The sequence below is a fragment of the Trichococcus sp. genome, assembly GCF_049684335.1.
Taxonomy (GTDB): Bacteria; Bacillota; Bacilli; order Lactobacillales; family Aerococcaceae; genus Trichococcus.
This window is the reverse complement of the sequence record NZ_JBAVFV010000012.1, coordinates 230,686-334,058: the sequence shown is the minus strand read 5'-3', so window position 1 is coordinate 334,058 and position 103,373 is coordinate 230,686. Positions and strand designations below refer to the sequence as shown.

Below are 103,373 nucleotides of genomic sequence, written 5' to 3'. Positions count from 1 at the left end.
CCAATGTCATTAACTTAAGCAACTTGACAACTATAAAAAAAGCGAGAATGCATTCAAATTATGCATCCTCGCTTTTTTTTATGATGAGATGATGATTTCCATTCCTCCTCTTTCTATTTCCCGTTATACTTAATGTAAAGAGGATGATTCATGTATCAAAAGGAGGGTTCAAAAATGACGGTCCAACTGACGGTATTTCAGGAATTTATTGAAGAAGCCCAAACTATTTATCTGGAAGATATCCGCGAAGGGAACCCACAAGCTTTTACCCGAAAAAGGAAAACGACCCCGCTCACTTTGATGCTTCAAATGTTTGCGCAAAAGGGGAACTCCCAATTTTGTGAACTCTTAAATTTCTACGATAATCGGAGGAAACCGCTCGACATTTCGACCGTCGCTTTTTATAAGGCCCGAATGAAATATAACCCCAAAGCTATCCGGTTGATGATGACTGACTACATGTCCATGATTTATGAAGAAAACGATGACCAATTGGTCAAGCTGAACGGCTACATTGTGACCGCGATAGACGGCTCTGACATCATCCTGCCCTCCACGGAGGAAAACGCCAAGAAATATGGTGTGGCTCCTAACCCCAAGGCATCTGCCAATCCGGTGATGGCCTCCGTCTCCCTGCTTTATGATTGTATCAACAAATTGGTGATTGACACGTTTGTCGGTCCGTACAAGAGCAGCGAGCGCGATTCGGCTTCGCAACATCTTCACGTATTGAAAGAAACGCTGCGGCAGCCGACCATTACCGTGTTTGATCGCGGCTATTTTTCGTTGCGTCTGGTCCATCAACTGATTCAGGACGGGCAGAAATTTGTGATGAGAATGGATCACCAGAAATTAAAACGCTATTCCAGTCAGCTGTCTGTCGGGCAAGATAAAACCTTTGAAGTCACCTTTGACAGATCCCAGACAGACGACTACCGGAATGACCGAATTTTCCGGGCGACCTTGATGAGCACGGTTTATCCCTTGCGGTTTATAAAAATTCCACTTCACAAGCAGGATAGCGAGAAGATAGAGGACGAAGTCCTTTTGACGAATCTAACACCCGCAGAATTTTCATCCGACGACTTGAATGAAGTGTACCGATTGAGATGGGGAATCGAAACTGCCTACAACGTACTGAAAAACCGGATGAAGTTAGAGGAGTTCAGTGGCATTCGGGAACGGCTGATTCTTCAGGACATTTATTGTAGTGTTTGGTTGTACAACCTGACAATGCTTCATTTAATCGAAGTGAGCGAAACAAGAACAATCCCCCAAGAGCGTTATAAATATGAAATGAAGCAAAATCTCAGCATCGCTATCGGAATCGTGAAAACCTATTTCATACGATCGTTCATGAGTGAAACACACGAACAACGGAGAGAAAGTTTTGAACAAATGAGTGCGCTGCTTACCAAGCACCTTGTCCCCGTCCGCCCACATAGGGCGGCCAGAAGGAAGACCCCGGTGAACAAATCCAGACGATCTTATCGTTACACATATTAACTTGGATTCCCTATAAAATTACAACGGGGATCATTTAAAGCTTGATAAATCAATGTTTTCCTGTTTAACCGCGTTATAATAATCCGGGAATGAAGTTATTAGGGCAACTTTCTTCATGGAGTTGCCTTGCTTCGTCGTGCTTTCGATTGTCAGAAAAGAAAGAGACAGTGGAAATGGGAGATAAATCCTCTCATTTCCACTGTCTCTTATTTGTCAATACCCTTAAGTTAATGACATTGCGAAAATGGGATGCTGCAGCAAATCAAGTCAGTTGGTTCAAGTAGTCATAACGTTCGAAGACGTCGGATTCGGTGATACCTACAAGCACGATGTCTTTATCCACAATATAATCGCCCGAGAAGGATACGTTCAGATGCTCTCCACGGTGTTGGCGAAGTCCGATGATATTGATATCGTATTTGTTGCGCAGATCCAAATCACCCAGTGTTCTGCCCACCCATTTTGCTGGAGGGTAGAATTCGATGATGGAGGTCTGTTCGTCCAAGTTCACCACGTCTTCAATGTTTGTGCGCAGGATATTTTTAGCGACGCGCATCCCGGTTTCCTTTTCAGGCAGGATGACCGTGTCGGCGCCGATCGCCTCCAAAACTTCACGATAATTTTTATTTTTGGCCTTTGCGATGATATGCTTGATGCCAAGCTTTTTGCAGTTCATGACGGCCAGCACACTTGCTTCCAATACTGTACCGGTAGCGATCACAACTACATCGCAGTCGGAGAGTCCGATCGATTCCAACAAGGCCAAATCCGTTACGTCTCCGATGATTCCTTTTGTGATGAATGGTTCCAAACGGTTTACGTTCTCAGGATCCTTATCGACGGCGATAACATCCGCATCGAATTCGCTCAGTGTTTTTGCGATTGTCGATCCGAAAATACCAAGACCCAAAATTCCAACCAATTTACTCATATTAATATACGCTCCTCTTTGCTATTATCCAATCAGGATATTTCCTTTAGAATATTCAACATCTTGAACCTTTTGCGTACGTTTTGCCAAACTGTCCAACAGCGTGATCGGGCCAATACGACCGGCGAACATCAAAAACATAAGGACCGCTTGACTCAGGCGACCTAATGTAGGCGTCAGGTTTGCGCTGACTCCAACTGTCGCAAGCGCTGAAATGGCTTCAAAAAGAATGTAAATGAAATCCACCTCAGGATTCAGGATACTCAACAGGCTAGTACCGAGAATCAATGTTCCCAAAAGTGCCAGAAAGATTGCGAAAGCCTGACGGACTTGTTGGCGACTGATCGTGTGGTTCGCGATATTCACATTGCTCTGCCCGCGCAACTCATTGTAGAGCGTAAGGAAGATGATTGCGAATGTCGTAGTTTTCAGACCGCCCGCGGTACCCCCTGGAGAACCACCTACAAACATAGTAATTACAAACCAGAAGAGTGTAAATGGATAAACGGTTGTGTAGTCGATAGTCGCGAATCCAGCAGTACGCATGGTGACGGTCTGGAAATAACCAGCCAAGAGTTTCTGAGGGAAAGTGAACGTCCCAATCGAGTTCGGGTTATTGTATTCAATAGCGACGAAAAATACGATCCCGACAAAAATGACGATCAGAGTGACACCAATGGCCAAGCGGCTGTGCAAGGACAGACCGCGGAAAAATACTTTCAGACTAGGTCTGCATTTTTTGCCCATGTAGCATTTCACGCTTTTTGATACATCGAACCAGACCGAGAAACCGATACCGCCCAAAATGATGAGCGAGGTGATGGCAAAATTCACCAGCGGATCATGGACGTAAGCAACCAGACTGACGTTTCCCAACGTATCGAATCCGGCATTACAGAATGCGGAAATTGTCAAGAACAGGGAAGTGAACAATCCGGATGGCCAGCCCAGTTCCGGCACAAAGCGGATAGAAAGCAGAAGGAAACCGGTCCCTTCGATGACGGCGGTATATTTCAGGATATCTGAAAGATATTCCCTGAATCCACGCGCATCGCCACGATTGATACCTTCTTGGACGGCCAAGCGGTTCCGCAGGCCCATCCTTCCTCTCAGACGCGTGATGACGGAAGCAATCAGGGTCATTAATCCCAAGCCTCCGATCTGCATCAGGACCATCCCAACAATCTGGCCGAAGATGGTATAGGAATCATGGACTGATTCGGTGAATAGCCCGGTCACGCATACCATAGAAACTGCCGTGAATAGGTTATCAAGATAAGTCGCATTTGATGTGGGTAATTGGCTGATAGGCAATGTCAATAACAGAGAGCCCGTAAAGATGACAAAGGCGAAGCTCGTTGCGATCTTTTGCGAAATAGACCAACCCGAAAATTTCTTTAACACAATGGTTCCAATTCTCCTCTCAAATAGCATGCGAATAGGATTTGTAACTTCATTATAATGCTACTGCATGATTAAGCAACTCAAAAGCATAAGAGTATCTTAAATCATTTACAGAAAAAAGCAACTGGTTTTCACGCCTTTTTCAGACGAAAATTGCACTTTCCTTCATATTATAATAAGACTGTACAACCATGTTGGTTAATAAAAAGACAAACGCAAAATCATAGACATGTTTTTATCAAAAAACTGTCAAAAAAAAGACGGTTGCGAAATCGCACTTGTTCCCATAGGATAGTAGATGAGAACAAAAAGGAGCGAAAAGCAATGAACATAAAAATCATCACGGTCGGAAAACTGAAGGAGAAGTATCTGAAGGAGGGCATCGCAGAATATACGAAGCGGCTGGGCAGCTATTGCAAGCTGCAGATCATAGAGGTCGGAGACGAAAAAGCGCCCGAAAACCTGAGCGATAAAGAGATGGAAATGATCAAGGATAAAGAGGGCGAAAAGATCCTCGCCAAAATCCCGGAACAGAGCTACGTTTTCGCGATGGCGATCCAAGGAAAACAATACGATTCGGTGGAATTCGCCAACGAAATCGACAAACTCGGCACCTCAGGCAAAAGCGACATCGTCTTCATCATCGGCGGCTCGCTCGGCCTCAGCCAAGCCGTCCTGTCCCGCGCCAACCAACACATCTCCTTCGGCAAACTGACCTACCCGCACCAACTCATGCGCCTCGTGCTTGTCGAACAGATCTACCGCGCTTTCCGGATTATCCATGGGCATGCGTACCATAAATGAGGTCATTTTTTTGAAGGAAATGGCGGTTTGACGGCATTCCTGAGTGAGCTACAGAAATGGCTAAAAAAAGAGAATAGAACCGAAAAAGCGGAAAGCCTATGACGACGGGCTTTCCGCTTAATTTTTGCTTTCCGGATCATCTAAGGCTGTAACACGTATGTAATGTTTGTAGAGGGGGATTTTTTTACACCATAAAATGCGCGCTGTATAATGAACGTGTGAAGCAGTGTTCGTTTCTATTATGAGTCAACTGGCATATAAGAACTGGATTAATGGCAGGTACTAAGCAAAGAGTTTCGGAAGAGGGGAGTAAAAATGAAAGCATTAAAGAATCTTGGAATTGATAAGCTTTTGGAAAATGCACTTAAGAAGAAAGATTTTGCTGAAGGTTTTACTATCGGTCGTGCTATTGGTTTGGTTCAAGGTGCAAATGCTCTTGCGGATAAAATATCTCCTATTGTAGCAAAATTACTCAGAAACGGATCTCCTGAAGGTGGACAACTTATGAATATAATTAAAGAAGTAAGAAAATTAGGAAAATAACTTTAATAACTTTCCAGTAAAAAATTTAGCGCTAAGTTATTAATAAACCGCTTTATAAATATATATTATATCCATGAACCATCAGACAATTAAGAAGGCCAAGATTCCCTATGCGGATCTTGGTCTTTTCTTTTTGTCTGAAATTAAAAGGGAAGAGGAATGAACTATGTTTGAATCAAAAAATAATCGCTACGTAACCAGAAGTGTGAATGATTCAGTACCAATAGAAATACAATTTTTTCTGTGATCCTTAATAGACGAGCAAGTACAGAAAGGAAATACATTGGACTATTTTCAAAAATTTGAGTTGAAGGCAATCGAAGCAGGTCAGGAGATACTGCATAGTCAAGAGGTTCCGCAGTGGAGTCAAATAACAATAATGGCGATTCCGAGTGAATGCTGCATCACTAAAACCATCTGGGTAATCGACAGCTATGATTACCAAACAATGCTCTTTCCAGAAGACTACTAATCAGAAAAGGGGAATTCAAAATGAAAAATGAATACACTAACCAAACGAAACCACACACGATTGAAGAACTAGCCCTTACAGCAGCCAAACGGGTGGATATCGTGAAAATCCAGATGGTGAAAGACAAATCCTTACTGTACAAGTACCGTGCCATCAGCTGCCCGAACGATGCCTACCAATTGATGCGCCAGTTTTTGGGGGATGTAGATCGTGAATACCTGATTGTGCTGTGTTTGAATACTAAAAACGAGCCTACAAACATAAATTGCTGTCATATCGGTAGTATCAACTCATCCATTGCGCATCCACGCGAAATATTTAAGACGGCTATACTCTCCAATTCAGCCCGCATCATGGTAGGTCACACGCATCCAAGCGGGAATCCGGAACCATCTGAAGCCGATCTTGTAATGACAGCAAGACTAACTGATGCAGGGGAGCTGTTGGGTATAGATGTGCTGGACCACATCATATTGGGCGATGATGATTTCGTATCGTTGAAAACTGGCGGGTACATGTAAATATGGTCGGTGATGAAAAATTCCGATAGAAACATTCTTATTTTTGCAAAGACATTGTGAGCCTTGCTTGAGGACTGCGTGTCTGACGGTAAGTGAAAGGGGAGATAAGTCATGGACAAACTACAGTATGTAATGGATCTGATGCACAGGGATTTTGGTTGTTCCACAAACAGCGTTGATTACGCTGCTGAGAGCGTTCTGCTGTTCAGCGATGAACTTGATACGAATCTTTTGCCGGATTTTTTCGATGAAATCAATACCGAAAAGGAAGTTCTTGTACATTACTACGCCGTCGACGAATATATTGTGTACATCATTACTGATGCAACTAACGGAGAATGGAAGCTGCTGGGTGTGCTCAAAGATAATAAGCTTACTTTTCATAAAGCGTTTGTTTAAAGGAGGAGAAGCAGCGTGGATAGCGATTTGCTGCTCGTAGTATTGGAAGGGTTAAAAGTCATCGCCAATCTACTCAAGGCTGATAGCGGAAAGGACTGAAAAGATGGGATTGCTTTTTAGAATTGTTGTTTCAGTTTCAATAATTGTCATAGAAGAAGTAATAAAAGGAAAGAAGGTGGTTTGATGGTTAAGCAGATTTCGGCTGCAATAAAAGTAGAGGTGACTGAATCAGATGATGCTAAACATCGCTATGTCCTTTACAAGGAATGGGACAAGGATAAACCAACGTGTACCATAATAACTCTATATCCCGGTTCAGCTGAACTTGTGATTACTGATACAACACAAATGTTAATCACGAATCATTTGTATAAAATGGGATACGGATCTTTTTACTCTGTCAACCTATTTTCGAAGGTGGGTATCTCAGCTAGAGGGATGAAAGCATTTGCGAATGCAACCAATAAAACGAACGATGACACTATTTTGGATTGTGTAGGGAAAAGCAAAACGGTAATCTTCGGATGGGGAAGCTTGCCGGATAAAAATAAGGTTGTGAAGCAACGTGTGGAGAGACTGATTTCTAAATTAGATCAGTCTCCCGCGATGTGCGTTTACATAGGGGATGAAGACGTTGGGAAAATGTGCCATCCGTTGTCTCCGAATGTCAGGAAATCGTGGAACATATTCCCAATAAATTAAGGATACCCAATACAAGTAAGTAAATCGAGTGTAAATCATTAATTAAGGAAGAATCGATGTACTAACTGCAAAATCCTTGTATAATAAGTTTATATTATTGTGCAAGGATGTGGGTTTAAAATGAAGATAATTGATTTGTATGATTTTTCACTGTATTTAAGACCTAAGAATGAACCTGGAGAAAATAAGCGAATGTTACGTTTGGGTTCTGAAATGAGAGAAAATAATGTAAAATATATGCACAGATTACTACTGGATGCTGTAACGCTCGTCTCTTGTACTCCTACAGGGAAAAGTATGATAGATGAGGAAGAAGATTATATATGGCGATCATTAGGACCGATATGGATTAGGCAGATGGAAGATGGAAATTCATACCGAAGTGCAGGTTTTGACGATAAGGTGTTTTCTGATTATCGGCATAGGGCAATTCATTCCAGACCACTAGCTATTGCTATACTGATTCTTATGTCATATCATCCGATGTATGCCTATCAAAAAAACAATGCTAATAAGGAGAAACTTACATATACAAGTTTGTTGAGCGATTTACTGAAAATACTTGGACGAGATAAGCAAGTTAATGTGGCAAATCATGATAAAGTAGCTGTCATCAACCAAACTCCACTGCAAGTATTATCAGACTTTCTATTTTTTTGTGTGTTACAAAACACTTTGAAGTGTTTAAGAGAAAGTGCTGGAAAAGAAAATTTCGGTGCATTAATCAATAATTTGGTGGGCAATATCAAAGTGTATCATTTAAATTTTGTGGGCCATTTTGAAATTGAAAGCTCTCTATTACTATCTAATTTTCTAGATGATATAGAGAGCCACAACTTCGAAGGGACAGATTGGAAGAAGACTAGGAAAAAAAGGTATGAAATGCTCAGCCAATTACTTAGAGATCTAACTTTAGAAGATCTTGAAAAAATAGAGGGTGTTTTCAATGAACTTTTTCGATTCAATGCAAGTCCGACATTGGAAATGGAACTGAAGAATGAAATGATTAATTTATCTAGTTTTATTCCAGATCTAGATAAAGATAGACTTGATAAGGAATTGAATCCTCTCAAGAATATTTCAAATTATATGCATATAGTAGCTGGAGGCAATAAAAGTGATAAAAGTTTAGCTGAATTCATTGCTGAGACTTTTTGGAGATAAAATATAATCACCTTTACGATCCTTACATAAAATGGTTGTATTCGTAAAAAAATAAAATTATTAAAAGAGCAAAAATAATTCAGTTCTTTTTCGTAATATTTATCGTTTGTAAAGTGAACGAATTCAATATGAAACCAAAACCGTTTGTCGATTTTTCTATATAATGAAGAAAAAAAAGAATTTTTATTTTTTTGTTTGTAACTATATTTAGTTCTTTTGTGGATATTACCTTCTACAGATCGCAAAGAAGCTTGCTACAGGTAGCACGCTTCTTTGCGCTTTTTTGTTTTGTCTATTTTTTCCTTATAACTTATAACATTTAAAGTTGTTACGGTGAATACTAAATCCTAGAAATCAAATATTATTAAGGCAAGCTAAACCGCTGGCCAGTGTGAGCTTAGTAGAAACCGTCACTTTAGGCACATAAGCAGGAGGAAAACAACTATGACAACAATTAATATTAAACAACTTACAGGCGGCAACGCTCGGATGCACGCTATCGCTAAAGTATTGGAAGTAAAAGAGTCGGACAACGCTAACCAAAATCTGATCATCACCTTCCAAATTGAAGAACGATTGTCATCATACGTGATTTCAGGTCTGGATTCACTATACCAAGCATACTTCCCTGGTATAACATCTGTAGCGAGAACGCCATACAACTATGATCGATTAATTGAATCGCTGGGTGATGGAATTCGCATTGCGAATGATGGCTCTATCGATCTCCGTCAAATAATCGGCAGAACGTTTATCATTACGATAGTGGAGCAAACATCTCCCAATGGTGATTACACATTCAAAAATTTGTGGAATCTAATTGAATATCCGGTGCAAGATGATCCATATTCTTGGCCATCTTCTGATGGTGGCGTTAATTTTGATGAGTCCTTATACCACTTAGAGCCACACACTGAACGCGAAGAATTTGAGCTGCCGGATATGGGGTATGGGGAATCTTTTAATGGATAGAGATGAGTTGACGCCTACACCTACGCATAATTCTTCAAGGCTGTTGTTCGGACGATTTTGCATCGACAGAGAAGAAGGAATCTTGGTTCGCGGTAAAGAAACCGATAAATACATGAAAATAGCCGATTTTGCACGGGTAAAAAGCATTCGGGTTGACCGAACTACTGGGGTTGAATCCCTCGAGCTGGAATACCGAAGAGTTAGTACGCAGAAAACTGAAACGCAGTGGATTTCTAGTGATCAGCTAACAAGCCAGAGAAGCGAACAACTTATACAGTATGGTCTCGATATAACAATGGCCAATAAGCGTCAAGTTACGGAAGCTCTGTTGGCAAGTAGAGCGCATGCTCAGGTGGAAAACGTTTTTAATCAGTTTGGGTGGGGGAGAACTGGCGACGAGCCGGTTTTCTTCCATGCCAAAGCAATCCCAGAAAGAGGATACGCTTTGTCAGAAAGTGCAAAGTTAAATGTATTTCCAAAAGGGTCTCTGAAAGCGTGGCTGAACATGTACCGCACACATATTCAAGGACACATTCCATTGGAATTGGCAGTTGTGCTTGGGTGTACAGCCCCCATTGTCGCATATCTCGAGTCGAAACATACTGACTTAAAGACCCTTTTCATTGCTTTAAACGGACAATCCTCAAGCGGAAAAACGACGGCGGCCATGTTGGCATTAAGTGTTGCGGGTGCACCGAGCTCCACGAATAAGGGGTTGCTCAAATCTTGGAATGCGACCATCAACTCCATGATGAGCGCTTTGGATGGCGTAAACGGCATCCCGATCTGCTTCGACGAGCTTTCTCAGTCGCGGACTGTTGACTTAACGGCGTTGTTGTATTCTTTAGCAGAAGGCAAGCAGAAGGATCGGTCCACAAAAGATGGTGGTTTACGCGAAAGTGCACATTGGTCAACGGTCATTCTATCAACAGGCGAGTTGTCGATCTTCAATAGGCTGGCAAATAACCTCGGACTCCGAGTAAGGATCTTAGAGTTCTCCCACGTTCAATGGACCAGAGATGCAGCACAATCGGAGAACATCAAAAGCGCTATTTCAAGCCATTACGGGAATCTACTGCCCCATTTTGTTACTCGCCTGTTCGAAGTAGGGCTTCATTCAATTGATGAAGAGTTTGAACGTCAACGGAAATTGTTGCTCGAACAAATGCCTGCTTCAGATACGACGCGTCGGGTTTCAATAAAACTTGCAGCTATAATGGCTACTGCAGCGTTGTTAGTAGCTCATACTGGAATTGAAATCAATGTCGATGCTCTCCGAGTGATGTTGCTTGATAACGACAAGGACAATTTCGATGATCGCGATCATGGTACAAAAGCTTTCGATGATGTGTTGCAATATTTGGTTGAGCATCAGGCGAAACTTGTCCGGGATAATCAGGGACGTATACCTTACGAAGTGATAGGGCTAATTTCGACGAAGCGATCAGCTAATTTTGAAACTGAAATCGTTGTTTCCATACTGAAATCACACTTCGAGCCCATGATGACAGAGCTTAAATACCAGGATGCTAAAGTAATTCTGAAAGATTGGGCAAAAAAGGGTCTGCTCGTTACCGAGTCAGGAAGGCAAACGGTGAGAAAAAATCTGGATGTTGAAGGGAACGGCAGGAAGAAAACCCCGCTGTACAGCATAGTCGTTCCTCGAGAGTACCATCATCTTTTCGTAGATACCCCATCTCTGATGCTTCCATCGACGGGAATATCTTACTCCTTTAGGCCAGATGATTTTTCCGAGGAAGAACACTGTGTAGGCAATCCCGCCGATGAGATCGAATAAATACGTAATGAAGGAGAAGAGGACAATGACTGAAGACGTGGATGTGTTTGTTGATGTCGTAGCGGAGCAATTACTTGCTCTTTGGCATCATTTGGACCATGTAGAAGAAATGAAGATGTAGCAGCTAATGGTTTGATTTCAATTGAAGGAGAGTGATGGATGCCCCGCTAGTAAGTAGCGAGGGCATCTTATACTATGAAAAGTAAAGCAATCGGATATGTAAGGCAATCAACCACGAAACAAGCTAGTCTTGCTTGGCAGGAAGACATCATCCGCAGTGAAGCCGACAAACGAAGCCACCGATTGGAACGCATTTTTTACGATAAGGCGAGCGGGGGGAATAGTGAGCGTATGGGCTTTTCTTTAATGAAAGAATGCATTGCAACCAAAGCGGTTGATTTTTTGTACGTGTGGCGTCTAGACCGAATCAGTCGAAACGTTTCTGATTTGCTGGACCTGTACGATTTCTGCATCCAGTACAATGTAACCATCATCAGCATTTCCGATCCGATCACTGCAACAGGTGATTCCATGGCCAGATTTCAGATTTCTGTGGTGGGCAGTGTCGCGCAACTCCAAAGGGAACTGATTTCGGAGAATCAGCGAATTGGGCTCCGAAAAAAACATGAAATGGGTTTCCATTTGTCAGCGCGTGTTCCTTTTGGCTACCGATACTATACGAAGGATAAGATAATGATCCTAGATGATGAAGCTGAAACGGTTAGAACGGTCTACGATCTGTACATAAATGGCAACGGCTATAAAAAAATTTGCTCCCGGCTCTCTTCAAAAGGAGTATTGTCTCGTGGTAACCCATTCAAGGTGCACAATGTAAGGAATATCCTCACGAATCCGTTCTACTCTGGTTACATCGAAAATGAATTTGGTCGAGTGCAGGGAAGCCATCCCCCGATTGTAACATCGGAGATGCAGGATGCTGTTCAACAAATTCAGAAATCTAGGCGTGTGGTGAAGAAAGATTTTCGGCGGAATCTGCTGCAAAAGAAAATTAAATGCCCCTATTGCGGTAACAACCTTTCCATCCACATCGTGAGCCCCAACCAAAAAAGTAGGAGATACAAAAAGTTGTACTACTACGGCTGCTCCTCAAATAGCTCAAACGGAAAAGTTGGCTGTGAGGGAATCCATCTGAGAGCTGAGAAGACAGAACTACAGGTAGTGACTGCAGTAGCGGCCTTTTTAAACGATAAAGAACGATTAGAGCGGATTCAAAGTAAGCTACAACAAAAATTCGCAGAAAAAAAAGAAAAACACGCCAAAAAATTAGGAAGTATCGAGAGCCGAAAACAGACAGCATTGGAGGCTTTTGAAAGAGGCACGTTTTCAGCTAAACAACTAGCGGATGAGTTGAAGCGGTTAAACCAGTACAAATCAGAGGATGAAGCTGTCCAGCCGAAAGATGAGGTTCCTGATACGGTCCACTTAAAAGAGTTGACCGAACGAATAGTGAACTTGGGAATTGTACAACAGATGCCGACTGTGCAACAATACCAGTTTTTTCAGGAAGTCATTGATCGGATTGAAATAGACAACCAAAAGAGAGTACTTGGCATTTACCTAAAAGGATGGAAGACAAACATTTTGTAAGAAAAAGGAGTGAGGGCATGGAACAACTACTGATGAACAGTACACCTTCGCAAACGTTCCGGAAGAAGCGCTGTGTAGGGTACGCGCGTGTTAGTACGCAGGAGCAAGCGGAAGAAGGCTACTCCATTGATGCACAAATCCAAACGATTCAAGAGTACTGCCAACGAGAGAACATGGAATGCGTTGGAGTGTATGTCGATCGAGGCAAGAGTGGGAAGAACATTAAAGGGCGTCCGGAGATGCAGCAACTTCTTCAAGATGCCGAGAATGGAGACTTCGAGGCCGTGGTCGTGTGGAAGATAAGCCGAGTTGCCCGAAACCTGATGAATCTGTTGGAAATCGTGAACGTCTTACAGAAACAAGACATTGCTTTTTACAGCATAAGCGAGAAGTTTCAGGTGGATACGACCACTGGACGCTTCATGTTGCAGATAATGGCATCCGTGAACGAATTGGAACGCAACCAGATTGCGGAGAACGTGAAGCTCGGCATGACCAAAAGGGCTTTCGATGGCGGTTGGAATGGTGGCCGAATCTTGGGGTACGATAACGTAGAAAACGAAAACGGCAAAAAAGTTCTTCAAGTTAACAAGGAAGAGGCTAACCTGATCCGCTTGATTTTTCAAGAGGCGGCTACTGGAAAGGGGTACCGGGCAATAGCAAACAGCTTCAATCGGTCAGGGTACAAGACCAAACAAGGGAACCCGTTTAGTACGATTGCGGTCAAAGACATTCTTTACAACCAGACCTACATAGGCAAAATCCAATACAATAAATACGAAAAGTGGGCGGACAAACGTAGGAAGGGGCTCAGTGAGAATGCTTTCGTTGTCGAGGGACAGCATGAAGCCATTGTGGATGAGGCGCTGTGGCAAAAGGTTCAGCTGAAGTTGAAGGCCAGCAGTAAGCATCCCTCTTGGAACAAAACTGGCACCAGTGTTCTGACAGGGCTGATTCGATGTCCTGAATGCGGCTCTTCGATGGTGATAAACAATGTCTACAACAAGTTGAAGGATGGAACAAAGAAAAAGATCCGATACTACAGCTGCAGCCAGTTCCGCAACAAAGGAGCCTCTGTGTGCCATGCTAATAGCATCCAAGCTGAGCTAGCCGAAAGAAAGGTCGCCGAAAAGCTAAAGGAAGTTGTGGCACAACCCGAAGTCTTGAAAAAAGTAGTGGAACGAATGAACCAACAGCTGAAGGATCGAGAAAAACCTGTAAAAACGGAATTGGACCGGATCAAGGTGGAAATCGCACAAAAAGGAAGTAGTACCGAGAAGCTTTTGGATTTGATGCTTGAAGCGCCTGAAATAGCGACGGATCTGAATAAGCGGATCAAACAACTGGAACAAGAGAAGCAGACACTTGTGCAAAAGGAACGGCAACTGCACAGGGAGCTAAGTAGGGATGCCCAAAGTGTCTCCTTGGAAGAAGCGAAAAGAACACTTGAGCACCTCGGTAGAAGCATTGACGGCAAACAAAACAAAGAACTGAAAGAAATCTACAAAGTGTTCATCGAAAAGATTACGTTCGATAAGAATAGTAAAGAAGTGACGCTCCATCTGGTGTTTAGCCAGGACTTCGTCAGAAAACTGAATCACGCCACTGAAAAAGAGTCATCGCCTTCCGAAGGTGATGGCTCTTTTGTTTTGGCTCAGGAGTTTTGTCTGATACTGTGAAGGCATGGAGAACCTACGACAATCGGGAGTTGCTGAATGTCCAGTCTTTCCGATCTGGCTGGCCGTAGGACTTTGCTTTCCCACTTGACTTAGTCGCAGGTGATACCCAGATGGTGGTGAGGAAACCCTAGCTCTTCAGCCTCTCCTGAATGAGGAAATCCCTTAGCTTCCCAGCCGCCCCCAAGCGTGCGGGAAGCAAACGGGGATGACAAGATTCAATAAAGATAAGTAACTAACACATATAAACTATAATAATCCCGTTTTCCCATAAAATTAATGTTAGTTTTACAAAAGAGCATACCGCCAAGGCAAATGAAAAGAGCAGCTCTAACCGCTAAAATTAACGGGAAAACGGGGAATTCGCTATAGATAAGGAAAGCGTGCGGGCTAGGAGACCGGGCACAGGGGACGGAAAAGGGCAGTTGATTTCGAAATACAAAGGAATCAAACCACCGGAAGGGTCCTATTTTTTTTTGTTCCAGTAGATTCGGCATCAGAACACGCCTTGGGGCAAGAATTACATTGAATAACTGACGGAATATTGAGATAATGAAAAAAAGACAATCAGGCGACATTGCGTACCGGAGGAGAAGGGATAGAATGGGCTATCAGAGTGAATCAGCATTAGAAAATAAACTAATCGAACAACTAGTCTCGAAGGGCTACCAATGGGTTCCGGAAGTGAAAAGCGAAGCAACGATGATTGCGAACTTCCGCACCATTCTAGAAACACGAAACAGCGCCAACATAGGGGATGAACCCCTGACTGATAAAGAATTCGACCGTCTAATGACACAAATCAACGGCAAAAGCATCTTCGACAGTGCCAAAATCCTGCGGGACAAAGTACTTCTCAAGCGCGACAACGGCAAGAACCTCTACCTGGAGCTCTTCAACACGAAGGAATGGTGCAAGAACACTTTCCAGATCACCAATCAAATCAGCATGGAGGGGAAATACGCCAACCGCTACGATGTGACTATCCTGATCAACGGTCTGCCGCTCGTGCAAGTAGAACTGAAACGAAGCGGCGTAGACATGACGGAAGCATTCAACCAAATCATGCGCTACCGGAAACATACTTACACCGGACTTTTCCGCTACATCCAAGTTTTCGTCATCAGCAACAGTCAGGAAACCCGCTACTTCTCCAACAGTGACGGGGAAATCCTGAAGAGTCAGATGTTCTACTGGTCCGATGTGGACAACAACCGGATCAATCTATTGAATGAATTTGCGGACAGTTTCATGGAGAAATGCCATTTGGCGAAGATGCTGGCCCGCTACATGGTACTGAACGAAACGGACAAAATCCTCATGGTGATGCGTCCCTATCAAGTCTATGCAGTGGAAGCATTGGTTCGGCAAGCATTGGAAACACGGAACAACGGCTACATCTGGCATACGACAGGTAGCGGAAAGACACTGACCTCATTCAAGGCCAGCCAGATCATCGCACAGGAGGAAGGCATCGAAAAAGTGTTCTTCCTAGTGGACAGAAGGGATTTAGATTCCCAAACGTTGGCGGAGTTCAACAAATTTGAAGCGGATTCGGTAGACATGACCGACAATACCTACACACTGTTGAAGCAGATGGGGGACAAGACTAAACCGTTGATTCTGACCACCATCCAAAAGATGGCTAATGCCATTAAATCTGGCCGCAAGGTAATCGATAGCTACAGGGAAGACCGTGTTGTCTTCATCATTGACGAATGCCACCGGACCCAATTTGGCGAGATGCACAAGCTGATTCATAAGCACTTCAAGAATGCCCAGTATTTCGGCTTCACGGGGACCCCTCGTTTTCCGGAGAACCCTAGTCAAGACGGCCGGGTGACTGCAGACATTTTCCAGAAACCTCTTCACAATTACCTCATCAAGGATGCCATCCGGGATGAAAACGTGTTGGGCTTCTCAGTGGAATACATCAGCACTTTCCGCGGCCAGTTCGATGAAGAGGATCAAGAACGTGTTGCGGGAATCAACAAAAATGAAGTATGGATGGCAGATAAACGGCTGGAGGACATCACCCAGCATATCCTGAAAAATCACCGCAAGAAGACCAAAGACCAACAATACACCGCCATCTTCACCGTCCAAAGCATCAAGATGGCGATCAAATACTATGACATGTTCAAGCAATATGCGGAAGGCATTACCGTGGCCAGCATCTTCACCTATGGCGCGAACGAGCCCGGCAATGAAGACATCACAACGGAGCACTCAAGGGACAGCCTGGAACGGATCATGAAAGACTACAATGAAACTTTCAACACAAATTTCGCTACGGATAATTTCAGCGGCTACTTTGCGGATGTGTCCAAACGCATCAAGAAAGGCGTTTCAGGCGAAAAACTGGACATCCTCATCGTGGTGGACATGTTCCTGACGGGCTTCGACAGTAAACCGCTCAACACCTTGTACGTGGACCGGAATCTGAAATACCACACCTTGTTGCAAGCTTACTCACGGACGAATCGGATCGAAAAGGAAACCAAACCCTACGGGAATATCGTGTGCTACCGCAACCTGAAGTACCAAACCGATGAATCCATCAAACTTTACTCACAGACGAATGACACCGATACCGTCCTGATGGCGAGCTATGGGGAATACTTAGCCGAATTCCGTACCGCGTTGGCGTCCTTACTGCAGCTTTCCCCAACACCCGAATCGGTCGATCAACTGGAATCCGAAGAGGATCAGTATCAATTTGTGGTACTCTTTAGGGAACTGTCAAAACTACTTTTGAAGATGCGGACGTTCGATGAATTTGAGTTTTCGGAAGACACCCTTGGGATAGTGGAACAGAACTACCAAGACTTCAAGAGCAAATATTTTGCCATCTACGAAAAGGTGAAAAAGAAAACAAAGGGGGAAGAAGTTTCTATCCTCGACAACATCGACTTTTCGATAGAAGTCATCCAAACAGACACCATCAATGTCAGCTATATCCTGAACCTCATCCGCAACATCAATTTGGAGGACGATGAAGAGCGTGACAAAAACGTGGCAACTATTCATCGTCTGTTGAACCAGGCAGACAATGAAGACCTGCGCCTGAAAGCGGATCTAATCCGCAAGTTCCTGGATACGGTGGTGCCAGCGCTTGAAAAGGACAGCAACGTTGATGAAGCTTACAACGCATTCGAAGAAGAGGAACGTGAAGGGGAAATCAATGATTTTGCCCAAGACGTGGAACTTCAACCCGCGGTCGTGAATGAATTTCTGGCGGAATACGAATACAGCGGCAGTTTGAACCGGGAACGGGTATCCAACCAAATCAGCGGAGGGCTCATCAAAAAGCGTAGGAAAATCGATCGTGTTTTTGATTTTGTCTTAGAAAACACACGTAAATTTATGTCAGTATAAGAGAGAAAAACGAAAAAGGGAGACTCACATGAGCATTACTGAAAAGCAAAAAGTACAACAAGCAGAACTACATAAGAAACTATGGTCCATCGCCAACGATCTACGTGGCACGATGGATGCCAGCGAATTCCGCAACTATATTCTAGGACTCATCTTCTACCGTTACCTGTCCGAGAAAACGGAGCAACGGGCAGCCAAACTGTTGGAAGAAGACAACCTTTCCTATCAAGAAGCATGGGCAAATACCGACTATCAAAAAGATCTAAAGGATGAATTGCTAGAACAAATCGGCTATGTCATCGAACCGCAAGACCTGTTCTCTGCCATGGTGGCACAGATCGAAAAAGGCGAACAAGGGAATTTTGACGTGGAAGTATTGGAGAAAGCCATCAGTAAAATCGAAGAATCCACTTTGGGCCATGACAGCCAAGAGGACTTCAATCACCTGTTTGACGACATGGATTTGTCCTCATCTAGACTGGGTAATTCGGTTAAAGCCCGTTCAGCACTCATCGCAAAGGTCATCATCAACCTGAATGGTATCGACTTTATGCATGAAGATGCGGAAATCGATGTACTGGGGGATGCCTATGAATACCTGATCGGACAGTTTGCGGCCAATGCAGGCAAAAAAGCGGGTGAATTCTATACGCCCCAACAAGTATCCAAAATTCTAGCAAAAATCGTAACACTCAATAAAACCGACTTGAAAAATGTTTTTGACCCAACGTGCGGCTCCGGTTCGTTGTTGCTTCGAATAGGGGATGAAGCAAAAGTTCGCCACTACTATGGACAAGAGTTAAACAGTACCACCTACAACTTAGCCCGCATGAACATGTTGCTGCATGAAGTATCCTTCCAAGATTTTAATATCGAATTAGGTGATACGTTGGAGCATCCTCATTTTGATGAGATGCGTTTTGAAGCCGTCGTTGCAAATCCACCTTACAGTGCGAACTGGAGTGCCGATGCGAAGTTTCTGGATGATGAGCGATTCAGCAGCTATGGTAGAATAGCTCCGAAATCGAAGGCGGATTTTGCCTTTGTACAACATATGATCTATCACTTGGATGACAATGGCACGATGGCGGTTGTCTTACCGCATGGAGTCCTATTCCGTGGAGCAGCAGAAGGAACCATCCGCCAGTACCTGATTGAAGAAAAGAACTTTCTGGATGCCGTCATCGGGTTACCGGCCAATGTTTTCTATGGAACCACTATTCCAACATGTATCTTGGTCTTCAAGAAATGTCGCCAAGACGACAACACAGTTCTCTTCATCGATGCTTCCAATGACTTCGAAAAGGCGAAAAACCAAAACAACCTGACCGACAAACACGTTAAGAAGATTGTTTCTGCCTACGAGAAGAGAGAAACTATCGACAAATACAGCTACGTAGCAACTTTAGATGAAATCAAGGAGAATGATTACAATCTGAACATCCCTCGTTACGTGGATACGTTTGAAGAAGAAGAACAAATTTCCCTAGAGGAAGTCGCAACCACAATTCAACAGACTCAAAAAGAAATCATGCAGGCAGAGAAAGAACTGTTTGCACTGTTTGGAGAATTGCATGGAACGAATGAAGAGATAGATCGAGAATTGCAGAATGCACTAGCGAAATTGATGAATGTTGGTGATGGGGATGAGTAGCAAAAAATACAAAACTCCTGCCATTCGCTTTAAAGGTTTTACTGACAATTGGGAACAGCGTAAGTTGAGAGATTTGGCTGAAAGTTTTAACTATGGACTAAATGCCAGTGCCATTGAATTTGATGGTGAGAATAAATATATTCGCATTACGGATATTGATGATAAAAGTCACAAATTCATACAAAGTGGTTTAACTACTCCGAATGCCGAGTTGTCGAATGCAGACGATTATTTACTTAAAGAAGGAGATATTTTATTTGCAAGAACGGGTGCAAGCGTTGGTAAAACATATCAGTATGAACGTTTAGATGGCAAAGTTTATTATGCTGGATTCCTAATAAGAGCAAGAATTAAATCAGAATTTGATACGAGTTTTATCTTTCAAAATACATTGACTGAAAGGTATAAAAACTTTATTAAAATAACATCGCAACGCTCTGGGCAGCCCGGGGTGAATGCTCAAGAGTATGCAAATTTCTCTATTCTGGTACCTACAAGAGAAGAGCAAGTTACTTTAGGGGATTTCTTCAAACAGCTGGACACTGCTATCGCTCTTCATCAGCGGCAACTGGATAACTACAAAGAATTAAAGAAAGCCATGCTGCAAAAAATCTTCAACCAAGAACTCCGTTTCAAAGATCAAGATGGTAATGATTATCCAGACTGGGATGAGAAAAAAATGGGGGAAATTGCAAAGATTAGAACAGGGTATACTCCTCCAAGAAAAGATAAAAATAACTTTGGTGGTGATATCATTTGGATTTCAGTTGCGGATATGAAAACTAAGTATATTTATGATACTAAAGAATATTTATCTGAAAAAGATGTACGAGAAGCGAAATGGATAGAGGCAGATACACTTATAATGAGTTTCAAATTAAGTGTAGGTGTATTGGCAATTACTAAAATAAAATGTATGTCCAATGAAGCAATTGCTAATTTTAAATGGAAAAATGATATTACGAATAATGAATATATGTATGCTTACTTATCTTCACAAGACATTAGTACATATGGTAATAATGCTTCTCAAGGTATTTCTCTCAATAATGAAAGCTTAAGAAAAATCAGAGTGCCAGTACCCTGTAAAGAAGAACAACAAAAAATTGCTGAATTTTTTACTTTATTAGACAAGAAAGTTGAAAGTGTAAAAAAGGGAGTAGAGTTGTTCAAAGAACAGAAAAAAGTTTTCATGCAACAGATGTTTCTATAGTTTTACTCGTGAGGAATAAAGGAGTAGTCGGTTTTTTTTAAGTTTTTTTAAATGGAGGATCAAAGATGGAAGAAATATTAGTTAATGAATCACTCGAAGAATTATTAAATAAGCAGAATTACTGTATTGTGTATGATACTAATATTTTTCTGAACTTTTATGAATATTCGCCAGAGGTTACGGATTTTTTTATAAAAATTACAGAGTCTGATATTAAGAATATAGTTATTACAAGTACAGTATATAGAGAGTTTCAAAGAAACCATATTACTTCTTTGAATAGACAAAGAAACAAGTTTAAAAATATGGCTCAAAGAATAAAGACTCCTTTAGATGTTCTTAAAAGTAAATTTGAAGTACAGTTTGGGATATTAGATGAGCTTAGAGTCACTGATATCCAGGAGCTGAGAACATCGATATTTTCTCATGTCGAGCAAATGGAGGTTGAAATAGAGGGCTATATTGAAAATCATGAAGGCTTAAATCAGTTGATTACGACTTACTTAGAGTCTGACTACATTTATAGTTTAATAAATGACATATGCAGGAAAGGAAATTTACTTGAAGACTTAAGCATAGATGAAATCTATGAATACTGTAAAGAAGGTGAAAAAAGGTATAAAAAACAAATTCCACCAGGGTATAAAGATGCTAAAGATAAAAATGGAGTTGAAGCCTATGGGGATTTGTTCATCTGGAAAGAAGCAATAGTATACTGCCTCGAAAATAAATTAGATTTAATTTTTGTTACAGATGATGTCAAAGAAGATTGGTACACGCAAGGGAATAGTTCGCCATTACAATTCAGATTGGAACTAGCTGAAGAATTCCATGAAATTACACAAAAAAATATGGTCGGGGTACCTCTACACGAGTTTGCTGTAGCCATATCAAAATTGAAAAATATTCAAGTTCCTGCATTAACGGAGTGGATTGCAGGAAATAATGTAGACCAATATATATCATCAATAGAAGAAGACGATTTAACAAGTCAAATTTTGGAGGAATTATTATATTCTGGTACTGATTTTGTTGAGGAGAGCACTTTATCTGGAGGATATGATGGTAGCTTCTTTGAATTCAATGAAAATAGCATTTCAGATTTTGAAATAGAAAAGCACTCGTTTGCTGGGATTTCAGATGGATTTGCAAAATATGATTTGATTTGTAGTTTCAGAATAGAGGCGATCAGTCAAACTTATTATGGAAAAGATGAAGACACAAATGAATCGCAATATGGAAACCCATTTTTTCATGAACTAAGTGGAGAAGTACACATAAAAATTAGTAGAGAAATTGATTCATTTTGGGAGGACGCCATAGATAGAAACAACTTTGATGAGTTAATTATCGTTGATGGTCAATTAAGTGAAGAGGATGGACATTCATTTGAATATTGTTCAGAATGTGAACGAAATGAAGCGGTCGGTTCTGATTGTTACGGTAATCCATTATGCGACCGTTGTTTGTCCAATAGTTCTGAAGGAGAAATTTGCCCAAGATGTGGGCGCAGGATTCCAATGCAGTATATGGCAGGAACAGGATTTTGCTTAAATTGTGAAAATGAAGATTGATACTCGCAAATTGAGTTCCTTTAAACGACTATGAGAATTAGTACTCAAAGTACATTAATAACCTTTTAATATGTTACGCACATGCATATCATAAATGAGAGAGTGTGATGATTCGCGTTTAGAAGGTGAGCACTAAGAGGACAATCACTAAACGGCCTATTCTTGGCCGTGTGGGATTGTCAGCTTAGGCGGAACATTCTGTGAATCAGAACACGTTTGAGAGGTTATTTTATTTAGGAGAATGTTGGTGTTTTCAGCGGTATTCCTGTAGTGTCTACCGAAATGACTAAAAAAAGAGAATAGAATCGTTTGAGCGGAAAGCCTATGATGACGGGCTTTCCGTTTTTTACCTTTCGGATCATTTAAGGCTGTAGTATAAAGCAAGACGAGAAAAAGAAATCTTAAATCAAGGCGGCTAGATAGCTATTAGACAACTGCTGAAGGAATTGTAAGGTTAAAGCTAAGTGATAAAGTGCCAACGAAATAGAGAAAAAGGAAAGCCTGTGGTGGACTTTCTTACATGTGTGGTTAAACCAAAGCACCTGCAAGTTCAATAAGGTCCCATTTCTACTTATTCCAGCTTTAATATAGTTGCATATGCACATAGTTTGTGATACTCTAATTAAGTACATGTATTTGCACATATTTTGTATGAAGAGAAGGGCAGGTGAATTATGAAGGGATATGATTACAATAAATCAATAGGGCTTAAAGTAGTAACACTTTCCCGATTGATTGGATTTGGTTTGAATAAAAGATTTAGAGAGCTTAATTGTCCACTTACATTCGAGCAGTGGAAAATTATGACTGCTCTTAATTACCAAGAAGGAATCTCACAAAATCAATTAGCTGAAATTGTAGAAAAAGATTACACGACAGTCTCCAAAATAGTTAACAATTTAATTAAGAAAAATATGCTTCGACGGACAACTGATGTGGATGACAAGAGAACCTACAATGTTTTCCTAACGAAAGAAGGCAAGGAGATTCTTGATAATCTTGCTACTGAGCAAGTACAAGCATTTTTTGATACTTTAGTTGAAGACATTTCTGAGCATGAGGTAGAAATATTTTCTTCTGTATTGGAACGTATAATAAAGAAAATCCAATGATTTTTTATTATACGTTCCAATATTTTTCCAGATATGTGCATATGCAACTAATTTTAAAATGGAGGAATAAAAAATGGAAGTATCACAAAAAATGAAAGAAAACGTAGGAATTATGGAAATCATAGAGCAAGCTGCAGAAGCATTAGGTGGAGTGGAACGAATTCGTAATCTGCGTACGCTTAAGCTTTATGGTTATGCCCAGTATGCATACATGTGGGGTGGTGGGAATATTACCGCATCCCCGGATGCGCCACAAAAATTGATTGCTGCAAACGATTTACAGCGGATTTGGGATTTTAATCATGATGGATTCCAGATGAAAGAACGCTGGAATATGCTGTTTCCATTTGCCGCTAAGTTTGGACATGCATTCTTCCCACGCAATCAGATTCTGGATGGTGCAATTGCTTATAACAACTTGCCAGATGGCAAAGCCATTCGTGTTGGTGAATTTAACCAGGATCCTATCACTGTCGATGGCAGACGCATTCGTAAGTTATGGTCACTGACGAACCCGGTATCCGTGCTTAACGCCATATTAAACAATAAAGCTCAAGTAAGTAATCTGCGGACAGAAAAAGAACTTGATCTTATTGACGTAACCGTTGATTCAAATGTAACTCTGGTTTTGGCTATCCACAAGGATTCTAAAGTTCCTCAATATGTTCAGTGGTACACAGCACAAACAAATCTGGGTGAAATAGCATTCACCACAACGTTTACGGGGTATATGCCTTTTGAGGGAATTCAGTTGCCTATGGGCTATAATACAAAAATGGATTTTAGAGAAACCGTATATCTGAAAATGTATGTTGACGGATATAAGATCGATGAGAAGGTTGAGGGTATAAAAGCGCCAATTGAAGTAGTAGAAGCTAAAGAACCACAAGTGGCAGAACCTTCCCTGGAACTTCAAGTGGTTGAAGAAGGTGTTTGGCATATAGCAGGTGTAGGGGGGACAACGGTTATTGAATTTGAAGATCATCTTGCTGTTTTTGAACTCTACTGGAGTCAAGCTGAAGCAGTGGCCATCATAGAGATGGCGAATAAACTGGTGCCTAACAAAAAGGTGACGAAACTGATTATTTCACATTATCACTTTGATCACACAGGCGGATTCCGTGCTGCAGTTGCTGCCGGACTTACGGTGTACAGTAACAGAGCAAATGAAGCTGTACTGCGTGAGATGGCCGAGCGTCCAACACCACACTTTGAAGATGTGATTGGACCTGAGACCAACAGAAACTTTGAATTTGTTCCTGTGGATGAACATCTCAGACTCAGTGATAGTAAAGCTACAGTAGATCTTTATCGAGTAGTATCCAATAACCATATGGCAGATGCTCTGTTTGCGCATATGCCTGAACAGAAAATTTTTATGGACAGTGACGTTGCGACAGCAGCATACGATTGGCAACTATGGCCAGGTAGCTATATGGATAACATTTCTCATTATGGAATTGAAGTAGAGAAGGTTACCACGGTACATGAAAGAGTGAAGACGCATCAAGAAATATTGGAATATATCGAAGGCGGTCTTCAACGCGTACTGCAACGTGAAAGTGAGCATAAGTCCAAGAATGATTACCATCCTGGATATCCTATTTTCCAAACTCGTATTTCTGATAAGTAATAAGATATATAAATTCATAGAACCTACAATTATATACATACACAACAAATTTGGAATAGAGGAATAAATAATGGAAGTATCATCACAAGTATCTCAAAGCCGACGCGGCAAGCTTATGACTGTTTTAACATTTGTGTTAGTCATTTCAGCAATGAACACAACTATGTTTAATGTTGCATTACCGACGATTGGCGAACAATTTTCTTTAGCACCCTCACAAACAGGATGGATTGTAACCAGTTATTTAATTATTTATGCAGTTGGGGCTGTTATTTATGGGAAATTAGCAGATCAGTATAAACTAAAAAATCTGATAACTATAGGGATTATTTTAATGGCTTTAGGCTCTCTCATAGGTTTTTTTGCATTAAACTATCCTTCGTTAGTTATCGCAAGGGTAATTCAAGCAGCGGGTGCATCGGTGTTACCTGCATCAGCAATGATCATTCCAACACGTCATTTTACTCCTGAAACACGTGGTCGTGCAATTGGAATGACATCAGCTGGTTTAACGTTCGGAATTGCAATAGGTCCTATTATCGCCGGACTAATTTTAATATCATTTAACTGGGAATATTTATTTATAATTCCACTTTTAATGTTTATATGTATACCGGCATTTCGAAAATACCTTGGTGATGAAACAGGAATACAGAGTAAAATTGACTTTATCGGTGCATTTTTACTTATTGCAACAATAGTATCGTTTATGTTGGCTGTTTCACAATCAAGTTTATTACTCTTTATAGCCTTTATTATTTTTCTGATTATGTTTATTTGGAGAATTAAGACGGCAACAAATCCGTTTATACATCTCGCTCTATTTAACAATAAAGCTTACACGTTAACACTTTTAACGTCAGCTTTAGGAACAGGGGTAGCGTTCTCTATGCCGTACCTCACCCCACTTATGTTTGTTAATGTTAACCATCTTTCACCATTTTCAAGTGGTCTCTTTATGTTTCCTGGGGCATTTATTGCTGTATTGCTTGCCAAAACAGGTGGTAAAATTGCAGATACCAAAGGGAATTCAACTCTTGCCTATATTACAATTGTGTTATTTTTTATCTGTTTTGCATCACTTTCGTTCGTTGCAGGCACTTCTGCATATCTTGTAATGTTCATATTAATTTTAGGATACGTTGCCCAAAGCCAATGGCAAATTGCTATGGCAAATACCTTGTCTAATACCTTATCGAAAGAACAGATTGGTATTGGAATGGGATTGTTCATGTTAGTCAATTTCGTTGCAAGCTCAATTTCTGGTACGTTTATAGGAAAAGCACTTAGCAGCAGTTCAAGTGTAAGCCTAAATCCTTTACATATTTCAGCAGATGGAACTAAATATAGTAATATATACGTAGTATTATCTGCAATTGTGGCTGTTATTGCTATTTTATATACGGTAATACTAAAATATATTGATAATAAAAAATCTCTTTAAACCTGTATTCCCGGAAAGTTATAATGAGATGAGAATCCAATGCCATCAAGCATTACAACCATTCTTGTTACAGTAATTCGGGAAGACGGATATAAGGAGGTGGATAGCATCGCCCAGCAGTCCGCCATGAGGAACCTTAGCGATGCCTATGACCGATTCTTCAAGAGCAAATGAAACCCGATCCAATCTCCTATACGACGCGACAGACCAAAGGTAACAACGCCATAGTGGGAAACAAGCTGCAGGTATCTAAGTTGGGACTGATCAAGTTAGCCAAGTCCAAAGAAGTGGACGGCATTCCTACGCCTGCTGCAGAAATGACTAAAAAAAGAGAATAGAATCGAAAAAAGCGGGAAGCCTATTGTTTTTACGGGCTTTCCGTTTTGTTTTTGGCTTCCGGATCATCAATGGTGTAACACCTATGTAATGAGAAATGCTATTTATTTTTGTCAAAATTTAAAGGGATAATAATAAAAGTAACAATAATTTGATTAGTAACGATATTAATTTATCGTTTTACAATAAATTTTGTGATATGATCATTTTATCTAAATTAGTGAGGTGCTTTAGAATGAAGGTTAAACAAGGGTCAACCACTTTTTTAAAGGTAATTATTTTTCTGCTTGAAATTGCAATGCTTGCATTGTGTTTCTTTTGGTTACCTGTGATAGCCATTAGAGAACCAAAAGCACATCCAGGGGTCTTCTCACTTTATCCCCTATTGGTATATGCGTATGGATGCTGTATTGCATTTTCTGTTGCATTGTATCAAGCTTTCAAACTACTAACCTATATTGAAACGAACAATGCTTTCACCGAGTTCTCATTTAAATCTTTGAAGGTCATAAAGAAATGTGGTTTTACAACCATCTTCTTCATTGTATTAGGGATAGTAACCTTAAGGATAATTGCTAAAGTCTCAGGAGATGATCCGGCAGGTCCTATATCATTAAGTTTAATGGGTATTTTAGCAACAAGTATCATAACTGCTATTGTGGACGTGCTTCAAAAATTATTAAAAAACATTCTAGATACAAAGCCGAAATGATTAACGTTTTGATAAAATTCAATTAGTGATGCGATTGGCACTACATCCCCAACCTCTGAACGGCTGACCTATCCACATAAACTGATGCGCCTCGCGCTAGCCGAACAAATCCACCACCTATTCATATTTAGTTTAATTCTACTTGATATAATTTATCATCATCGGAAGATCAATCACCTCTACCATCAAGGTTATTTGTTATAAAAAATAGGTCATCGCCAACAATTAAAACGTCCCTTATTCTTCCATAGTCTTCAATAAAGGAATGAACAGTTTGATTTAGAAAATCAAACTCAAGAATAGCAATCCCTCTCAATGCAGATACGTATAAGTGATTGTTCCACTCATCCATGCCAGAAGGAGCCCAAGTCTTATCAGAACCAGAGGTAAATAACGGACCTTCCATGCCCTCCTGTTCTTCTGTACCTTCAATCAGTGGCCAGCCATAATTTTTTCCTGCTTCGATTATATTAATTTCATCGTTGGCACTATTTCCATGTTCACTTGCGTACATTGTCCCATCAGGAGTCCAAACAAGCCCTTGTGGATTTCGGTGTCCATAGCTAAAAATATAGCTATTTTCAAACGGATTGTCTTCAGGTATTGTCCCATCGAGATTTAATCTCAAAATTTTCCCATTCAATGAATCTAATTCTTGAACTTCATTGAGGTTATAGGCATCTCCTACGGTTACATACAATTTATTATCTGGTCCGATGGCTAATCGACCACCGTCATGATAGTTACCTCCTGGAAGTTGATTGAGTACTATCTAAACTTCTACCCATTCATTATTTTCCAAACGCAATTTGACGATTTTATTAAATGTTCCTTTTGCGTTTATATAAGTATAATAGGCAAAAGCTTCATTATTTTCTTCAAAATTTGGGTCTAAGATAAAACCAAGTAATCCCGCCTCTGATCCACCAGATAAGTTTTCACTTAAATGAACTGTTTGCCGTTCTAACTCATTTCCTTTAATTCTTACAATATTTCCCGGTCTTTCACTAATATAAAAAACATCTTTATGCTTCTGAATTGACCAAGGCACTTTTAAATTTCCAGCTAACTCCACAGGTCCCTTACTATGCTGATTGCTTACTTCAGAGTTATTCGATGATGGCGATTGTTTTAGCGATGAGCAACCCGCTAATAGAAGTACAGCAGATAACCCCAGAAAAAAGATTTTCTTCATTTTATTTCCTCCTCTGATTTTTATTATCTATTCAGGGTATTAATCAGAATCCAAAAATTAGAGTATGTCTTTTCTTAATGTATCAGGATAATCTTGCAAGTAAAGATACACAGCTTGATAGCGTTGGTACATAAATTTGTCGTGTGTATTCTTCATCAACGTAAACAAAGTAGGAACATCATATTGGTGTATAGCCTTCATTTTTCTCCGCGCCTTCGCGAATCGGCCTCTTTAAGGTCATTTACTGCGAGGGTAGGATGAGATGAAATAATTCGGTGCAACTTATATAGATATGGATGTATCACACAAGAAGAGTATGATAAAAAAGAAGCAATAAAAGATATCCTTCTAAAATAATCCGCACATGCATGTCATAAATAATTGAGTTTTTTATTTATTATTCGGTTCTTTGACAGGGTACTTTTACAACAAAGGATGATCACAACAAGTTGATTAAATTCACCGGTGTTGAGATAATGAAGCGAAATGAACTTACTTTAACGTACCGAGAAATAAGAATGGGTAAAAGTTTGAGAGGGTGGTGGGCTATGTCTAACATAATCGAACAGGTAAGGCAGGAACTAATCAATAATTCAGACGAAACGACAAAGGAAAGCGGCAAAAGATTTTTTAAAGAAGAAGTAAGGTTCTATGGCGTAAAAACGATGACAGTCTCGAAAATTTCCAAAGAGGCATTTAAAAGCGTCAAGAAGCTTTCCAAAAAAGAAATATTTGATTTATGCGAACAGCTGTGGGTTTCCGGAATGATGGAGGAATCTTTCATTGCCTGCAATTGGGCATATGCGATCAATAAACAGTACACTGAAGATGATTTTCCTCTGTTTGAAAAATGGGTAAATGAATACGTGACCAACTGGGCAGCTTGTGATACTTTATGTAACCACACTGTTGGAACATTCTTGGAAATGTATCCGTTGCATATAGAAAAATTAAAAGATTGGACGAAATCCCAAAATAGATGGGTTAGGCGGGCATCAGCTGTATCGCTTATCATACCAGCCAAAAAAGGTCTATTTAAAGACGATATTTTTGAAATTGCCGACAGTTTATTATTGGATACTGATGATTTGGTGCAAAAAGGGTATGGCTGGATGCTGAAGTCCTTATGCACCAAGTATGAAGATGAGGTATACCAGTATGTGTTAAGCAAGCGGGACACAATGCCAAGAACTGCATTAAGGTATGCTATTGAAAAAATGCCAAAGCCAATGAAGCAGGAGGCAATGAAAAGAGAGAAGAAAAAGTGAGTAAGAGTCAGCATTCTCACTTTCGTAGCTTTTGTAATCTATATTTATACGCTGCAAAAAGAAGTGATTTTTTTGAGGAGCAGGGCATCAGTATAGTTCAGTTTGCGGTTCAATAATTAAGAGGTGAAATCAGATGGATAATCAATTTAATCCGAACAACAAGATCATTCAACTACTTCTTCGGGGTATGGGCATGGAAGACAGCGGCAAACCTGAAGCGGCAAACTTACTATTTCTTAAAGCCTGGAGTGAAGCGACAGACGATTTCGAAAAATTCATTGCAGCTTATTATGTGGCCCGAGATCAAAAAAATAGTTCAGACAAATTGAAATGGTTCGAAACATCTTTGCAGTTTGCGTTAAAACTGAATGATGAGGCGGTTGAGAGCGCTTTTACATCGTTATATTTGAACATCGCGAAATGCTATAAGGCGTTATCCGATTCTGAAAAGGCGAAAGAGAATTACGATCTATCAAATTCGTATAGGGGAACGCCTTCTGACCCAGGCCCCTTTTTTCATGGGACAAAAGCAGATTTGCAGGTTGGTGATCTGCTGACAGCAATGGAGGAATCGAATTATAGACCCGAACTCAAAATGAACCACATTTATTTCACAGCCTTGGTTAGTGGTGCGGGACTTGCAGCCGGATTAGCAAAAGGAGATGGAAGTGAACGCGTTTATATCGTAGAACCGACAGGGGAATTTGAAAATGACCCAAATGTTACTGACAAGAAATTTCCAGGGAACCTGACGCGTTCTTATCGTTCACAAGCACCTTTAAAAATTGTTGGCGAAGCAACAGATTGGTTGCGACAGACGCCTGAGGAACTTCGGGTATGGCGTGAAAAGTTGGCCAATAATAAAGGCGAAATTATTAATTGAGGAAGCAACTTTCGCCTCGGAAATTTAGATCATTATCCGACAGGTCCTAAATTACGGAGAGACCCCGATAGTCTTTTATGTACAAAAATGTTAAAATTCGATTAATAGTAAGTGTTTGTGCATTAAAATACGGGAGGGCTTTGGAAATGGATAACGAAAAAAATAAAAAAGATTTACGCATCAACAGCTTCGTTTACGATGGGGTTGTGAAGTCGCCGAATCGTGCGATGCTACGCGCGACAGGCATGCATGACGAAGACTTTAAAAAGCCTATGGTAGGAGTGATCAGCACGTGGGCTGAGAACACACCTTGCAATATACACTTGAACGACTTGGCTGCAATCGCAAAAGACGGCATTAAAAAGCAGCGCGGTTGGCCAATCCAGTTTACGACAGTGACCGTTTCGGACGGCATCGCCATGGGCACGCCGGGAATGAGCTATTCGTTGCCTTCGCGCGATCTGATTGCGGACTCGATCGAAATTGCTGTTGGTGGCCAAAATTTGGACGCATTCATCAGCATCGGCGGCTGTGACAAAAACATGCCGGGCTCTGTCATTGCGATGGCAAATGCGAACATTCCCTCCATTTTTGTTTATGGGGGTACGATTGCGCCGGGGCAAGATGAGGATGGCAACGACATCGATCTCGTATCCGTTTTTGAAGCCATCGGAAAGTGGAACAACGGCGAAATGACGGAAGAAGAAGTACGGGCGATCGAGTGCAACGCCTGTCCTGGACCAGGGGCTTGCGGCGGAATGTACACGGCCAACACAATGGCATCGGCAATCGAAACGATGGGGCTGAGTTTGCCGGGCTCATCGTCAAACCCTGCGGCAACGGGTGATAAATTGAAGGATGTCTTCGAGGCAGGTGAAGCAATCATCGGTTTGATCGAAAAAAATATCCGTCCGCGCGACATCATCACGCGCAAATCTTTGGAAAATGCCGTGGTGATCACGATGGCATTGGGCGGATCGACTAATGCGATCTTGCATATATTGGCGATTGCCCATGCCGCTGAGGTGGAGTTTGCGATTGAGGACTTCAATGATATCCAAAAACGGGTACCGCATTTGGCAAATCTGAAACCTTCAGGAAAATATGTCTTCCAAGATCTATACAATGTCGGAGGGGTGCCCGCCGTTCAGAAATACTTGTTTGATAACGGCTTGTTGCACGGAGACTGTTTGACCGTAACCGGAAAGACGTTGGCGGAAAACTTGGAAAACGTTGCACCTTTAGCAGAAGGCCAGGACGTGGTTATGACGCTTGAGAATCCGAAACGCAAAGATGGCCCGTTGATTGTCTTGAAAGGCAATCTTGCTCCTGATGGCGCCGTCGTAAAAGTTTCCGGGCTGAAGGAACGACGCCATGAAGGGCCGGCGAAGGTTTTCGACACCGAAGAAGCGGCGATCGAAGCGACGCTGAACGGAGAGATTATTGAAGGTGATGTGGTGGTTGTCCGCTTTGTCGGTCCTAAAGGTGGGCCGGGTATGCCAGAAATGTTGTCCTTATCAAGCATCATTTCCGGCAAGGGCATCAAAGTGTGTCTGATCACAGATGGCCGTTTTTCAGGCGGTTCACACGGATTCGTGGTTGGGCATGTCGCACCGGAAGCACAAGACGGCGGCCCGATTGCCTTGCTGGAAACGAATGATACGATCATCATTGACCAGGATACGCGTGAGTTGACGATGCAAGTATCTGATGAAGCGTTGGCCAAACGACGCGAAAAACTGGTGTTGCCGCCTTTGCATACACGGGGTGTCCTGGGAAAATATGCACATATCGTTTCATCCGCATCGAAAGGCGCCGTTACCGACTTTTTCAACCGCAATCCATTTAAGGAAAAATAAAGGAGGGTGCCGCATAGTGGAAAAGGGCATCACGTACACTGGTCTGGCTGACCAGCATAAGGAAGAACTGGAAGAAAAACTGATGAACGTCATGGATACGGAAATCGGCCTCGATATCGTCAATCTCGGATTGATTTATGGCATCAACCTGGATGCTGCCGGGGTTTGTACTGTCCGATTAACGTTTACGGGCGCCGGCTGTTCTTGTTCAGAGCATATTTTAAAGGGAGTCCATGAACAGCTTGAACCGCTGGCATTCATCAATGAAGTCGAAATTACAATCGTGTGGAGTCCGGCCTGGGTGTTGGATCGCATCACCCGCTACGGCCGCATTTCTCTTGGAATCAATCCAGGCAGATAAGAAAAAGGATCGGAACAAAGTGTATCAAAAACACTTCGTTCCGATCCTTTTTTTGTATGAACTCAAGTAATGCTGGATTCGTAAGCGACTTTCTTTTATCGAAGAACGGGCGCCATCAAAACTTTGCCTGTTCCGCGATAAACGTTAACCAAACCTTCGCCGGATGCGGCTGAACCCATAAGTGTCTTGCCAGATCGTTCCACTGTAAATTCCAGGCTGCCGGACCAAGCAATCGCCATGTTTCCATCAATCTTTAGTTCATCATTTTCCAACTCTATTTCTATCAGTTCTTCTCTGGGTACATACGATTCAAGCGCGACAATTCCCCCACCAGAAAGACCCAGGTTGAAAAGACCTTCTCCGCCCATTGCAATAGAAGAAAGGTTGGACTTCATAACGGCTTTATGGTTCAATTCTGAATCACAAGCTAAAAACAACCCATCTTCGATCACGATTGAGCCATTCCAGTCATCGACATCAATAAGCAAAATATGTTTATAGGTTGGTTCTAGTACCAGTTTGCCGGTTCCGGTGTACTCAGGTTTAATTGCGGATTCATTAGTGACCTTTCCTCGAAGAGCTTTTCCAAAAAAATCGCCCACGCCTTTAATTCCTGTTGTAGCACTGACATCACCCACCATCCACTGCATAGCTCCTGACTGAACGGTAATGTCGGAACGACTGACATCGCACACCAGCTGTCTTCTTCTGACGTTCATTTCAGAAGCGTAGTAGGCAGCTTGAGCTGTTAAATGATCGACACTCAAATCTTTTAAATATTCCACTACTTTAAAAGCTCCCAGCTCTTCAACAATCTTCACATCATTGTTATCTTCAAAATTTCTTACTTTAAACATATTCGTTTTCCTTCTTTCTTTTACAGAATCAATAGTTGTTTCTGATCAATAAAGGCTTATTCAATTTCGCTGTATCATTGTCTATTATTATAGCACTATTTTGATTTGCTCCCAATATCTAGACGGGTACTGATAAAGCAATTGAAGAGGAACGCTTATGTTGCTATCCGTAGAAGCAGAAAAGTCTTGACTCTCAGAGCCAAGACTTTTCATTCATTGTTGCGGATAAAGGTTGGTTGGTGTCACCGAAATGATTTAATATTCCAATGCCTTCAAATCTTCAATCGTAACTTCTTGCTCAACATAGCCATCAACCATGAACCCACTTAAAATTGAAAACTCTTTATAAAGGATGTCATACGCTGCTATATCGGTATTGAAATTTTCTTTGTTCAATTGTTGGATCAGTGCCTTCGTTTTAGCTTGCGTGTCGCTGTCAAGTTCCCAGCTATCCGGTCTCAGGCGGCCAACTTCATCATACTCGGCTTTGTCGCCAAAAATCATATCGCGATAAATGCGGTCGATGTGCATGATTGGTGTTTCATGCGTGCCTTTTTCCGTCATTACTTTGTAAAGCGCGATGCAGTAAACAGGGAAAAATGGAATAACCGAGCTTGCTTTAGTGGTCACAGCAGTTGCAACCACAATCTGGGCTTTTCCGTGGATGTCAGCCAATAACGTATTGATGGTCTGCGCCTTTTCATCACAGTCTGCTTTAGCAAGACCAAGGGTACCGCCACCGTAATAAGGATGGTTCAGCTCTGTTCCTAAATAAGAATAATTGGTCGTCAGAACTCCTTCAGCCAACACATCGGCTTCTTTCAGTGCTTCCATCCATAATTGCCAGTCTTCTCCACCCATAACTTTGAGCGTGCCAGCGATTTCTTGGTCATTCGCGGGTTCCAGCGTTTCCGTATAGAAATCCTGATTCTGCATATTGATATTAGGGCCAACCACTGGCTCCCCAAGGGCTTTGATTGCGGAAGTGTACGTCTCTCCGGTATCGGGATCAGTCCTTCTGCCGCTTGCCAGGCTATAAACGACCAGGTCTACTTTGCCGCCAAACTCGTTCTTGATGTACTCAATGACTTCTTTCTTGCTTTCGTGGCTGAAGGCGTCCTGCACAAAATTTTTGGCGATCAGGCCTTCTTTTTCAGCGGCTTCACGGAAAGCGATATTGTTGTACCAACCGGCTGTGCCGAGATTCCTTTCGTTCTTCGGTCCCTTTTCAAAAGAAACGCCGATCGTGTCCGCGCCCGCGCCGAAAGCCAGATTGATCCGGGTGGCTAAACCGTAGCTTGATGATGCACCAATGATCAGTACCTTTTTCGGGCCTTGAAAAGTCCCTTTGTTTTTGACAAAGTCGATTTCATTCAATACTTCCTGCTTGCATCCAAGCGGGTTTACACCAAGGGCTACATTTCCCCGTATATTTTGTTTAAATTGCAACATGATTGATTATCCTCCATTGAAATGTCATAAGAATATAATACCAGAAAATGCTTCTCAAGAATAATTATCTGCCAAAATTTCGAGTTTAAGTTAGCCACTTGTTTTTACCCGTTGATGGGCTCAACTGAACGTCATATTACATAATAAAAAAACTGGATATCTATGGTGTTCATTTTTGTACATTGGAGAAGCAGAGGTGTACAATTAAAGTGTGATATATTGAACAAATTGTGAGTCTGAAAACAAACTAAATAGTAGAAGTCCATTTTGTGAAAGTAGCTCAGATTACAGAAGAGCTATACAAAACCGGAAATGATATACGGGAAATAGCATTCGGAAATTCCGTGACGGGGGTGAAAAACGATCTGAACAACGAATATTAACAGAAATTCATCAAAGCGAGGTGAAGAATAGTTTAGTTTGATTGAGCCACTGTATCCTTTTGGCGTAAAAAATTAATTAGGGTACAAGGATTCAATAACGTTGAAATATTCAAGATGATAATTCTTTTTTAGATGGAAACCGCAATCACGCTATTCAATAGTGAGGAATCAGAGTTCTATACACGATTTAACGAGGCGCCTATTATATATGGATTTAGAAATTTGATAGGGGGCGATCAAATTGATGGACAGAAAGTTGATTGAAGAAACAATAAAAGTCGTAAGAGAGAATCCGGATGCACAAGATGCCGAAATACAAAAGAAAGTGGAAGATATAGTGGGATATACCGGGATACCTTTTGTTTATAAATATTCTATCGTTATTCTAGGCATTTTGGCTTTAACTGCTGCATTTGCGGGGGTAATAGTGCTCATTATAGACCCAACTGGGGCGAGCAAGATTCCTGAAGCGTTAGTTGCTATTGGATCAGCATCAGTAGGTGCTTTAGTCGGAATCTTTGCACAAACGCCTAAAAACGACGGGAAATAATGGTCCAGAAGATGAATATCATAGTCAATGTCGGTTCCCAAGGGTTCTAACAGAATGAGTTAAAATCTGAAATAGGCAGATTAAAGCGGTTCGTTCTTGAGAACCACCCTAGGGTAAGAACAACCTACACTTTACAATCTTTGGAATAGGAACACTTTTTCGGGGGGGAAATAATTAAGGTAACAATGCTGGTTTTAATCATGCATTCAGCTGCGCCGTGGACACTGAGCTTTTTGCAGCAGAAATGACTTGAAAAAGAGAATCGAATCGATAAAGCGGAAAGCCTATTGTGTGACAGGATTTTCGCTTTTTTTCGCCTACGTATGTGAGCGCTATAATGGGTGTTTGGTAGTTTGCAAAAAAGCCAACATATAGAAGGACTTTACAGAAAAGAGAAACTGTTCCAGGCAAATTAACTATAGATGAGGAAAGAGGATATCGAAAATGAAAAAGAGGCTACTTATTACTGTCCCGGTTATCGTTATTCTTATTGCGTCCATCGTCGCAAGTATTTTACTGATTAACATAAAGCCGGACACATCCCAAGTCAGCACCGCAAAAAAAGTAGCGGATTACACCGATCCAGCAGTTGTGTATCTATATGATGGCGTGAGTGTTGAATGGACATATTACGGAACCGGTGATTCTTATTATGATGATCTGCTTTACAATTTCTTCCAGGGGATCGGCACTGTGGATCAATTTGGCGCTCAAGGATCCGGGTTTATCATAAACGAAAATGGATATATCGTCACAAACGCTCATGTTGTTGAATATTCCAAATTGGATGATCAGGACTTGGCGGATATGTCTTTAACCTACTATGCCGACCAATTCAGTTCTTATCTGACCTCTATTGGCATTTCAGAAACCTATGACAACGCCTATGATTTCCTGTGGAGCTACATGGCATGGACCAATGTTGATAGGAGTCTTATAGTGGTCCTTCCGGGCAGCGAGGTTACTGATGTCCAACAGATAGACAGTAAAATCATGTTCAATGGCGAAATCAAGAGCTACGGCGCACCTACAGGAGAAGGGAAAGATGTCGCCATAGTCAAGATTGAGGCGGATAATCTTCCAACCTTGAGCCTTGCGAATTCGGATGAAGTTCAGCTTCAAGATAGCGTATGGGCGTTCGGTTTCCCGGCCGCTGCGGAATCGAGTGCGCTTTCTCCTGATGCTGCTTTGGTTGTTTCTGTGACTTCCGGGAATATTTCGGCTGTGGACAAACGTTCGACGCAAGGCGCACCTATTCTACAAATGGATGCAGCCATCACCCACGGCAGCAGCGGCGGGCCCATCGTCAAAGAAAATGGCGGTGTTATCGGGATTTCAACATTCGGGGGTGACACCGTCAACGGTCAGGAAGTTCAAGGATTCAATTTCATTGTCCCTTCAAACACCATAAAGGAATTCGTTTCCCAATCTGGCGGTTCCAATGAAGAAGGAGCAGTAGATAAACTTTACAAAGAGGGGCTCAATTTGTATTGGGGCGGGTACTACAAAGATGCCCTGTCGAAATTTGAGGCGGTCAAGAGGCTTTTTCCTGAACATTCTGAAATCGACAAGCTCATAGAAAATTCACAGAAGAAAAGTTCCGAGAGCAAGACACTCTGGTCAAATTATAAGACTGCCTTCATAAGCTATGATGTTATGGCAGCAGTGGCTATTGGACTTCTTCTGTTGTTCACCTTCAAAGGGAAAAAAACATCCAAGAAAAAAGGCAGTGGGGCTGAAACAGAACCGGCTGCGGAAAAGGAAATCACTTCCCAAGTTTCCTCCAAAGATGGTGACGACAACTCCGAGAGTGAACCGAACAGTAATACGAATGATGACTATATTGGGGAGTAGCAACGAGAGTGAAATCCAATGTAGGCTTGGAAGTAGAAACTGTTAGCTGGATAAAAAGCAATTTAGAATTTGATTCATGCAGTCCTGGTGAAGAAGTTATTGTGCCCAATAGATGGCAAAAAGAGACGCTGGAAATACAACTGATTTCAAATATAGATTTTATCCATGAAGCATCGGACAAGTAAGAAGGCCAAAATCCCATAAACGGATCTTGGCCTTTCTTTTTTTCGAAAATTTTAAAGTTTTCCATGCTTGTTCAATAAACATTCACTTTAACGACATCCTCCGAAATTAGATTGTAGGCGCCGTACTTTTTTATTTGTTACATTGGAAGTTACACCACTAAAGTTTATGGCTCTACTTTGAGCAGGTACATTATTTTAAAATATTTTAACGTCTTTTGTAGCGTCTAATAATTGCGATAGATGCTAAGATGATTACTGAAACTAAAGCGATAAATGCAAACAGAAATCCTAATGGGATAAAGCCGAATGATTCCACCAAATAACCGTCCTTATCTATATAGCTTCCATTGACATTATATGCAATAACGCAGAGAATGCAACCAATAATGGAAACCAAAGCTGTGCCTTTTAAAAAAGCTGTCTTTTTGTCATTTTTCCATTTTTTAGCGATTTTCCCCAATAATTTTGCTTCTTCCATGTTATTTACTCCTTTTATCTCTGTATCATATTTTTTTAACTCAGATTTACATTCTTCGCAATTTTCTAGGTGTTCTTCAATCAATTTGCGGCTATCCGTGCTACATACATTGTCATGGTAAAGTGGCAGCAAATCTTTAATGATATCACATGATATTTTCATAATAAATCCTCCTTCAATTTTATTTTTGCACGGTAATAGGTGACGCGTGCCCAACCTTCGGTTTTTCCAAAAAGCTCGCCTATTTTCCGAAATGACAGTTCTCCGAAAATTCGCAATGAGAAAACTTCTTTATAGGGCTCTTCCAAATTGTGCAGTGCTTTATGAATTTCGAAGGCTTCTTCTCGATTAATAAATCCGTTCTCAAAATCACAGGTTTGCTCCTGTTCAATGGAATTGCCGGTCACTAATCGCTGTTGCTTACTGTAAAATGTAAAGTAAGTATTTTTTGCAATCTGGCAGAGCCACACACGTAGCTTACATTCTCCTTTATAGGAATCAATACTTTTTAGCGCTTTGAAAAAAGTATCCTGTGTGACTTCCTCAGCCACTAATGAATTTCGACATAAGGAATAAACGTATTTATATACATCATCGAAATATTCGGAATAGATCTTCTCAAACTCTGGCATGTCACCACCTCACTTTCATAGATAAGACTAACGAGTATTGAATTCGTTACAAATTTTAAAAAATATTTTAAGCCCCAAATTTATAATAAGGACGGGGAAATCCTGGATATCATTGTGTTCTAGGTACAGGAACCTAGAAATACTATCCAAACGTTGATTTGCTAGGCTCTTCGCTTGTTCCTAGGTATGTGTTAGCGGGAATCCAGGTTATCAAGTGGTCTACCTTCACTTAAGTGGGTATCAGATGAAGGAAATGACTCAGAGTATTGGACATACTCGCAAAACAATTGGTGGCTATGTCGCTTCTTATCGGAAAGGTGGGATAGTAGCATTGACCCATCGATCCCTCGACATTCTCAAGGTAGACATCGGCGATTGAACAAAATTCAGGAAACTGAACTTAAAGAGATTAACGGAATCCAGCGGTCCTAGCAAACTGCAACACGAATAACCCTACTACGATATGATATCCATATTGTAGCAGGGTTATTCGTGTTGCAGTATATAACTGATTATTTGTCACTTATGTTAGATTCGCTTGAGCTGCGATAACTCCTGTCAAATCAGGGGCGTGGTAGAAGCCACTCTCATCCTCTAGTTTTACCATTCTTTAGGCTCGTAGTTTAACTCTTGGAATAACTGAGCCTTCTCCTTCTTGGACAGGTAGCGCCATTGTCCCACTGGAAGATTGTCCAACTGGATATTCATGATGCGGATTCTTTGCAATCGGTAAACGTTGTATCCCAATTCCTCACACATGCGGCGGATTTGACGGTTTAGTCCTTGGGTTAAGATGATTTTAAAATCATATTTTGATAGCTGCTCCACTTTGCAAGGCAGGGTGACCGTATCCAATATTTTTACCCCTTCTGACATCTGCTTCAAGAATTCAGGAGTGATCGGACGGTCTACAGAAACAACGTATTCCTTCTCATGCTGGTTCTCAGAACGCAAGATTTCATTGACGATATCGCCGTCATTCGTGAGTAGGATCAAGCCCTCGGAATCTTTATCGAGGCGCCCAATATGGAAAACCCGAAAGGGATGGTTGACCAAATCGATAATATTTCCCTTGACGCCTTTTTCGGTCGTGCTCGTGATACCGACTGGTTTGTTCAAGGCAATGTAGACATTGTTACGGGCTACGAAAAGCTGGTTGCCGTTTACGCGGACATCATCCCCAGGCTCGACTTGGCTGCCGATTGTTGCCCGCTTTCCATTGATCGTTACACGCCCCTCAGTAATCAGCTTGTCGGCGCCTCGTCTGGAGGCTTGGCCTGCTTCACTTATAAATTTATTAATACGCATGTGGACACTTCCTTAATCCAAATATATTTTGTTCCTTACCTGGTCGAAAAACATCTAGGCGGACAGGTGACAATCAATAAAAAATAGCCGGATACTTGCGAAAAACCGCAGCGTATTCGTCTACTTTTTATGTTTCTGGCTTGTTGTCAATCGTAGTAAACTGCGTCCAGGAACAGTCCGTGAGAAGGCACCGTCATCCCAGCTTCACTTCTGATCCCGCTCTTGATGATGGCGTCAATATATTCCGGCTCCATCGTCCCGGCCCCGATTTCCAAGATCGTCCCCATCATGATACGGACCATGTTGTAGAGGAAGCCTTCCCCTGTGAACGCGAAGTGCAGCAGATTGCCTTCTTGCTGGATCGTAATGTCATTGATTGTCCTGATCGTTGATTTTTTCGACTTCTTAAGTGAAGAGAACCCGAGGAAGTCATGGGCTCCGACAAGCTTGCTGCAGGCCTCGTTCATTCTGTCGATATCAAGGTGTCCAGGGTAATGGTAGCTGTAGTGGCGCTCAAATGCGGAAGGCACGACATTATTCCAGACATGATAGCTGTATGTCTTTCCGGCTGCATGATAGCGGGCATGGAACCTTTCCGGAACCTCTTCCAGCTGTTTGACGACAATGTCGCGCGGAAGATAACGGATCAGATGGTCCTGCATCGCTGTCAAATCCATTTTGGATGTCGTCTTGAAATTGGCGACTTGCCCCCGTGCGTGGGTCCCTGCATCTGTCCGGCCGGATCCGATGATTTCAATCTCTGTCCCCGTCATTGCCGACAGGATATTCTCTATTTTACCTTGAATAGTTTTGTCCGAATCCCCAAGCCTTTGCCAGCCCAGGTATCTGCCGCCATCATACTCGATCGTCATTTTTATATTTCTCATTTTATCTCCCTTAAACATCGGATTCTGTGCATCGTTACATGCCGTATACTCCTGTATTATACCGAATATGGTTCCGATTTGGGGTGTTTTCGAAGAAACTTTGAATTTTTTAATCAGATCCTACAGGCAAGGTTTTCTTCAGTACGATTTTTTTGTTCCCTATTATTAACATTATTACTATTAACGAACTGATTAGTTTAAATTAAAACCAGTGACAGTCACCTTTTTCATTGAATCAATTTTTTGTTGCTGTATGAATTCAAAATATAAGAAAAAAGGAGGTAGGCAAGGAGAAAGCGTCCATTTTTCAATAGGGCGGTAATACATTCTCCAACTACGCTTTATGTAGAAGTGGAGGACTCCTTACCGAAAAAAATGAATAAAACATTAGTAACAACCCTATTTTTCCTTTCAAGTCTTCTAGTATTGGGTGGAAGTGACGGTTCCACTTCCACAACGAGTGTCGTGGAGTCAATCGGGAATGCGGCTCAGAAGAACGCGGAACTGGACAATGCCCGGTTTGAGATGCTCTTATACATGGAGGGTGCCGCTGAGCCACTCGACCAAAGCTCGGTGGGGACTTTCGTGAAAAAAGCGGAGTCTGATTATGACTGGTATCAGAATACTTCCTTTGAGGAAGCAAATACTACGGAAATAGCTCAGATAGGCGGAAAGCAGTATCAGAAAATCAGTGTGCCTGGGCAAGCGGAAACGCAATGGGTGGAGGTTCCATCAACCGGATTTGCTTTGCAAGACCTTTTGAGATCGCTCTTTGAGAATGACCTAGTGGAAGCGGATATTGCAGAGAGCCAAGTTGAGGATAACGGAAGCAGCAAGGAATATACGCTTACCATGAGCGATACCTATGCCGAGAGGATAAAAGCGGAAAATGTGGAAGCGATTCAGCAAAACATCGACGCATTGAAACAGAACAACGAAGAAGCGATGGTTATCGAGGGAATGGAAACCTATCTCCAGGCGATACAAAAGACCTGTTGCCTCAGATTGCAGAGTAAGGTGAGCCTTCGATGTAATCTGCAAACTGAAATTGGATTTTGTGATTTCCTTTAGTGGACTCGTAAATCGTAGGGAAATAAACAAACAGGATTACCTCTCCAAAGACGTAATAGATATTAAAGATCCTTGGGTGCAAACGCGACCCAAGGATCTTTAATATCTTAGTGAGTTGTTATCTTATTGATGCATAAACAGTTCCACTATAGACTGAGTAATACATAGTACCGCCTGAAAATTCAACCGTATAGCTGTTTACTAATGGTAGCGTTCCAGTCCAAGGCGTTAGATAACCACTTGGCTCGCTTACGTAAATATAACTTGCTAGATAAGGACTACCATAATTTTGTTGCTCCTGTATTCTTGGTCCAGTTCATCTTTTCATTGACATCGCGTGCCTACTCAATGAACCTGAGGATCTGCCGGTGTTCGTAGGAAGCTCTCCTCGCTATGTGAATGTGAAGTTGGGTGCAACTCAAAGTATTACGAGTAAAATTGGGAACGAAATTTGGAAGGGGAGATACCTTTATAAAGCGAAAATTGTCTCGAAAAATGAGTAGAATAGTTAAACCCAACAAGATAGGCTATCTCTTCGATGGAATAACTAGTTTTTTTAAGTAATTCAGCAGACTTATTTAAGCGATATTGAATCAAATAGGTTTTTGGACTAACGTTTTTAAATTTTTTAAATAATCTAAATAAATACGTTCTTTCAATTTTTACAGTAGCGGCTAAATATTCGATATTAAATTCAGGATTAGCATAATCCTGCTGAATTAAACTAATGGATTTTTCAACGTACCTTGCCGCTTCGCTTAAACTATGAATCATTTCTTCTTGGTATTGAGAAGAAAGCAAATCGATCACTTGGTAAGCCTCGCCTAGAGCAGAATAGGGTTTATTTTCTTCAGAAAAGTCAAAAACGTTTTTGAAATGATGATTCATTTGATAGGCATCTGTAAATTTGTAAACATAATTAGAAATAGAATCTTCGGAATCTGAGAGTAACAATCCGCAGTCCTGGAACACTTTTTGACAACCCGATCCTTTAAAACCAATCCAGCGGTAGCTCCAAGGATCTTCAGTTGAAGGGTAATAATTATTCTTTGTGTTTGGAGGAATAATAAATCCTTGATTTTCTTTTAAAATAATATGCTCATCATTAATATAAAAATGTCCTTCTCCTTCTAAAATAAAATGAATCAAGTAATAATCGATCGGTTCGTATTGATAAGGTTCTCTTAATTTAACGTCTTCATACCCACACTCAAAAACAAAAAATTCGTTATTCAGCTTTTCATTGGTTGAGAACGTTCCCACAGCATTAAACATTTCTTCCCTCCGTAAACAACATAATGTCAAACATATGCAACATTCATTGATTCCATAATACCAAACTAAACAGTAAGATGAAAGCGTAGTCAAGTAGAGGAGTTAATTAATTTTAACAAATTTAGGATTACTAATTAGCTAAACAAAACGCACAAGGAGGGTTTTTTATGAAGGAAACACGAGACAAGATAACACCGATTTCATTTTTACTAATGACATTCACAGCGGTATTTTCATTCGGAACCATTATTAATGCAAGTGCAAGCATTGGATTGCTAGCCGTTCCAACCTTTTTATTTGCAACAATTTTTTACTTTTTCCCTTTTACATTAATGATTGGGGAATTTGCTTCAGCAAATACCGATTCTGAATCAGGCGTGTACAGTTGGATACGGACATCGCTTGGAGAAAAATGGGCATTTCTGGGTTCGTGGTCTTATTTTTTTGTTAACTTGTTTTTCTTTGTCTCTTTGCTTCCTCAGACACTCATTTATGCTTCCTATACATTTTTAGGATATAACATATTTGGAGGAATAAATGCAACTATCCTTATTTCTGTACTATCTATTATCCTCTTCTGGTTAGCAACATATGTATCAATCAAAGGGGTGTCTTGGATTTCTAAAGTCACAGGCTTATCAGGAATTGCAAGAATACTGATGGGAATAGGTTTTATTATCTTAGCTTTAGGAGTCGTCTTTATCTTTGGCGAAGCACCTGCCCAACAGCTAACTAGTGAATCTGTAACGATGAATATGAACTGGAATTATTTAACAACAGTAGCTTGGATTTTACAAGCGGTTGGTGGAGCTGAAGCAGTTGGAGTGTACGTGAAGGATATCAAAGGTGGGAATAAATCCTTCATGAAGACAATTGTTATGGCAGCTTTATCGATAGGCGTAATCTATGCATTGGGTGCTGTTGCTGTAGGTATGATTTTACCTAGCGAAACCCTGCAAGGAAATTATTCCAACGCTTTATTCGATGCCTTTGCTATATTAGGAAATCATTACGGAATAACAGCTGGAGTTACTCGTACTGTCGGCTTTATTATGCTTCTCAGTTCAGTTGGTTCGCTGGTGCTTTGGACTGCAGCTCCAGCTAAAATTTTATTTTCTGAAATTCCAGAAGGTATATTTGGCAAATGGATTTCTAAAACAAATAATGAAGGCAACCCAATAAACGCACTATTGGCGCAAGCGGGTATTGTCACAGTGTTGATGATTATACCAGCTCTAGGAGTGGGATCCATTGATACATTCTTGAAAACGCTTATTAATATGACGGCAGCAACGTCGTTGATTCCAGTCCTCTTCTTATTGTGGGCATATATTACAATGCGTATTAAGAAAGATGACCTACCAAGATCGTTTAAAATGGGAAATCAAAAAACAGGTATCATGGTCGGCATTATGCTTTTAATATTTTTTATATTCGCATTTGTCGTTTCAATCTTACCTTCTCCATATGCATTGATGGCTTACTTCAAAACAGGGTTTATAGCTGAAGGCGCTGCTAACCCAATCTTCACATTACTGTACAATGCTTTAGGAGTCATTATTTTTGTAGGGTTTGCGTATGTTTGTTATATGAATTACGAAAAAAAATTAGGCGGTGCTTTAGATGCGGACACTAAAGAAGTGGGAAAATAATAAAGTAGACAGTATAAATAGAATGGAAGCAAGAGCAGATTATAAAAGTTATGTAGGCAGAAGTGAATATGAAACCAAAACAAAAACAGGAAGATATTATGAAAATTTAAATGGGGAATGGGACTTCTTGTTTTTAGATGCACCAGAATATAGCCCGGAAGATTTTTATAAAACCGCTTGCGATGTTTCTCAGTGGGATAAAATACAAGTCCCTGGAAATTGGCAAAGACAAGGGTATGGAAAGATGCACTACTCAGATTTGTGGTATAACTTCCCCATTATCCCGCCCTATGTTCCAACTGAAAACCCTACAGGTATTTATCGGAAAACATTTAAAGTGCATTCTATTCAAGCAGAGCAACAGTATATCTTACGGTTTCAAGGCGTTGATTCCGCTTTTGAAGTGTACTTAAATGACCAATCAATTGGTTACAGTAAAGGCGCTAGAATCCAAAGCGAATTCGACTTAACCGACTATTTAATTGAAGGGGTCAATATGCTGACTGTAAGAGTCTTCCAATGGTCGGATGGCACTTACTTGGAAGATCAGGATATGTGGTGGCTAAGTGGAATATTCCGCGATGTTGACATTACGACTCGGCCAAAAGAAGGGCTGTATGATTTTGTGATCCGCACTAATTTTGACCAAAATTTTGAATCAGCTACGCTAACTGTAAATCTGACATTCACTCAGCAATCATATCAAACGATTACGTATGAATTAATGGATTGTGATGGAAATAGACTTTTTAAAGAAGCAGTAACGGGCGAAGAAAGTTTCGTCAAAACAGTTGAAGAGCCACAAAAATGGTCGGCTGAACAGCCATATTTATACGAACTGCTAATGACTGTTGAAAAAGACGGACAAGTTATTGAAGTCGTCACTCAAAAAGTCGGATTCAGGCAGATTGAAGTGCAAGGCAACTGTTTCTTGGTTAACGGCGTAGCGATTAAATTAAAAGGGATGAATCGCCATGATTATAGCCCGACAGAAGGAAGAGTAACGTCCAGAGAAAGTATTGAAAATGACATTGTTTTGATGAAACAACATAATATTAACGCTATTCGAACAGCGCATTACCCTAATTCACCCTATTTTTATGATTTATGCGATACATACGGAATGTATGTGATTGATGAAACAGATCTAGAATGTCATGGCTTTGAATTAACCGAGGACTATAAATGGATTTCTGATAATCCAGAGTGGGAAGAAGCGCATGTAAACAGAATTAAACGCACCATCCAAAGAGATAAAAACCATCCGTGTATCATAATGTGGTCACTTGGGAATGAATCGGCATTTGGACATAACTTTAGAAAAATGGCGGAGTACGCTAAAGAAACAGACCCAACCAGATTAGTTCACTACGAAGGAGATTTTGAAGCGGAAGTAAGTGACGTGTACACAACTATGTATACGTGGTTAGAAAGAACAGATGACAAGTTGACGATGGATAAAGTCATTACGAACACGAAAAAACCACATATCCTTTGTGAGTACGCTCATGCAATGGGGAATGGACCAGGAAACTTGAAAGAATACCAAGATATTTTCTATAAATACGATCATATTCAAGGTGGGTTCATCTGGGAGTGGTTCGATCATGGGATAGAAACCGTGACCGAAGATGGTGAAACGTATTACAAATATGGTGGAGATTTTGGAGACGATCCTAACAACGGGAATTTCTGTATTGATGGAATGTTAATGCCGGATCGGACGCCATCTACGAGTTTGATAGAATACAAAAAAGTTATTGAGCCAATTGAAACAAAAAGTATAGATAAAGCAGCTGGTTTATATAAATTGACCAACAGACTGGATTTTAATAGCTTAGCGGACTATCAATTAATGATACGCTTTTATGAAGACGACCAGCTGATTGAAGAAAGACAAGCAGATATACCTGAAACGCCGGCAAGAGGAACAGCGATGATAAGAATTAATTATCCAGCAATCGATTTTAAAGCAGGCGCTATGTATACAGTTCATTTTGTATACCAATTAAACGATGAAAAAATGTGGGCGCAACAAGGCTTTGAAGTAACTAGAAGTGTGTTTACTTGGCGCAAAGAAAACCGCCAACCGGCTGTGACCGATAATCAAGCCAGTAAGTTAACAATTGATGAAGATACAGCCTTCGTTACAGTAGTGGGCGAACAGTTTAGTGTTCGATTTGATAAAATTAAAGGGAAGCTATTACAAGCGTATTATCATAATGAAGAGGTTATCGAAAAAGGGCCTGAAATGAATTTTTGGAGAGCACCAATCGATAACGATATGTATATTTTAGAGGATTATAGAAAAAAATACTTTATGCATTTACCGCATGAGTCTATTCGTAAGGTTGAATGTGAAGTAAATGATGAAGCCTTCGAAATGCGTGTAAATTCATTCTATGGTACGACTAATAGTGCCTGGTATTATGAACTCGACTATAAATATGTAGTTAATAAATTCGGGAAAATCAGTTATTGTATCAATGGTATTGCATCCGGGCGTAAGAAGCTTGCTCCTCCAATGTTGCCTAGACTAGGAGTCTCACTGCGTTTGTCGAAAGACTTTGATGCCGTTTCTTGGAGAGGCTTGGGTCCTTTAGAAAACTATTCTGACTCTCGTCAAGCTGCTTATCCAGGAGTCTTCACAAGCACTGTTGATGAATTGTTTGTTAATTATGTGAAGCCGCAAGAAAATGGGAACCACATGGATTGTGACTGGGTAGGATTTTCGAATAATGATAAAACACTATTAGTAAAAACAGATGAAGAATTTGATTATAGTGTATCCAGATATGAATCTGAAGATCTGGAGAAAGCTAAACATACCATTGATTTAAAAGAACGTGATTATCTAGTCTTAAATATCGACGCTTGTCAAAATGGTTTGGGAAGCAATTCATGTGGACAAGACCAATTAGATAAATATCGTTGTAAGTTTGAAGATTTCTCATTACAATTCAGTATCTTACTAGAAGAAACAAAAGGGAAGAATATTTCAGAACTTGCACGAAAAAAATAAAGTTATGATATCGCGTTAGTGTTGGGATATAAAATATCTTCTTGGCGTAGGTTTGATAGGATGTCACATAATTTAAAATGCCGCTGATTCACCATTGGAAATGTAGGGGCTGCCTCAAAACTAGAAGATACGATTCTAGTTTGAGACAGCCCTTTTTGCTGCTCCCGGCCTGAGTGCTGCGCAGGTAGGCGCGTATCCGTTATGCTTCTGATTATGTTATTTTCGGGGCATCGAAATGACCAACCGCTAAAACAACCAAAGGGCGGCAGGTGATTTGTGCGATTTAACCAAATTCAAACCCGCCTATTTTTGGTAACGTTATCATATAGACTGGTAAGGGTTTACGTCGAAACAGGATCAGCTGAGCTGGTCAGTGCTATCGCGTATTTCGATTGGTTATCACTATGGAAAATGAAGGAGGGATTTTTTTGTCTGAAGAAACATTAATCAAAGTGACTACCGATGCGTTGCACGCATTGATCCAAAACAAACTCCAGGCAGCTGGTTTGCCGGAAGTCCAAGCTGCCGAAACCGCGAACCATTTGGTGTATGCGGACTTATGCGGCGTGCATTCCCACGGCGCCGTCCGGGTGGAGTATTATTCGGAACGTATCAATAAAGGTGGCATCACTTTGGAGCCTGAAATCAGATTCGAAAAAACCGGGGAAAGCTCCGGCGTTTTCCATGGGGATAATGCGCAAGGACAGTACGTGGCGAACTTGGCCCTGGAACCAGCCATCAAAATGGCGAAAGAATCCGGTGTGGCGGTAGTCGGCGTGTCGAGATGCGGGCATACGGGCACCTTGTCCTACTATTTGCGCAAAATTGCCGAAGCGGGATTGGCCGGCATGGCGATGACCCAGTCAGACCCGATGGCAGTGCCTTTTGGCGGCGCAGAAGTCTACTACGGGACCAATCCGATTGGTTTCGGCGCGCCAAGTGCAAACGATACGCCGCTGATTTTTGATATGGCGACCACTGTACAGGCCTGGGGAAAAATCCTGGATGCCCGCTCAAAAGGCCGTGAAATACCGGCAGACTGGGCTGTTGACGAAAACGGGCAAGCCACAACCGATCCGCATGCGGTAAGGGGATTGATGCCCATCGCAGGCCCTAAAGGTTATGGCCTGATGATGATGGTCGACATCTTTTCGGGTGTCCTGATGAACTTGCCTTTCGGGAAACACGTCAGTTCCATGTACAATGACCTGCATGCCGGCCGAAATCTGGGACAACTCTACATAATCCTCGATCCAGCACGTTTTGGGGATGCCGATACTTTCAGACAGCACATCAGCCAAACGATGGAAGAATTGAACGCCATCAAACCAGCAGCGGGCTTTTCAAGTGTCCGCTACCCCGGTCAAGGATCCAACGAGCGCTATGAGAGAAACAAGTCTCAAGGCGTGGAAATTCCGGAATCGATCATCAATTACCTGAAATCCGATGTGATCCACAATGACAACTATGAAGGGCTAAGTCCCTTTGCTAACTGATTTTTTGCCGTAGAGAAAAACAGAAGTCTCATTTAAGAGTCAGTACCTATTTGAAAGTGGAGGCTCTTTTTCTTGCCGACCGAATCATCTTAAGACTTCAAGTGGATGAAGGTGTTATTCATACGCTGAAGTGCATCGTTTGTGGTAAAATGGGTCTGTAAATAACAGCGCTTCCTTTTTGTGCGAATACGATGCAAACGACACTATTGGACGATAAAAAATATCCAAGTACAAAGTGGTTCTATCGGGTGTGCCAGTTTCATTGTCACTTTTATTTCTTTGGATGACACAGATAAGGGAGTGTTAAAAATGAGAAGGAACAAAATAGTCATCTACATGCTTGTGCTATTCGGCCTCATTTTGTTGGGAGGCTGTACCGTAACCGTTGAGAGAGAACCAAAAACAGTTGAGGAAGCGTTGGTAGGGCACTGGGTAAATACTATGGGATCTCCGGATTATTACTTCACTGCAACCGAACTGATCGAAATGGATGATGAGGGTACGAAAATCGAAATGACTTATGTGGTCGTGGAGTCCAATGAGGATGATAACACGATAACCATCCAGACGACTGATTCTAAAGGCGGAGAAGAGGATAAAAAAATTGAATTCTCTGAGGATAGAGAAACAATGAAAGAGACCAGCTACATCTTGGGTGTCGAATCTGGCACAGAAGATTTTACCTATGTCGACAGCAAAACAAAACCATAGATTGATGGTAGTATTTAAGAGAGTGTAAGTTCCACCAAATTTCTTTGAGAGAAATATTGGTATGAAGGCATGCTAATTATAAAGACCGAAAAACTATAAAAAAAGAGAATAGAATCGATAAAGCGGAAAATCCACAATGGGCTTTCCGTTTTTGTATGCCCAGATCATTTGCGATTTCAAAGTGAATGACGCCGAAAGCTGACGTCCATAAGCAGGAATACTGCCATGCGGAAGTCATTTTTTAGATAAAAAACAAAAAAAACGGACAAATCGATAAAACCGGAAGTCCACTATAATGTCATCCAATCACCATATCCTCACTTTTTCTGAAATTCACCATTTTATTGATAGAAGCCACTGGAAAAGCTTATGTTATAGGCTTTTTTACCTGTTTGTTTTGTCGGGAAGTGACAGCCTATGTGAGCTTATTCACACAGTGGTCGTAGCTTGGCGGAGGGTATGCAACGAAAAGAAAACACTCATCATGTGCACGATTTGTAGTCAGAAGCCCTATTTTCGGGGCATATAAGCAACGAACCAGCCTATATTTCAGGATGTATTCCTATAGGTGCAAGTCATATATTTTTTTTGGCGGCGTTATCATGTTTTTGCGCATAATACCAATTGCATGTTACATATAGTCCCATTAGCTGTGAGAATCGAAATGACTATCTTCTTTTTGGACTATATAATTTGTTCCAGAGTTAAGAACAAATTAGAAATTTCAAATCAAAGGAGATCAATTAAAATGGAAATCAATATGGCGGACACGACTTTCATGTTCCTCGCAACGGTAATGGTCCTGCTGATGACCCCAGCTTTATCTTTATTTTACGGAGGGATGGTCAGAGCAAAAAATGTTCTGAGCACAACCATGCATAGTTATGCAGCTATTGTAGTTGTGGTAATACAATGGATACTTTTAGGTTATTCCTTGTCATTCGGAGGAGACAACGCAATCATCGGCGACTTTTCATTTGCTTTTCTTAAAAATGTTGGTTTCGCACCTGTCGATTATGCTCCGACAATCCCGCATCAGCTATTCATGATGTTCCAATTGGCATTTGCGATCATCACCCCTGCAATCATTTCCGGAAGCGTTGCGGAAAGAATGAAATTTCCGGCGTACTTGGCATTTGTATTGCTGTGGACAACCTTAGTCTACGATCCGATCGCGCATTGGGTATGGGGCAACGGCGGTTGGATCCGTGAAATGGGTGCCCTCGATTTCGCAGGCGGAACGGTCATTCATGTCAGCGCTGGAATCTCAGCGCTTGTGGCTGCAATCTTTGTAGGAAAAAGAACCAACAAAGACTCTGTCCGACCGCATAATATCCCGATGACGATGATTGGCGCCGGTCTATTGCTGTTCGGCTGGTTCGGCTTCAATGCCGGCAGCGCACTCAGCATCAACGGTATTGCAATGAATGCCTTCATCACAACAACCGTATCAGGAGCAGCTGCTGGATTCAGCTGGCTCATGTGCGAATGGGTTCTGCACAAGAGACCGACTGCTTTAGGCTTGGTCAGCGGAATCATCGCCGGGCTTGGCTCGATTACGCAAAGTGCCGGTTACGTCAGCCCATTCTCGGCGTTGCTCATCGGTTTCGTCGGCGGGATACTTTGTTTCTTCGCTGTCACTGAATTGAAAAAGAGAATCGGTTATGATGATGCACTTGATGCGTTTGGCTGTCACGGAGTCGGCGGAATTTGGGGCGGCATCTCAGCCGGGATTTTCGCGACATCCACAATCAATCCTGACATAACCGGTGGGTTGGTGGACGGAAACACGACACTGCTGATCGTTGAAATCATTAGTATCGTTGCGGTTACTGCCTACTCAGCTATCATTTCCTTTGCCATCCTGAAACTGATCAGCTTCGTTATGCCGGTAAGGGCATCCGAGGAGGAAGAGGAAGATGGTTTGGATTATTCCTTGCATGGTGAAACGGCTTATGGTTCGGTCAGCGCTGCAGGACTTGCTGTTGGTGCGCATGAACCTGTTGCCATTCCGGCTAGTCCAGCCATTTTCCCGAAAAAGCAGTTCGGTACAGAAGTTGTAGCTATGGACGAAGCCGTTGTTGTGGAAAACCACGCGACAGCACTTCCTAGCAACAAGGTACATAAAACGGGTAAAATGACCAAAGTGGAAATCTTGATCAATGAAAGCAAATTCGATCATTTGAAAAAAGCATTGAACGGCATTGGCATCACTGGTATGACGGTCGTGAATGTGTTTGGTTATGGCGTGCAAAAAGGACATACGACTTATTATCGTGGGGTAGAAACCGATGCGGATCTGTTGCCTAAAGTCCGGGTGGAAGTCGTGATCAGCAACGTGCCGCTTCAACAAGTGATCGAAACTGCCAGAAAAGCTTTGTATACAGGGAATATCGGCGACGGAAAAATATTTGTCTATGATGTTGAAAATGTCATCCGCGTAAGCACCGGCGAAGAAGGGGCGCAAGCATTGACGTACAATGGCGATTCAGAATTATTGCGTGCGACTTCCTGATCAAATTAAAGTACTATATAAGGACCGAGAGGTTGAAAAGTTTGTCTCAGGTCCATCAAAATTAAAAAACGAAGCGCTTGCCAGAGGTTGATTCTGACAAGCGTTTCTTTTTTCCGATTTCAGAAAATAGCTACGCAAATTCAAGATACCGTATCGATACCGCTTCCATGCCCTTTGGCGGTATAATGAATGTATATTTATAGAAGAAATCGCGACCTTTTGCCGCAGGAATAAGGGGTGGGGAAGGGTGCACGAACGAGCAGATTTATAAAGGAACAGAATCCAGGAGGTGGATTTCTTGGCTAAGAAAACACGCAATAATGCAAACGGAATACTACTATTGAAGAAATGGTGGTTTTGGTTGATTTTTGTTGTTGTGGTCGGGATGATGGCTGTATTCGGTGGGGGAACGGATACGGCGGAAACAAACGCATCCAATACTGCAGCGAAAACCGCAATAGCTAACTTTGAAGAGCTGGCGGCTGTAGAAAGTACTGAACAAGCCGAGGCGGCTGAACGGGTAGAGGCTGCCGTTCAAGCGGCGGAAGCCAAGGCTGATGCTGAAGCTCAAGCTCAAGCCAAAGCTCAGGCAGAAGCAGAAGCTAAACTTAATAATCCTGAAAATTACCGCACGGATATTACCTACGATCAGTTGGCCCAGACACCGGATGCTTATTATTCTGAAATGATAGCCATGTCCGGGCGGGTCATTCAAGTGATGCAGGGCGAGGGTTCTTCGCAAATGCTGGTGGCGGTTGACGATACGGAAGGAGCCGTCATGTTTCTGGGATATGAATCGAATATCACCGAATCTGGAATTTCGGAAAATGCCCTTATCAAATTTTATGGCACTGCGGCTGGGACGATAAGCTATGATTCCACCATTGGAGAAACCATAACGGTGCCCGCTGCCTTCGTGAATATGCTGAAGCTGCAATAATTTGTGTCCGAAAAAATGATGCTCGCTAAGGCTTGGCAGAATTATCCGATGAAACGAGTACGCTATTGTTTGTGCAAATTTCGACGCATGGGGGATGAAACATGTTTACGCTATATGAACCATCTGAACAGAAAGTGCCGATCAAGATTTGGCTTGAGAATATTGGCCAACTGGATAGAATTTGTCTGGAGCAAGCAAAAAATCTGGCTAATCTGCCATTTGCCTACCAACACATCGCCCTCATGCCGGATGCCCACGCCGGGTACGGCATGCCCATCGGAGGCATCTTGGCTGCTGAAGGAATGATTGTCCCGAATGCAGTCGGGGCCGATATCGGTTGCGGCATGACTTTTGTGCAAACCAATATCCCAGCGGAAATCCTTATTACACAAGAGACGCCCGATGGGAAATTGGCGCAAACCATCGTCAACACTATTTTGCGCAGCGTTCCGAACGGCTATGAGAAGCACAAACGCAAACAAGCAAGCAATGTTGTCCAGCAGTTTTCTTGGTATCTGGAAGAACAGGAAAAGGTGGGAGCAACCAAGGAACTTGCCCATGTGTTGAATGAAGCCTATTTCCAAGCAGGAACGCTCGGCGGCGGGAATCACTTTATCGAGCTGCAAACAGATGAACAGGGATTGGTAGGCGTGATGGTCCATACCGGTTCGCGGAATATCGGGGATGCTGTCTGTCATTATTTTGATGATAAGGCGAAGCAACTGAACATACAGCAGCATTCACCCGTTCCTCCAGAGTGGAATTTGGCCTATCTACCGACGGACAGTGACATCGGAAAGGAATATATCCGATGGATGGAGTTTGCCATGGCGTTCGCCAAAGAGAACAGGGCGAAAATTACGGGGATTGTCATCGAAATCATTCGTAATCTGGTTGCTGAACATGCAGATTTTACCGAGATTGAACTATCCGAACCGATCGACTGCCACCATAATTATGCCGCTTATGAAGAACATGCCGAGAAGATGGTCTGGGTTCATCGGAAAGGGGCCATCCGGGTCAGGGAAGGAGAATGGGGGATCATCCCAGGCGCAATGGGGACGAGTTCCTATTTGGTCAAAGGGAAAGGGAATTCGGAGAGTTTTCACTCGTGCTCGCACGGAGCCGGACGCCAGATGAGCAGGAAAGAGGCGATGGGAAAGTTCAGTGTCGAGGACACAATCCTCGACCTTGAATCGAAGGGGATTTTCCTGGGGAAGATAAGGAAGCGCGATTTAGGGGAAGAAGCCCGGTTTGCCTATAAAGACCTCGATTTTGTCATCGCCAATGAACTGGATTTGATTGAGCCTATCCGCAAACTGGAAACGTTGGGGGTTGTGAAAGGATAGCCGGTGATCGCAAAACAGTAAAAAATATGTCAAAGAAGAGGCCGTCTCATTTCGAGACGGCCATTTCCTTTTTTATACAATTACGCGGAAATAACTGTAAAAATCAACGTTAATCAGTGATAACCCAGTACTGTGAGCCATCGCTATTACGATCCATAAATCCATATTCAATAAAATAGCGGCGCACCGTCACATAATCATCGTGAGCCGTTTTAATGATGTCGTTGACTTCCTTTTCAGAATATTTCTTGCCTTGATCAAAACGCTTCAAAATATGCTGCAGCACCATAATTTTTCGTTTTTCCTTGCTTGGGAAAATATCCACTGCCCCATCTAATCCGTTTTTGAAATATGTTTGCAGTACTTTTTCCCGTTCATTTTCTGTAATACCATAGCGTGAATCCACTACTATTTCCTCCTTGTTAATATGGCTATCTTTCATGGGTACTCTGCTGTTTTCCAGGTTGGCCATCAGCGCAAGAAAAATTTTTGCCTGCCTTTCCTTTTCCTTCAGCTTGAATCGATGTTGACGAATGGTCGAGATACTTCCCGAAGAAGACCGCTCCAATATTTCCTTATCGGATAGTCCTTTATGAAACAGCTGTAGCATTTCCCTTTGGATGTCAGATAATCCTGTATATTTTTTATCTAATTGAATCAATGTTTCGAAAACAGAGCCATGCGATTGCTGTATGTGTACGAGCGTAGCCTTTTCCGCTTCATAAAGCACCTCTCCCATTGGATAGATGATGCCCTGTTGGTAGGTTTGACGACAAAATAAGCAGGCGTAGCTTTTAGCATGCTGATCAAATCGATAGCCGTTCTGTAATTCTAATAATGTGCTGTTGTCAATCATAAAACCATCCTCCTACCTTCGTTATTTGTAAACAATTATATAATATGTTATTTAATTTGTAAACTAAATGTGTTTTTGTTTATTAAATATTGGGTTTGGGATAGGTTTAACTTTCCAAGCCAAACAGGTAGTCGCAAAATTGGAATTCAAAAGCTGCCTAATTTTTGTAATATCCTATTTTTCTGGGATAATGAGTGTAGAAGAACTGTGCTTTTTTAAGAAGGGGAGGAATAAGCTGATGGAATCTAAAATGCCCCCTAAAGTCAATAGACAATGGTTGAATTTTGCTGTGACAACTGCAATTTTTCTGATTGTGCTGAATTTTTTTAATTTTCCCGGTGTGGATGAAAATGCGGTAACGGAAGTGGATTATAAGACATTTGTCACAATGGTGGAAGAAGGCGGTGTAGAGTCAGTCCTCGTAGAGGAAAACCGGATAGAATTCACAGCGCTGGACGATGAAGGGGTAGAGAGCACCTTCATTACCGGCAGGATGGAGGATCCTCAGCTTACTGACCGGCTGCTGCTGACTGATGTAAAGTTTGAGAAAGAGATTGTCGAAGAAAGCTCTCCGCTTGTCAATTTTTTCCTGATCTGGATTCTGCCTCTGGCGCTACTGTATGTATTCTGGGGATTCATGATGCGCAGGCTGCAGGGAAGAGTCGGGGGAGTCGGCAGCGAAATGAAATTTGGCAAAAGCAATGTCAAAATATATGCTGAATCTGAAACCGGAAAAACATTTACGGACGTAGCGGGACAGGACGAAGCGAAGGAAGCGCTGTGGGAGGTAATCGATTTTCTGCATAATCCCGAAAAATACCGGGAAATCGGGGCCAAGATGCCAAAAGGGATTCTGCTTGTCGGACCTCCAGGGACCGGTAAAACACTGCTTGCCAAAGCTGTCGCGGGAGAAGCCAGAGTGCCTTTTTTCTCGATATCGGGATCTGAATTTATGGAGATGTTCGTTGGTGTGGGAGCTGCAAGGGTCAGGGATCTGTTCGATCAAGCTCAGGCAAAAGCTCCCTGCATCGTATTCATTGATGAAATCGATACAATCGGCAAGAGCCGCAATCTGTCGGGCATTACCGGAAATGATGAGCGGGATCAGACACTCAATCAATTATTGAATGAAATGGATGGTTTTTCCTCGGAAAAAGGTGTGGTTATCCTGGCGGCAACGAATAAACCTGAAGTTCTGGACAAAGCGTTGCTGAGGCCTGGACGGTTTGACCGGCGTATTCCCCTTGAACTACCGGATATTGCCGGAAGGGAAGCGGTTCTGGTGGTTCATGCAAAATCCGTTAAAATGGATGAAGATGTCGATCTGAAAGAGATTGCCCGAGATACACCCGGCAGCTCCGGAGCAGATCTTGCCAATCTGATTAATGAAGGCGCTCTCCATGCTATAAAGGAAGGACGCAGCAAGATAAACCAATCCGATCTGGAGTATGCGTTGGAAATCATACTGGCCGGATACCAGCGGAAAAATGCGATTCTCTCGAAAGAAGATAAACTGGCGATAGCCTACCACGAAATCGGGCATGCGATTGTTGCCGCAAAACAGACTGATTCCGCACCAGTCAATAAAATCAGCATCATCCCAAGGACATCCGGAGTTCTCGGCTATACGATGCAGTCTGAAGAGACGGATCAGTTGTTGATGAGCCGGGAAAAGTTCCTGAATAAGATCATCACCTACATGGGCGGCCGCTCTGCCGAGGAAGTCATCCTGAATACGATCACCTCCGGGGCAGAAAATGACATAGAGGCCGCAACGGCTATTGCACGAGCGATGGTCACACGCTACGGTATGAGTGAAAAATTCGACATGATGGCCTTGGAAACAATCAACAATCCTTATCTGGGAACCGATGTGACCTCACTCGTATCGAATGAAACCTCTGCGAAAATAGATGATGAGGTTTTGCGCATCATCAAATTCGCTCATGAAAAAGCTAAGGAAATCATCAGAGAAAACTTACCGAAAACGCATGAACTTGCAAACTATCTGCTCGAAAAAGAAACCATGACCGGCGAGGAATTCATGGAAATGCTGATGAAAGAAGAATGAGGAATCATGAGATATCCAGAATTCGTATTAGTGAAGGCTCGGAAAAGAGGGAGAGGAAAATGCTTGCTTTTGCACAAGGGCAGCAAATGAGTCAAAAATGGATTATCAAAAAACAATCCGCAAGCACATCAATTTGACGACGTGCTTGCGGATTTTCTTGCCAATAAATGATGAGCTTTTCTACGATTTATGGCATAATAAAAATCATAAGCATCAATCAATGCTTCAGGAAGATTCAGAAGGGGGACAGCATGAAAAATACGAGAATATTTGGGATGTCTTTTGCCAGCGTCTATCCGTTGTATATCCAGAAGGCCGAGAAAAAAGGCCGCACGAAAGAAGAAGTCGATGAAATCATTTTCTGGCTGACCGGTTATGATGAGACGACTCTGCAACAACTGTTGGATAATAAAATCGATTTTGAAACCTTCTTTGAACAAGCACCAGAACTGAATCCAAATGTTTCGCTTATCACAGGGGTCATTTGCGGTTACCGCGTCGAAGAGATCGAGGACAAACTTATGCAAAAGATCCGTTATCTGGATAAGTTGATCGACGAGTTGGCAAAAGGCAAGGCCATAGAGAAAATACTGAGGAAATAGGTTATACACGCAAGAAAAACATAAAATTAATCAAGCTAATGGAGGAACTAGGATGGAATTCAAAAATGTTACAGTGATCAAAGAAGCAAATGTGTATTTTGACGGGAAAGTGACCAGCAGAACGGTTCTGTTCGAAAGTGGAGAGAAAAAAACGTTGGGCTTCATGTTGGCAGGCGAGTACGAATTCAACACCGATGCTGAGGAAATCATGGAAGTCTTGGGCGGCGACATGTCGGTCATGCTTCTGGGTGAAACGGAATACACACTCTACAGCAAAGGCCAAAGCTATGTCGTTCCCGCAAATTCTTCATTCAAAATGATCGTAGAGAAGTATGTGGACTATTGCTGCTCATACAAAAACGACTAGAATTGAGGCCTCACGTGTGTAACACAGTGCAGGTAAATCAATTGATTTCAACAAAATAAACCAGCCTGAAAACGGAAATTCGAACTTCCGTTTTCAGGCTGGTTTTTTATAGTGTACGGACAAAGATTGTTTCATTATCGATTTTCAGCTGTTAAATATATTCAACGATTCCGCTTTTGAGAAGCTCTTTCCTCAAAGCTTCATTTTCAGACCGTAGTCGCTTCACATCGGCTCTCAAAATAGAATCATGGTTTCGGATTGTATTCATGATAAACCTCACTAAGACGAGAACAAGCACTATTGAAATAATAAATTGTATTGTCAGCATGATTTGGACCCCTCTTTCCGGATTTTTTTGCTACAAATACAGAATATCAGTTCATTATGTAGCTCAGATGAAGATGCCAAATCTCCATCCAATCTACACATTTGTTCGGTATATTAAGACTATCAATTTTTAGTTATTATCCTTTGAGGAGGAAACAAAAATGAACATGACTCATTATATGTCTTTATTAGCTTCAAATCAGCCTTGGAATCTGATCATTTTCATGGCCATCCCTGTGATATGCGCGGAGACGTTGACGATTTCAGAATTTTTCATTATTTTTGACAGGGTAAAATCGGGTGGACTGAGGTCTTTGAATAAGGTCGTCGGAGTCTTTGCCGGCTTCTATTTTACGGGTATTTTCTTCTACCTATTGTTTAACGCGGTAATCCCATTGACTACCACAAACGGTTGGCATACGTGGGTCGACGTTGTGGCAGGGGGCTTCTACTTGAGCGGTGTCCTGTTCCTTTTGCCGATTGCATTAATGGAACTGGGTATAATATTCAAGAATAAAACCGATGAAGAGAAGATGAAAATCCACTTCATGCTGGTCGGTGGCTTCCTGGTCGTTGCCCATATTGCCATGATTTTCGGCATGGTGAATCCTGAAATCATCGACAGTATGGCTGTGATGCCAAGTATGTTGCAATAATAAGCAAGATTCTCCAAAAATAATACAAAAAGAAAGACTGACCCGGGCATATTGAGGCCTTGGTCAGTCTTTCTTTTTCTAGTCGGTATGCGGCTGATAACCAGAATTTTTGGTTTATTCCGTTAATGTACCGACAATCGGTAGCCCATCCAAAACGGAGCTGCCATGCGGAGAATGGCTGATGGCGGTGGTGCAGTCAGTACCCGCCTGTACCCCATGATGGTTCCCATTTTGCCATTGAGATTCATTGGTGACGTCGTAGACGGTGCCGTCAACGGCGACATAGGCGTCATTCCCATTCTTTCCGTCATACTGTGCTAATTCATCTAGGGTAAAGGTTTTTGCATTCGCTTGGCTACTTGAAGAGGCAGCGGCGCTGGATGACGATGCAGCTTCCGAGGATGTAACGGATGAACTGACAGCGACACTTGCGTTGGTGGCTGCCGGTGTCGTTCCGCAGGCCCCGAAAAGTAAGCCTGCACCGAGTAAGAGGCTGATCATTTTTGCTTTGTTGTTGTTTTTCATTTTAGTTTCTCCTTTTTTTGTACTTTCGTCATTCTTTACAATCCAAATGACTCGAAGTGGATTTTTTGTTTTGGGACATTTTTAGAAACCAGCGCCGATTCAATGGTGTGCATGAATCCTTTGGGACCGCAAAGGATAAATTCGCTGGTGGTATAGGGAACTTCAGCGGATTCGCAAATGGCTTCGGTTTTTTCCGCATCCAAGTAGCCGTTATGGGTTGAATAAAAAGGAACGAAGGTGAAATTGGGCATATCTTTCTGGAAAGAAGCTAGTTCCGCTGCATAGGCAAGTTCATTCTCGTTGCGTAAACTCCAGATGAGCACCGCTTTATTTTTTGCATTTTTTTTGCGCAGGCTTTCCAAGATGCCTAACATAGGTGTAATACCGACACCGCCGGCGAACAGCACGAGGCTTTTATCCGTGCTTTGGATGTCTTCTAGTGGTTGCCCTAAGCCGCCATAAGGACCTTCGACGGTCACTTTCGTCCCTGCCTTGATGCGTTGCATAATGTGCGTATAGTCTCCCGAGTCCTTGATCGATACGGAAAGGGCACGCGGATTTTCCGGTGCGGAAGTCAAAGAAAATGGGTGTTCTTCAAAACTATAGTTTCCATCCAGCACTCTTAAATAGATGAATTGTCCAGCCTTGTAATCAAAGAGCCGTCCGTTTTCAGCTGCCAGCGTCAAGCTGACAATCTGATCGTTCTCATTCACCACATCGGTTATGGTATAAATATTTTTCTTCAATAAAATAGGCCGGATCAGCTTATGGTACACATAGAAGCCCAAAGAAATGATGAAATATAGGGCGTACAACATAGTCAAAGTCATATCGCCCCGAACCAAGTAGGCGATGGTGATGACATGCACAGAAAGCGCGATGATGGCAACGATATTGAAATTATGCAGGAACTTCATGACGCTGTATTTGGAGAAGAAAAAATTGCCTAATGTATCCTTCACCATCTTGATTATTTTGATTTTCCCTAGCCAGTTGGTCATGAAGAATACGGAAAATACAGTCAGCAGCAGGAACAGCATGATGGCAAAATCCCCGAAGACAGTCGAAAATTCAAACTCACCCCAAGCGAAACTAGCCCATTCTTTATGCATTAAGCCCAGAGCCAGAGCAACGATAGCCATGATACCGTGGAAGCGATGGAACTTATCTAGGCTGAAGTATTTTTCGATGAATTTGGGTCTTGCGGCCGTTATCAGTTCTGATAACAGCCAAGTGTAGCTGATGATACCGATAAAAGCAGGAGCTGCGAGACTGAAATTTAGCCCTTTTAGCGAAATAAAGGCAATGGGTACAGGGCTCAAAAAATAAATGGCGAGAATCATATATTGAATCACTTTTCTTTTCATATGTGTTTCCTCCGATTTCTTATTTATATTTATTATAGATAAGGAAATTTAGGATGGTATGAAGGTAAGCTGAAGATTAGCTGAAAATGCTATTTTTCGTTCTGTGAGCAAACGGAAGCGTGCTACAATGAAGTAAAGAGGTGAACGCAATGGATGGGAAGAAAACGCGCGTTTTGGTGGTGGATGACGAAAAGAGCATCCGCGATTTTTTGACGATGGGGCTGGAAGACGAAGGATACAGTGTGGAAACGGCAAAGGACGGTATGATGGCGCTGACAAAGATGCATGCAAATCCTTTTGACATTGTCATTTTGGATGTGATGCTGCCGGGCATGGATGGCTATGAATGCTGCCGTATGCTGAAGCAGAAATATGATGTTGTCATCATCATGCTGACCGCGAAGGACCAGGCGGAAGATACGGTAAAAGGATTGAAAACCGGAGCAGATGATTATCTGGCCAAGCCATTCAGTTTTCTGGAGCTGCTGACGCGGATGGAAGTCCGCCTTAATAGCCGTTTCCCACAAAAGAATACAGTCATCCGCAAGGGGCCTTTTTCGGTCGATGATGCCCGCCATGAGATTACGTTCGAGAATGAAAAGCTTGATCTGACCCCAACGGAGTACAAGCTGATGTGCTTGTTGTTCGATAACGTGAACATCGTCATTTCGAAGGAGACCATCATGAATAAAGTATGGGGCTATGATTATTTCAGCAGTTCGAATGTGGTGGAAGTTTATATCCGCAACTTAAGGGAAAAGCTGCAGGATACGTCGCACCGCTACATCAAAACCGAACGCGGATTCGGCTATAAATTGGATGTGGAAGGATGAAAACGAAAAGCTTAAACAAGCAACTGTTCCAGAGAAGCATGCAGTTGCTGCTGCTGTTTTTGGGGATCATCGGTTTTTTGCAAACAACCTTGATTTATCTCTACACCGAAAATCAAAGGAAAATGGAAGTGGAGAGCTATCTGCAGGCCCTACAGCAAACACCTGACCTGCTCGGTGAAGGAGAGCAGTTGGCTAAAGAAGCGTCAGAGATTGCCGAGAATTTCGCCTCAGATGCGAACATCGTTTTTTATGCGAGCTCCGGAGAAAAGCAAATAATCCACACCAACCGACTATTTTTAAAAAATAAAGAGACAGCAGCATACACTGAGCCTGTATATTATGAGGGGAAAGCGATCGGGACCATAGAAATCATCTATTCCATCCACGAGTCGGTGGAGTTGATGCTTACCCAGCTGATTATTTATGTGATTGCCAGCATCGTCATTCTATTTTTGGCTTGGCGGTTCTATGGGCGTATGTTGAGGAAAACGCTGGCTCCTTTGGATAGCGTCATTGCCTCGGTTTCTGAGGTTTCCGTCGACAATCTGGATGAACCGATAGTTATCGCAGATGCGCAAGCGGATATAGCCAAACTGGTGGATTCGACCAATGAGCTGAAAGTAAGGCTGCATGATTCCTTTCAGCTCATTGAAGAGAATCAGCATAAATTGCAGCAATTCGTTTCCGATGCATCGCATGAGTTAAAAACGCCGCTGACGACAATCCAGGGCTATTCGGAAATTCTGTTGCGGGGAAAACTAGATAATCCTGAAAAGATACGCTATTCTCTGGAAAGCATGCTTGATCAGACGAAACGTTTGACGTATATTGTGAACGAATTGCTGGAACTTTCAAAATTGGATCGGAAGGTACAAATGGGGAAAGATGAACTGAACCTCAATGATGTTCTAAAGGACCTGTACCCCTTGTTAAAGATGATCCAAGAGGGGCGGGAACTGAAGCTGACGGTGGGTGGGATACCGAATGTTCTGATGAACCGCAAAAAAATCGAGCAGGTTATTTTAAACATCGTCCAGAATGCCATTTTCCATTCCGATCCGAAGACGCCGATCATGATCCACACCTACCAAGAAAATGAAAAGGTCGTCATGGCAATCACCGATTACGGTGAGGGTATTGCTGAGAAACATCTGCCGCTTATCTTTGATCGCTTTTACCGTGTAGACACCGATCGTTCGCGCGAAAGCGGAGGGACGGGATTAGGTTTGGCTATCTGTCAAGACATTATGCATGCGCATAATGGGGAAATCGATGTACAAAGTATTGCGGGAAAGGAAACGACATTCTTTATCCGGTTTCCTATGATGACTACAGTTAAAACAGTAACTAAAAATCAATAACGTCAGAAGATAATGGCTTTATATTGCTGTGGGGATTGTGGTTTTTCCTACAAGTCTCGTTACACAATCAAGGAATGCGAGTTATTCTCAAAGCACGCAAAGAAATGCCTAATCCCACATTTTTTCAGGATTAGGCATTTTTGTGTTCAAACTTAAGGCGCCAGTTGGTATCCCTTGCTCTCTGCAGCGTCAAAACCGCGGGAGCGCGGCTGTGTCCAAGTATACCTTTAGGCCGCAATGGTCAGAGATGAGCGGGGTATCCTTCCCGTCGAAGATGATTTCAGCGGATAGAACGATGGGCTTGTAATTGCATAGGATATAGTCGATCCGTCGGGGGTGTTGCTTCGGATGGATTGAGCCTGTCTGATAGGAGGGGAAAGTGAATTTCCCCTTTGGGACAGGGGCTAATGCATAGGTATCGTGCCAGCCGGACACATTTGTAATCCAGTCATAGCCCTTGCCGCGCCGATTGGCGGAAGCGTTGAAGTCACCCAATAATACAATCTTTTGATCAGGATGAAGGGTAGTCAGTGTACTTTCCAGCCGTAACCATTCCTGCATGAAGGAATTCTTTTTTTTATCCTGCCATCCCGACAAATGGCAGGAGTAGAACAGCATACGCTCATTATTATTTGTTATTTCAATGCCCGCCACGCCGCGCCGTTTTTGCGAAAAATAGTGAGTTTTGGATGAAATCACGTACCCGTGGATTTCTTCGATGGGATGGAGGGAGAAGATTGCCACACCTTCATCATACAGCCGATAACCCAAATGGCAGGGGAACCAGGTCCAATAATAGGAAGTCCCCATTTTTAAAAGAGTTTGTTGCAGGACGAATGCGAAGTTATTTTTATGGATGGCTGGCCTTTTCTTTGCTGGAAAATAGTAAGGATCATCCTTCACATGGGCTTTCGGAGCAAAACGGGATTGGTTGACTTCTTGGAAGGCAATTACATCATATTGTTCGGCGGCTATATGCTGGGCAAGGTACGTCATTTTTTGTTTAGAGTTGGGTTCCATCCAACTATGCGTGTTCAAGGTCAATAATTTCATTGGAACAGTTCACTTCCATTAAGGTATGATAGGTGGAAATTTTGGGAGAATCATTTTTTGTGTTCCGCCAAAGCCTCCAAGCTGCGTCCGGTGGCGCTGCCGATGGTCCATTGATTGTCGAATGAAGTCTGGCCATAATACAATTGAACACCGTCCGGTTCGAGGATCATACTGGAACGATAGATTCTGTAACCATCAGGATCCGTTTTTTTACCGGTGTTAGACAACAGGTGCTTTTCTGCAGTGAAGTGGATGCCGTCAGCGGATGTGCTGTAGCTAAGTTCACCGCCTACATCTTCACGATTTTTCCGATTGAGGTTCAACAAATAGTAAACCCCATCGATTTTCATGACGTCTGGATGCCAGGAATGAACAGCCTTGCCATTTGCAGTAATTGCGCTGAAAGGGCCCCAGTTCTTGCCGTCCGCGCTCTCGCTGTAAAGGACATACCAATCGCGCATGAGCCATATCTTGTAGACGCCATCCTCAAAAACGATGGAAGGAGAAATCAATTGCAGCTTGTCGCCCATCGCCGCCGTCATAGCTTCCGGATCGGTCCAGTCTTTGCCATCCGAAGAGGTGATGCGATAGAGCATCTCCTGGGAAGAATCTTTCGTCATTTTTGCCAACTCGCGGTACCACAGTTCCAGCCTTGATGTGGAGCGGTTGTAGAACAAGTGCACATCTGAGTTATAAGAATGCAGCCCTTTTTTTGGTGTCGGCACCAAGGGGTTGCTGACGCCGGCAGGTACTTGCCAATGAATCCCATCATTGCTGGCGACGATGCAAGGGTTTTCGGTCTGATCATTTTCATAAGGATAAGGCGTGAATGCCATCCAATAGTTATAACCGTGCCATTTCTCGTCGAATTGGACAATGGATGGGTGGGTCGCCTGATGGGTTTTGCCTTTCCAATTTGTGCCGTCATCATAAGGTGTAGGGACCGACAGGAACCGTGACGAACTGGCAGCCTGTCTGGGAAGAACGCTGATGCCTAACATTATGCTGATGGCTAAAAGAATTAAAAAAAATTTTTTTTCATGTGATTTCCTCCTGCAGTCAGATGGATAGCCATCTGAAGCTAATGTGGTCAACGTTGGTTTATTATCGTTTGCGGCTCTCTTTCCATATTTTTGCATATTTCTTTTTGTTAATCAACACGGTAGTATTGGTTTTTGAGAGCGGACATTTTTATATCGGCAGCAAAACAGTCCCTGAAAGAATGAATGGGTGCCGGATTTAGATACAAAATCATTGCAAACAAGCAAACGATTCCTAATGGAATATGCTGAACTTGCGATATGAGGTTTGACGGTTTGTAGTATAATGAGAATTGAATTTGATAATATATGGAATGGATGAGAAAAATAATGGGAATAATAACGATATTGGTTCCTGCCTACAATGAGGAGGCCGTTATTGAGAAAATGTACGAAAGATTGAATGAAGTCTGCGCAAACTTGGATCGACATACCTTCGAATTCCTGTTTGTCAATGACGGCAGCCAGGATTGCACGCTTGAGCTCGTTAAACAGCTGAAGGGGAAAGATGACAGGGTCCAATATGTGGATCTATCGCGTAATTTCGGCAAGGAGGCGGCCATGATTGCGGGCCTCGACTACACCAAAGGCGATGCGGTCATCATCATCGACGCTGATCTGCAACAGCCTCCGGAACTTTTTGAAGAGATGATCCATTGGTGGGAAGAAGGCTATGATGATGTCTATGCCGTAAGGAAGGAACGAGAAGGAGAGCGTTGGCTAAAGAAATGGACTTCCCGGAAGTATTACCATTTGCTTCAAAAAGTATCCCAACAGGATGTCTATCCTCAGGTGGGCGATTACCGTTTGTTGGACAAAAAATGCATCAATGCCCTTAAGCAACTGAGGGAACGGGAGCGCTATACGAAAGGATTGTACAGTTGGATCGGCTTCAAGAAGAAAGAAATATCTTATGTGGCCCAGCCTAGGGTTGCCGGCGAAACCAAATGGAAGTTTTCCAGTTTGCTTAAGCTTGCGATCGACGGTATCACTTCCTACAGCACTGTGCCCTTAAAAGTTTGGTCTATCGTCGGCATCATCATCTCTCTTTTCGGATTCCTTGTTTTGGCGATTGAAGTGATAAAAACTTTGATTTTTGGCGCAAATGTAGCCGGGTATCCTTCCCTGTTTGCCGGAATCTTTTTTCTGGGAGGCATTCAGCTTATTTCGTTGGGGATCATCGGGGAATACCTGGGAAGGGTCTTTATCGAAACGAAAGAGCGTCCGCTGTATTTCATTCAGGAATATTCCGAGTCCAATCACATGGAAAATGAGCCTGAAAAAAGGCCGGGAATCCCGAACGGAAGAGGTGATTAAGGCGGCATGGAGAAGTTGAAAAATTTATATGGAAAATTTGAAGAGGTCATCAGATATTTGATTTTTGGAGGACTCACGACAGCAGTCAATATCGCTGTGTTCTTCTTGTGCGATACGACATTGGGCATGAATTATTTGGTTGCTAATGCGATTTCTATCGTCGTTTCCATTATCTTTGCTTTTTTAACGAATAAAAAATATGTTTTTAAGACGAAAACCCCTACGTTTAAGGAAAGCTTATCCGAATTCTTCCGATTTTGCACCTTCCGCTTACTCTCGGCCGTTTTCGACATGCTCAGCATGTGGATTTTGGTTGACGGGATCCATTTTGATGCCAACGCGGCCAAGCTAGCGACACAGTTCATTGTGGTCGTATTGAACTACGCCTTCAGCAAATGGTTCATTTTTAAGCAGAGGGGATGAGCAGGCATGTTTGAAGAGAACGATGTGACAAAAAAAACAGCAATCTACTATACAGGTTTATTTTTAGTGATGACGGCCCTCATCTATGGGTACTTTGTGAGGGAGCAGAAGTCGTTCATTTGGGAAGGTGACGGTTTTTCACAGCATTATCTCGTTTTTAAGGATTACTTGAGCATGTGGCGGGGATTCTTAAGCCATCCAACGGCAGGATTCCCTTTTTGGGATTGGAACATCGGCTTGGGGGCGGATGTCATCGCCTCCTACGGTTATTATGTGATCGGGGATCCGTTCGTCTATCTCGGCCTGCTGTTTCCGGCAGGAATGACGGAATTGGCTTACCATGTGTTGATTCTGGTGCGTGTGTACGTGGTTGGTTTGGCTTTCTTGGCTTTCTGTTGGCAAATGAAAATAAAAAATCCGGGCGCTTTGGTCGGAAGCATCCTCTACACCTTCACTTTTTACGTGATTTTGAACGTGATCAGACATCCTTTCTTTCTCCTGCCGATGATCGTTTTCCCCTTGTTGTGCCTGGGGATGGAGCGGATTCTGCGAGGGGGATCGAACACCGCCTTTATTTTGGCCGTTTTCTTCGGTGCCTTCAGCAATTTTTATTTCTTTTATATGCTGACGGTGCTGGTCTTTATTTTTGCGCTCACCCGTTATTTCGATCTGAATGGCATCAAGGAATGGAGAAGCCTCTTCGGGTATGCTTGGCGAGCCTTTTATTCCTACTTGATCGGTGTGCTGATGGCAGGGGTCCTTTTGGCTCCAGTTGTCTGGGGATTTTTGCATTCTTCCAGAGAACCGGGGGAATTTGCCGCCGGTCTGAAGTTTTATCCTCTCGAATATTATTGGAGTTTATTTACAAACCTATTGGTCACAAAACAGTTTTTATGGACGGTCTTTGGCTTCGCCGCCTGTACGGTTCTGTTGGCCCCTCTGCTATTTCTGTGGCGCAAGAAATTCGGCTACATCGCGGCGAATCTGTCGGTGTTTGCCGTCATCCTGCTGCTGCCGGCTTTCGGTTCCATCATGAACGGTTTTTCGGGTCCCTATAACCGTTGGACTTTCGCCATCCCGCTCTTTATTTCGGCTGGGTCGGCAATAGTATTCAACGAACGGTTTAACCTGACACGTTCTGAATTGAACGCGATGGGGTTTTCGGCAGTTGGTTTCAGTTCGGTTCCGCTAGTGATTGCCGCTTCCGGAGAGGCGACTCCGTTTCGGTTTACCTATATTGCACCGGTTATCTTCGCTTGGTCGATGTGGCTGTTATTGGTCTGGGCATACTGGCGAAACCGCTCCGGCCGGATGGGCAGCAATGCCAAAACCGCCATTTCTGTTGCGCTGTTGGCATTGGTAATGGCGAATTTGGTCTTCAATGCGCGTGATTATTATCAGCCTAATGGTGAAAATGAGGTCGCAACTATCTTGGATTACGGCACAGTTGATGAAACGTATAAAGAGACCTTTGGTGGCGCTGAGCAGCTGATCAAAGATCCGGGAATCTATCGGATAGGCGTGACCTCCAAAGATAATAACGTCAAAAATCAGATGGCTTTGCTGAACCGGATGGGGATGAATTCCTATCTTTCCGTCACAAACGGAGCGGTTGCTGATTTCGCGAAGCAACTGGAAAACAACCAATTCCAATTGATCCAACCCGTCCGGGGCGGATTCGATGATCGCCGCATCGCCAATAACCTGTTGGATGTGAAATATATTTTGACAGAAGCCAAGCATGCCAAGTATCTGCCTGACGGCTATGAAGTGGTTCAACAGACCGGAGACGGCGAAGGGGCTTTCGTTGTTGCGCAGAGCGATCAGGCCTATCCCTTTGCCTATGCGGAGTCGTCTTACCTTTCAACGGAAGAATTCGAAAAATACAATCCGGTGGAAAAAGAAGCCTTCCTGTCCTATGGGATCGTCTTGGAACCGTCAGAGATTGATACGACGGCATTATCGCCATTTGAAGGGGAACTGGCTGTCAAGGCTGTGGCTTTTTCAGTGGTCTCATCTGATCCGGAAAAAGTGCAGGTTTCCGGAGATACGATCACGGTCAACGATGGTGAAGGGAAAATCAAGTTGCTGCTAAGCAATCCGCAAGAATTGGCAAACGCGGAGGTGTATGTCCATTTAGAAGGTCTGCATTTCGACCCGAATCCCCAAACCGAATACGGCTGGACGCCGATCGGCTATAGCGCACGGATGTCCTTTACGCATCGGACCAAAGCGGGCGACCAAAGCGATCTTTTGAGCTTCAGTTCCTATTTCCACCGTGAGGATATGCTGTTCAATATAGGAAGCCAAGGGGAGACGATTGAATCGGATTCCCTCAGCCTACAGTTGAATGCTGCAGGCACATACAAGATTGACGACATCAAAATCTATGCGTATCCGCTTGATGGACAGTACGCCGCACGCGTATCAGAAAAACAGGCGAATGCCTTGGCTATCGAGACATTTACGGATGAAAAAATAAACGGAACAATCATCCAGGCCAATCCGAGCATACTCACGACGTCCATCCCGTATACTTCCGGCTGGAAAGCGGAAGTCAATGGCAAAGAGGTCGGAACGGTGAAGGTGAACTACGGATTCATCGGCATTCCTCTGTCTGCGGGTGAATCGGACATTACGCTGACATACCAAACGCCGTTAATGAAAATTGGAGCGGTACTTTCCCTTTCCGGACTTTTCCTACTGTTCTGTAATAAACGCTTTTGGAACAAGGAAAGACAATCATCTTTACTCCAGCAGGAGAGCGAAAGCATATAATGTAAAAATGAAGAGGGATTCCCAATAAAATGGGAGTCCCTCTTTTTATGAGGAAAAGCGGTCCGTGGATTTTTTCATTTCATGAAATTTGGAGTATGATGAAGGCATAGATGATTGCTTGTTGCACGCAATAGGCTGCCCACAATAGGAGTGTTGAGAGATGACAGAACATACCCATGCACCTAGCCATCCGGACGGTCTGGACGGCGTAAAAGGAAAAAATTTGCTCATAACAATGGTTCTGAAGATGATGCTGACAATTGCCGAGGGTTTGGGCGGCTGGGTTTCAGGAAGCTTGTCGCTGCTTTCCGATGCACTCCACAATCTTAATGACGTATTGTCCATCGTCATCAGTTGGTTTGCCGTCAAGATGGCAGAAAAAGAACACGATAAGAAAAACACTTTTGGCTACAGAAGAGCCACCATCATAGCCGCGGTCATCAATGCTACCTTACTGATCATCATGTCCCTTTTCCTTTTTAGGGAAGCTTATTTTAAATTCATTCATCCTGAAAAAATAAACGCACTGTTGGTCATCGTAATCGCCGCAATCGGGATCGTCCTGAATGCAGTGGCCGTATACCTGCTGCATAAGAGTTCAGGAGATGACTTGAATATGCGGGCGGTATACCTGCATTTTCTGAGCGACGCCCTTTCCTCAGTCGGAGTAATGGTCGGCGGTGTTGTAATCTATTATTTCGATGCTTATTGGATCGATCCCTTATTGACGGTGCTGATTGGTATATATATCCTCAAGGAAAGCTATGAAATATTGAAAGAGTCGGCAAACATCCTGATGCAAGGAACACCGAAAACGGTGGACATCGATGAAATAGCGGAGGAACTCGAAAAGCTGGATGCGATAAAGGACATCCATCACGTCCACATTTGGGCATTGGATGAGCACACGCTCTTTTTCGAAGCCCACGTAAATCTGCAAAATGATATTTTGGTCAGTGAACTGTCCGACGTTTATGAGAAGCTGGAACAAGTATTGAAAGTGCGCTTTGGTGTGACCCACTTGACGATTCAGTTCGAATATAATTGTTGCGAGGATGCGGGCAGGGTACTCGATAAGGAATAAGCAAGAACAGAATCAATGGAAAGGATGTCTTTCTGATGTTGGAGGAGAATAAAGCACTTATTCGTGATTTCCTTATGAAATCGAACAAAGAAGGCAGAACGATTGTTGAATTTTGTGTTCCAAATTTTACGGCTCACATCGGTGCATCACCAACAATGAATCTGCAAGAATTCCAGAAGTTTCAAACCAACTATTATGCCAGCTTCTCAGAAAGCCAGATCACGTTGGAAGATATGATAGCCGAAGACGACAAGGTGGCGTTCCGTGGGGTTGTGAGGGCTATGCATACTGGGGAGTTCAACGGCATCCCGGCCAGCGGGAAATCAGTAGTTGTGCCCGTAATCGGGATGGCAAGGATAACCGATGGGAAAATTGTGGAATGGTGGAACTCGCCGGATCGCCTGAGCTGGATGCAGCAGATAGACGCAGTCCACTGACACTCGGGAGAAATGCTGAAAATGAATAAAAGTACGGTTTTATGAGTATTGTAGTGAGATTGGGTTCATGCTCACTGTTTGAGCAAGTTAAATAAGAAGGAAAGCGGTGATGGATATGACGAAAGTCGAGCAGCACAGGGAAATATGCGAGAGGCTGAATCAGCTGTACGCGGCAAAAAATAAAGATTATGGGGATAGTTTTGGCGACAGCTTCCAAGAGTATGGGCTGACGATGCCGGCTATCCGCTTGGATGATAAACTGCACCGGTTCAAACAACTGATCAAGCAGGAAGCCGAAGTTAAAGACGAGAGTATTACAGACACGCTGATGGATTTGGCGAATTACGCAATCATGACCATCATCGAAATCGAGAACAAGGCATGATAAGAGTAAGGGGATTTCACAAATAACAGACTAGCTGCTTTGTTTTGTCTGCGTCCACAACAAAAAAATATAGACGAAATCAAAGCTATGGGATGCTTTGGTCTCGTCTATATTTTTATATGGTTATGCTATTGATGAAGCGGGCGATCCGTGGCTCGGTTGTGCTTTCGAAGAAGTCCTTTGTTGGACCGTCGAAGCCGACTTTGCCGTCTTCCAGGAAGAGCATGCGGTCAGCGGCTTCCCTTGCGAAGTCAAGGTTGTGCGTCACGATGATCATGGACAGCTTCTCGGAAGCGAGTTCCTTCAGCACGCGCAGCACTTCTGCTTCCAATTCGGGATCGAGGGCAGAAGTCGGTTCATCGAACAGGACGAAATCCGGCTCCATGGCCAAGGCGCGCGCGATTGCTACGCGTTGCTGCTGGCCACCAGAAAGTTGATCCGGATAATGATCCAGTTTGTCAGCCAACCCCACTTTGGTCAGCAAATTTTTCGCTCTGGCCGTCGCTTCCGTTTTAGAAAGTTTCAGGACTGTTAGAGGGCCTTCGATGACATTTTCCAATACTGACAGATGAGGGAAGAGGTTGAAGCTCTGGAACACCATCGCCGTTTCTTTGCGGATGGCCATCATCGTTTCTTTCGATATTTTGGAGCTGAAATCGACCTCGAGACTGCCGTTCTTCAGGATGCCGCTTTCGGGTACTTCCAACAGGTTCAACGTGCGGAGCAGGGTGGACTTGCCCGAACCGGATGGGCCTACAATGACCGTCGTTTCACCGGTTCTGAACGTCAACGAGATGTCCTTAAGGGCATGAAAGTCACCGTAGGATTTTTGGATATTTTTGATTTCGATCATGTCGTCACGCCTTTTTCAGATATTTGGAAGTTCTGATTTCCAATTTGCCTTGGATCCAAGTCAATACTGTACTGATAAGGAGGTAGATCACAGCCACTTCCATATACAGAATCAGCGGTTCATAGGTAACGGAAGCAAACTGCTGCCCGACCATCGTCATTTCGATGATCGTGATGCTGGATGCCAGCGAAGTCGATTTCACTAATGAAATGAAGTCATTCATGACGGCCGGCAAGGCGATCCGGATGGTCTGCGGGAAGATGATCCTTTTCAGGACCTGTCCGTGCGTCATTCCCAAAGAGTCGGCCGCTTCCCATTGCCCTCTCGGAATGGACAGGATTGCGCCGCGGATGGATTCGGCTGAATAGGCGCCGCTGTTCAGGGCAAAAGTCAGAATAGCGGCGGTCCACGCATCCAAGGTGATGTTCAGCTTCGGCAAACCGAAGAAGACGATGAATAATTGGATCAAAAGCGGGGTGCCGCGGAATACCCAAACGTAGAACCAAGCCAGTCCCTTCAGCAACCTGCTTTTCGAAATCCGCATGACTGCGGTAAGCACCGCCAGGACCAGTGACAAGGCAAAGGAAATCAGCGCCAAGGGGATGGTGACGGTAAATCCTGCTTCCAGAATTGGCCATAGGGCGTTTTCGATTATGGATAATGTATGTTGCAAAATTTACTCACCGTTCCTTTTTATATTAAAAATAAAAAAACTATTCAACGCTCAAAAGAGCATCACCGCAAGTGGTTCACGAGATACCAAATTGTACCATGCATCCAACAATGATGGCTAGCTTCAAGGGTTAACCATCCATAAATTAGATAAATCGTACCGATTGCGCCCCTTAGAGCGCAATCGGTACGATTTCGTAAATATGGAACCGAACGAGCCCGTTCAGCTTCTCTTAGTCGTTGGCTCCGACGCTGATGTCTTCACCTAGGTATTTTTCGAAGATTGCTTTGAAAGTGCCGTCTTCAGTGCGTGCTGCGATGATTTCGTTCAGTTTAGTCTGGAATTCTGTGTTTTCTTTTTGCAGGATGATGCCGACTTTGTCATTTGTTGGCAGTTTTTCATCAATCAGTCTCAAAGTGGAGTCTGGATATTCCTCAAAGTAAGTCAAGAAAGTGATGTAGTCATTAATCGTTCCGTCAGCACGGCCTGAAGTTATCAATTCAACTGCTTGATTGAAGCCATCAACAGGAACGATTTCAGCACCTAGGTCGCGTGCGTTTTGTGCGTAATTACTTGTAGTGGATTGAGCTGATTTTTTGCCGCTGTAGTCTTCCAAAGTTTGGATGTCAGAGTCTTCGTTGACCGCTAATTGGCCATAAGACTCGAAATAAGCATCGGTAAAGTCATAAACAGCTTGTCGTTCTTCGGTAACGCCGACGTTGTTGATGACGATGTCGTATTTATTGACGTCCAGTCCAGCAATCAGAGAGTCCCATTTCGTTTCTACGAAGACAGGTTCCACGCCCAAATCCTCAGCGATGACTTCCGCGATTTCTACTTCGAAACCGACCAAGTCGCCTGTTTCCGTATCATGGTAGCTGAATGGCGGATAAGTACCTTCCACACCGATACGCAATTGTTTGTTTTCTTCAATCGTTTTTAAGACATTTCCTTCTGTGACGGTACTGGATGCTGTAGAGGCACTGTCCGAACTTGAGTCAGTTGTTGTTGCACCGCAAGCCGCCAAAGCCAAGCCTGCTGTACCCACGAATAAGATTTTTGATAATAGTTTCTTCATTATATTCACTCCTGTTTTAGTTTTTTTTGATATGTTGTCGGTCCTTCGACCGGAAAAAACTCCCCCACGCGGTTGATGCTGGTGATGAAAGCCTACGAACCGACACCTTTCTTACTTTTTGTCGCTCGAAGGCATGAGGAAATCTTATCACCGGTGCATGTAAGAAGCAAACAGTTATAATCGAACAAGGTTGATAGGTAAAATCGATCACGCAGGGTTTATGGATGATGAAAATTACGCGATGATTAAGAAGCTTATCGGTCCACATGTGAATCGTGTATAATATAGGAAACAACGAGAGATTCGCTGACCAAGAGAGCGAATGGAACCAGGGGGAATTTGTATGACAGATGCATTGAAAAGATTGATCCAGGCAGCACAGCAACCGGAGGAAGCGGACCTGATCATCCAGAACGGAACAGTGGTGGATGTGTTCTCGCTGGAGACCTTTGAAGCGGACGTTGCAATCAAAGATGGGCATATCGTCGGCATCGGTACCTACCCAAACGGAAAGCAGGTAGTGGATGCTTCAGGCAAATATGTCATGCCGGGCTTTATCGACGGGCATATCCACATTGAATCGACGATGGTCACGCCATCGGAATTTTCGCGTGCCCTCATCAAACACGGCGTGACGACCGTTGTGACCGATCCGCATGAAATCGCGAACGTCGCAGGAAAAGTCGGCATCGACTTCATGTTGGAGGACGCCGCCAACGCCGACATGGATATCCTAATGAAGCTACCTTCGTGTGTGCCGGCAACACCCTTCGAGCAGAACGGCGCAACGCTGACCGCAGATGATCTCCGGCCTTATTTGAACCATCCGACCGTCATTGGCTTGGCAGAAGTGATGGATTATCCATCCGTTTTGAATGCAAATCCGGATATGCTTGAGAAGATCCATATGACGACCGAAGCGGGAATGATGGTAGATGGACACGCGGCCGGTTTACCGGATGCTGCGCTGAATGTCTATAGCACAGCCGGCATCCGCAACGATCATGAAGCGGTGACTGCGGAAGAAGCGATAGCGCGGGTACGTCGGGGCATCCATGTGTTGGTGCGGGAAGGATCAGCTGCGAAAGATTTGCTGGCGCTGTTGCCGGCCATCAACGAAAGGAACAGCCGCCGTTTTTCATTCTGTACGGATGACAAGCATCTGGACGAACTGGCCGAAGAAGGAACCGTCAATTATGCCGCGAAACTGGCCATCCAAAAGGGGTTGGACCCGCTCATCGCCATCCAGATGGCTACTCTCAATAATGCAGTGTGCCACGGAATCGAGGACAAAGGCGCCATCGCACCTGGATATCTGGCGGATATCCTGATCACGGACAGCTTGGAAACCTTGCAACCGAAAACGATCATCAAAGACGGACGTTTGCTGGATCTGGGGGCTTTAAGAAACGTCCGCGCAACTGTCCCACAGGCCGTCCGATCCTCGCTTCATTTGAAGAAAGTGACTAAAGACGATTTGCAGATCCCGCTTCAGAAAGACCAGAAAGCTTGGGTCATCGGAGTTGTGCCGGGCCGGATCATTACGGAGAAAATCGCAGCGGATGTGAAGACGGAAGACGGCTTCTTTGTTGCGGATCCAGAAAATGATCAAGTGAAGATGGTGGTGTGCGAACGGCATCACCAAACCGGCAGCATCGGTGCTGGCATCGTCAGCGGACTCGGTCTGAAACGGGGCGCCATCGCCTCGACTGTAGCCCATGATTCGCATAATCTGGTCGTTGCCGGTACGAATGATGAAGATATGCTGCTAGCGATCGAAGAAGCGGAACGGATGCAAGGCGGGCTCGTCATCGTGGATGGCGGCAAAGTGCTGGCCTCGGTCCCGTTACGGGTCGGCGGCATCATGTCGGAAAAACCGTATGAAGAAGTGATCGAGGAATTGCATCAGCTGCATGAACAGTTGGCTACGCTGGCGGAGGAAGGGCAGAATATCTTTATGATCCTGTCATTCCTATGCCTTCCGGTCATTCCGCGGCTGAAATTGACGGATAAAGGCTTGTTTGATGTGGATTCCTTCCAGCATATCGAAGTCGGTATTCCGATGTAAGGTCATTTACTTCAGTGCAGTCCGGAAAGGCGGTAGTTCTTTATGGCGATTTCATTCAGTGAATTCATTCAGTTGCTGCTGACGAGCCCGGCTATTGCGGTAACGGTGGCCTTGACTCTGGGCGTGGTTTTGGTGAACGGGTGGACGGACGCGCCGAACGCCATCGCCACCTGCGTTTCGACACGAAGCATGACTCCGCGCAATGCCATCCTGATGGCGGCGGTATTCAATTTTTTAGGTGTCTTTGCGATGACCGCAGTCAATGCGAAGGTTGCTCAGACGATGGCGAAGATGGTTGATTTTGGTGGGAATACGGATGATGCGGTCGTAGCGCTGTGTGCGGCGCTCTTTGCGATTGTGGTATGGGCCACTGCCGCTTGGTATTTTGGCATCCCGACAAGTGAAAGTCATGCTTTGATTGCCGGGGTGTCGGGAGCTGCGATAGCGCTGCAGGGCGGCATCAGTGGAATCAATGGGGCAGAATGGATCAAGGTGCTGTATGGCTTGCTGCTTTCCACCGTTATGGGTCTGTCTTTGGGTTTCCTTGTCGTGAAACTGGTCGGCGTTCTGTTCAAAAATATAGAACGGCAAAGCACGACAACCTTCTTCCGCAACAGCCAAATAGCCGGTGCGGCGGCGATGGCCTTTATGCATGGGGCCCAGGACGGCCAGAAGTTCATCGGGATTTTTCTGCTGGGCATTGCCTTGTCGCAAGGAAATGCCGCGACCGATTTCATTATCCCTGTCTGGTTGATGCTGCTGTGTTCCACAGTCATGGCTTTGGGAACGGCAATCGGCGGCGGTAAAATCATCAAGACGGTAGGGGTCAATATGGTGAAGCTAGAGACCTATCAAGGCTTCAGCGCTGATTTTGCCGGTGCCTTGAGCCTCTTGGCGGCTTCCCTCTTTGGACTGCCGGTGAGCACGACCCACACCAAGACAACTGCCATCATGGGAGTGGGCGCGGGCAGGCATCTGTCGAGCGTAAACTGGCTGACGGTCAAGGAAATGGTTTATACGTGGGTGTTGACATTTCCGGGGTGCGGCCTTGTCGGTTATTTGATGGCAAAGCTGTTCATTCGGATATTCTAGGGGGAGCCGATTATGTTCAAAAAGAAGACGGAAAAGTTGGATTATTTCGATGAGTTCATCAAGCTTGCCGAATGGGGCGTCCAATCGGCGGAATTCCTGAAGCAGGTTTTGGCGGAATATCCGGTCGCTGACCTTAGCCAAAAGTTGGACGAGATGCATGAGATCGAACATAATGCCGACCTCGCGAAATATAGGCTTATGCGCTATATGTACAACGATCTGTTGCCGCCTTTCGATAGGCAGGATGTGATTGCGCTAGTAACCAGTTTGGACCATACCATCGACATGATTGAGGATGTCATGATCCACATTGAGATCTATCAACCGCAGAAAATCACCCCGGAAATCAATCAATTCCTGTATCTGATCGGAAAATCAGCCGAGGAACTGCTCGATGCGGTGAGATTATTGAAAACCTACAAAAAATCGCAAAAAGAGATTCACGCAGTCATCGATCGCATCAATGCCTGTGAGAAGGAAGGCGATCTGTTGTATATTCAATCCATGCGCGATCTCTATCAGAGCGATGTGGATGCGGTCAGCATCGTCATCCTGAGCAAAATCTATAAATCGCTGGAGGATTGCTGCGACGCCTTCAAGGACGTGACCAAATTTGTGGAAGAGATAGCGTTGAAATATGCATAGGCGGTAGTGGTTTTGACGGTTGCTCTTACGGTCGTAAAATGGTAATAAGGGGCTGTCCCGCTTTGGACAGCCCCTTATTTGTGCTATGAATGCTTGATTTTGCTACGGGATCGCCCTCAAAATTGGTTTTTGCGGGCGACCTCGTGTTCTCGGCGGGCGTTTTTCCCTGCCAGGATGATTTTGGCGGTTTATCTGACTGTAATCTGAATTGATTTCCCCTGCTAAACAACGTTTTGATGGGTTATTTCAGTGCCTAAATGAAATTCCTGAACCGAAAGAGCGAAGTCATTTATTCAGCGGAACAAGATAAATTTTCATCCTTGTCTCTGGCATGCATACTGACGCCGTTCATCTGATGGTCGTCTTCCGCGTGATGTCGCAGATGAGTGGCATGGCTACGTACATACTGACCATGATTTTCAAATGTCGTAGTATCCATCATTGCTGCTTCTACAGGAGTTGCAACAGCGAATGTGGTCAATGCAGTAAAAGAAATCAGGCCAATCATCAAATATTTTTTCTTCATGGGTAAGTTCTTCCTTTCTATTTATAAACTGGCTATAGTTTATGAGACTGTTTTCGAGTGGTGGATCGGACAAAAGAAACGATTATCGTAACGGAATCGCTCAATCCTTCTTCAGTATACTAAGGAAGTGTGTAGAACGGATGTAGATGAAAAAATAAATGAATCAGTAATTAGTTGAATTTTGCGCAAGTGTATGACATAATATATTTGAAAATTAAATAACTTCTATATCAAGAGAGATTGAGGGACTGGCCCGATGACATCTCAGCAACCGACCCACGCGCGAACGCAAGGGCACGGTGCTAAATCCTGCAGAGCAATCTGAGAGATAAGAAGAGCAAAGCGACATTCCCGACTCTTCTTGTTATAAGAAGGGTTTTTTGTTTTCGAAAAAACAATTTGGAGGGAAACAAGATGACAATGACAAAAGAACAATTTGAGAGCTGTGAAAGAAGCTGCGAAAGAATGGAAGCGGCAGGAGGCCCAAAAAGCCAAACCGAGGCCATGCTGTATCATCAGTACAAGCAGCAAAAACAACAACTGGAGGATGTAAGACAGCTCGGTAAGGAACAGTTCCAGAGTGACATAATCGAAAAAATGTTGGAAGTGCAGCAGCTTGAACGCACCATCGGAAAGTTGCAGGGACAGCTTCAGAACGAGAAGATTGCTTTGGAAAACATGACAAGAACACTGGCGCTGTTGGAGGATTAAGTTTAGATGGATCAACCGGGGATATTCCGGGAAGGTCTTTCGGCATATCCAGCAACTTATAATTTTTTGTGTGGAGGAGATAAACGGATGAATCATATTTCTCGCGGGGCACCGGCTAAATACGCCCATTTTCCTAATATCGAAAAAATTGGTCATTCAGAGAGAGTTTCTTGCGGTACCTGCGCATTTTATGACCGGAGTGATCGATCCTGCAAGAAGCAGCCTGTCTTTGTTCCAGAGATCGGCTATAACTATTGGAAATATTGCAAACACTTTCATCTTGAAAGCGAGTATGCCTCCCAAAGTAACCTATCCTTTGTCGAAAGAAACTGGATAGGTGCATCAAAAAAGAAGAACAATAACAAAAAGAAAAATGGGAAATCACCGAAAGAAGCAGCGCCTCAAAAGAGCAAAGAGCCTCCCAAAAAATCAGAATGGCTGGACTGGAAGATTTCTGTGTATGACTATGAGGACAAAGAAACATACAGTTACAGAGTTGTTCAATCACCGAACAGCAACTTAGATAAGCACCAGATCAGCAAAGATTCCGTTCTTTTCCAAGAAGTAAACAAAGTACAGTCCGGAACAGATTTCAAAGTGAATGGATTCAGGTATAAGCTGATCAGTAAGAAAAAATGCTAATCATGTTCAGAATGAGATTCAAGGAACGACATATTTTTGATTCATTCAAAAGGAGGAATGGGCTTGGAACTGAAGATGAAGCGCATCTACGAAGCCCCTGCGGAGGCGGACGGATTCCGGATCTTGGTCGATCGACTGTGGCCGCGAGGCGTCAAGAAGGAAATTGCACAGCTTGATGCGTGGCTGAAGGACAGCGCGCCTTCACCAGATCTGCGTAAATGGTTCGACCACGAACCCGATAAATTTGCCGCCTTCAAGGAACGATATGAAGAAGAACTGTTGACGAATCCGCAAACCGCTGCTGCCGTAGCAGAGATCATGAAACAGCTGGAAGCGGCCGATGTCACTTTGGTCTATGCCGCGCGGGACCCGGAGATTAATCATGTTGTTGTGCTGAGGGATTTTATAGAGACACAGAGGAAATAGACAGTTATTGGCGCTTGTGGGGGTGAAAGAACACCACTATCGTTGTTGGATATCGAAAAAGACGCTCATAATCAGGGCGTCTTTTTCGTTAGCTCGCATTTAACCGAGGTAAGCTACTTATCTCGGCTTTTGGAAAGGAAGAGTAAGCCGGATGGTCAACGAAACACTAAGCTGTCGCCTTTCGTGGAGACAGCGCTGCGCAATCGACTGACATGAGTGCCTTATATCGGGTTTAGGAAGAGATGGTTACTCATGCCCCAGTACTACGCGGTAATAATCATCGTCACCTTTGAAAATCAGTTTGATTTGCAGTTCCTGTTCGGAAAGTTCCGGATCAACAAAAGTATTCGTCTCGTCAGATACCTTTTCTTTTATTGCATCAAGAGAATCGTAATAGGCTACGATGAAGGGCTTATGCTGTGCATCAAAATCTGCGAGTTGTTTCAAAAAGGCAGTTTCGTTGTCGAGAACTTCCGTGCTGATGACTTCGGTGCTCTCGCTGATTGAGGATTGGGTGACGTCGGTTTCAGGCGTTTCCTCCGCACCATTCGAACAGGCCATAAGCAATAATGTAACCGGAAGAGCTAGATAGGCTTTCATTTTCAAGTTGATTCCTCCTATTTTCGAATTGTTTCAATATTAAGTATAAACTAGTTATATTGAGAATAGAAATAATGTTAATAATAAGGAACAAAAAAAGTTTGGAATAATTTAGGACTTCCGATTGGTTATCGCTTGACTTAACCTTAACTTCAAGGTGTATGCTTTTTATACAAGAGCGAGAACGCTGCTTTTGAATAAAAAGCATAATGGAGGAAAAATAGATGGTACTAGCGAGAGCAAGAGCAGTCGACGGTCCGGACAAACCGTTCCGATTTGCTGAAATCAAGAGACGGGAATTGGATGAGCAGGACGTTCTGATCGAAATCAAATTTGCAGGTATCTGTCATTCGGATATCCATACAGCCCATGGTGAATGGGGACACGTGCACTATCCGCTCGTGCCTGGGCATGAAATCGCGGGATTGGTCACAGCGGTCGGTCCTGGAGTAACGAAATATCAAATCGGGGATCGCGTCGGCGTCGGCTGCATGGTCGATTCCTGCGGAGAATGCGAAAATTGTTTGCGAGGCGATGAGCAGTACTGCCTGAAAGGCAATGTTCCGACATATGCCGGAGTCGACAAATACGGCGAACCGACACAGGGCGGCTACTCGACGCATATCGTCGTGACCGAAGATTTTATTGTGCGCATTCCGGACAACATCGGACTGGATGCTGCAGCGCCGCTGTTGTGCGCCGGCATCACTACCTACTCGCCATTGAACCGCTGGCAGGCCGGCCCCGGCAAGAAAGTCGCCGTCATCGGACTGGGCGGATTGGGGCACATGGGCGTCAAAATCGCGCATGCGATGGGGGCTGAAGTCACCGTCCTGTCGCAAACGCTGAGCAAAAAAGAAGACGGTCTGGAATTCGGGGCGCAGCATTATTACGCCACCAAGGATCCGGAAACATTCAAAGAGTTGGCCGGCAGTTTTGACCTGATCATCAATACGGTGAGTGCCGTGATCAATCTGGATGCCTATCTGGGGCTGTTGAAGCTCGATGGCACGTTGGTGAATGTCGGAGCTCCTGGTGAACCGTTGTCGGTGAATGTGATGTCCTTGATCGGGCACCGTCGTTCCTTCGCTGGTTCTATGATCGGCGGCATCCGCGAAACGCAGGAAATGCTGGACTTCTGCGCCGAACACGGCATCGTTCCCAATATCGAAGTCATTTCCGCCGACCAGATCGATGAGGCCTATGAACGCGTAATGGCTTCTGACGTCAGATACCGTTTCGTTATCGACACAAGTACAATCTGATAAAAATTAGTTTCATGAACAGACAAGATGTCCCCGGGCTTTGCATTGGGGGCACTTTTTGGTTTTTTGCACAATCAGACTGATTCGTTCAAATAGTTGTCGGAAAATGGTCATTGTGCCGATTGGGTATGAGGTGGATAATGGGAGAAAAGAATGGAGGAGAACCGATGACGAGAGAGCATGGGGCAGATTATGATATCACGATGGGGAATATCCGCTATGCTGCACCGCAGCGGTATTACGGCACGCGGATTTTATTCGTGACCAAAGGAAGGGCGAGCGTGTCCGTCAATGGGGAAATGTATGCTCTGGATGAAGGGGATATTCTCTTCATCAACCGGAATGATCACTATACCGTCCACGGCAGCGAAAATAATATCCTCATTTGCCTGAGCATCCCCAGCCATTTCTTCGTGCTGAACTACCCGAATTACTTCCATTATTCCTTCGAATGTTTCTCGAAAGATTTGGATCCGGGGCGCGGGGATGTCGTAGCGCAGCTGCGTAGGTTGCTGGCAGAACTCGTGATTGTCCATTCCCGCCAAGAAGAAGGCAGTGTTTTGGAAGCCCGCAGTATCCTTTTTCAGACGATGTTGCTGGTGACCCGCTTCTTCAAAAAGGAGGGGCCGCAGACCGGAGTGGGCGAAGCGAGCGATGAACGGATCGCCCGGATTATCCATACGATTGAGCTCCGCTATGCGGAACCGTTGACGCTTGCGGAAATGGCGGAAAGCGAGTACCTGTCACCTACCTATTTATCCCGCTACTTCAAGCAGATTACCGGAATGGGTTTTTTGCAGTATCTGAAGATGGTGCGGTTGAAGCATTGCGTGGAGGACTTGTTGCACACATCGGATAATTTGTTCCAGATTGCCGTGAGAAACGGCTTCTCGACGGCGAAGAATTTTACGGAATCCTTCAAATCGGTATATGATCAGACGCCGGTCCAATACCGGAAGGAGCATAAACAAGGAAACAGTGAAGCGTTCGGAGCCGTGACCGCCAAAACTGAGACCGGGAAGACATTGGATTCGCCGGAAGCGTTGATGCAGTTGACGAAATATTTGGAGGAGCCTCTGAATCCGCGCGCATTGCCGGACGAGGCGCCAGGTGAAGCATGCAAGATTGTTGTGGGAGACGTTGGGGACGACAGCTTGTTGGCGAGCGAAAAGCATGTTGTGTTCATCGGGGAACTAAAAGAAATCCTGAACGAGCAGGTGAAGGAGCAAGTGCTTCTCGCCAAGCAACGGCTTCGCGTCGATTTTGTGGGTGTACGTAATCTGGTCGGCGGATCCACTTTATTGCCGGAAGTAGAGACGGATGAGTTCGTTTCCACCACACCGAAGTACGCCAACGCCGATTTGGCCATCCAGTACCTGAAGGAACTGGAGATCAGCTTGTATTTGCGGATCACTTATAAAGAAGTCATCCACAATGAAGAGCGCTATTTCAAAGAACTTGAAGGCTTCCTGATCCACACACTGCAGGTCTTCGGCAGGAAATTTGTCAATCAATGGAAAGTCGTGTTCTATGCTGAAAAAGAGACGGCCGTGCTGTCCACGGAGTTGGAGCGCGTCTATTTGAGGCTGCATGAAGTGATCCGGAAATATGCCGTTCAGCTGAAAATAGGCACCTTCCTGCCTTTCAAAGAGGACAAAGACAGTCTTTCCTTGGCGCATCACTGGCAACTTCACCAATCCGGCATCATCGATTTCATCACCTATGATGCCGATCAGAATGAGGTCGTCGACTTTTCCGAAATCAGCGATGAAGATTTCCAGAACAGCCAAGACTATATCCTGCGGAAAACGCAGAAGCTGAAGCGATTCCTGAAAAAGCACCAGATGTATCAGCCGCTGTACCTGGAAAATTGGAACACACTGACCGGAAACACGCGTTACACAAACGGGACTTTTTTCCGGGGGGCGCTGATTATGAGGACTATTTTGGATTTGGGTGCGGAAGTCGCCGGTGTCGGATTTTGGCTGAACAGCGAACTCCATGAGCGCTACGGAGGGAACCACAATAAGGCTGTGGCGGGCTTGGAGCTCTTCCATTTCTTCAACGGCAAGCGGCCTGCTTTCTACACGCTGATGTTCAAGGAACAGATGACGGGCGAAGTGCGCGCTCAGGGAGAGCATTATGTGCTGACCGAAAACGAAGAGGGCTACCAACTGCTGCTTTTCAACGAGAAGCATTTTAATCCGCGCTACTCGGTCGATGAATTGTTCATGCGGAACCGCAGCAACGAACTGCATGTTCGGGTGATCGGCATGGAGCCCGGGGAATACCAGGTCCGGAAATATCGGTTCGATCAGCAGAATGGCGGTCTCTACACAAAGTGGGGGCAGCTGAACAGCAAACACGGCATTGACCTTGAGGTGATGGAATACATCGTTCAATCCTCCATGCCGACTTTGGAGCTCGAGGATGAACAGATAGAAAAGGATTGGTCCTTCTATGCTTCGATGAGCAGCAACGCAATCCTGTTCATCGAATTCCGCAGAGCGATCGGCTGAGCGTGCGGCGTTCCTGCGAAGGCTACTTTAAAAATAAATATGTTTGGATCAGGGGCTGTCTCATTTGGGACAGCCTTCTTCATTGCAATAATAGTCATAATAATAGTCTCAGTTTGTCCGACACTTCGATAAAAAATCATCACCTCCGACCGCGGCGGCTTCGCCGGAGTTCAGGCCAATCGCATCGTTTTTAACTCCGGCCAGCATTCGTTCCCCGGAGTTCAGACATCATAATCGGACAACTATTTTGATGCGGCCACTCTGAATCTGCAATAGTAAGGGCTTTCGGACAAAAATCATCCGCATTAAATTGTTATTCCATCGTTTTCTGAAAATGCGAAGACAAAAATCAGGCTATTTTGCATAATAACGAGCCTTTTTTTATTTTTTTGTGGCGGTATACTAGCTGAGTGATTAAGAAACGTAGCAATAACCAACCTATATGATAGTTTCAAACAGTCAAAAATAAGGGAGCGCAATATAATGAACGAAGCGACCAAGAAGCAATTATTCAGCAAGTTAGCCGAGAAACAGGACCGCATGATTGAGATCTACCGCTACTTGCATGCTCATCCAGAATTGTCTTTCCAGGAGGAGAACACGGCCAAGTATATCGAAGCTTTTTATGCAGGGAAAGAGTGTGACATCCGCACTCATATCGGCGGACTGGGCATTGTCGTGACCATCGACAGCGGCAAACCGGGGAAAACAGTCGCCATCCGCGCGGACTTTGATGCGTTGCCGATTCAAGAGGAAACCGGCTTGCCATTTGCTTCAAAAACGCCGGGAGTCATGCACGCTTGTGGACATGATGCACATACAGCCTACATGCTGACCCTTGCCGAAACATTAATAGAGATGAAGGAGCAACTCGAAGGAAAGATTGTTGTGCTGCATCAGCCTGCCGAGGAAGTTCCGCCGGGCGGAGCTATTGGCATGATCAAGGATGGCGCTTTGGAAGGCGTCGACACGGTATTCGGCATCCACGTCATGTCACAGATGGACAGCGGCAAAGTGTTCTACCGTGAAGGCAATGTTCAGACTGGCCGCGCCAATTTCCGTGTGAAGATTCAAGGCGTCGGTGGGCATGGCTCATCGCCGCATAAAGCGAACGACGCCATCGTGGCGGCCAGCTATTTTGTCGTAGCCGTACAATCCATCGTCAGCCGTCGTATGAATCCTTTCGATGTTGGCTCGATCACGATCGGCAGTTTTGACGGTAAAGGCTCGTTCAACGTCATCAAAGATTCGGTTGTGTTGGAGGGCGATGTGCGCTCGATGTCCGAAGAGACACGCACGCTTATCGAAAAGGAAATCCGGGCGAAGCTGGACGGCATCTCCGCTATGTTCGATGTGACCTATGAACTGGATTACGAAAACGACTATCCGGTCTTGTTCAACGATCCGGAAATGACGGCATTCGCAGCAGCGGCTCTGCAGGCTACTGAACTGCCGGGAGTAGAGGCTGTGGAACGCTGTGAGGCGCAGCCGCCTTCAGAAGATTTCGCTTATTATGCGAAGGAACGCCCGAGCGTCTTCCTCTATGTCGGAGCGACTCCGGAAGATGGCGAAGCTTATCCGCATCATCATCCGAAATTCCGGATCAATGAGGACAGTATGCTGATTGCAGCCGAAACAATGGGGACATTAGTTATTGATTACTTAAAAGGGAGCAGTGAAAAATAGTGAAAACGCAATACAAAGGAAATAATAGACTTATTTTGGGGATTGTTTCAGGGGTTGTAACATTCTGGTTGTTTGCTCAAACAATGGTGAACATCGTACCAGCCATCCAAGCAGACTTGGGAATTTCATCCGGTATCTTGGGCATTGCCATCAGTTTGACATCTTTATTCTCAGGTATGTTTATGGTTGTTGCTGGTGGGCTTGCGGATAAACATGGCCGCGTAAAAGTTACGAATATCGGAATGATACTGAGCATCATCGGTTCTCTGTGCTTAGTATTGGCAACGGGCCCAGCATTGTTGATCATCGGTCGTATCATCCAAGGGCTATCTGCTGCATGCATAATGCCTGCTACTTTGGCTTTGATGAAGACTTACTTCGATGGAGCTGAAAGACAACGTGCGCTGAGCTTCTGGTCAATCGGTTCTTGGGGCGGCTCAGGAATTTGTTCTTTCTTCGGCGGTTTAGTAGCCACTTACTTCGGCTGGCGTGCAATCTTCATCGTTTCGATTGTAGTTGCTGTTATCGGGCTGCTTTTGCTTAAAGGAACTCCAGAAAGTAAATTTGAAGCAGTCGGCGAAAAGAAACCTTTTGATGTCGGCGGACTGATTACTTTCGTGATTGCTATGCTGACTTTCAATGTTTTTATCAGCCAAGGAAGAACCATGGGATGGGCAAATCCTATTATCTTGGGATTAGCTGTGGCATTCGTTATTTCAGTGATCCTTTTTGTGAATATCGAAAAAAGACATACAAACAGCTTCATCGACTTCTCTCTATTCAAAAACAAAGCTTACAGTGGTGCCACTTTGTCTAACTTCTTGTTGAATGCTTCTGCAGGTACAATGTTGGTTGCCAACACTTATGTTCAAATGGGCCGCGGCTTCTCTTCTTTCCAATCCGGCTTGCTGACGATCGGCTACTTGGTCTGCGTCCTGAGCTCCATCCGTTTGGGTGAAAAAGCCTTGCAAAAATTCGGTTCCCGCAAGCCGATGGTGACCGGATCATTCATCGCAACGATCGGTATTACTTTGATGGCCTTCACTTTTGTACCGGGAATCTTTTACAATCTGCTTGTGTTCGTCGGCTATGCTTTGTATGGCTTCGGTTTGGGGATTTATGCCACACCTTCCACGGATACCGCCATTTCGAATGCGCCTGCTGATAAAATCGGCAGCGCGTCCGGCATCTACAAAATGGCCAGCTCTTTAGGCGGAGCAGTCGGGGTCGCACTTTCGTCCAGCCTTTTCAATGCTTTGGGAGCGCAAGGAAATATGGAAGTGGCCGGTTCTGCCGGATTGATGCTGAATGTCGCTTTTGGGACGATTGCATTGGCTTCGATTTTGCTGACAGCTCCAAAAGCTGCTGCGCAAGTAGAAGCTACGGAATAGGTTTGTGCAAACAGACTAAAAAATAGAATGAAAAAGGATGCAAAGTTATGGCGACTTTGCATCCTTTTGCGTTATACTTTTTGCGAAACACAATATTTTCAGAAAACTATCATTAGGGGGGACAATAGAATGGAATTTATTTCAATTGTGGAAATTATCGGAACGATTGCCTTTGCGATGTCGGGTGCGTTGACCGCGATCGAGAAGGATCTTGATTATTACGGGATCGGGATATTTGCGATCACGACTTCAGTAGGCGGTGGGATCGTCAGGGATCTGCTGATCGATCGTCCTTTGCCGGCATCATTGGAAAATCCCGTCTATGCACTTATCAGCCTGCTTTCCGCAGGATTTGTCATCCTTTTCTATATGCACATCAATAAGTTGGCGAAGATGCTCCAGTTTTTTGATGCGATCGGTCTCGGGGCGTTTACCGCTATCGGTGCGGAAGTGGCTATGCGGACTGGCTTCCAGCAGTGGTACGTTGTGGTGACGTTGGCTGTCCTGACCGGAACCGGTGGCGGACTTATCCGGGATGTGTTCGCCCGGGAGATTCCCTACATATTCCGCAAAGAAGTCTACGCGATGGCTTCCATCCTGGGAGCCATTCTGTACATTATCGTGTTCCGCTTGGCCGGAAGTCAAATGGCGCTGTACAGCTGCTTTTTGGCAACGACTTTGATCAGGATCTACTGCATGGAGAAGGATGTGCATTTGCTTAAGGTCGGAAAAATCACGCTGGAATAGGTTCGGTACATCGGAGGGAATATTTATGACAATCAGTTACGAAAAATTTGGAATAAAGGAAGTAATCAACGCTTCCGGTAGAATGACAATCCTGGGAGTGTCGAAAGTATCCCCGTCTGTTTTGGCTGCCCAACAGTATGGAGGAGAACATTTTTTTGAGATGGAAGATTTGTCGGTGAAAGTGGGTGCTTATTTGGCTGGACTGCTGAAAACAGAAGATGTACAAGTCGTGTCTTCTGCTTCAGCAGGCATCGCCCAATCCGTGGCAGGCGTAATCGGCAAAGGCAGCTTATTTCATGTTTACCATCCTTATACAGAAAAAATCACCCAACGAGAAATTATTCTACCCAAAGGACATAATGTGGATTATGGTACGCCCGTCGAAGTCATGGTCGAGCAAGGAGGCGGCAAAGTCGTTGAAGCCGGATATGCAAATATGTGCACCCCAGAACACGTGGAAATGATGATCACCAAGGAAACGGCTGCCCTGCTTTACATCAAAAGTCACCACACCGTGCAAAAGAGTATGCTGACAGTGGAAGAAATGGTGACCGTCGCTCGGAAATATGATTTGCCAGTGATTGTCGATGCCGCGGCGGAAGAAGATTTATTCCGCTATTATGCAGCAGGGGCAGACTTAGTGATTTATTCAGGAGCCAAAGCGATTGAAGGCCCCAGTGCCGGATTGGTCGTCGGAAAAAAAAGCGCGATTGGTTGGGTGCGACTCCAAGGCAAGGGCATTGGCCGCGCCATGAAGATCGGAAAAGACAATATTTTAGGGCTTGCACAAGCCGTGGAAGATTATTTGACTAACGACAGCGAAAGTGGCGAGTCGATGAAGGAACGTTTAGTCCCTTTTATTGAAGAGCTCAATCAAATACCGGATTTACAAGCCACCATTGTGCAAGACAGTGCCGGTAGAGAAATTTATCGCGCTAGTGTCAAAGTGACCGGAACAATTAGTGCAAAAGAAGTCATACAACAACTAAAAATACAAAATCCAGCGATTTATACGCGTGAATACCAAGCCAATAACGGCATCATTGAATTTGACATTCGTTCCGTCAATCAAGCAGAAATGGCGAAAATTGTTCAGCAATTAGAAGAAATTTTAGGCGAATAGGAAAGAGGAATTTCCACGCCATGAAAGCAGGACCCTTTTATATGCCAGCGGCTCCGCATGTTGTATAATCGGAGAGAAGCCGAAACTAGAGGATCGCTGAATGATCCGGGAGAATCGGCAAAATTTGCACCGAATGGAGGGCCATTGTTTATGCTGATCACAGAACGCCTGAAAGAGCAGAAGGATTTTTCCAAAGTGGATACCGTCATCGCCGATTATTTTCTCGATGAGGATAACGAGTGGGCTGAAAAGAGTCTGCGCCAACTCGCGCAATTACTTTTCGTTTCACCGTCCTCGGTTGTTCGCCTCTGCCAAAAAATCGGCTTTGAGGGATTCCTTGATTTCAGGACAGCCTATCTGCATGAATTGAACTACCTCTCCTCCGACTTCGGGAAAATCGACATCAATTATCCGTTCGATATGAAGGACCGGAACACGAAAATCAGCGGCAAGCTGAAAAATCTGTACATCGATACGATCGAAGATACTTTTTCATTGCTGGGCCACGATGCGCTCGCACTGGCGGAAGGCTTATTGGTGAAGGCTGATGACATCTACGTCTGTTCAGCGGGGGCGCCATCCGATTTGGCGCGGGCTTTCCAGGAAAAGATGGTCAAGATCGGCAAAAATGTGATCATCGATAATCGGCTGGATATGATGTTCTATCAAGCCTGTTACGCGAAGGCAGGCAGTGTCTTCCTCTTGATTTCCTATTCAGGTGAAACCGAGACGCTGATACGGATTGCGCATAAGCTGAAGGAACGCAAGCTGCAATCGATTGCGTTGACATCCTACGGCGGGAATAGCCTGAGCGATCTGGCGACGGTGACGCTGTATATTTCGACGCATGAAAGTCTTGTGCATAATATCGGCAACTTTTCATTGTACCCATCCGTCCTGTTCCTTTTGGATGTCCTATACGCGAATGTCTTCAGCCGGAATTACGAAAAGCATCTGGCTGACAAAATCAGATACACCAAAGAGTACGAAAAACGAAGAAAATCCTACAACCCGCTGCTTTCGGGCGGCCAGAACGAGAATGACCCTAAATAAGCGAAAAAGCTCCAGACTCCGGAAAGGAACCGGAATATGGAGCTTTTTTTGTGTTGGGCCCTTTTTTTGGAACGCTATTCCAAAAAGAAAGGGCTTAAATCAGCGGATTCCGGAACACTGTACATAAACGCTTTCAAATGATTGTTCCAAGATACTGAAAGCGTTACGATATTGCCGTAAAGAAGATTCAGGAGGAGGAACGAAAATGGATTATTCACAATTGGCAAAAGCAATCGTGGAAAAAGTGGGCGGAAAAGATAACATCACAGGGTTGACGCACTGTGTAACAAGACTGCGTTTCAATCTGGCGGATGAGGCAAAAGCGGATACTGAGGCTTTGAAGAAGATGGATGGAGTCATCGGCGTTATCCAAAAGGGCGGCCAATATCAGGTTGTCATCGGTAATGACGTCAAGTTCGTCTACCAAGCAGTCATGAAAAATGAAAAGTTGGACTTTGATGGGGTACAGGCAGCATCAGCAGGTGAAGAAAAACGCAGCGTAATCGCCAAGGTACTGGATACGATTTCGGGTATTTTTGTGCCGATCGTCCCGATGCTGGCAGGTGCCGGGATGCTGAAAGCCTTGCTTTCGGTTCTTGTGTTGGCGGGACTGGTGGATCCAGCGTCTCAGACGTTTGTGATCCTCAACTTTATGGGCGATGCCGGTTTTTATTTCTTGCCGGTCATCCTGGCCGCATCGGCTGCGCGCAAATTCAATGTCAATCCCTACATCGCCATGGCCATTGGCGGAATCTTGCTGCATCCGACCTTCACCGGCATGGTGGCGGGCGCCAAGGAAGCCGGAATCGGCATCGATCTGTTCGGAATGCCGGTCAGATTGAGCACTTATGGGAACTCGGTCGTGCCGATCATCCTGGCAATCTGGTTCATGTCCTACGTGGAGCCTTTCGTTGATCGGGTGATCCCGAAGAGTCTGCGGATGGTGTTGGCGCCGCTGCTCACGATGCTGATCGTGGGACTGGCTACGTTGGTTGTGCTGGGGCCGTTGGGGAACTATCTGGGTGAAGGCGTAGGCATCCTGCTTGCGTACTTGAACACTTATGCTAGCTGGCTTGTCCCGATGCTGGTAGGTGCCTTCACACCATTGATGGTCATGACGGGCATGCATTATGGATTGATTCCGATAGGGATCAATATGTTGGCCTCTTCCGGCTATGATACCGTTGCCGGACCAGGGATGACCGTCTCGAATATCGCTCAGGGCGGCGCCTCTTTGGCTGTGGCCTTCAAAGCGAAGGATGCCGATGTCAAACGCTTGGCATCCTCCGTTTGGCTGACGGCCGTGCTCGGCGTCACCGAACCGGCTTTATACGGAATCAACATGCGCTACAAACGTCCGCTGATTTCTGCAATGATCGGCGGTGGTGCAGCCGGACTGTTCATCGGCATTTTCGGGGTGCGCAGATACGCACAAGTGGCGCCTGGGTTGTTGGCTTTACCAGCCTTCATCGGTCCCGAGGGATTGGCCAACTTCTACTATGCGGTGATCGGCTGTGTGATCGCATTTGTGCTTTCGTTCTTAGTTCAGTACATCTGGGGACTTGAGGAAGAGGCAGCAGTTGTTGAAACGGAAACTGAACTCGTGCTTCCGGTTGGAGAAACGTTGACAGCACCGTTGTCCGGCACTGTTATCAAACTGTCCGACGTTGCCGATGAAGTGTTCGCTTCCGGCATGATGGGTTCAGGCGCCGCAATCATCCCTAGCGAAGGCAAGGTGTACGCACCGGCTGACGCAACCGTGACGGTGCTGCTGGATACGAAACATGCTATCGGACTGCGGACGGATGCAGGCGCAGAAATCCTCATCCACGTCGGGATGGACACTGTGGAACTGGGAGGGAAACACTTCGAAGCCCATGTCGCAAAAGGACAACATATAACGAAAGGGACGTTGCTGCTCAGCTTCGATGCAAAAGAAATCAAAGCAGCAGGCTATGACACAACCACACCAATCGTCGTGACGAACGCGGCGGAATACTCTGAATTTATTCAGGAAGCGGGTGGAACGGTTGCGGCAGGAGCAGCGTTTCTCACATTGAAATAATTAGAATGGAGTGCAAAAAAATGGGATTTCCGGATAATTTTCTATGGGGCGGCGCAACAGCCGCCAACCAAATCGAAGGAGCGTACTTGGAGGACGGCAAAGGCCTGAGCACAGCCGATATGATGACGGCGGGCAGCCCGACCCTGAAGCGGGACATCACTGCGGTGATCGAACCTGACCGCTACTATCCCACGCATGAAGCCATCGATCATTACCACCGTTTCGAAGAGGACATCGCGCTTTTCGCCGAGATGGGTTTCAAGTGCTACCGCTTCTCGATCGCCTGGTCCCGCATCTTCCCGCAAGGGGATGAAGCCGAGCCGAATGCGAAAGGATTGGCTTTTTACGATAAGCTCATCGATCTCTGCCTGGAGAACGGCATCGAACCGTTGGTGACCATTTCCCACTTTGAGAATCCGATGGGGCTTCAGAAATACGGTTCTTGGGAAAACCGTAAAGTAGTCGATTTTTACCTGCGCTATGCCGAAACGCTGTTCGAACACTTCAAAGGCAAGGTCACCTACTGGTTGACCTTCAATGAAATCAATGTGATGTCGACGATGCCGTGGAATGCCGGCGGAATAGCTTCGTCGGATGAATCGGTCAAAATGACAGCGGCCTATCACCAGTTCATCGCCAGTGCTTTGGCCGTGAAAGCCGGCCGCGTGATCGACCCGGAAAACAAAATCGGCATGATGTATGCCGGCCATTTCTCTTATCCGAACAGCTGCCACCCGGACGACATCCAAGGGAACGAGGATTTCGCGCACAAGATGATGTTCTATCCGGATGTGCAGTGCCGGGGCTACTACCCGAACTACAAGCTGAAGGAGCTGGAACGCCAGAACATCACTTTGCCGGTGCTTCCGGGAGACGCAGAAATCCTCAAGGAAGGCACGGTCGACTTCATTTCCTTCAGCTATTACATGACGCATGTGTGCGGAAGGAACACGAAAGGGATTTTGCGGGGCTTGAACGGACTGGATACCGGCTACAAAAACCCTCACATCGAACGGTCCGAATGGGGTTGGGGTATCGATCCGAAAGGCTTGCGCTACGCCTTGAACTACTTGTACGATCGTTATCAGCTGCCGCTCATGATCGTCGAAAACGGACTGGGCGCTGCCGATACGATCGTTGACGGGAAAATCCACGATGATTACCGCATCGACTATATCCGTCAGCACATCATCGAAATGGAAAAAGCCATCGACCTGGATGGGGTGCCTGTCATGGGTTACACGTCCTGGGGACCGATCGATCTGATTTCAGCCAGCACGGGGGAAATGAGCAAGCGGTACGGCTTCATTTATGTCGATCTGGATGATGAAGGCAACGGCAGCCGGCAGCGGATCAAAAAAGATTCCTTCGCATGGTACAAGCAAGTGATTGCGACCAATGGCGAAGACTTGGATTGGAAACAAGAATAAAGGCTTAAGATGTTGGGGCTGACGCTCCAGCCTCTATTGAGGAGTGTGGAGAAATGATCTATTTATTATATGCGGTGGTTATGTTCATCGCTTCAGTGACGGGAGCCTTGGCCGGTTTGGGCGGGGGCGTGATCATCAAACAATTGTTGGATGTCATCGGCTACCACAACGCGGTCGAAATCGGCTTCTACGCATCGGTAGCCATCTTCATCATGGGTATCGTGACGATCGGAAAGCTTTACCGCAACGGATTTCCGTTCGACACCAAAATCGTTTCACTCGTCTCCATCGGATCGCTTGTGGGGGGATATTTGGGCCAAATGGCTTTCATGACGCTGATCAACAGCACCAGAGAAGGATATGTGAAGGCGATCCAAGCAGTTTTGTTGGCCATCACGCTCGTATTGATCCTGTATTACGAAAGAAGGAAGGACAAAATCCGGCACTACCAGGTGAAACAGCCCTTGTTGATTTTTGCGGTCGGCCTGTTTTTGGGTGGATTCTCTGTCTTTCTAGGTATCGGTGGAGGCCCGCTGAATGTGACGTTGATGGTATTGCTGTTCTCCTTCACGATAAAGGAAGCAATCAGCTATTCGATTGCGACTGTTTTCTTTTCGCAGATCTCGAAGTTGGGAAGCGTCGTGCTGGCGGGTGAACTGGGGAACTATTCCTTGACCTTCATGATCGTTGCTGGAGTCGCGTCAGTGGCCGGCGGATATGTCGGGACCGCTCTGAATCAGAAATTGTCGAACAAAAGCGTCTCGATCATCTTCCAAGTGCTGGTCCTGTTGCTGCTGTTCGTGAGTTTTTACAACACCTATATGGGTGTGCGATAAGAAAAATAGGCCGTCTCCATTGTGAGGCGGCTTTAATTTTTGGTGTTGGGTTTGTTAGTGTGGAAAAGTATGGATACTTTGCTGTTATCCATGATTTTTGTTTATAGTGGTTTCGGAAAGATGGATAAAGATTCGATATCTATGTTTATGGTCCTAGTGGGAGCCAAAAAGATGGATAACAATTTTATATCCATCTTTTTGGTGTACTCGCGATGCCAAAAGTATGGATAACCGGCAGTTATTCATGGTTTCTAAATTTAGCGTAGCCAATGTGCTCCTGAACAGATTCGCAACAGCTTTCAAGATTGCGCGCCGGAAAATGAAAGCGCTCCAAAATCACTTGACACTTCTTTGTTGTGGGGTTATAATTCATTTAGTTAATATTTAGTAAAAATAACAAGTAAACATTTATCAAAAACAAAAAGGAGCGGATGAAGATGGAATTGACAGGGTTGAAGCAAAAATTTGAGGAACTATTCGGCAAAGGGGATTACAAAGCATTTTTCGCACCGGGACGGATCAATCTGATCGGCGAGCACACGGATTACAACGGAGGAAATGTCTTCCCTTGCGCCATCACGCTGGGAACTTACGCTATTGCGGCAAAAAATGATCTGAAGAAAGTCCGTCTTTACTCGGAAAACTTCCCGGAAGCCGGCGTCATCAGTTTCGACCTGAACGATCTTGATCACAAAAAAGCGGACAGCTGGGCCAACTACCCGAAAGGCATGCTGCGCTATCTGAAGGAAGCCGGTCACGCCATCCCGGAAGGCATGGATATGGTCATCTTCGGAAATATCCCGAACGGCTCGGGTCTGTCCTCATCCGCATCCCTAGAGCTTTTGATGGGTGTCGTTTTGGATAATTTGTTCGACCTGAATGCGGATCGATTGGATCTCATCAAAACCGGCAAGCGCGTGGAAAATGAGTTCATCGGCGTGAACAGCGGCATTATGGATCAGTTCGCTGTCGGGATGGGCGAGGAAAACAAAGCGATTTTGTTGGACTGCAATACACTTGAATATGAAATGGTTCCTGTAGAATTGGGCAACCACGCAATCGTCATCATGAATACAAAAAAACGCCGTGAATTGGTCGACTCGAAGTACAACGAACGCCGCAGCGAATGCGAAGAAGCATTGGCGAAGCTGCAAACGGTCGTATCGGTAGGTAGCTTGGGCGAACTTGATGAAGAAACCTTCGAAAATGCGAAAGCAGTTCTGGAAAGTGATGTCCTATACCGTCGCGCGCGTCATGCCGTCACAGAAAACCAGCGCACCTTGAAAGCCAAAGCGGCCTTGCAGGCAGGCGAATTGGAGGCATTCGGCCAGTTGATGAACCAATCGCATATTTCTTTGCGGGACGACTACGAAGTTACCGGCATCGAATTGGACACATTGGTTCAAGCCGCATGGGATCAACCTGGTGTATTGGGAGCGCGCATGACCGGAGCAGGATTCGGCGGATGCGCGATTGCAATCGTCCAAAAAGAGGCGATTCCGGCTTTCATCGAAAATGTCGGGAAAACATATGAAGCAGCAATCGGTTATCCGGCAGAATTCTACATCGCCGAAATCAGCGATGGCGCAAAACGGTTATAAGGAGCGATTGGCATGACAATAAATGAGACAGTATATGCGATCGACCAGGCTGTTGTCGATTTCGTGGAAATAGGCATCGTAAACGGCGAGACGGATGCAACGGACAGAATCGTGCTGCGCAATCTGCTGTTGGCCATGATCGGGAAGGAAGACTTGGATACACAGCTAGAGCAATCCAACACATTGCCGGATCGCTTGGACCTGTTGGATATTTTGGTGGATTGGGCGGTCGCAAACGGGAAAATCGCAGACTACCAATATGAAAGGGAGACGCTGGAGGCGCAGATCATGTCCTTGATCACGCCGATGCCTTCTGTCATCAACAAGCATTTCTGGGGAGTCTATGCTGAAAACCCGGAAGCCGCCACTGACTATTTCTACCAGCTCAGCCAGAACAATGATTACATCAAGACCCGCAGCATCGCCAAAAACATCGCGTTTCAGCACCGGACCAATTACGGTGAACTGGAGATCACGATCAACTTGTCCAAACCGGAGAAGGATCCGAAGCAGATTGCTTTGGCGAAAAACGCACCTGCTTCCGCTTATCCAGCTTGCCAACTCTGCATGGAAAATGAAGGCTATGCCGGACGCATCGACCATCCGGCGCGCGCCAACCACCGCATCGTCCGCATGCCGTTGAACGGCGAGAAGTGGGGGCTGCAGTATTCGCCTTATGCGTATTATGAGGAGCACTGCATCTTTTTGGCCGAGGAGCACAAGCCGATGAAATTGGACAAGCATACTTTCGATAAGCTGCTCGGGATTATCACGCAATTCCCGCACTATTTTGTCGGGTCGAACGCGGATCTGCCGATTGTCGGCGGATCGATCTTGTCGCACGATCATTATCAGGGGGGACGGCATACCTTCGCGATGGCGGAAGCGCCGGTCGAACGGCAGTTTGAACTGCCCCAGTTTACCTCGATTCAGGCAGGCATCGTCAAGTGGCCGATGTCCGTCATCCGACTTTCTGGAAAAGATCAAACAGAGTTGGCTGAGGCGGCAACGTTTATCCTGGACGCATGGCGAGGCTATTCGGATGAAGCAGCGGATATTCTTGCTGCCACCGGGGGAACTCCACACAATACGATTACGCCGATTGCGCGCATGAAGGACGGATTTTTCGAACTGGACTTGGTTCTGCGGAACAACCGGACTTCGGCTGAATTCCCGGATGGCATTTTCCATCCGCATCCGGACGTGCAGAACATCAAGAAAGAGAACATCGGCCTGATCGAAGTGATGGGATTGGCGATTTTGCCGCCGCGTTTGAAGGATGAATTGGAAACAATCGAAGACTATCTCAACGGAGAAGCTGCAGAAGTCGCTCCTTACCATCAGGAGTGGGTTGCGGGTTTGGTGGCCGAAAAAGAGCGGACCTGCGCTGATGCGGCGTATGTGGTGCAGGAAGCAGTAGGCGAAGCCTTTTTGCGGGTACTGGAGGATGCTGGTGTGTTTAAACGCACTCCTGAAGGCCAGCAAGCGTTCCGTCGTTTTGTCGCACAGTTGCGTTGATTTTTGGAAGGAAAGTGGAGGGGATAAAATGTCAGTATTAGTGACTGGAGGCGCTGGTTATATCGGCAGCCATACGGTAGTGGAATTATTGAACGCAGGTCAGGAAGTAGTTATCGTCGATAACTATTCGAACAGCAAGCCAGAAGTGTTGAACCGGATCAAAACAATCACCGGCAAAACGCCGACTTTCTATGAAGTGGACGTGCTGGACCGCGAAGCTTTGGACGCTGTCTTCGAAAAAGAAAACATCGACTCGGTCATCCATTTCGCGGGCTACAAAGCAGTCGGCGAATCCGTAGCGAAACCGATCGAATATTACCACAACAACATCACGAGCTCCTTGGTATTGTGCGACGTAATGCGCAACCACGGCGTGAAGAAAATCGTCTTCAGTTCATCAGCGACGGTCTACGGCATGAACAACGTGTCACCGCTGACGGAAGACATGCCGACGAGCGCAACGAACCCGTACGGCTACACGAAAGTCATGATCGAACAGATCCTCCAGGATGTGGCGTTCGCCGATTCCGAGTGGAGCATCGCCTTGTTGCGTTACTTCAACCCAATCGGCGCGCATGAATCCGGCCTGATCGGTGAAGATCCGACCGGCATCCCGAACAATCTGATGCCGTACATCACGCAAGTGGCAGTCGGTAAATTGCCGCGCTTGAGCATCTTCGGGGACGATTACGACACCCCGGACGGCACAGGCGTGCGCGACTATATCCACGTCGTCGACTTGGCGTTGGGCCACATCAAAGCTTTGGACAAAATCAAGGAGACGGAAGGCGTCGGCATCTACAACCTCGGTACCGGCGTTGGCTATAGCGTCTTGGACTTGGTGCATAACTTCGAGCAAGCGAATAGCGTAGAGATCCCTTACGTGATCGTCGACAGACGCCCAGGCGACGTCGGGACCTGTTATTCGGATGCGAACAAAGCCAAAGAAGAACTGGGTTGGACCGCGCAGAAAACATTGGCAGATATGTGCCGTGATTCCTGGAATTGGCAAAAGAATAATCCGAACGGCTATGAATAAGAAAAATTATTAGTATGAAAAAGTGAAGGACAGCCCCCATTTTTCCGGGGCTGTCCTTCACTTTTTCAGTTAGTTCGGTAATAGAGGATGTGAGCGCCTGAAGCTTGTCCGATAACCGGAAAGAATCCGACAACAGGCAACCATTTTGGCTGTTATTTTTTTCGCATTTCCGATGGCAAACAGTGGAATCTGTTTTTATAGCACGTATAGAAATAGGTCTTGTTCGAGAAGCCGACTTCGGTCAGGATTGTCTGGATCGGGATTTCGGTTGATTCGATGAGTAGATTGGCCTTCAGCAGCCGCTTTTCGTTCAGCAATTCCGTGAACGTCTGGCCGCTGCGCTTTTTGATCATATTGCTCAGGTAATTCTTGTTGAAATTCAGCCGTTTGGAGGCCGCATCCAGGGTCAGCGTCGTGAATTCGGCATCAATCAGTTGGAGGACCTCGTAAAAGGGGTCCTTTTTACTGAATGTTTCGCTGTATTCGTGCGGCAGCGAACGCGCCAATTCATAGAGCAGGATCGGCAGGTAACTGCTGATGATCTTTCCGGAAAAGACCTTCGGGAAGAAATATTCATCGGCCATATTGTTGATGATCTGTTTGATGTGCTCGTTCTGATCGTTGCGGAACAATATGAAATTTGCGGCGTTCGTGTCCAACGGATTGTTCGTCAGCAAAATTTTGTAGAGGATGCTGTCGTTGTGGTTCATGTTCATCAGCCAGTTGATCGAGATGCTCTTGTTGTTGAAAAGGATGTTCAAAAGCAGGTCGTCCTTGCCGAGCGCCTCGATGGAATGCTCGCTGCCGGTGTCCATCAGCAGAATATCGCCTTCCTTCAACAGGTACGGGACCCCGTTGATGATCTGGCGGCATTCGCCCTTGACGATGTAGTTGAGCTCAAGGAATTGATGTGAGTGCTCCGGGTAGGCGGCATAGCGGTTGTGTTTGCTGATGTAGATGTCCTTGTTTTCGAAAAACAGATGCTCCTTGATCTTGGGCGCCCGCGTCGCCGCTCCCTCCAACTCCGGCAGATCGGGCACGAATTTATGCCGCTTTTTCTGTTCCTTTTCGATGACAGATTCCTGCGATAGCAGCGCAATCAGATCCATCCGACCACCTCCTGTATATTTGGTACTCACAACTCATTCAGTGACATTGTAGCATAAATCCAGAAGTAGTTTAATAGTGATGTAAACAATTACAAGACGGAGGTGTAGAACAAGTAAATGAAGTACTATGCGATGATAGATATCGGCGCCTCCAGCGGTCGGGTCATGCTGGCGGAAATAGACAACAAGCAATTGGCGTTGCAGGAAGTGCACCGCTTCAAAAATGGCTTCAGCCGCATCGGCGGATCGGACAGATGGGATATCGAAACCATTTTCCAGGAAATCTTGACGGGGCTATCCAAACTGAAGGCGCTCGGCGTGACGGAATGCCATCTCGGGATCGATACATGGGCGGTCGACTACTGCCTGATCGGAACGGACGGCCAATTGCTGCAGCTGCCGATCAGTTACCGGGACGAACGCACGAAAGATACGATGGGAAAAGTGGCGCATGTGATCGACAAAGAGACGATCTACGCCAAAACGGGCATCCAATTCCTGAACTTCAATACTTTGTATCAACTGTATGAAGAGGACAAGGACTTGTTGGCCAAGACGGACAAAATTTTGATGATACCGGATTACCTGGCGTATCGTTTGACCGGGGAAATGGTCGCTGAAGTGACGAACGTATCCTCTTCCCAGATGCTGAATCTCGAAACCGGCGAGTTCGACAAGGACTTGCTTGAACTTGTCGGCATCCCGAGAGAGAAGTTCCCGGAACTGGTTGTGCCAGGAACGAAAATCGGCGATGTGAAGGCTGATCTGATGGAAAGCTATGATTTGCCCAAAATCGAAGTGATCGCTGCGGCGACGCACGATACGGCATCCGCCATCGTCGGCGTGCCGTCACTGGGCGGGAAATGGGCCTACCTCAGCAGCGGAACCTGGTCATTGATCGGTGTCGAAAACGACGCACCAATAAACGACCGTCCCGCCTACGAAGCGAACTTCACGAATGAGTGGGGCGCTTACGGGACCTATCGTTTCCTGAAGAACATCACGGGCATGTGGTTCGTGCAGGAAATTGCGCGCAACCTGGATTACCGACACTCCTACGGCGAAATGGCGCAGATGGCCTATGCAGTTGAACCATTCCTGCAGTATGTCGATTTGAACGACCCGCGCTTCCTCAATCCGGCAAACATGATCGCGGAAATCCAAGCCTATTGCCGCGAACGGGGCGAAATCGTTCCGGAAACGACCGGCGAATTGGTGATGTGCGTATACAGCAATCTGGCCTTGGCCTATGCGCACGAACTGAAGAAAGTTGAACAACTGACGCATGAAACGATTGACGTGCTGCACATAGTCGGCGGCGGAGCGAATGTTAAATTGCTGAATCAGTTGACTGCCGATGTCACCGGTAAGCTGGTCGTTGCCGGACCTACCGAAGGCACCGCAATCGGAAACTTGCTTGTGCAGATGATTGCGGCTGGAGAATTTGCTGACCTGG

88 protein-coding genes, 2 pseudogenes and 1 riboswitch (1 of these 91 running past the window's edge) are annotated in these 103,373 nt (G+C 44.4%); of the genes and pseudogenes, 69 read left to right on the top strand and 21 right to left on the bottom strand.

The genetic code is table 11. From position 1 onward, the window contains the following. The first annotated feature begins 150 nt into the window (after window positions 1-150). Entirely contained in the window at window positions 151-1,506 is a 1,356-nt protein-coding gene (locus WBM30_RS03625; protein WP_424899414.1) for an IS4 family transposase, read from the top strand. Between the two features lie 262 nt (window positions 1,507-1,768). On the opposite strand, the gene WBM30_RS03620 is transcribed toward WBM30_RS03625, so the two are convergent. After that, window positions 1,769-2,437, bottom strand: a complete 669-nt coding sequence (locus WBM30_RS03620) for a potassium channel family protein (protein ID WP_424899413.1) — start codon at window positions 2,435-2,437, stop codon at window positions 1,769-1,771. A gap of 24 nt (window positions 2,438-2,461) precedes the next feature. Next, on the bottom strand, window positions 2,462-3,871 hold the full coding sequence (locus WBM30_RS03615; protein ID WP_424899412.1) for a TrkH family potassium uptake protein: 1,410 nt from the start codon (window positions 3,869-3,871) through the stop codon (window positions 2,462-2,464). Window positions 3,872-4,165: 294 nt separating this feature from the next. Here WBM30_RS03615 and rlmH point away from each other — a divergent pair, with 294 nt between their 5' ends. The 20 genes from rlmH (at window position 4,166) to WBM30_RS03515 (ending at window position 27,556) form a co-directional block, all read left to right on the top strand. Further along, window positions 4,166-4,645, top strand: a complete 480-nt coding sequence (rlmH, locus tag WBM30_RS03610; protein ID WP_319468006.1) for a 23S rRNA (pseudouridine(1915)-N(3))-methyltransferase RlmH — start codon at window positions 4,166-4,168, stop codon at window positions 4,643-4,645. Window positions 4,646-4,960: 315 nt separating this feature from the next. After that, window positions 4,961-5,188 (top strand): hypothetical protein, encoded by a 228-nt coding sequence (locus WBM30_RS03605; protein ID WP_424899411.1) that lies wholly within the window; start codon window positions 4,961-4,963, stop codon window positions 5,186-5,188. A 253-nt stretch (window positions 5,189-5,441) separates the two neighbouring features. Next, window positions 5,442-5,660 (top strand): DUF960 family protein, encoded by a 219-nt coding sequence (locus tag WBM30_RS03600; protein WP_424899423.1) that lies wholly within the window; start codon window positions 5,442-5,444, stop codon window positions 5,658-5,660. A 20-nt stretch (window positions 5,661-5,680) separates the two neighbouring features. After that, window positions 5,681-6,181, top strand: a complete 501-nt coding sequence (locus WBM30_RS03595) for a JAB domain-containing protein (RefSeq protein WP_424899410.1) — start codon at window positions 5,681-5,683, stop codon at window positions 6,179-6,181. Window positions 6,182-6,292: 111 nt separating this feature from the next. After that, entirely contained in the window at window positions 6,293-6,580 is a 288-nt protein-coding gene (locus tag WBM30_RS03590; protein ID WP_424899409.1) for a hypothetical protein, read from the top strand. 183 nt (window positions 6,581-6,763) lie between these two features. Then, the gene (locus tag WBM30_RS03585) at window positions 6,764-7,282 is read left to right on the top strand and encodes a DUF1643 domain-containing protein (RefSeq protein ID WP_106449915.1); all 519 of its coding nucleotides are present in this window, start codon (window positions 6,764-6,766) and stop codon (window positions 7,280-7,282) included. Between the two features lie 120 nt (window positions 7,283-7,402). Beyond that, window positions 7,403-8,446, top strand: coding sequence for a hypothetical protein (locus tag WBM30_RS03580; protein WP_424899408.1), 1,044 nt, complete (start codon window positions 7,403-7,405; stop codon window positions 8,444-8,446). A gap of 444 nt (window positions 8,447-8,890) precedes the next feature. Beyond that, on the top strand, window positions 8,891-9,418 hold the full coding sequence (locus tag WBM30_RS03575) for a hypothetical protein (protein WP_106449913.1): 528 nt from the start codon (window positions 8,891-8,893) through the stop codon (window positions 9,416-9,418). Beyond that, complete coding sequence (locus WBM30_RS03570; RefSeq protein WP_424899407.1) at window positions 9,411-11,216, top strand: DUF927 domain-containing protein; 1,806 nt, start codon at window positions 9,411-9,413, stop codon at window positions 11,214-11,216. The genes WBM30_RS03575 and WBM30_RS03570 overlap by 8 nt, the downstream gene beginning before the upstream one ends. A 195-nt stretch (window positions 11,217-11,411) precedes the next feature. Next, the gene (locus tag WBM30_RS03565) at window positions 11,412-12,824 is read left to right on the top strand and encodes a recombinase family protein (protein WP_424899406.1); all 1,413 of its coding nucleotides are present in this window, start codon (window positions 11,412-11,414) and stop codon (window positions 12,822-12,824) included. A 17-nt stretch (window positions 12,825-12,841) separates the two neighbouring features. Beyond that, the gene (locus WBM30_RS03560) at window positions 12,842-14,503 is read left to right on the top strand and encodes a recombinase family protein (RefSeq protein WP_424899405.1); all 1,662 of its coding nucleotides are present in this window, start codon (window positions 12,842-12,844) and stop codon (window positions 14,501-14,503) included. A gap of 549 nt (window positions 14,504-15,052) precedes the next feature. Next, entirely contained in the window at window positions 15,053-17,878 is a 2,826-nt protein-coding gene (locus WBM30_RS03555; protein ID WP_424899404.1) for a type I restriction endonuclease subunit R, read from the top strand. A gap of 28 nt (window positions 17,879-17,906) precedes the next feature. Further along, window positions 17,907-19,532, top strand: coding sequence for a type I restriction-modification system subunit M (locus tag WBM30_RS03550; RefSeq protein ID WP_424899403.1), 1,626 nt, complete (start codon window positions 17,907-17,909; stop codon window positions 19,530-19,532). After that, window positions 19,525-20,745 (top strand): restriction endonuclease subunit S, encoded by a 1,221-nt coding sequence (locus WBM30_RS03545; RefSeq protein ID WP_424899402.1) that lies wholly within the window; start codon window positions 19,525-19,527, stop codon window positions 20,743-20,745. Before WBM30_RS03550 ends, WBM30_RS03545 begins: the two co-directional genes overlap by 8 nt. 65 nt (window positions 20,746-20,810) lie before the next feature. Continuing rightward, entirely contained in the window at window positions 20,811-22,319 is a 1,509-nt protein-coding gene (locus WBM30_RS03540) for a PIN-like domain-containing protein (protein ID WP_424899401.1), read from the top strand. Between the two features lie 674 nt (window positions 22,320-22,993). Then, entirely contained in the window at window positions 22,994-23,431 is a 438-nt protein-coding gene (locus WBM30_RS03535; RefSeq protein ID WP_424899400.1) for a MarR family winged helix-turn-helix transcriptional regulator, read from the top strand. Between the two features lie 73 nt (window positions 23,432-23,504). Then, the gene (locus WBM30_RS03530; RefSeq protein WP_424899399.1) at window positions 23,505-25,064 is read left to right on the top strand and encodes an MBL fold metallo-hydrolase; all 1,560 of its coding nucleotides are present in this window, start codon (window positions 23,505-23,507) and stop codon (window positions 25,062-25,064) included. A 70-nt stretch (window positions 25,065-25,134) separates the two neighbouring features. After that, window positions 25,135-26,508, top strand: coding sequence for an MFS transporter (locus WBM30_RS03525; RefSeq protein ID WP_424899398.1), 1,374 nt, complete (start codon window positions 25,135-25,137; stop codon window positions 26,506-26,508). Window positions 26,509-26,678: 170 nt separating this feature from the next. After that, on the top strand, window positions 26,679-26,846 hold the full coding sequence (locus tag WBM30_RS03520; protein ID WP_424899397.1) for a hypothetical protein: 168 nt from the start codon (window positions 26,679-26,681) through the stop codon (window positions 26,844-26,846). 233 nt (window positions 26,847-27,079) lie between these two features. Next, window positions 27,080-27,556, top strand: coding sequence for a DUF2975 domain-containing protein (locus WBM30_RS03515; RefSeq protein WP_424899396.1), 477 nt, complete (start codon window positions 27,080-27,082; stop codon window positions 27,554-27,556). A 169-nt stretch (window positions 27,557-27,725) separates the two neighbouring features. Here WBM30_RS03515 and WBM30_RS03510 read toward each other — a convergent pair. Further along, window positions 27,726-28,751 (bottom strand): annotated as a pseudogene (locus WBM30_RS03510) (PQQ-dependent sugar dehydrogenase). 548 nt (window positions 28,752-29,299) lie between these two features. On the opposite strand from WBM30_RS03510, the gene WBM30_RS03505 reads away from it, so the two are divergent. The 4 genes from WBM30_RS03505 to WBM30_RS03490 all read left to right on the top strand — a co-directional run bounded on the left by WBM30_RS03505 (window position 29,300) and on the right by WBM30_RS03490 (window position 33,122). Further along, window positions 29,300-30,019: a DNA alkylation repair protein gene (locus WBM30_RS03505; protein ID WP_424899395.1), complete on the top strand. Its 720-nt coding sequence runs from the start codon at window positions 29,300-29,302 to the stop codon at window positions 30,017-30,019. 406 nt (window positions 30,020-30,425) lie between these two features. Then, entirely contained in the window at window positions 30,426-30,902 is a 477-nt protein-coding gene (arr, locus tag WBM30_RS03500; RefSeq protein ID WP_424899422.1) for an NAD(+)--rifampin ADP-ribosyltransferase, read from the top strand. A 146-nt stretch (window positions 30,903-31,048) separates the two neighbouring features. Beyond that, window positions 31,049-32,761: a dihydroxy-acid dehydratase gene (gene ilvD / locus WBM30_RS03495; RefSeq protein ID WP_424899394.1), complete on the top strand. Its 1,713-nt coding sequence runs from the start codon at window positions 31,049-31,051 to the stop codon at window positions 32,759-32,761. A 16-nt stretch (window positions 32,762-32,777) separates the two neighbouring features. Then, complete coding sequence (locus WBM30_RS03490; protein ID WP_424899393.1) at window positions 32,778-33,122, top strand: metal-sulfur cluster assembly factor; 345 nt, start codon at window positions 32,778-32,780, stop codon at window positions 33,120-33,122. A gap of 95 nt (window positions 33,123-33,217) precedes the next feature. Here WBM30_RS03490 and WBM30_RS03485 read toward each other — a convergent pair whose 3' ends face one another. Both WBM30_RS03485 and fabV read right to left on the bottom strand, forming a co-directional pair. Next, window positions 33,218-33,979, bottom strand: a complete 762-nt coding sequence (locus WBM30_RS03485; RefSeq protein WP_424899392.1) for an AIM24 family protein — start codon at window positions 33,977-33,979, stop codon at window positions 33,218-33,220. A gap of 255 nt (window positions 33,980-34,234) precedes the next feature. Continuing rightward, on the bottom strand, window positions 34,235-35,431 hold the full coding sequence (gene fabV, locus WBM30_RS03480) for an enoyl-ACP reductase FabV (protein WP_424899391.1): 1,197 nt from the start codon (window positions 35,429-35,431) through the stop codon (window positions 34,235-34,237). A 624-nt stretch (window positions 35,432-36,055) separates the two neighbouring features. Between fabV and WBM30_RS03475 the strand changes: the two genes are divergently transcribed. From WBM30_RS03475 to WBM30_RS03465, 3 genes are all read left to right on the top strand, one after another. Further along, complete coding sequence (locus tag WBM30_RS03475) at window positions 36,056-36,364, top strand: hypothetical protein (RefSeq protein WP_424899390.1); 309 nt, start codon at window positions 36,056-36,058, stop codon at window positions 36,362-36,364. 444 nt (window positions 36,365-36,808) lie between these two features. Further along, window positions 36,809-38,218: a S1C family serine protease gene (locus WBM30_RS03470; protein ID WP_424899389.1), complete on the top strand. Its 1,410-nt coding sequence runs from the start codon at window positions 36,809-36,811 to the stop codon at window positions 38,216-38,218. An 8-nt stretch (window positions 38,219-38,226) separates the two neighbouring features. After that, window positions 38,227-38,403, top strand: a complete 177-nt coding sequence (locus WBM30_RS03465; RefSeq protein WP_424899388.1) for a hypothetical protein — start codon at window positions 38,227-38,229, stop codon at window positions 38,401-38,403. Window positions 38,404-38,608: 205 nt separating this feature from the next. On the opposite strand, the gene WBM30_RS03460 is transcribed toward WBM30_RS03465, so the two are convergent. Both WBM30_RS03460 and WBM30_RS03455 read right to left on the bottom strand, forming a co-directional pair. Beyond that, on the bottom strand, window positions 38,609-39,043 hold the full coding sequence (locus WBM30_RS03460; protein ID WP_424899387.1) for a DUF3955 domain-containing protein: 435 nt from the start codon (window positions 39,041-39,043) through the stop codon (window positions 38,609-38,611). Next, window positions 39,040-39,513, bottom strand: coding sequence for an RNA polymerase sigma factor (locus WBM30_RS03455; RefSeq protein WP_424899386.1), 474 nt, complete (start codon window positions 39,511-39,513; stop codon window positions 39,040-39,042). Before WBM30_RS03455 ends, WBM30_RS03460 begins: the two co-directional genes overlap by 4 nt. A 214-nt stretch (window positions 39,514-39,727) precedes the next feature. Between WBM30_RS03455 and WBM30_RS03450 the strand changes: the two genes are divergently transcribed. After that, entirely contained in the window at window positions 39,728-39,892 is a 165-nt protein-coding gene (locus WBM30_RS03450; protein WP_424899385.1) for a terminase gpP N-terminus-related DNA-binding protein, read from the top strand. 221 nt (window positions 39,893-40,113) lie between these two features. Here the strand turns inward: WBM30_RS03450 and rluF are convergent, their stop codons facing one another. Next, on the bottom strand, window positions 40,114-40,821 hold the full coding sequence (gene rluF, locus WBM30_RS03445; protein WP_424899384.1) for a 23S rRNA pseudouridine(2604) synthase RluF: 708 nt from the start codon (window positions 40,819-40,821) through the stop codon (window positions 40,114-40,116). A gap of 146 nt (window positions 40,822-40,967) precedes the next feature. Beyond that, a complete protein-coding gene (truA, locus tag WBM30_RS03440; protein ID WP_424899383.1) occupies window positions 40,968-41,708 on the bottom strand; it encodes a tRNA pseudouridine(38-40) synthase TruA in 741 nt (246 codons plus the stop codon). A gap of 375 nt (window positions 41,709-42,083) precedes the next feature. Between truA and WBM30_RS03435 the strand changes: the two genes are divergently transcribed. After that, window positions 42,084-42,779: a hypothetical protein gene (locus tag WBM30_RS03435; RefSeq protein ID WP_424899382.1), complete on the top strand. Its 696-nt coding sequence runs from the start codon at window positions 42,084-42,086 to the stop codon at window positions 42,777-42,779. Between the two features lie 426 nt (window positions 42,780-43,205). Here WBM30_RS03435 and WBM30_RS03430 read toward each other — a convergent pair whose 3' ends face one another. Beyond that, the gene (locus WBM30_RS03430) at window positions 43,206-44,054 is read right to left on the bottom strand and encodes an AraC family transcriptional regulator (RefSeq protein ID WP_424899381.1); all 849 of its coding nucleotides are present in this window, start codon (window positions 44,052-44,054) and stop codon (window positions 43,206-43,208) included. A 167-nt stretch (window positions 44,055-44,221) separates the two neighbouring features. Between WBM30_RS03430 and WBM30_RS03425 the strand changes: the two genes are divergently transcribed. From WBM30_RS03425 to WBM30_RS03395, 7 genes are all read left to right on the top strand, one after another. Next, the gene (locus WBM30_RS03425; RefSeq protein WP_424899380.1) at window positions 44,222-45,706 is read left to right on the top strand and encodes an amino acid permease; all 1,485 of its coding nucleotides are present in this window, start codon (window positions 44,222-44,224) and stop codon (window positions 45,704-45,706) included. Beyond that, window positions 45,678-48,728 carry a beta-galactosidase subunit alpha gene (gene ebgA / locus WBM30_RS03420; RefSeq protein ID WP_424899379.1) on the top strand — a complete coding sequence of 1,017 codons (3,051 nt, stop codon included), beginning with the start codon at window positions 45,678-45,680 and terminating at the stop codon, window positions 48,726-48,728. The genes WBM30_RS03425 and ebgA overlap by 29 nt, the downstream gene beginning before the upstream one ends. Window positions 48,729-49,132: 404 nt before the next feature. Continuing rightward, window positions 49,133-50,224 carry an ureidoglycolate dehydrogenase gene (gene allD, locus WBM30_RS03415; protein WP_424899378.1) on the top strand — a complete coding sequence of 364 codons (1,092 nt, stop codon included), beginning with the start codon at window positions 49,133-49,135 and terminating at the stop codon, window positions 50,222-50,224. 309 nt (window positions 50,225-50,533) lie between these two features. Beyond that, complete coding sequence (locus tag WBM30_RS03410) at window positions 50,534-50,935, top strand: hypothetical protein (RefSeq protein WP_424899377.1); 402 nt, start codon at window positions 50,534-50,536, stop codon at window positions 50,933-50,935. 748 nt (window positions 50,936-51,683) lie between these two features. Further along, entirely contained in the window at window positions 51,684-53,450 is a 1,767-nt protein-coding gene (locus WBM30_RS03405) for an ammonium transporter (protein WP_424899376.1), read from the top strand. 298 nt (window positions 53,451-53,748) lie between these two features. Then, window positions 53,749-54,390: a hypothetical protein gene (locus WBM30_RS03400; protein ID WP_424899375.1), complete on the top strand. Its 642-nt coding sequence runs from the start codon at window positions 53,749-53,751 to the stop codon at window positions 54,388-54,390. A 101-nt stretch (window positions 54,391-54,491) separates the two neighbouring features. Then, entirely contained in the window at window positions 54,492-55,739 is a 1,248-nt protein-coding gene (locus tag WBM30_RS03395; protein ID WP_424899374.1) for an RtcB family protein, read from the top strand. Window positions 55,740-55,848: 109 nt separating this feature from the next. Here WBM30_RS03395 and WBM30_RS03390 read toward each other — a convergent pair whose 3' ends face one another. Continuing rightward, complete coding sequence (locus tag WBM30_RS03390) at window positions 55,849-56,595, bottom strand: DUF2087 domain-containing protein (protein WP_424899373.1); 747 nt, start codon at window positions 56,593-56,595, stop codon at window positions 55,849-55,851. Between the two features lie 238 nt (window positions 56,596-56,833). Between WBM30_RS03390 and ftsH the strand changes: the two genes are divergently transcribed. The 4 genes from ftsH to WBM30_RS03370 all read left to right on the top strand — a co-directional run bounded on the left by ftsH (window position 56,834) and on the right by WBM30_RS03370 (window position 60,618). Then, on the top strand, window positions 56,834-58,666 hold the full coding sequence (ftsH, locus tag WBM30_RS03385; RefSeq protein WP_424899372.1) for an ATP-dependent zinc metalloprotease FtsH: 1,833 nt from the start codon (window positions 56,834-56,836) through the stop codon (window positions 58,664-58,666). Between the two features lie 251 nt (window positions 58,667-58,917). After that, window positions 58,918-59,268: a DUF2200 domain-containing protein gene (locus tag WBM30_RS03380; protein WP_424899371.1), complete on the top strand. Its 351-nt coding sequence runs from the start codon at window positions 58,918-58,920 to the stop codon at window positions 59,266-59,268. A 52-nt stretch (window positions 59,269-59,320) separates the two neighbouring features. After that, window positions 59,321-59,635 (top strand): pyrimidine/purine nucleoside phosphorylase, encoded by a 315-nt coding sequence (locus WBM30_RS03375; RefSeq protein ID WP_424899370.1) that lies wholly within the window; start codon window positions 59,321-59,323, stop codon window positions 59,633-59,635. A 488-nt stretch (window positions 59,636-60,123) separates the two neighbouring features. Next, the gene (locus WBM30_RS03370; RefSeq protein ID WP_424899369.1) at window positions 60,124-60,618 is read left to right on the top strand and encodes a DUF6803 family protein; all 495 of its coding nucleotides are present in this window, start codon (window positions 60,124-60,126) and stop codon (window positions 60,616-60,618) included. 114 nt (window positions 60,619-60,732) lie between these two features. Here the strand turns inward: WBM30_RS03370 and WBM30_RS03365 are convergent. Then, window positions 60,733-60,960 (bottom strand): annotated as a pseudogene (locus WBM30_RS03365) (cytochrome b5 domain-containing protein); the annotation flags it as partial. Between the two features lie 218 nt (window positions 60,961-61,178). Continuing rightward, window positions 61,179-62,510 carry a ferredoxin reductase family protein gene (locus tag WBM30_RS03360; RefSeq protein WP_424899368.1) on the bottom strand — a complete coding sequence of 444 codons (1,332 nt, stop codon included), beginning with the start codon at window positions 62,508-62,510 and terminating at the stop codon, window positions 61,179-61,181. Window positions 62,511-62,659: 149 nt separating this feature from the next. Between WBM30_RS03360 and WBM30_RS03355 the strand changes: the two genes are divergently transcribed. Continuing rightward, a complete protein-coding gene (locus WBM30_RS03355) occupies window positions 62,660-63,343 on the top strand; it encodes a response regulator transcription factor (RefSeq protein ID WP_424899367.1) in 684 nt (227 codons plus the stop codon). Continuing rightward, window positions 63,340-64,704 carry a sensor histidine kinase gene (locus tag WBM30_RS03350; protein ID WP_424899366.1) on the top strand — a complete coding sequence of 455 codons (1,365 nt, stop codon included), beginning with the start codon at window positions 63,340-63,342 and terminating at the stop codon, window positions 64,702-64,704. Before WBM30_RS03355 ends, WBM30_RS03350 begins: the two co-directional genes overlap by 4 nt. Window positions 64,705-64,893: 189 nt before the next feature. Here the strand turns inward: WBM30_RS03350 and WBM30_RS03345 are convergent, their stop codons facing one another. Then, window positions 64,894-65,757 (bottom strand): endonuclease/exonuclease/phosphatase family protein, encoded by an 864-nt coding sequence (locus WBM30_RS03345; protein ID WP_424899365.1) that lies wholly within the window; start codon window positions 65,755-65,757, stop codon window positions 64,894-64,896. A 50-nt stretch (window positions 65,758-65,807) separates the two neighbouring features. Further along, window positions 65,808-66,758, bottom strand: a complete 951-nt coding sequence (locus tag WBM30_RS03340) for a hypothetical protein (protein ID WP_424899364.1) — start codon at window positions 66,756-66,758, stop codon at window positions 65,808-65,810. Window positions 66,759-67,127: 369 nt separating this feature from the next. Between WBM30_RS03340 and WBM30_RS03335 the strand changes: the two genes are divergently transcribed. The 6 genes from WBM30_RS03335 to WBM30_RS03310 all read left to right on the top strand — a co-directional run bounded on the left by WBM30_RS03335 (window position 67,128) and on the right by WBM30_RS03310 (window position 73,221). Beyond that, window positions 67,128-68,114: a glycosyltransferase family 2 protein gene (locus WBM30_RS03335; RefSeq protein WP_424899363.1), complete on the top strand. Its 987-nt coding sequence runs from the start codon at window positions 67,128-67,130 to the stop codon at window positions 68,112-68,114. A gap of 6 nt (window positions 68,115-68,120) precedes the next feature. Then, window positions 68,121-68,537 (top strand): GtrA family protein, encoded by a 417-nt coding sequence (locus tag WBM30_RS03330; protein WP_424899362.1) that lies wholly within the window; start codon window positions 68,121-68,123, stop codon window positions 68,535-68,537. A 6-nt stretch (window positions 68,538-68,543) separates the two neighbouring features. After that, on the top strand, window positions 68,544-71,315 hold the full coding sequence (locus WBM30_RS03325; protein WP_424899361.1) for a YfhO family protein: 2,772 nt from the start codon (window positions 68,544-68,546) through the stop codon (window positions 71,313-71,315). A gap of 160 nt (window positions 71,316-71,475) precedes the next feature. Beyond that, on the top strand, window positions 71,476-72,399 hold the full coding sequence (locus WBM30_RS03320; protein ID WP_424899360.1) for a cation diffusion facilitator family transporter: 924 nt from the start codon (window positions 71,476-71,478) through the stop codon (window positions 72,397-72,399). Window positions 72,400-72,434: 35 nt separating this feature from the next. Further along, a complete protein-coding gene (locus WBM30_RS03315; RefSeq protein WP_424899359.1) occupies window positions 72,435-72,836 on the top strand; it encodes an ester cyclase in 402 nt (133 codons plus the stop codon). Between the two features lie 109 nt (window positions 72,837-72,945). Continuing rightward, window positions 72,946-73,221, top strand: coding sequence for a nucleotide modification associated domain-containing protein (locus WBM30_RS03310; RefSeq protein WP_424899358.1), 276 nt, complete (start codon window positions 72,946-72,948; stop codon window positions 73,219-73,221). 115 nt (window positions 73,222-73,336) lie between these two features. On the opposite strand, the gene WBM30_RS03305 is transcribed toward WBM30_RS03310, so the two are convergent. The 3 genes from WBM30_RS03305 to WBM30_RS03295 form a co-directional block, all read right to left on the bottom strand. Then, window positions 73,337-74,074, bottom strand: coding sequence for an amino acid ABC transporter ATP-binding protein (locus WBM30_RS03305; RefSeq protein ID WP_424899357.1), 738 nt, complete (start codon window positions 74,072-74,074; stop codon window positions 73,337-73,339). Window positions 74,075-74,078: 4 nt separating this feature from the next. Continuing rightward, window positions 74,079-74,747: an amino acid ABC transporter permease gene (locus WBM30_RS03300; RefSeq protein WP_108033240.1), complete on the bottom strand. Its 669-nt coding sequence runs from the start codon at window positions 74,745-74,747 to the stop codon at window positions 74,079-74,081. Window positions 74,748-74,979: 232 nt separating this feature from the next. Further along, the gene (locus tag WBM30_RS03295) at window positions 74,980-75,825 is read right to left on the bottom strand and encodes a transporter substrate-binding domain-containing protein (protein WP_424899356.1); all 846 of its coding nucleotides are present in this window, start codon (window positions 75,823-75,825) and stop codon (window positions 74,980-74,982) included. Between the two features lie 343 nt (window positions 75,826-76,168). Between WBM30_RS03295 and ade the strand changes: the two genes are divergently transcribed. From ade to WBM30_RS03280, 3 genes are read left to right on the top strand one after another with little or no spacing between them, the layout of a single operon-like run. After that, window positions 76,169-77,893: an adenine deaminase gene (ade, locus tag WBM30_RS03290; protein ID WP_424899355.1), complete on the top strand. Its 1,725-nt coding sequence runs from the start codon at window positions 76,169-76,171 to the stop codon at window positions 77,891-77,893. Window positions 77,894-77,935: 42 nt separating this feature from the next. Further along, window positions 77,936-78,985 (top strand): anion permease, encoded by a 1,050-nt coding sequence (locus WBM30_RS03285; protein ID WP_424899354.1) that lies wholly within the window; start codon window positions 77,936-77,938, stop codon window positions 78,983-78,985. A gap of 12 nt (window positions 78,986-78,997) precedes the next feature. Next, window positions 78,998-79,630, top strand: a complete 633-nt coding sequence (locus WBM30_RS03280; protein WP_424899353.1) for a DUF47 domain-containing protein — start codon at window positions 78,998-79,000, stop codon at window positions 79,628-79,630. A gap of 289 nt (window positions 79,631-79,919) precedes the next feature. On the opposite strand, the gene WBM30_RS03275 is transcribed toward WBM30_RS03280, so the two are convergent. Continuing rightward, window positions 79,920-80,156, bottom strand: a complete 237-nt coding sequence (locus WBM30_RS03275) for a hypothetical protein (RefSeq protein ID WP_424899352.1) — start codon at window positions 80,154-80,156, stop codon at window positions 79,920-79,922. A 223-nt stretch (window positions 80,157-80,379) separates the two neighbouring features. Further along, window positions 80,380-80,491: riboswitch (SAM riboswitch) on the top strand. 79 nt (window positions 80,492-80,570) lie between these two features. On the opposite strand from WBM30_RS03275, the gene WBM30_RS03270 reads away from it, so the two are divergent. Genes WBM30_RS03270 through WBM30_RS03260 form a run of 3 tightly spaced genes read left to right on the top strand, consistent with a single transcriptional unit; the run spans window position 80,571 to window position 81,935 of the window. Then, the gene (locus WBM30_RS03270) at window positions 80,571-80,867 is read left to right on the top strand and encodes a hypothetical protein (protein ID WP_424899351.1); all 297 of its coding nucleotides are present in this window, start codon (window positions 80,571-80,573) and stop codon (window positions 80,865-80,867) included. Between the two features lie 6 nt (window positions 80,868-80,873). After that, the gene (locus WBM30_RS03265; protein WP_424899350.1) at window positions 80,874-81,509 is read left to right on the top strand and encodes a hypothetical protein; all 636 of its coding nucleotides are present in this window, start codon (window positions 80,874-80,876) and stop codon (window positions 81,507-81,509) included. 57 nt (window positions 81,510-81,566) lie between these two features. Further along, window positions 81,567-81,935, top strand: coding sequence for a DUF488 domain-containing protein (locus WBM30_RS03260; RefSeq protein ID WP_424899349.1), 369 nt, complete (start codon window positions 81,567-81,569; stop codon window positions 81,933-81,935). A gap of 246 nt (window positions 81,936-82,181) precedes the next feature. On the opposite strand, the gene WBM30_RS03255 is transcribed toward WBM30_RS03260, so the two are convergent. Next, on the bottom strand, window positions 82,182-82,541 hold the full coding sequence (locus tag WBM30_RS03255) for a hypothetical protein (RefSeq protein ID WP_424899348.1): 360 nt from the start codon (window positions 82,539-82,541) through the stop codon (window positions 82,182-82,184). Window positions 82,542-82,759: 218 nt separating this feature from the next. On the opposite strand from WBM30_RS03255, the gene WBM30_RS03250 reads away from it, so the two are divergent. From WBM30_RS03250 to galE, 13 genes are all read left to right on the top strand, one after another. Further along, the gene (locus WBM30_RS03250) at window positions 82,760-83,800 is read left to right on the top strand and encodes an NAD(P)-dependent alcohol dehydrogenase (protein WP_424899347.1); all 1,041 of its coding nucleotides are present in this window, start codon (window positions 82,760-82,762) and stop codon (window positions 83,798-83,800) included. Between the two features lie 140 nt (window positions 83,801-83,940). Next, window positions 83,941-86,319, top strand: a complete 2,379-nt coding sequence (locus WBM30_RS03245; protein WP_424899346.1) for a helix-turn-helix domain-containing protein — start codon at window positions 83,941-83,943, stop codon at window positions 86,317-86,319. A gap of 480 nt (window positions 86,320-86,799) precedes the next feature. Further along, the gene (locus WBM30_RS03240) at window positions 86,800-88,005 is read left to right on the top strand and encodes an amidohydrolase (RefSeq protein WP_424899421.1); all 1,206 of its coding nucleotides are present in this window, start codon (window positions 86,800-86,802) and stop codon (window positions 88,003-88,005) included. Further along, window positions 88,005-89,396, top strand: a complete 1,392-nt coding sequence (locus WBM30_RS03235; protein ID WP_424899345.1) for an MFS transporter — start codon at window positions 88,005-88,007, stop codon at window positions 89,394-89,396. The genes WBM30_RS03240 and WBM30_RS03235 overlap by 1 nt, the downstream gene beginning before the upstream one ends. Window positions 89,397-89,525: 129 nt before the next feature. Next, on the top strand, window positions 89,526-90,143 hold the full coding sequence (locus WBM30_RS03230; RefSeq protein WP_424899344.1) for a trimeric intracellular cation channel family protein: 618 nt from the start codon (window positions 89,526-89,528) through the stop codon (window positions 90,141-90,143). Window positions 90,144-90,168: 25 nt separating this feature from the next. Continuing rightward, complete coding sequence (locus WBM30_RS03225; RefSeq protein ID WP_424899343.1) at window positions 90,169-91,266, top strand: DgaE family pyridoxal phosphate-dependent ammonia lyase; 1,098 nt, start codon at window positions 90,169-90,171, stop codon at window positions 91,264-91,266. A 150-nt stretch (window positions 91,267-91,416) separates the two neighbouring features. Further along, the gene (locus WBM30_RS03220) at window positions 91,417-92,319 is read left to right on the top strand and encodes a MurR/RpiR family transcriptional regulator (protein WP_424899342.1); all 903 of its coding nucleotides are present in this window, start codon (window positions 91,417-91,419) and stop codon (window positions 92,317-92,319) included. 205 nt (window positions 92,320-92,524) lie between these two features. Next, the gene (locus tag WBM30_RS03215) at window positions 92,525-94,384 is read left to right on the top strand and encodes a beta-glucoside-specific PTS transporter subunit IIABC (protein WP_424899341.1); all 1,860 of its coding nucleotides are present in this window, start codon (window positions 92,525-92,527) and stop codon (window positions 94,382-94,384) included. 20 nt (window positions 94,385-94,404) lie between these two features. Continuing rightward, window positions 94,405-95,814, top strand: a complete 1,410-nt coding sequence (locus WBM30_RS03210) for a glycoside hydrolase family 1 protein (protein WP_424899340.1) — start codon at window positions 94,405-94,407, stop codon at window positions 95,812-95,814. A gap of 53 nt (window positions 95,815-95,867) precedes the next feature. Beyond that, window positions 95,868-96,650: a sulfite exporter TauE/SafE family protein gene (locus WBM30_RS03205; RefSeq protein ID WP_424899339.1), complete on the top strand. Its 783-nt coding sequence runs from the start codon at window positions 95,868-95,870 to the stop codon at window positions 96,648-96,650. A 437-nt stretch (window positions 96,651-97,087) separates the two neighbouring features. Continuing rightward, window positions 97,088-98,251, top strand: coding sequence for a galactokinase (locus tag WBM30_RS03200; RefSeq protein WP_424899338.1), 1,164 nt, complete (start codon window positions 97,088-97,090; stop codon window positions 98,249-98,251). Window positions 98,252-98,263: 12 nt separating this feature from the next. Beyond that, entirely contained in the window at window positions 98,264-99,769 is a 1,506-nt protein-coding gene (galT, locus tag WBM30_RS03195; RefSeq protein WP_424899337.1) for a UDP-glucose--hexose-1-phosphate uridylyltransferase, read from the top strand. 28 nt (window positions 99,770-99,797) lie between these two features. Next, a complete protein-coding gene (gene galE / locus WBM30_RS03190) occupies window positions 99,798-100,808 on the top strand; it encodes a UDP-glucose 4-epimerase GalE (RefSeq protein ID WP_424899336.1) in 1,011 nt (336 codons plus the stop codon). A 152-nt stretch (window positions 100,809-100,960) separates the two neighbouring features. On the opposite strand, the gene WBM30_RS03185 is transcribed toward galE, so the two are convergent. Further along, the gene (locus tag WBM30_RS03185) at window positions 100,961-101,917 is read right to left on the bottom strand and encodes a helix-turn-helix domain-containing protein (RefSeq protein ID WP_424899335.1); all 957 of its coding nucleotides are present in this window, start codon (window positions 101,915-101,917) and stop codon (window positions 100,961-100,963) included. A 117-nt stretch (window positions 101,918-102,034) separates the two neighbouring features. Here WBM30_RS03185 and rhaB point away from each other — a divergent pair, with 117 nt between their 5' ends. Next, window positions 102,035-103,373, top strand: partial view of a rhamnulokinase gene (gene rhaB, locus WBM30_RS03180; RefSeq protein ID WP_424899334.1) — the 5' portion only. 110 nt of this gene lie beyond the right edge of the window; 1,339 of the gene's 1,449 nt are visible here — the first part of the coding sequence; its start codon is at window positions 102,035-102,037; its stop codon lies beyond the right edge, outside the window.

Coding starts and splice junctions, on each gene's coding strand:
- WBM30_RS03625 (WP_424899414.1), top strand. CDS start 151: ATGTATCAAAAGGAGGGTTCAAAAATGACGGTCCAACTGACGGTATTT.
- WBM30_RS03620 (WP_424899413.1), bottom strand. CDS start 2,437: ATGAGTAAATTGGTTGGAATTTTGGGTCTTGGTATTTTCGGATCGACA.
- WBM30_RS03615 (WP_424899412.1), bottom strand. CDS start 3,871: ATGCTATTTGAGAGGAGAATTGGAACCATTGTGTTAAAGAAATTTTCG.
- rlmH (WP_319468006.1), top strand. CDS start 4,166: ATGAACATAAAAATCATCACGGTCGGAAAACTGAAGGAGAAGTATCTG.
- WBM30_RS03605 (WP_424899411.1), top strand. CDS start 4,961: ATGAAAGCATTAAAGAATCTTGGAATTGATAAGCTTTTGGAAAATGCA.
- WBM30_RS03595 (WP_424899410.1), top strand. CDS start 5,681: ATGAAAAATGAATACACTAACCAAACGAAACCACACACGATTGAAGAA.
- WBM30_RS03590 (WP_424899409.1), top strand. CDS start 6,293: ATGGACAAACTACAGTATGTAATGGATCTGATGCACAGGGATTTTGGT.
- WBM30_RS03585 (WP_106449915.1), top strand. CDS start 6,764: ATGGTTAAGCAGATTTCGGCTGCAATAAAAGTAGAGGTGACTGAATCA.
- WBM30_RS03580 (WP_424899408.1), top strand. CDS start 7,403: ATGAAGATAATTGATTTGTATGATTTTTCACTGTATTTAAGACCTAAG.
- WBM30_RS03575 (WP_106449913.1), top strand. CDS start 8,891: ATGACAACAATTAATATTAAACAACTTACAGGCGGCAACGCTCGGATG.
- WBM30_RS03570 (WP_424899407.1), top strand. CDS start 9,411: ATGGATAGAGATGAGTTGACGCCTACACCTACGCATAATTCTTCAAGG.
- WBM30_RS03565 (WP_424899406.1), top strand. CDS start 11,412: ATGAAAAGTAAAGCAATCGGATATGTAAGGCAATCAACCACGAAACAA.
- WBM30_RS03560 (WP_424899405.1), top strand. CDS start 12,842: ATGGAACAACTACTGATGAACAGTACACCTTCGCAAACGTTCCGGAAG.
- WBM30_RS03555 (WP_424899404.1), top strand. CDS start 15,053: ATGAAAAAAAGACAATCAGGCGACATTGCGTACCGGAGGAGAAGGGAT.
- WBM30_RS03550 (WP_424899403.1), top strand. CDS start 17,907: ATGAGCATTACTGAAAAGCAAAAAGTACAACAAGCAGAACTACATAAG.
- WBM30_RS03545 (WP_424899402.1), top strand. CDS start 19,525: ATGAGTAGCAAAAAATACAAAACTCCTGCCATTCGCTTTAAAGGTTTT.
- WBM30_RS03540 (WP_424899401.1), top strand. CDS start 20,811: ATGGAAGAAATATTAGTTAATGAATCACTCGAAGAATTATTAAATAAG.
- WBM30_RS03535 (WP_424899400.1), top strand. CDS start 22,994: ATGAAGGGATATGATTACAATAAATCAATAGGGCTTAAAGTAGTAACA.
- WBM30_RS03530 (WP_424899399.1), top strand. CDS start 23,505: ATGGAAGTATCACAAAAAATGAAAGAAAACGTAGGAATTATGGAAATC.
- WBM30_RS03525 (WP_424899398.1), top strand. CDS start 25,135: ATGGAAGTATCATCACAAGTATCTCAAAGCCGACGCGGCAAGCTTATG.
- WBM30_RS03520 (WP_424899397.1), top strand. CDS start 26,679: ATGAAACCCGATCCAATCTCCTATACGACGCGACAGACCAAAGGTAAC.
- WBM30_RS03515 (WP_424899396.1), top strand. CDS start 27,080: ATGAAGGTTAAACAAGGGTCAACCACTTTTTTAAAGGTAATTATTTTT.
- WBM30_RS03505 (WP_424899395.1), top strand. CDS start 29,300: ATGTCTAACATAATCGAACAGGTAAGGCAGGAACTAATCAATAATTCA.
- ilvD (WP_424899394.1), top strand. CDS start 31,049: ATGGATAACGAAAAAAATAAAAAAGATTTACGCATCAACAGCTTCGTT.
- WBM30_RS03485 (WP_424899392.1), bottom strand. CDS start 33,979: ATGTTTAAAGTAAGAAATTTTGAAGATAACAATGATGTGAAGATTGTT.
- fabV (WP_424899391.1), bottom strand. CDS start 35,431: ATGTTGCAATTTAAACAAAATATACGGGGAAATGTAGCCCTTGGTGTA.
- WBM30_RS03470 (WP_424899389.1), top strand. CDS start 36,809: ATGAAAAAGAGGCTACTTATTACTGTCCCGGTTATCGTTATTCTTATT.
- WBM30_RS03460 (WP_424899387.1), bottom strand. CDS start 39,043: ATGAAAATATCATGTGATATCATTAAAGATTTGCTGCCACTTTACCAT.
- WBM30_RS03455 (WP_424899386.1), bottom strand. CDS start 39,513: ATGCCAGAGTTTGAGAAGATCTATTCCGAATATTTCGATGATGTATAT.
- rluF (WP_424899384.1), bottom strand. CDS start 40,821: ATGCGTATTAATAAATTTATAAGTGAAGCAGGCCAAGCCTCCAGACGA.
- truA (WP_424899383.1), bottom strand. CDS start 41,708: ATGAGAAATATAAAAATGACGATCGAGTATGATGGCGGCAGATACCTG.
- WBM30_RS03435 (WP_424899382.1), top strand. CDS start 42,084: ATGAATAAAACATTAGTAACAACCCTATTTTTCCTTTCAAGTCTTCTA.
- WBM30_RS03430 (WP_424899381.1), bottom strand. CDS start 44,054: ATGTTTAATGCTGTGGGAACGTTCTCAACCAATGAAAAGCTGAATAAC.
- WBM30_RS03425 (WP_424899380.1), top strand. CDS start 44,222: ATGAAGGAAACACGAGACAAGATAACACCGATTTCATTTTTACTAATG.
- ebgA (WP_424899379.1), top strand. CDS start 45,678: ATGCGGACACTAAAGAAGTGGGAAAATAATAAAGTAGACAGTATAAAT.
- allD (WP_424899378.1), top strand. CDS start 49,133: ATGGAAAATGAAGGAGGGATTTTTTTGTCTGAAGAAACATTAATCAAA.
- WBM30_RS03410 (WP_424899377.1), top strand. CDS start 50,534: ATGAGAAGGAACAAAATAGTCATCTACATGCTTGTGCTATTCGGCCTC.
- WBM30_RS03405 (WP_424899376.1), top strand. CDS start 51,684: ATGGAAATCAATATGGCGGACACGACTTTCATGTTCCTCGCAACGGTA.
- WBM30_RS03395 (WP_424899374.1), top strand. CDS start 54,492: ATGTTTACGCTATATGAACCATCTGAACAGAAAGTGCCGATCAAGATT.
- WBM30_RS03390 (WP_424899373.1), bottom strand. CDS start 56,595: ATGATTGACAACAGCACATTATTAGAATTACAGAACGGCTATCGATTT.
- ftsH (WP_424899372.1), top strand. CDS start 56,834: ATGGAATCTAAAATGCCCCCTAAAGTCAATAGACAATGGTTGAATTTT.
- WBM30_RS03380 (WP_424899371.1), top strand. CDS start 58,918: ATGAAAAATACGAGAATATTTGGGATGTCTTTTGCCAGCGTCTATCCG.
- WBM30_RS03375 (WP_424899370.1), top strand. CDS start 59,321: ATGGAATTCAAAAATGTTACAGTGATCAAAGAAGCAAATGTGTATTTT.
- WBM30_RS03370 (WP_424899369.1), top strand. CDS start 60,124: ATGAACATGACTCATTATATGTCTTTATTAGCTTCAAATCAGCCTTGG.
- WBM30_RS03360 (WP_424899368.1), bottom strand. CDS start 62,510: ATGAAAAGAAAAGTGATTCAATATATGATTCTCGCCATTTATTTTTTG.
- WBM30_RS03355 (WP_424899367.1), top strand. CDS start 62,660: ATGGATGGGAAGAAAACGCGCGTTTTGGTGGTGGATGACGAAAAGAGC.
- WBM30_RS03350 (WP_424899366.1), top strand. CDS start 63,340: ATGAAAACGAAAAGCTTAAACAAGCAACTGTTCCAGAGAAGCATGCAG.
- WBM30_RS03345 (WP_424899365.1), bottom strand. CDS start 65,757: ATGAAATTATTGACCTTGAACACGCATAGTTGGATGGAACCCAACTCT.
- WBM30_RS03340 (WP_424899364.1), bottom strand. CDS start 66,758: ATGTTAGGCATCAGCGTTCTTCCCAGACAGGCTGCCAGTTCGTCACGG.
- WBM30_RS03335 (WP_424899363.1), top strand. CDS start 67,128: ATGGGAATAATAACGATATTGGTTCCTGCCTACAATGAGGAGGCCGTT.
- WBM30_RS03330 (WP_424899362.1), top strand. CDS start 68,121: ATGGAGAAGTTGAAAAATTTATATGGAAAATTTGAAGAGGTCATCAGA.
- WBM30_RS03325 (WP_424899361.1), top strand. CDS start 68,544: ATGTTTGAAGAGAACGATGTGACAAAAAAAACAGCAATCTACTATACA.
- WBM30_RS03320 (WP_424899360.1), top strand. CDS start 71,476: ATGACAGAACATACCCATGCACCTAGCCATCCGGACGGTCTGGACGGC.
- WBM30_RS03315 (WP_424899359.1), top strand. CDS start 72,435: ATGTTGGAGGAGAATAAAGCACTTATTCGTGATTTCCTTATGAAATCG.
- WBM30_RS03310 (WP_424899358.1), top strand. CDS start 72,946: ATGGATATGACGAAAGTCGAGCAGCACAGGGAAATATGCGAGAGGCTG.
- WBM30_RS03305 (WP_424899357.1), bottom strand. CDS start 74,074: ATGATCGAAATCAAAAATATCCAAAAATCCTACGGTGACTTTCATGCC.
- WBM30_RS03295 (WP_424899356.1), bottom strand. CDS start 75,825: ATGAAGAAACTATTATCAAAAATCTTATTCGTGGGTACAGCAGGCTTG.
- ade (WP_424899355.1), top strand. CDS start 76,169: ATGACAGATGCATTGAAAAGATTGATCCAGGCAGCACAGCAACCGGAG.
- WBM30_RS03285 (WP_424899354.1), top strand. CDS start 77,936: ATGGCGATTTCATTCAGTGAATTCATTCAGTTGCTGCTGACGAGCCCG.
- WBM30_RS03280 (WP_424899353.1), top strand. CDS start 78,998: ATGTTCAAAAAGAAGACGGAAAAGTTGGATTATTTCGATGAGTTCATC.
- WBM30_RS03275 (WP_424899352.1), bottom strand. CDS start 80,156: ATGAAGAAAAAATATTTGATGATTGGCCTGATTTCTTTTACTGCATTG.
- WBM30_RS03270 (WP_424899351.1), top strand. CDS start 80,571: ATGACAATGACAAAAGAACAATTTGAGAGCTGTGAAAGAAGCTGCGAA.
- WBM30_RS03265 (WP_424899350.1), top strand. CDS start 80,874: ATGGATCAACCGGGGATATTCCGGGAAGGTCTTTCGGCATATCCAGCA.
- WBM30_RS03260 (WP_424899349.1), top strand. CDS start 81,567: ATGGGCTTGGAACTGAAGATGAAGCGCATCTACGAAGCCCCTGCGGAG.
- WBM30_RS03250 (WP_424899347.1), top strand. CDS start 82,760: ATGGTACTAGCGAGAGCAAGAGCAGTCGACGGTCCGGACAAACCGTTC.
- WBM30_RS03245 (WP_424899346.1), top strand. CDS start 83,941: ATGGGAGAAAAGAATGGAGGAGAACCGATGACGAGAGAGCATGGGGCA.
- WBM30_RS03230 (WP_424899344.1), top strand. CDS start 89,526: ATGGAATTTATTTCAATTGTGGAAATTATCGGAACGATTGCCTTTGCG.
- WBM30_RS03225 (WP_424899343.1), top strand. CDS start 90,169: ATGACAATCAGTTACGAAAAATTTGGAATAAAGGAAGTAATCAACGCT.
- WBM30_RS03220 (WP_424899342.1), top strand. CDS start 91,417: ATGCTGATCACAGAACGCCTGAAAGAGCAGAAGGATTTTTCCAAAGTG.
- WBM30_RS03215 (WP_424899341.1), top strand. CDS start 92,525: ATGGATTATTCACAATTGGCAAAAGCAATCGTGGAAAAAGTGGGCGGA.
- WBM30_RS03210 (WP_424899340.1), top strand. CDS start 94,405: ATGGGATTTCCGGATAATTTTCTATGGGGCGGCGCAACAGCCGCCAAC.
- WBM30_RS03205 (WP_424899339.1), top strand. CDS start 95,868: ATGATCTATTTATTATATGCGGTGGTTATGTTCATCGCTTCAGTGACG.
- WBM30_RS03200 (WP_424899338.1), top strand. CDS start 97,088: ATGGAATTGACAGGGTTGAAGCAAAAATTTGAGGAACTATTCGGCAAA.
- galT (WP_424899337.1), top strand. CDS start 98,264: ATGACAATAAATGAGACAGTATATGCGATCGACCAGGCTGTTGTCGAT.
- galE (WP_424899336.1), top strand. CDS start 99,798: ATGTCAGTATTAGTGACTGGAGGCGCTGGTTATATCGGCAGCCATACG.
- WBM30_RS03185 (WP_424899335.1), bottom strand. CDS start 101,917: ATGGATCTGATTGCGCTGCTATCGCAGGAATCTGTCATCGAAAAGGAA.